129 protein-coding genes, 5 tRNA genes and 2 pseudogenes (1 of these 136 running past the window's edge) are annotated in these 106,811 nt (G+C 65.5%); 62 read left to right on the top strand and 74 right to left on the bottom strand.

The annotated features are described in order from the left end of the window. The 4 genes from BUB20358_RS05020 to BUB20358_RS28650 all read left to right on the top strand — a co-directional run. A protein-coding gene (locus BUB20358_RS05020; protein ID WP_006764380.1) for a DUF695 domain-containing protein crosses the window boundary here: on the top strand, window positions 1-576 show its 3' portion. Its footprint begins 168 nt before the window's first position; the window shows 576 of its 744 coding nt (coding positions 169-744); the start codon falls outside the window, past its left edge; the stop codon is at window positions 574-576. 842 nt (window positions 577-1,418) lie between these two features. After that, entirely contained in the window at window positions 1,419-1,883 is a 465-nt protein-coding gene (locus tag BUB20358_RS05015) for a plasmid fertility inhibition factor family protein (RefSeq protein ID WP_006764381.1), read from the top strand. An 868-nt stretch (window positions 1,884-2,751) separates the two neighbouring features. After that, window positions 2,752-2,916, top strand: a complete 165-nt coding sequence (locus BUB20358_RS05010) for a hypothetical protein (protein ID WP_162487091.1) — start codon at window positions 2,752-2,754, stop codon at window positions 2,914-2,916. Window positions 2,917-2,952: 36 nt separating this feature from the next. Beyond that, window positions 2,953-3,462 (top strand): hypothetical protein, encoded by a 510-nt coding sequence (locus BUB20358_RS28650; protein WP_006764382.1) that lies wholly within the window; start codon window positions 2,953-2,955, stop codon window positions 3,460-3,462. A gap of 18 nt (window positions 3,463-3,480) precedes the next feature. Here the strand turns inward: BUB20358_RS28650 and BUB20358_RS05000 are convergent, their stop codons facing one another. After that, the gene (locus BUB20358_RS05000) at window positions 3,481-4,176 is read right to left on the bottom strand and encodes an SOS response-associated peptidase family protein (protein ID WP_006764383.1); all 696 of its coding nucleotides are present in this window, start codon (window positions 4,174-4,176) and stop codon (window positions 3,481-3,483) included. A gap of 137 nt (window positions 4,177-4,313) precedes the next feature. On the opposite strand from BUB20358_RS05000, the gene BUB20358_RS04995 reads away from it, so the two are divergent. Continuing rightward, window positions 4,314-4,697, top strand: coding sequence for a hypothetical protein (locus BUB20358_RS04995; RefSeq protein ID WP_052688675.1), 384 nt, complete (start codon window positions 4,314-4,316; stop codon window positions 4,695-4,697). Window positions 4,698-4,729: 32 nt separating this feature from the next. Next, on the top strand, window positions 4,730-5,209 hold the full coding sequence (locus BUB20358_RS04990; RefSeq protein WP_174905058.1) for a hypothetical protein: 480 nt from the start codon (window positions 4,730-4,732) through the stop codon (window positions 5,207-5,209). Window positions 5,210-5,221: 12 nt separating this feature from the next. Here the strand turns inward: BUB20358_RS04990 and BUB20358_RS04985 are convergent, their stop codons facing one another. Genes BUB20358_RS04985 through BUB20358_RS04975 form a run of 3 tightly spaced genes read right to left on the bottom strand, consistent with a single transcriptional unit; the run spans window position 5,222 to window position 6,370 of the window. Beyond that, window positions 5,222-5,698 carry a DUF2514 family protein gene (locus tag BUB20358_RS04985; RefSeq protein WP_045552434.1) on the bottom strand — a complete coding sequence of 159 codons (477 nt, stop codon included), beginning with the start codon at window positions 5,696-5,698 and terminating at the stop codon, window positions 5,222-5,224. After that, window positions 5,698-6,195, bottom strand: coding sequence for a lysozyme (locus BUB20358_RS04980; RefSeq protein WP_006764384.1), 498 nt, complete (start codon window positions 6,193-6,195; stop codon window positions 5,698-5,700). The genes BUB20358_RS04985 and BUB20358_RS04980 overlap by 1 nt, the downstream gene beginning before the upstream one ends. Continuing rightward, window positions 6,188-6,370: a hypothetical protein gene (locus tag BUB20358_RS04975; protein ID WP_045552435.1), complete on the bottom strand. Its 183-nt coding sequence runs from the start codon at window positions 6,368-6,370 to the stop codon at window positions 6,188-6,190. Before BUB20358_RS04975 ends, BUB20358_RS04980 begins: the two co-directional genes overlap by 8 nt. A 97-nt stretch (window positions 6,371-6,467) precedes the next feature. Between BUB20358_RS04975 and BUB20358_RS04970 the strand changes: the two genes are divergently transcribed. Continuing rightward, window positions 6,468-7,652 carry a hypothetical protein gene (locus BUB20358_RS04970; RefSeq protein WP_123806836.1) on the top strand — a complete coding sequence of 395 codons (1,185 nt, stop codon included), beginning with the start codon at window positions 6,468-6,470 and terminating at the stop codon, window positions 7,650-7,652. A 228-nt stretch (window positions 7,653-7,880) separates the two neighbouring features. Here the strand turns inward: BUB20358_RS04970 and BUB20358_RS04965 are convergent, their stop codons facing one another. From BUB20358_RS04965 to BUB20358_RS04940, 6 genes are all read right to left on the bottom strand, one after another. Then, window positions 7,881-8,873, bottom strand: coding sequence for a hypothetical protein (locus BUB20358_RS04965; protein WP_045552437.1), 993 nt, complete (start codon window positions 8,871-8,873; stop codon window positions 7,881-7,883). A 63-nt stretch (window positions 8,874-8,936) separates the two neighbouring features. Beyond that, window positions 8,937-9,602 carry a DUF2612 domain-containing protein gene (locus tag BUB20358_RS04960; protein ID WP_045552438.1) on the bottom strand — a complete coding sequence of 222 codons (666 nt, stop codon included), beginning with the start codon at window positions 9,600-9,602 and terminating at the stop codon, window positions 8,937-8,939. Next, window positions 9,602-10,783: a baseplate J/gp47 family protein gene (locus BUB20358_RS04955; RefSeq protein WP_006764386.1), complete on the bottom strand. Its 1,182-nt coding sequence runs from the start codon at window positions 10,781-10,783 to the stop codon at window positions 9,602-9,604. Before BUB20358_RS04955 ends, BUB20358_RS04960 begins: the two co-directional genes overlap by 1 nt. Further along, on the bottom strand, window positions 10,780-11,133 hold the full coding sequence (locus BUB20358_RS04950; protein ID WP_045552439.1) for a contractile injection system sheath initiator: 354 nt from the start codon (window positions 11,131-11,133) through the stop codon (window positions 10,780-10,782). The genes BUB20358_RS04955 and BUB20358_RS04950 overlap by 4 nt, the downstream gene beginning before the upstream one ends. A gap of 4 nt (window positions 11,134-11,137) precedes the next feature. Further along, window positions 11,138-11,614, bottom strand: a complete 477-nt coding sequence (locus BUB20358_RS04945) for an HNH endonuclease (protein ID WP_052688677.1) — start codon at window positions 11,612-11,614, stop codon at window positions 11,138-11,140. A gap of 8 nt (window positions 11,615-11,622) precedes the next feature. Further along, window positions 11,623-12,372 (bottom strand): Gp138 family membrane-puncturing spike protein, encoded by a 750-nt coding sequence (locus tag BUB20358_RS04940; protein WP_006764388.1) that lies wholly within the window; start codon window positions 12,370-12,372, stop codon window positions 11,623-11,625. 3 nt (window positions 12,373-12,375) lie between these two features. On the opposite strand from BUB20358_RS04940, the gene BUB20358_RS04935 reads away from it, so the two are divergent. Continuing rightward, entirely contained in the window at window positions 12,376-12,753 is a 378-nt protein-coding gene (locus BUB20358_RS04935) for a hypothetical protein (protein ID WP_006764389.1), read from the top strand. Here BUB20358_RS04935 and BUB20358_RS04930 read toward each other — a convergent pair. Genes BUB20358_RS04930 through BUB20358_RS04895 form a run of 9 tightly spaced genes read right to left on the bottom strand, consistent with a single transcriptional unit; the run spans window position 12,750 to window position 19,788 of the window. After that, window positions 12,750-13,718 carry a phage protein gene (locus BUB20358_RS04930; protein ID WP_045552440.1) on the bottom strand — a complete coding sequence of 323 codons (969 nt, stop codon included), beginning with the start codon at window positions 13,716-13,718 and terminating at the stop codon, window positions 12,750-12,752. The genes BUB20358_RS04935 and BUB20358_RS04930 overlap by 4 nt on opposite strands. Further along, window positions 13,715-14,032, bottom strand: a complete 318-nt coding sequence (locus tag BUB20358_RS04925) for a phage baseplate plug family protein (protein ID WP_045552441.1) — start codon at window positions 14,030-14,032, stop codon at window positions 13,715-13,717. Before BUB20358_RS04925 ends, BUB20358_RS04930 begins: the two co-directional genes overlap by 4 nt. Continuing rightward, window positions 14,032-14,607 carry a phage baseplate protein gene (locus tag BUB20358_RS04920; protein ID WP_045552442.1) on the bottom strand — a complete coding sequence of 192 codons (576 nt, stop codon included), beginning with the start codon at window positions 14,605-14,607 and terminating at the stop codon, window positions 14,032-14,034. Before BUB20358_RS04920 ends, BUB20358_RS04925 begins: the two co-directional genes overlap by 1 nt. Continuing rightward, window positions 14,604-16,598, bottom strand: a complete 1,995-nt coding sequence (locus BUB20358_RS04915) for a lysozyme family protein (RefSeq protein WP_006764391.1) — start codon at window positions 16,596-16,598, stop codon at window positions 14,604-14,606. Before BUB20358_RS04915 ends, BUB20358_RS04920 begins: the two co-directional genes overlap by 4 nt. After that, complete coding sequence (locus tag BUB20358_RS28545) at window positions 16,591-16,722, bottom strand: DUF6889 family protein (protein WP_258230494.1); 132 nt, start codon at window positions 16,720-16,722, stop codon at window positions 16,591-16,593. Before BUB20358_RS28545 ends, BUB20358_RS04915 begins: the two co-directional genes overlap by 8 nt. 59 nt (window positions 16,723-16,781) lie before the next feature. Further along, window positions 16,782-17,351, bottom strand: coding sequence for a phage tail assembly chaperone (locus tag BUB20358_RS04910; RefSeq protein WP_045552443.1), 570 nt, complete (start codon window positions 17,349-17,351; stop codon window positions 16,782-16,784). Between the two features lie 8 nt (window positions 17,352-17,359). Then, the gene (locus BUB20358_RS04905; protein WP_045552444.1) at window positions 17,360-17,857 is read right to left on the bottom strand and encodes an HNH endonuclease; all 498 of its coding nucleotides are present in this window, start codon (window positions 17,855-17,857) and stop codon (window positions 17,360-17,362) included. Continuing rightward, window positions 17,857-18,297 carry a phage structural protein gene (locus tag BUB20358_RS04900; RefSeq protein ID WP_006764395.1) on the bottom strand — a complete coding sequence of 147 codons (441 nt, stop codon included), beginning with the start codon at window positions 18,295-18,297 and terminating at the stop codon, window positions 17,857-17,859. Before BUB20358_RS04900 ends, BUB20358_RS04905 begins: the two co-directional genes overlap by 1 nt. Window positions 18,298-18,312: 15 nt before the next feature. After that, window positions 18,313-19,788, bottom strand: a complete 1,476-nt coding sequence (locus BUB20358_RS04895; RefSeq protein WP_006764396.1) for a DUF3383 domain-containing protein — start codon at window positions 19,786-19,788, stop codon at window positions 18,313-18,315. 114 nt (window positions 19,789-19,902) lie between these two features. Here BUB20358_RS04895 and BUB20358_RS04890 point away from each other — a divergent pair, with 114 nt between their 5' ends. Then, window positions 19,903-20,385, top strand: a complete 483-nt coding sequence (locus BUB20358_RS04890) for an HNH endonuclease (RefSeq protein ID WP_158380477.1) — start codon at window positions 19,903-19,905, stop codon at window positions 20,383-20,385. On the opposite strand, the gene BUB20358_RS04885 is transcribed toward BUB20358_RS04890, so the two are convergent. The 22 genes from BUB20358_RS04885 to BUB20358_RS04775 all read right to left on the bottom strand — a co-directional run bounded on the left by BUB20358_RS04885 (window position 20,373) and on the right by BUB20358_RS04775 (window position 35,652). Then, window positions 20,373-20,951, bottom strand: coding sequence for a phage neck terminator protein (locus BUB20358_RS04885; RefSeq protein ID WP_006764397.1), 579 nt, complete (start codon window positions 20,949-20,951; stop codon window positions 20,373-20,375). The genes BUB20358_RS04890 and BUB20358_RS04885 overlap by 13 nt on opposite strands. A 4-nt stretch (window positions 20,952-20,955) precedes the next feature. Beyond that, window positions 20,956-21,327, bottom strand: coding sequence for a hypothetical protein (locus BUB20358_RS04880; RefSeq protein WP_045552446.1), 372 nt, complete (start codon window positions 21,325-21,327; stop codon window positions 20,956-20,958). A gap of 61 nt (window positions 21,328-21,388) precedes the next feature. Further along, the gene (locus BUB20358_RS04875) at window positions 21,389-21,871 is read right to left on the bottom strand and encodes a hypothetical protein (protein WP_006764399.1); all 483 of its coding nucleotides are present in this window, start codon (window positions 21,869-21,871) and stop codon (window positions 21,389-21,391) included. Between the two features lie 27 nt (window positions 21,872-21,898). Then, window positions 21,899-22,282, bottom strand: a complete 384-nt coding sequence (locus BUB20358_RS04870; RefSeq protein ID WP_006764400.1) for a DUF4054 domain-containing protein — start codon at window positions 22,280-22,282, stop codon at window positions 21,899-21,901. A gap of 59 nt (window positions 22,283-22,341) precedes the next feature. After that, on the bottom strand, window positions 22,342-22,827 hold the full coding sequence (locus tag BUB20358_RS04865) for an STY1053 family phage-associated protein (protein ID WP_045552447.1): 486 nt from the start codon (window positions 22,825-22,827) through the stop codon (window positions 22,342-22,344). A 1-nt stretch (window position 22,828) separates the two neighbouring features. Continuing rightward, complete coding sequence (locus tag BUB20358_RS04860; protein ID WP_006764401.1) at window positions 22,829-23,920, bottom strand: DUF2184 domain-containing protein; 1,092 nt, start codon at window positions 23,918-23,920, stop codon at window positions 22,829-22,831. A gap of 67 nt (window positions 23,921-23,987) precedes the next feature. Further along, the gene (locus BUB20358_RS04855; RefSeq protein ID WP_045552448.1) at window positions 23,988-24,494 is read right to left on the bottom strand and encodes a structural cement protein Gp24; all 507 of its coding nucleotides are present in this window, start codon (window positions 24,492-24,494) and stop codon (window positions 23,988-23,990) included. A 9-nt stretch (window positions 24,495-24,503) separates the two neighbouring features. Continuing rightward, window positions 24,504-25,955, bottom strand: a complete 1,452-nt coding sequence (locus BUB20358_RS04850; RefSeq protein WP_006764402.1) for a DUF2213 domain-containing protein — start codon at window positions 25,953-25,955, stop codon at window positions 24,504-24,506. Window positions 25,956-26,126: 171 nt separating this feature from the next. Then, window positions 26,127-26,420 carry a ubiquitination-like system serine protease family protein gene (locus BUB20358_RS04845; protein ID WP_045552449.1) on the bottom strand — a complete coding sequence of 98 codons (294 nt, stop codon included), beginning with the start codon at window positions 26,418-26,420 and terminating at the stop codon, window positions 26,127-26,129. 1 nt (window position 26,421) lies between these two features. After that, window positions 26,422-27,177 (bottom strand): phage head morphogenesis protein, encoded by a 756-nt coding sequence (locus BUB20358_RS04840; RefSeq protein WP_006764404.1) that lies wholly within the window; start codon window positions 27,175-27,177, stop codon window positions 26,422-26,424. Continuing rightward, window positions 27,174-28,640, bottom strand: coding sequence for a DUF1073 domain-containing protein (locus BUB20358_RS04835; RefSeq protein ID WP_006764405.1), 1,467 nt, complete (start codon window positions 28,638-28,640; stop codon window positions 27,174-27,176). The genes BUB20358_RS04840 and BUB20358_RS04835 overlap by 4 nt, the downstream gene beginning before the upstream one ends. 20 nt (window positions 28,641-28,660) lie before the next feature. After that, on the bottom strand, window positions 28,661-30,214 hold the full coding sequence (terL, locus tag BUB20358_RS04830) for a phage terminase large subunit (RefSeq protein WP_006764406.1): 1,554 nt from the start codon (window positions 30,212-30,214) through the stop codon (window positions 28,661-28,663). Continuing rightward, window positions 30,165-30,644: a DUF2280 domain-containing protein gene (locus BUB20358_RS04825; RefSeq protein ID WP_006764407.1), complete on the bottom strand. Its 480-nt coding sequence runs from the start codon at window positions 30,642-30,644 to the stop codon at window positions 30,165-30,167. Before BUB20358_RS04825 ends, terL begins: the two co-directional genes overlap by 50 nt. 17 nt (window positions 30,645-30,661) lie before the next feature. Further along, complete coding sequence (locus BUB20358_RS04820; RefSeq protein WP_006764408.1) at window positions 30,662-31,315, bottom strand: putative metallopeptidase; 654 nt, start codon at window positions 31,313-31,315, stop codon at window positions 30,662-30,664. After that, entirely contained in the window at window positions 31,312-31,491 is a 180-nt protein-coding gene (locus BUB20358_RS04815; protein WP_045552450.1) for a hypothetical protein, read from the bottom strand. The genes BUB20358_RS04820 and BUB20358_RS04815 overlap by 4 nt, the downstream gene beginning before the upstream one ends. Window positions 31,492-31,615: 124 nt before the next feature. Continuing rightward, window positions 31,616-32,047: a hypothetical protein gene (locus BUB20358_RS04810; protein ID WP_045552451.1), complete on the bottom strand. Its 432-nt coding sequence runs from the start codon at window positions 32,045-32,047 to the stop codon at window positions 31,616-31,618. Next, a complete protein-coding gene (locus BUB20358_RS04805) occupies window positions 32,044-32,373 on the bottom strand; it encodes a hypothetical protein (RefSeq protein ID WP_045552452.1) in 330 nt (109 codons plus the stop codon). Before BUB20358_RS04805 ends, BUB20358_RS04810 begins: the two co-directional genes overlap by 4 nt. Before the next feature lie 10 nt (window positions 32,374-32,383). Continuing rightward, window positions 32,384-32,854 (bottom strand): RusA family crossover junction endodeoxyribonuclease, encoded by a 471-nt coding sequence (locus tag BUB20358_RS04800; RefSeq protein ID WP_006764411.1) that lies wholly within the window; start codon window positions 32,852-32,854, stop codon window positions 32,384-32,386. After that, entirely contained in the window at window positions 32,851-33,090 is a 240-nt protein-coding gene (locus BUB20358_RS04795; RefSeq protein WP_227910427.1) for a hypothetical protein, read from the bottom strand. The genes BUB20358_RS04800 and BUB20358_RS04795 overlap by 4 nt, the downstream gene beginning before the upstream one ends. 17 nt (window positions 33,091-33,107) lie before the next feature. Next, a complete protein-coding gene (locus tag BUB20358_RS28220; protein ID WP_081293592.1) occupies window positions 33,108-34,211 on the bottom strand; it encodes a DUF1376 domain-containing protein in 1,104 nt (367 codons plus the stop codon). Then, a complete protein-coding gene (locus tag BUB20358_RS04780; RefSeq protein WP_006764413.1) occupies window positions 34,208-35,185 on the bottom strand; it encodes a phosphoadenosine phosphosulfate reductase domain-containing protein in 978 nt (325 codons plus the stop codon). Before BUB20358_RS04780 ends, BUB20358_RS28220 begins: the two co-directional genes overlap by 4 nt. Beyond that, window positions 35,182-35,652, bottom strand: coding sequence for an XF1762 family protein (locus tag BUB20358_RS04775; protein ID WP_045552522.1), 471 nt, complete (start codon window positions 35,650-35,652; stop codon window positions 35,182-35,184). Before BUB20358_RS04775 ends, BUB20358_RS04780 begins: the two co-directional genes overlap by 4 nt. A 53-nt stretch (window positions 35,653-35,705) precedes the next feature. On the opposite strand from BUB20358_RS04775, the gene BUB20358_RS04770 reads away from it, so the two are divergent. Continuing rightward, window positions 35,706-36,353, top strand: a complete 648-nt coding sequence (locus tag BUB20358_RS04770; RefSeq protein ID WP_045552455.1) for a hypothetical protein — start codon at window positions 35,706-35,708, stop codon at window positions 36,351-36,353. A gap of 56 nt (window positions 36,354-36,409) precedes the next feature. On the opposite strand, the gene BUB20358_RS04765 is transcribed toward BUB20358_RS04770, so the two are convergent. Both BUB20358_RS04765 and BUB20358_RS04760 read right to left on the bottom strand, forming a co-directional pair. After that, the gene (locus BUB20358_RS04765; RefSeq protein WP_045552523.1) at window positions 36,410-36,625 is read right to left on the bottom strand and encodes a hypothetical protein; all 216 of its coding nucleotides are present in this window, start codon (window positions 36,623-36,625) and stop codon (window positions 36,410-36,412) included. A gap of 2 nt (window positions 36,626-36,627) precedes the next feature. Then, window positions 36,628-37,002: a hypothetical protein gene (locus tag BUB20358_RS04760; RefSeq protein ID WP_045552456.1), complete on the bottom strand. Its 375-nt coding sequence runs from the start codon at window positions 37,000-37,002 to the stop codon at window positions 36,628-36,630. 166 nt (window positions 37,003-37,168) lie between these two features. On the opposite strand from BUB20358_RS04760, the gene BUB20358_RS04755 reads away from it, so the two are divergent. Next, window positions 37,169-37,549: a hypothetical protein gene (locus BUB20358_RS04755; RefSeq protein WP_045552457.1), complete on the top strand. Its 381-nt coding sequence runs from the start codon at window positions 37,169-37,171 to the stop codon at window positions 37,547-37,549. A gap of 150 nt (window positions 37,550-37,699) precedes the next feature. On the opposite strand, the gene BUB20358_RS04750 is transcribed toward BUB20358_RS04755, so the two are convergent. Continuing rightward, window positions 37,700-37,945: a transcriptional regulator gene (locus BUB20358_RS04750; RefSeq protein ID WP_045552458.1), complete on the bottom strand. Its 246-nt coding sequence runs from the start codon at window positions 37,943-37,945 to the stop codon at window positions 37,700-37,702. An 86-nt stretch (window positions 37,946-38,031) separates the two neighbouring features. On the opposite strand from BUB20358_RS04750, the gene BUB20358_RS04745 reads away from it, so the two are divergent. From BUB20358_RS04745 to BUB20358_RS04635, 24 genes and pseudogenes are all read left to right on the top strand, one after another. Continuing rightward, entirely contained in the window at window positions 38,032-38,418 is a 387-nt protein-coding gene (locus tag BUB20358_RS04745; protein ID WP_045552459.1) for a hypothetical protein, read from the top strand. A 1,007-nt stretch (window positions 38,419-39,425) separates the two neighbouring features. Next, the gene (locus tag BUB20358_RS04740) at window positions 39,426-39,842 is read left to right on the top strand and encodes a hypothetical protein (protein ID WP_006764415.1); all 417 of its coding nucleotides are present in this window, start codon (window positions 39,426-39,428) and stop codon (window positions 39,840-39,842) included. A gap of 96 nt (window positions 39,843-39,938) precedes the next feature. Continuing rightward, window positions 39,939-40,670, top strand: coding sequence for a hypothetical protein (locus tag BUB20358_RS04735; RefSeq protein ID WP_123806838.1), 732 nt, complete (start codon window positions 39,939-39,941; stop codon window positions 40,668-40,670). Between the two features lie 48 nt (window positions 40,671-40,718). Next, window positions 40,719-41,072 (top strand): XkdD/Y8K6 family phage-associated protein, encoded by a 354-nt coding sequence (locus tag BUB20358_RS28215; RefSeq protein ID WP_094190562.1) that lies wholly within the window; start codon window positions 40,719-40,721, stop codon window positions 41,070-41,072. Further along, window positions 41,072-41,362, top strand: coding sequence for a hypothetical protein (locus BUB20358_RS04725; RefSeq protein ID WP_045552462.1), 291 nt, complete (start codon window positions 41,072-41,074; stop codon window positions 41,360-41,362). Before BUB20358_RS28215 ends, BUB20358_RS04725 begins: the two co-directional genes overlap by 1 nt. Continuing rightward, a complete protein-coding gene (locus BUB20358_RS04720) occupies window positions 41,359-41,538 on the top strand; it encodes a hypothetical protein (protein WP_045552463.1) in 180 nt (59 codons plus the stop codon). Before BUB20358_RS04725 ends, BUB20358_RS04720 begins: the two co-directional genes overlap by 4 nt. Next, the gene (locus BUB20358_RS04715) at window positions 41,535-41,705 is read left to right on the top strand and encodes a hypothetical protein (protein ID WP_165802997.1); all 171 of its coding nucleotides are present in this window, start codon (window positions 41,535-41,537) and stop codon (window positions 41,703-41,705) included. The genes BUB20358_RS04720 and BUB20358_RS04715 overlap by 4 nt, the downstream gene beginning before the upstream one ends. Further along, entirely contained in the window at window positions 41,702-41,845 is a 144-nt protein-coding gene (locus BUB20358_RS04710) for a hypothetical protein (RefSeq protein ID WP_165802996.1), read from the top strand. The genes BUB20358_RS04715 and BUB20358_RS04710 overlap by 4 nt, the downstream gene beginning before the upstream one ends. Then, entirely contained in the window at window positions 41,842-42,651 is an 810-nt protein-coding gene (locus BUB20358_RS04705; protein ID WP_006764418.1) for a RecB family exonuclease, read from the top strand. The genes BUB20358_RS04710 and BUB20358_RS04705 overlap by 4 nt, the downstream gene beginning before the upstream one ends. 14 nt (window positions 42,652-42,665) lie before the next feature. Continuing rightward, window positions 42,666-43,865, top strand: coding sequence for a hypothetical protein (locus tag BUB20358_RS04700; RefSeq protein ID WP_045552464.1), 1,200 nt, complete (start codon window positions 42,666-42,668; stop codon window positions 43,863-43,865). Window positions 43,866-43,877: 12 nt separating this feature from the next. After that, window positions 43,878-43,985, top strand: a pseudogene (locus BUB20358_RS28210) (hypothetical protein); the annotation flags it as partial. Between the two features lie 273 nt (window positions 43,986-44,258). Next, window positions 44,259-45,644: a DNA repair protein gene (locus BUB20358_RS04695; RefSeq protein ID WP_223473318.1), complete on the top strand. Its 1,386-nt coding sequence runs from the start codon at window positions 44,259-44,261 to the stop codon at window positions 45,642-45,644. Beyond that, window positions 45,641-46,276 carry a hypothetical protein gene (locus tag BUB20358_RS04690; RefSeq protein WP_006764420.1) on the top strand — a complete coding sequence of 212 codons (636 nt, stop codon included), beginning with the start codon at window positions 45,641-45,643 and terminating at the stop codon, window positions 46,274-46,276. The genes BUB20358_RS04695 and BUB20358_RS04690 overlap by 4 nt, the downstream gene beginning before the upstream one ends. 87 nt (window positions 46,277-46,363) lie before the next feature. Beyond that, window positions 46,364-47,998: a hypothetical protein gene (locus BUB20358_RS04685; RefSeq protein ID WP_199901226.1), complete on the top strand. Its 1,635-nt coding sequence runs from the start codon at window positions 46,364-46,366 to the stop codon at window positions 47,996-47,998. A 5-nt stretch (window positions 47,999-48,003) separates the two neighbouring features. Then, on the top strand, window positions 48,004-48,456 hold the full coding sequence (locus tag BUB20358_RS04680; RefSeq protein ID WP_045552466.1) for a zinc-finger-containing protein: 453 nt from the start codon (window positions 48,004-48,006) through the stop codon (window positions 48,454-48,456). Next, complete coding sequence (locus BUB20358_RS04675) at window positions 48,453-48,647, top strand: hypothetical protein (protein ID WP_045552467.1); 195 nt, start codon at window positions 48,453-48,455, stop codon at window positions 48,645-48,647. Before BUB20358_RS04680 ends, BUB20358_RS04675 begins: the two co-directional genes overlap by 4 nt. 1 nt (window position 48,648) lies before the next feature. Then, window positions 48,649-49,131 carry a hypothetical protein gene (locus BUB20358_RS04670; protein WP_006764423.1) on the top strand — a complete coding sequence of 161 codons (483 nt, stop codon included), beginning with the start codon at window positions 48,649-48,651 and terminating at the stop codon, window positions 49,129-49,131. A 139-nt stretch (window positions 49,132-49,270) separates the two neighbouring features. Further along, on the top strand, window positions 49,271-49,594 hold the full coding sequence (locus BUB20358_RS04665) for a YfdP family phage-associated protein (RefSeq protein WP_045552468.1): 324 nt from the start codon (window positions 49,271-49,273) through the stop codon (window positions 49,592-49,594). Between the two features lie 32 nt (window positions 49,595-49,626). Beyond that, on the top strand, window positions 49,627-50,451 hold the full coding sequence (locus tag BUB20358_RS04660; protein ID WP_006764424.1) for a DUF2303 family protein: 825 nt from the start codon (window positions 49,627-49,629) through the stop codon (window positions 50,449-50,451). Window positions 50,452-50,680: 229 nt separating this feature from the next. After that, on the top strand, window positions 50,681-52,690 hold the full coding sequence (locus tag BUB20358_RS04655) for a DNA cytosine methyltransferase (RefSeq protein WP_006764425.1): 2,010 nt from the start codon (window positions 50,681-50,683) through the stop codon (window positions 52,688-52,690). Then, complete coding sequence (locus tag BUB20358_RS04650) at window positions 52,687-53,721, top strand: DNA-methyltransferase (protein ID WP_006764426.1); 1,035 nt, start codon at window positions 52,687-52,689, stop codon at window positions 53,719-53,721. Before BUB20358_RS04655 ends, BUB20358_RS04650 begins: the two co-directional genes overlap by 4 nt. A gap of 18 nt (window positions 53,722-53,739) precedes the next feature. Further along, on the top strand, window positions 53,740-54,534 hold the full coding sequence (locus BUB20358_RS04645) for a YoqU family phage-derived protein (protein ID WP_006764427.1): 795 nt from the start codon (window positions 53,740-53,742) through the stop codon (window positions 54,532-54,534). Continuing rightward, a complete protein-coding gene (locus BUB20358_RS04640; RefSeq protein ID WP_045552470.1) occupies window positions 54,531-55,847 on the top strand; it encodes a hypothetical protein in 1,317 nt (438 codons plus the stop codon). Before BUB20358_RS04645 ends, BUB20358_RS04640 begins: the two co-directional genes overlap by 4 nt. Then, complete coding sequence (locus BUB20358_RS04635; RefSeq protein WP_123806839.1) at window positions 55,837-56,208, top strand: hypothetical protein; 372 nt, start codon at window positions 55,837-55,839, stop codon at window positions 56,206-56,208. Before BUB20358_RS04640 ends, BUB20358_RS04635 begins: the two co-directional genes overlap by 11 nt. Before the next feature lie 2 nt (window positions 56,209-56,210). On the opposite strand, the gene BUB20358_RS04630 is transcribed toward BUB20358_RS04635, so the two are convergent. Further along, window positions 56,211-56,420: a hypothetical protein gene (locus BUB20358_RS04630; protein WP_006764430.1), complete on the bottom strand. Its 210-nt coding sequence runs from the start codon at window positions 56,418-56,420 to the stop codon at window positions 56,211-56,213. 35 nt (window positions 56,421-56,455) lie between these two features. On the opposite strand from BUB20358_RS04630, the gene BUB20358_RS04625 reads away from it, so the two are divergent. Further along, entirely contained in the window at window positions 56,456-57,376 is a 921-nt protein-coding gene (locus BUB20358_RS04625) for a phage Gp37/Gp68 family protein (protein ID WP_045552471.1), read from the top strand. A 2-nt stretch (window positions 57,377-57,378) separates the two neighbouring features. On the opposite strand, the gene BUB20358_RS04620 is transcribed toward BUB20358_RS04625, so the two are convergent. After that, the gene (locus BUB20358_RS04620) at window positions 57,379-57,765 is read right to left on the bottom strand and encodes a hypothetical protein (protein WP_123806840.1); all 387 of its coding nucleotides are present in this window, start codon (window positions 57,763-57,765) and stop codon (window positions 57,379-57,381) included. On the opposite strand from BUB20358_RS04620, the gene BUB20358_RS04615 reads away from it, so the two are divergent. Genes BUB20358_RS04615 through BUB20358_RS04600 form a run of 4 tightly spaced genes read left to right on the top strand, consistent with a single transcriptional unit; the run spans window position 57,752 to window position 60,177 of the window. Next, window positions 57,752-58,240, top strand: a complete 489-nt coding sequence (locus BUB20358_RS04615; protein ID WP_006764431.1) for a DUF1643 domain-containing protein — start codon at window positions 57,752-57,754, stop codon at window positions 58,238-58,240. The genes BUB20358_RS04620 and BUB20358_RS04615 overlap by 14 nt on opposite strands. Then, on the top strand, window positions 58,237-58,947 hold the full coding sequence (locus BUB20358_RS04610) for a hypothetical protein (protein WP_006764432.1): 711 nt from the start codon (window positions 58,237-58,239) through the stop codon (window positions 58,945-58,947). The genes BUB20358_RS04615 and BUB20358_RS04610 overlap by 4 nt, the downstream gene beginning before the upstream one ends. 1 nt (window position 58,948) lies before the next feature. After that, window positions 58,949-59,155 (top strand): DUF4224 domain-containing protein, encoded by a 207-nt coding sequence (locus BUB20358_RS04605; RefSeq protein WP_045552473.1) that lies wholly within the window; start codon window positions 58,949-58,951, stop codon window positions 59,153-59,155. After that, window positions 59,152-60,177, top strand: coding sequence for a tyrosine-type recombinase/integrase (locus tag BUB20358_RS04600; protein ID WP_105773979.1), 1,026 nt, complete (start codon window positions 59,152-59,154; stop codon window positions 60,175-60,177). The genes BUB20358_RS04605 and BUB20358_RS04600 overlap by 4 nt, the downstream gene beginning before the upstream one ends. An 87-nt stretch (window positions 60,178-60,264) precedes the next feature. Here BUB20358_RS04600 and BUB20358_RS04595 read toward each other — a convergent pair. The 8 genes from BUB20358_RS04595 to ssuD form a co-directional block, all read right to left on the bottom strand. After that, window positions 60,265-60,340, bottom strand: a tRNA-His gene (locus tag BUB20358_RS04595). A 59-nt stretch (window positions 60,341-60,399) separates the two neighbouring features. Then, the gene (dusA, locus tag BUB20358_RS04590; protein WP_035972442.1) at window positions 60,400-61,386 is read right to left on the bottom strand and encodes a tRNA dihydrouridine(20/20a) synthase DusA; all 987 of its coding nucleotides are present in this window, start codon (window positions 61,384-61,386) and stop codon (window positions 60,400-60,402) included. A gap of 114 nt (window positions 61,387-61,500) precedes the next feature. Continuing rightward, on the bottom strand, window positions 61,501-61,752 hold the full coding sequence (locus BUB20358_RS04585) for a hypothetical protein (protein ID WP_006764435.1): 252 nt from the start codon (window positions 61,750-61,752) through the stop codon (window positions 61,501-61,503). A 65-nt stretch (window positions 61,753-61,817) separates the two neighbouring features. After that, complete coding sequence (locus BUB20358_RS04580) at window positions 61,818-62,015, bottom strand: hypothetical protein (protein ID WP_035972444.1); 198 nt, start codon at window positions 62,013-62,015, stop codon at window positions 61,818-61,820. Between the two features lie 137 nt (window positions 62,016-62,152). Then, the gene (locus BUB20358_RS04575) at window positions 62,153-62,368 is read right to left on the bottom strand and encodes a TOBE domain-containing protein (protein ID WP_006400187.1); all 216 of its coding nucleotides are present in this window, start codon (window positions 62,366-62,368) and stop codon (window positions 62,153-62,155) included. A 55-nt stretch (window positions 62,369-62,423) separates the two neighbouring features. Next, window positions 62,424-63,383 (bottom strand): ATP-binding cassette domain-containing protein, encoded by a 960-nt coding sequence (locus BUB20358_RS04570; RefSeq protein WP_035972446.1) that lies wholly within the window; start codon window positions 63,381-63,383, stop codon window positions 62,424-62,426. Continuing rightward, window positions 63,380-64,192, bottom strand: a complete 813-nt coding sequence (gene ssuC / locus BUB20358_RS04565) for an aliphatic sulfonate ABC transporter permease SsuC (protein ID WP_006764437.1) — start codon at window positions 64,190-64,192, stop codon at window positions 63,380-63,382. The genes BUB20358_RS04570 and ssuC overlap by 4 nt, the downstream gene beginning before the upstream one ends. Before the next feature lie 16 nt (window positions 64,193-64,208). Further along, window positions 64,209-65,366 carry an FMNH2-dependent alkanesulfonate monooxygenase gene (gene ssuD / locus BUB20358_RS04560; RefSeq protein ID WP_045552529.1) on the bottom strand — a complete coding sequence of 386 codons (1,158 nt, stop codon included), beginning with the start codon at window positions 65,364-65,366 and terminating at the stop codon, window positions 64,209-64,211. A gap of 339 nt (window positions 65,367-65,705) precedes the next feature. Between ssuD and BUB20358_RS04555 the strand changes: the two genes are divergently transcribed. Continuing rightward, window positions 65,706-66,134, top strand: a complete 429-nt coding sequence (locus BUB20358_RS04555) for a hypothetical protein (RefSeq protein WP_035972448.1) — start codon at window positions 65,706-65,708, stop codon at window positions 66,132-66,134. A gap of 91 nt (window positions 66,135-66,225) precedes the next feature. Here the strand turns inward: BUB20358_RS04555 and BUB20358_RS04550 are convergent, their stop codons facing one another. The 3 genes from BUB20358_RS04550 to BUB20358_RS04540 are packed head-to-tail and all read right to left on the bottom strand — an operon-like array spanning window position 66,226 to window position 68,245. Further along, entirely contained in the window at window positions 66,226-67,374 is a 1,149-nt protein-coding gene (locus tag BUB20358_RS04550) for an enoyl-CoA hydratase/isomerase family protein (protein WP_006764440.1), read from the bottom strand. 31 nt (window positions 67,375-67,405) lie between these two features. Further along, window positions 67,406-67,744, bottom strand: a complete 339-nt coding sequence (locus BUB20358_RS04545; RefSeq protein WP_006764441.1) for a DMT family transporter — start codon at window positions 67,742-67,744, stop codon at window positions 67,406-67,408. 3 nt (window positions 67,745-67,747) lie between these two features. Beyond that, entirely contained in the window at window positions 67,748-68,245 is a 498-nt protein-coding gene (locus tag BUB20358_RS04540) for a heme-degrading domain-containing protein (RefSeq protein ID WP_006764442.1), read from the bottom strand. A 199-nt stretch (window positions 68,246-68,444) separates the two neighbouring features. Between BUB20358_RS04540 and BUB20358_RS04535 the strand changes: the two genes are divergently transcribed. The 7 genes and pseudogenes from BUB20358_RS04535 to BUB20358_RS04505 all read left to right on the top strand — a co-directional run bounded on the left by BUB20358_RS04535 (window position 68,445) and on the right by BUB20358_RS04505 (window position 73,737). Continuing rightward, a tRNA-Met gene (locus BUB20358_RS04535) sits at window positions 68,445-68,521 on the top strand. A 161-nt stretch (window positions 68,522-68,682) separates the two neighbouring features. Next, window positions 68,683-69,228, top strand: a complete 546-nt coding sequence (locus tag BUB20358_RS04530; protein ID WP_006764443.1) for an NUDIX hydrolase — start codon at window positions 68,683-68,685, stop codon at window positions 69,226-69,228. A gap of 10 nt (window positions 69,229-69,238) precedes the next feature. After that, a complete protein-coding gene (aat, locus tag BUB20358_RS04525; protein ID WP_006764444.1) occupies window positions 69,239-70,003 on the top strand; it encodes a leucyl/phenylalanyl-tRNA--protein transferase in 765 nt (254 codons plus the stop codon). Between the two features lie 33 nt (window positions 70,004-70,036). Further along, window positions 70,037-70,867: an arginyltransferase gene (locus BUB20358_RS04520; RefSeq protein ID WP_006764445.1), complete on the top strand. Its 831-nt coding sequence runs from the start codon at window positions 70,037-70,039 to the stop codon at window positions 70,865-70,867. A 120-nt stretch (window positions 70,868-70,987) separates the two neighbouring features. Further along, entirely contained in the window at window positions 70,988-72,025 is a 1,038-nt protein-coding gene (locus BUB20358_RS04515) for a quinone-dependent dihydroorotate dehydrogenase (RefSeq protein WP_035972451.1), read from the top strand. A 102-nt stretch (window positions 72,026-72,127) separates the two neighbouring features. Continuing rightward, on the top strand, window positions 72,128-72,922 hold the full coding sequence (locus BUB20358_RS04510) for a cystine ABC transporter substrate-binding protein (RefSeq protein WP_006764446.1): 795 nt from the start codon (window positions 72,128-72,130) through the stop codon (window positions 72,920-72,922). Window positions 72,923-73,043: 121 nt separating this feature from the next. Further along, window positions 73,044-73,737: pseudogene (locus BUB20358_RS04505) on the top strand (amino acid ABC transporter permease). Between the two features lie 58 nt (window positions 73,738-73,795). Here BUB20358_RS04505 and BUB20358_RS04500 read toward each other — a convergent pair. The 6 genes from BUB20358_RS04500 to rnr all read right to left on the bottom strand — a co-directional run bounded on the left by BUB20358_RS04500 (window position 73,796) and on the right by rnr (window position 80,963). Next, window positions 73,796-74,782 carry a Gfo/Idh/MocA family protein gene (locus tag BUB20358_RS04500; protein WP_035972452.1) on the bottom strand — a complete coding sequence of 329 codons (987 nt, stop codon included), beginning with the start codon at window positions 74,780-74,782 and terminating at the stop codon, window positions 73,796-73,798. A gap of 113 nt (window positions 74,783-74,895) precedes the next feature. Next, a complete protein-coding gene (locus BUB20358_RS04495; protein WP_006764448.1) occupies window positions 74,896-75,612 on the bottom strand; it encodes a FadR/GntR family transcriptional regulator in 717 nt (238 codons plus the stop codon). Between the two features lie 281 nt (window positions 75,613-75,893). Next, window positions 75,894-76,586, bottom strand: coding sequence for a ribose-5-phosphate isomerase RpiA (gene rpiA / locus BUB20358_RS04490; protein ID WP_035972453.1), 693 nt, complete (start codon window positions 76,584-76,586; stop codon window positions 75,894-75,896). 91 nt (window positions 76,587-76,677) lie between these two features. Then, the gene (locus tag BUB20358_RS04485; protein ID WP_006764450.1) at window positions 76,678-77,535 is read right to left on the bottom strand and encodes an N-acetylmuramoyl-L-alanine amidase; all 858 of its coding nucleotides are present in this window, start codon (window positions 77,533-77,535) and stop codon (window positions 76,678-76,680) included. A gap of 83 nt (window positions 77,536-77,618) precedes the next feature. After that, on the bottom strand, window positions 77,619-78,362 hold the full coding sequence (gene rlmB / locus BUB20358_RS04480; RefSeq protein ID WP_035972455.1) for a 23S rRNA (guanosine(2251)-2'-O)-methyltransferase RlmB: 744 nt from the start codon (window positions 78,360-78,362) through the stop codon (window positions 77,619-77,621). A 141-nt stretch (window positions 78,363-78,503) separates the two neighbouring features. Continuing rightward, entirely contained in the window at window positions 78,504-80,963 is a 2,460-nt protein-coding gene (gene rnr / locus BUB20358_RS04475; protein WP_035972456.1) for a ribonuclease R, read from the bottom strand. A gap of 248 nt (window positions 80,964-81,211) precedes the next feature. On the opposite strand from rnr, the gene BUB20358_RS04470 reads away from it, so the two are divergent. From BUB20358_RS04470 to BUB20358_RS04430, 9 genes are all read left to right on the top strand, one after another. Continuing rightward, window positions 81,212-81,298 (top strand) — tRNA-Leu (locus BUB20358_RS04470). Window positions 81,299-81,585: 287 nt separating this feature from the next. Beyond that, window positions 81,586-81,672 (top strand) — tRNA-Leu (locus BUB20358_RS04465). 228 nt (window positions 81,673-81,900) lie between these two features. After that, entirely contained in the window at window positions 81,901-82,890 is a 990-nt protein-coding gene (locus BUB20358_RS04460) for an aliphatic sulfonate ABC transporter substrate-binding protein (RefSeq protein ID WP_035972457.1), read from the top strand. Between the two features lie 126 nt (window positions 82,891-83,016). After that, window positions 83,017-83,103 (top strand) — tRNA-Leu (locus BUB20358_RS04455). A 455-nt stretch (window positions 83,104-83,558) separates the two neighbouring features. Continuing rightward, a complete protein-coding gene (locus BUB20358_RS04450) occupies window positions 83,559-84,809 on the top strand; it encodes an ROK family protein (protein WP_035973360.1) in 1,251 nt (416 codons plus the stop codon). After that, window positions 84,796-86,349, top strand: coding sequence for a sugar ABC transporter ATP-binding protein (locus tag BUB20358_RS04445; RefSeq protein WP_035972459.1), 1,554 nt, complete (start codon window positions 84,796-84,798; stop codon window positions 86,347-86,349). The genes BUB20358_RS04450 and BUB20358_RS04445 overlap by 14 nt, the downstream gene beginning before the upstream one ends. A gap of 38 nt (window positions 86,350-86,387) precedes the next feature. After that, window positions 86,388-87,425, top strand: coding sequence for an ABC transporter permease subunit (locus tag BUB20358_RS04440; protein ID WP_006764454.1), 1,038 nt, complete (start codon window positions 86,388-86,390; stop codon window positions 87,423-87,425). 86 nt (window positions 87,426-87,511) lie between these two features. Then, a complete protein-coding gene (locus BUB20358_RS04435; protein WP_006764455.1) occupies window positions 87,512-88,456 on the top strand; it encodes an ABC transporter substrate-binding protein in 945 nt (314 codons plus the stop codon). A 119-nt stretch (window positions 88,457-88,575) separates the two neighbouring features. Beyond that, window positions 88,576-89,523, top strand: coding sequence for a carbohydrate kinase family protein (locus tag BUB20358_RS04430; RefSeq protein WP_006764456.1), 948 nt, complete (start codon window positions 88,576-88,578; stop codon window positions 89,521-89,523). A 22-nt stretch (window positions 89,524-89,545) separates the two neighbouring features. Here the strand turns inward: BUB20358_RS04430 and BUB20358_RS04425 are convergent, their stop codons facing one another. From BUB20358_RS04425 to BUB20358_RS04415, 3 genes are all read right to left on the bottom strand, one after another. Continuing rightward, the gene (locus BUB20358_RS04425; RefSeq protein ID WP_006764457.1) at window positions 89,546-91,255 is read right to left on the bottom strand and encodes a SulP family inorganic anion transporter; all 1,710 of its coding nucleotides are present in this window, start codon (window positions 91,253-91,255) and stop codon (window positions 89,546-89,548) included. Between the two features lie 23 nt (window positions 91,256-91,278). After that, window positions 91,279-91,905, bottom strand: coding sequence for a ParB-like protein (locus BUB20358_RS04420; RefSeq protein WP_035972460.1), 627 nt, complete (start codon window positions 91,903-91,905; stop codon window positions 91,279-91,281). Window positions 91,906-92,025: 120 nt separating this feature from the next. After that, the gene (locus BUB20358_RS04415; protein ID WP_035972461.1) at window positions 92,026-92,568 is read right to left on the bottom strand and encodes a GNAT family N-acetyltransferase; all 543 of its coding nucleotides are present in this window, start codon (window positions 92,566-92,568) and stop codon (window positions 92,026-92,028) included. A 279-nt stretch (window positions 92,569-92,847) separates the two neighbouring features. On the opposite strand from BUB20358_RS04415, the gene BUB20358_RS04410 reads away from it, so the two are divergent. The 4 genes from BUB20358_RS04410 to BUB20358_RS04395 all read left to right on the top strand — a co-directional run bounded on the left by BUB20358_RS04410 (window position 92,848) and on the right by BUB20358_RS04395 (window position 98,211). Then, window positions 92,848-94,068, top strand: a complete 1,221-nt coding sequence (locus BUB20358_RS04410; RefSeq protein WP_035972463.1) for an MFS transporter — start codon at window positions 92,848-92,850, stop codon at window positions 94,066-94,068. 216 nt (window positions 94,069-94,284) lie between these two features. Continuing rightward, on the top strand, window positions 94,285-95,112 hold the full coding sequence (locus BUB20358_RS04405) for a TetR/AcrR family transcriptional regulator (RefSeq protein WP_006764460.1): 828 nt from the start codon (window positions 94,285-94,287) through the stop codon (window positions 95,110-95,112). A gap of 397 nt (window positions 95,113-95,509) precedes the next feature. After that, window positions 95,510-97,267, top strand: a complete 1,758-nt coding sequence (locus BUB20358_RS04400; RefSeq protein WP_006764461.1) for an AMP-binding protein — start codon at window positions 95,510-95,512, stop codon at window positions 97,265-97,267. A 29-nt stretch (window positions 97,268-97,296) separates the two neighbouring features. Next, on the top strand, window positions 97,297-98,211 hold the full coding sequence (locus tag BUB20358_RS04395; RefSeq protein ID WP_035972465.1) for a DUF1571 domain-containing protein: 915 nt from the start codon (window positions 97,297-97,299) through the stop codon (window positions 98,209-98,211). 27 nt (window positions 98,212-98,238) lie between these two features. Here the strand turns inward: BUB20358_RS04395 and BUB20358_RS04390 are convergent, their stop codons facing one another. Further along, window positions 98,239-98,523 carry a PXPV repeat protein gene (locus tag BUB20358_RS04390; protein WP_035972466.1) on the bottom strand — a complete coding sequence of 95 codons (285 nt, stop codon included), beginning with the start codon at window positions 98,521-98,523 and terminating at the stop codon, window positions 98,239-98,241. Between the two features lie 291 nt (window positions 98,524-98,814). Here BUB20358_RS04390 and hfq point away from each other — a divergent pair, with 291 nt between their 5' ends. Then, on the top strand, window positions 98,815-99,342 hold the full coding sequence (gene hfq, locus BUB20358_RS04385; protein ID WP_006764464.1) for an RNA chaperone Hfq: 528 nt from the start codon (window positions 98,815-98,817) through the stop codon (window positions 99,340-99,342). A 108-nt stretch (window positions 99,343-99,450) separates the two neighbouring features. Here the strand turns inward: hfq and BUB20358_RS04380 are convergent, their stop codons facing one another. The 7 genes from BUB20358_RS04380 to BUB20358_RS04350 form a co-directional block, all read right to left on the bottom strand. Next, the gene (locus BUB20358_RS04380; protein ID WP_035972467.1) at window positions 99,451-100,161 is read right to left on the bottom strand and encodes a DUF2968 domain-containing protein; all 711 of its coding nucleotides are present in this window, start codon (window positions 100,159-100,161) and stop codon (window positions 99,451-99,453) included. Window positions 100,162-100,215: 54 nt separating this feature from the next. After that, the gene (locus BUB20358_RS04375) at window positions 100,216-101,607 is read right to left on the bottom strand and encodes a sigma 54-interacting transcriptional regulator (protein ID WP_006764466.1); all 1,392 of its coding nucleotides are present in this window, start codon (window positions 101,605-101,607) and stop codon (window positions 100,216-100,218) included. A gap of 107 nt (window positions 101,608-101,714) precedes the next feature. Beyond that, window positions 101,715-103,751 (bottom strand): pilus assembly protein TadG-related protein, encoded by a 2,037-nt coding sequence (locus BUB20358_RS04370; RefSeq protein ID WP_223296900.1) that lies wholly within the window; start codon window positions 103,749-103,751, stop codon window positions 101,715-101,717. A gap of 5 nt (window positions 103,752-103,756) precedes the next feature. After that, window positions 103,757-104,077, bottom strand: coding sequence for a DUF3613 domain-containing protein (locus tag BUB20358_RS04365; protein WP_035973361.1), 321 nt, complete (start codon window positions 104,075-104,077; stop codon window positions 103,757-103,759). Between the two features lie 20 nt (window positions 104,078-104,097). Next, a complete protein-coding gene (locus BUB20358_RS04360; protein WP_006764469.1) occupies window positions 104,098-104,940 on the bottom strand; it encodes a tetratricopeptide repeat protein in 843 nt (280 codons plus the stop codon). 18 nt (window positions 104,941-104,958) lie between these two features. Beyond that, the gene (locus tag BUB20358_RS04355; RefSeq protein ID WP_006764470.1) at window positions 104,959-105,960 is read right to left on the bottom strand and encodes a type II secretion system F family protein; all 1,002 of its coding nucleotides are present in this window, start codon (window positions 105,958-105,960) and stop codon (window positions 104,959-104,961) included. A 4-nt stretch (window positions 105,961-105,964) separates the two neighbouring features. Next, the coding region (locus tag BUB20358_RS04350) for a type II secretion system F family protein (RefSeq protein ID WP_254593963.1) at window positions 105,965-106,811 on the bottom strand (847 nt) is incomplete at its 5' end.

The raw sequence follows: 106,811 nt of genomic DNA, 5'->3' as shown, positions 1-106,811 counted from the left end.
GAGTTCGCCGAACTCACGCGGATCGAGGATCTGCTGAACGCGTCGATCGCCGAGAAAGACGGCGTGCAGGTCGGGCGAATTACCGTCGACGGGCATCAGGATTTCCTGTTCTACGTGCCGTTCGACGAAGCGACCGCGGCGGAACTCGTCGATTCGCTGGCCGACCGGACCCCGTACGCGCTCGAATATGCGCATCAGGACGATCCGCACAAGGACGCCTACTGGCAGACGCTCTACCCGACCGACGAAGACCGTCTGTTGATGCGCGACATGCGCGTACTGAAGGTGCTGCGGCAGAAAGGCGACGCCGGCGACGTGACGCGGCGCGTGATGCACTGGGCGTACTTCGCGGACCCGAGCGATGCGCATCAATTCGCGGACTGGGCCGAAGCGAACGGCTATCTGGTCGAATCGGTCGCGCCGACCGAAGACGGGCAGTCGGCCGTGCGCTTTGCGCACGAAGGCACGATGATGCTCGCCGACATCACGCGCCATACGCTCGCGATCGATCGCGAGGCGCGCGCGTTCGCGGGCCGATACGACGGCTGGGAGACGAGTGTCGAGCAGGCTCGATGATGATCTTGCCGACATGCTCGTCGGCGTGCGGACCGCGATGCGTTCGGCGAAAAAGCATCCCGGCAGCGCTGCGACGCGCCGCCGGGATCAAGACATTGCCGGCCGCAACCGGCAATGGGCCTAAGCACACAGGCACGAGGAAAGCAATTCATGCGGACCAGGCAAACGCCTGTCCGGTCCCGCCGACGCAGCCCTGTTGCGTCGGTGTGGCAAAAAGCCCCCGCTCCTGCGCGAGCGAGCGGGGAAATGGTTGACCGGGCCGGGGTAGAACGGTCAACCAGTCAGATTGTGAACGCGGCATATGCGGCGGTCTGTGCGGCAACTCACCCTTTCGATCATCGTCACGCCGATATCGCGTCGTTTATATGCGGATGGTTTGCGCGATCCGCGTTTCAGGAAGCAAGCGCGTTGCATCGGCACATCGCGATTCTCTGCGTGCGAAGCCGATTCGGGTTTATCGCGTTTGCATGCTTCTCATGAACGGCGGCTTCGCAATGGCAATACTGCTGCCGTTCAGCGGACGATCTGCCGTTGCCGTTCCTGCGATGTCTGTATCGGGTGGCTGTGCGCTTTACATCGGGCGGTTCCGCGCTTGACGCGAGTCGTATGTGGCGCGCCGTGCGTTCCGACGTTTCGGTCGGCGGTACCGTGATATTCGGGCGATTTGCCGATTGCGATCGTCGGTGCACAATCATGTCGGTTTGCGGTCATGCACAATGAGTCTCGATCGGAACTTCCGTCGCGAACGGTTTTTGCTGTTCTTTGTTGCTATTCCGGTTGCCGGCATCGCGCTGCGCGACCGAACCCGCGCATAAAAAGCGCTTGCGCCTTCAGAGGAAACAATGGCACTCGCCTGTACGCAACATGACGGCGTCGACGTGTGGATCGTCGAACTTCCCGGCCATCGGCACTACGCTTATACGCGTCTGAAGCGCGTCTTCTCGTCCGATGACTCGCGGCATCGTGTCGTGACGGTCGACGTGAAGAAACTGCTGGTCTGTGCGGACCGCGACATGACCGACTACGTGCTGCCATCGGTCGAATACTGGGCGCCGGGAAAAGCCGCGGGCATCCGCGCGTTCCTCGCGCCGGACCAGCCCCGGATTCCCGACATGCCGTTCATCACGTTTCGCGAGACGAGAACGCGGACGCTGCTCGGCATTCCGGGCCTGTCCAAAGTCGGCGTTGCTTCGTTCCGGAACGGTCAGCATCGCGCGCGGTATCTCGCGCATGCAGGCGCGACGAGTCTGCCGGTCGAAGTGCACGAGACCGAGGCGGATTTGCTGGCGCGTTACTGCGGTGAATGACTGTACGGGGTTGGGATTTGTGCCGCGATATGGGTGGCGGCTGGAACGGGTTGAAGCCGAGTGGGAAAACCGCCGGCAAAAAGATGCCCCGACGCCTTCGCAGGCTGTCGGGACCGAACGGCCCTCTCATATCTGAAGGCACGAGGAAACCGCTACGTTACGCGACAGCAGCGCTTTGGCCGGACACGCCAAAGCGCGGTCTTATTCGGACAATTGGCTCGATGGACAACTTCGCCGCAATCCGTGTGCGGCGGTACGACGAGGGCCGTCCATGTTCGGATGACCATGCTATTCAACGACATGACTGCACAACAGCCACCGCCACGCTTTTGAAGCGTTCGTGGTCGCGGACACGAAATGGATTCGATTGGATCGATGACGAGCAGAATGCTCGGGGAATGGCGGTACTCGAATCGCCGCCAATATGGGCGCGCGTTTTGTCGAGCACAAAACAAAACAGGCGCCGAAGCGCCTGTTTTGAATGCATTCTGTGGGGTGGCTGATGGGACTCGAACCCACGACAACAGGAATCACAATCCTAGCGCGCCAGCCTTGTCCAGCAAGCCTCACAGGCTGATCATTGGGAATTGTTTTACAAAAAAGCCCTTTGATTCTGTTGAGTTTTTTCGGCCTCGTTCCCCTAAATCTACATCGCTGCCACTTCGTTTCTGACGCGCCTTATCCTCGGTCCGACACGGTGTAGCACACCAGCAAAGGCCAATCGACCGGCCGCAAAATGCGCACGGAGCGCGTGGGGCCCACGCCACAATTCGCTTGACACTAGCACCAAAGGTGCTAATATGGAGCCCAGAGGTAGCGCATATCGCGCCGCCCACCATCCCGAAAGGACGACCAAATGGAAAAGACCTTGGACACGATCAAGACCGAAGCCGAGATCGGGAAGCTGATGGCTGAGACCATGAAGCTGAACGCGGAAGCGGCGAAGATGATCCGTGAAACGCGCTGGTACCCGGTGATCTGGGCAACGGCGTTCGCCGGCGCCGTCATCGGCCTCGCGAAGTTTCTCCACTAAATCCAAGGGCCGCCGAAAGGCGGCTTTCGCATTCCCATGGACTACACCCCTCCCAAGGCTCAGGACCTTCAGCGCCTGAAGGAAGAACTCGGCCGTACCGGCGAGCAGATGGCCGAGCTGTTTGGCGTGGCCGGCGGCCAGCAATGGCGGAAGTACACTGGCGGCGCAGCGCCGCGCGAGTTGAGCCCGCACATCCTGTTCTTCGGCGCCGCGCGACTCGCGTTGAACGACGAAGAGTTCGCGCGCGTGCTCCGCAAGATGCGAGCGATCGGCGCTGAGATCGATGTCGCGCCGCTGGATGCGCCGCGGGGCGCTGAAGTCCAATCGGTAAACTGGGTGCCCGTCTCCCAAGCTCTTCCGACGCTCGAAGACGATGACACGAATGGCGTCCCAGTATGGGTGTTACAGCGCAACGGCGGTGAGATTGGTGCCTACTTCGTGCCGACGGTGAACCATGAGGCTTTCCCCGGCCCGCAATTCGTGCGGCACATCGGCCCCGTTTCCCAAGTGCTCGACGTCACCCATTGGAGCCCACGCGACGAGTGACGCGGTGCGAGCCCCCGTTCAGCGCTCTTGCGCTGACGCGGCTGCTGCCGGCTCCGCCTCCATATCGTCCGCCGGATAGAGCTGCAGCATCGCGCGGGCAGCCTCGACGTTCGGCGTCGTCAGCCATTCCTCCCAGTCATCCGGCCGCAGGATCACGACCGAGCGCTTTTCCTCGCCCGGCCGGTGCATGTGCCGCATGATCGGATGCTCGTCGGCGTTCACGGTGATCATCGCCATCGTGTGCTGCTCGGTGCCGTCCTCGTACACCAGCGTGCGCCAGATGCCGGCGACGCATAGCGGCCGCCAGCCGGCGAGCCCGATCCGGTACCGCACGTGCTTGCCCGTCTCCCAGTTCGGCTCGTAGATCCACTTCGCCGGGATCAGGCAGCGGCGCCCGGCCCGCCACGCCGGCGCGTACAGCGGCGACTTCCCGATGTTGTCGTCGCGCACGTTCATTGTGCTGCGCATGATCGGCGGCTTGCGCCCCGCCGCCTTCGCCTTTTCGACGTTCGCCTTCTGCAGCGCGCGCGGCCAGAAGCCGAAGTTCGCGATCAGCGGCCGGAACTCACCCTCGACGCTCGCGACGATCGGGGCGGCGTAGTCCTGGTAGATCTCGGGCTTCCACAGCGTCCAGCGGTACAGGTCGATGAAGCTGTTGATCTTCAGCTCACTCAGGCCCGCTTCCTCGCCGGGCGCGACGTAGTTCGTGCACATGGCCGTCCCCCATTTTTCGAGTTGACGACCTCATCTTACCGCGCGCTACACTGTATACCCATACAGTGTTATGCCGCATCATGAAACCGAACTGGGCCTATATCTGGGAGTACACGAACGTCAGCCAAGGAAGACGCATGCGCACGTTCACCCAGTTGACAAAGCAGGAATTCATTGCGGAACTGTCCGACTGCTTTCCTGACGTCGACGCCGTTCCGATCGAGGAAACGAAGGTAGATCGCAACCTCGTGCCGTACCGTGTGCCCGGCCTAAAGCGCGTATTACCGATGCCCGAGTTTGATGCTCCGACAATTCGTGAGCTGCGGCAACTTTGGCGCTCCAACGAAGATCCCTTGGTCCGGCGCGTTATCCTGGAGGTGGTGCACGGACGCCGCACGATGAAAGAGATCGAAGGATACGCCGCGAGCATCCGGGCCGAATACGGCAATTCGCTGATTGCAATGCGCAAGCTGCGGATTCTGGTGCAGGACGAACTCCGGCGCGCGGGCGAGACTGGCTGAGACAGACATCATGGCGAAGCACTGAGCACACAATGTGCTGTGGCATTCTGATCGCACCAGCCACGGAGGTCACCATGGGCCATACGATTGAGGAAGAATTTCGGTATTCGGATGACGACTGGTTCGGGTTCGCGTCTGGTCAGGAGCGCCGGGACGGCAACTCGCTGCGCGATTACCTGCAGCGGCACGCCAAAGTTATCCCAATCGAGCACGTGATCGTCAGCTTGACGATCCAGCTGCGCGCATCGCATCCGGGCAGCGTACCTGCGCCGAGCCTCCGGATCGCGCACTTCGATCCAGGACACTCGACCGATCCAGCTCGCCTCTACCGGACATCGTACGAAACGGGCGAGCACGTCGATCTGAAGTACACGACCGTCCCGTTCGATGCCGAACTCTTCCAGACCTTCAGCGACTTCAAGATCGAGCTCACCGCGCGCGGCTACTACATTGAGCCCATCGACATTCCCGCGGTTTATCGCGGGCCGGACGATCTGGACGACGGCCGGTGAACTGACCCGGCGTCAGTGTGCGGGCGCCGTCAGCGCGTCGTAGTCGCGCTCGCACTGCTGGCCGGCGATGCGGGCACGGTCAGCATATTCCGCCAGCTCTCCCGCCGCTTCGTCAGCCCGGCCGAGCACGTCGGCAAGCAGATCGAGGGCGTCGCCGGTTGCCGAGCTTCCGGCGGAAGCGGCGGGATGGCGGGCGGCTGCGACGAGCTGATCGACGCGCTGCTGCAGGCTGCCAGCGGCAGCACGAGCAGCAAAAGCATCCGCGAGCGCGGCCGTTCGTTGTTTGTTCGCATCTTTCGCAATCTCCGATTGGGCCGCGGTGCGGCGTTGTTCCTCGGCGCGCGCGGCGTCTACGGCCTTCGCTTGAGCCTTCGCGGCGTCGGCCTTCATGTCGGCGATCTCGCGCGCGCTGATCAGGTGCACGACGCAGGCGCCGGCCGCCGCGCCCAGCAGCGCGACCAGCAGATACGGCAATACCGCTTTCAGCATCACAGCCCCCGTTCGCACAGTGCGCGTTCGAACTCGCGACGCTCGACCAACCCCGGCAGCACTCGGCCACCGCCATATACCCACTGCGGCTTGCCGGCATCGGATTCATTCATCGCGCGGCACGCACCCTTCCAGTCGCCGGCGTTGAACCGCTTCGCCGTCGTGCTGCCGCAGTACGCGCCGGTGCCGACGTTGTAGGCGAAGCTCACCGCGGCCGCGAGCTGGTACGTGTGCCCCTTCAACACCGGCGTGCACTTCAGCACGGGCTCGGCGTGCGCGATCAGCTGCTGCTCGAGCCGCGCGCGGCACTCGTCGGGCGTGAAGCGCTGGCCGGCGCGCACGTCCTTCGTGTCGCCGTAGCACGCCGTGATGATCCCGATCGGGTCCGGCCGCGCGACGAGCTCGAGCCCCTCGAACTTCGGGACGATGGAAAAAAGAAGGGCTGCCGTAGCAGCCCCCACAACACCAGCGAGTGTCTTCTTCGGTACGTTAGCCATCGAGCAGTGCCCTCTTCCCCTTGTTCTTGACCAGGTAGTACGCCTGCAGTCCGATGTACGCGATCGTCGCGACGGCTACCCACCAGTTGATGTCGTGGCTCGTCAACCACAACCAGAAATTGCTGCCCACTGCCGGCGCCACCTTCGCGGCGCTCGTCGCGAGTTCGCTCTTCATCTGATCCCCGAAATGAAAAAAACGCCCTGAGGCGGTGATGGAACGGCCTGCGCAATGCTAAGCTCCGCGTCATCAAAACGAACGACGTCAAAGAAGCATGATTGAAGCCATATGGAATTCACTTCCAGCCAAGGTGACTCGCTGTCTAAACTGGATTCACGAGCTGCCCTTACGTATATTTATTCCGAGCGCACTGCTTTTTATCATCCTCAAGAACGGTATATGGGTAATACCAAATATTGAAGTACTGCGTTCAATGGCATCCGATATTACGAGAAACATGCTCGTTAACGACGTCCGAGGTCAGTACCTTTATTCCAGCTTCTTCGGACTGGCGTTAGCTTGGATCACTGGCGCATACCGGACCACAACCGCATTCGCGGCCATGCACTTTTCGGCATTCATCGCCGGCACCATCGGCCTCTCAATTTTCATCGACCGCCGTCACGGGCAATCCGTCGTAAAGCTGTTCCTGATTGCACTCGCTTGCGCGCCTATATCAAATGTCATTTTAAACTGGCTCGGAATTTCAGACGTCTTTACTTACTTATTCGGCACGATAATTGCCATATCCGAAAGCGTTCCGATCCTGTTCTTGGCAACCATGTTTCTCGGAGTCTCGCACATGGAGCAGGGAATAGTAATCGCCGTCATAGTAATCACAAAAATTGCATTGATTGACGATGCACACTCAAAATCACGCCTTTTAAGGATACTCGCCGTCGCGACCGGAATTGTGAGCGCCAAGATTTTTTTCGTGGCCTATTTCAGCGCCATGAATTTCAACCTCACATTTAGTCGCGCGGCCTTCGCAACTCCAGCGTTCGCCTATTTATTCCTTTCAGGGTTTCTGCGCAACATCTCCGTTACCGTTTATGCCTTCTACAGTGCCGCATGGGTGTTGGTGGGTTTTTTCATAAACTTTGCACTAAGATCGCACAACAAGAGATTCCTCGCCTTCACCATTTTTGCAAATATCACAGCTGCCGCCACATCGGCTATGGTCTACGATTCGACGCGTGATTTCACGCTTATTGTGTGGCCGGCATTTGTGGCCGCATTGATCTACGTAGACAGGAAGGCAGACAGAGAGGAACTCAGAAAAGCAACACTACTTGCTTTCGCTGCATGCCTAATACTGCCCAAAATAATCGTATGGGCTGGCAAAATGCAATCATCAGCCCTTTTTTACGATTTCCTGTTTGTCGCAGAGAAGATCACCCGCAAGAGCCTAATTGCACCGCTGGATTACATTCACATCGCATGGCCCTTCGCATATTAATCTGGGACCGACCGCCAAAAACGTCGTCCGCCTAGAAGGAGTTTCAAGAAGGATCGGGTAGACTACTTCTCATGAAGTCAGGGAATGATTCATAAAAAACTCTATACCGAGCATCACTTGAATCGATTTCCGCCTGATTCGGATACTCAATTGCATCTTGTGGGCCGGCAAATATGGACGATATGTCGGTCTGCTCTTCCGTTGTGAACTGAACGAATATTGAGCTCATCAGAATGTGTACCCAGCGACATTGATCTGAAAACTGACTGTGCCTGACGTTGTCGAAACAATATACCAGGCAGTCTGAGGCGTGACCATCGGGATTTTGTAATATACCTGCCCGACTGAACTATACGTTGGATTGATCCCGCCGATATTGCTCGAATTTGCCCCAATGGCGAGCTGGATAGTTGCGGACGTACCGCCGGTGGTGGCGCCAGAAATATCACCGAATACTTCCCTCGCATTTACTGGAACCAGCGCGGCGAGATTCACGGGAGTAAGTGTCGGAGCTGATACTGCTGTATTGAGTGCTGCCAATCGAACCATGTAAAAAGTCCGATCATTAAGCGCCCCTATGGCGAATTGTCCGCTCGCATTTGTCGGCCACACCGCTACCAGTGCACTCGCCGTATAGCCGGCGGGCATATTAGCCCCGCCGTACACGTTCCCTTGCTTCGTAGCCGCATTTGTAGCGAGCAGCGCGGCCGTCTGCGTCGCCGGATTGTAGATCGCATACAGCGCGACGAAGCCCGAAGCCGGCGCGCTACCGGTGTCCATGCCACCCAGGCCGGTCGACGCGAGATTGATCGTCTTCGAGAACTGCTTCAGGACGTACTTCTGTCCGCCCAGCGCGGCGCCTACGATGATCTCATCCGCGGTGAGCGTCGCGGTGCTCGATGCGGACATCACCGACATGGTCAAGTTGCGCGCCTGCCCTACGACTGCCGCAGACTGCACCTGTACGGCGGTTTTCAGGTTGGCGAGCAACGTCGCCGTCGTACCATCATCGATCGCATCCTGTCCGGTCAGATCGACGATGAACTGTGCGAGCACGGCGGACATGATCGAGCTCTGGCGCCACACCTTGTTGAGCTGCTGCGACTGCGCGGTACCGCTTTGGAAACCGGTGAGCAGCGCAGCGAGAGCCTCGTAGTCGGCCTGCGACATCACGTTCGCGCCGCCAGCGGCCGCGAACGGCTTGAAATTGTTGATTCCCATCAGTGCTCCGGCAATAAAAAAGCCGCCCGAAGGCGGCTCATTGCGATAAATGCGTTGTGCGGTCTAAACCGGTGTGCCCCAGGCTCCGGTATCGAAGCCAGCGATGTACTGATTGCTCATGTCGAATCCGAATAGGGGCGCGGTGTCGACGCTGGTCACGATCGTGTAGTTGACCCGCACGCCCTCCGGCTTCAGCGGGATATAGCCTCCCGCGAGCAGCGCGAGGAACACGGCCGACGGCACCTTGCCCGCGATCCCGATCGTCATCGACATGTCCTGGTGGTCCTCGATGAACACGTGCGTGTCCGCGTCGAAGATGCTGTTCAGGATCGCCGCGCTCGATTCGAGCGTCCCGTCCCAGTGGTTCGCGCCGATCTTCGCGCGGATGACGAGCCGGTACGTGTCGTCGTCCAACACGGTCAGGCCCGTGTCGGGATCGAACGGCCCCTTCCACGTGCCCTGATCGAAGCCGAGGCCGTCGAGGTCGAACGAGAAGTAGATTCCGGTCAGCGGCGTGCGGATCTTCCGCGACACGCCGACCCAGAGGCCAACATCATCGAGCTGCACGCCAACCGCGTTGTCGAGGTCGAACTTGCCCGGCATGCTCTGCAGCATGTTCATCTGATCGACGAGCGGCTGCACGAGCGCGCCGACGCCCGCCATGAAGCGCGGCTTGTCCCGATGCTCCGACGTGATCAGTGCGGTGTAGTCGGAAAGAGACGCGGCCATCAGTTCACCACCAGAGTCACGTTCGCGGGCGTGCACGATGCCGCCTCGTTGAACAGCAGCGCGACGTCGGGCGTGCCTGCGCCGCGCGGGCCGGTCAGCGTGAGGCCGGACAGCTTGAACGTGACGCCGCCGCCGACGCTGTTCGCCGCGGTCAGCGCGTCGCCCCATTCGACGCTGCCGGACAGGCCGCCGCCGATCTGCACGCCGTTGATGTAGTCCGACACCGCCTGCTGAATCTGCTGGCCCGTCTGGCCGGTGTAGCCGGTGAGCGCCTTGATCGTCACCGTGGCAGTGGTCGGCGCGGCCACCGGCCGGAAGAACCTGATCGTGATCGGACGGCCGTAGATGTCCGCGACGATGATGGCAGTCGTGCCATACGTCCCGGAACCCGGCGTCTTCTTCGCCGCGATCGCGTTCGCGATAGCCGTCGCGTCGCCTCCCTCGACCACGAGCGAAATCGAATGCGACGGGATGCCGTTCGCGTCCGTCGCATCCGTATCGTTTTCGTAGGCGACATATCGCGTGACGCCCGGAACGTTCGCCACCGCGCCGATGATGCCGTCGAGCACCGTGAGCGACGGCAACGCGGTCGACACCGTCTGCCGCTGCCGCAGCACCGCATCCTTCTCAACGGGCGCACCCTCGGCGGCATCCGCCGGGTTCGTCACCGACTGCCAGCCAAGCGCTGGCGTCGCGATCTGGTTGATCGTGCCCGCGCGCGCAGAGATGTCGCCGATCGTCGCGCACGTTGCCGTGACGGTGATCGTGCCGCTCGGCGGAATCGTCACCGCGGCCGGCAGCATCCATTGCAAGCCGTTGGCGTCCTTCGCTACGCCGTTGCTGATTGTCGCGCCCGCCTGGCCGATCAGTACCAGGTCCGCGCTTGAGTACGATGCGACCTTGCGCGCGATGCCGTTGATCTTGACGTTGCTCGACAGCGCGTCACCCTGCGCCGTCGCGGGGCTGAACGACCGGTAGATCGCGATCGCCACCGAATTGACGTCGCTGATCGCCTTCGCGAACACGCCGAGCATCTGACCGTCCTGGCTGTCCGGCTCCAGGTACGTGTCGGCGCCGTAGATCGAGCGGAACTGATCCTGCAGAAACGCGAACACGTCCGCGTACGTCGGCGCGGTGATGCCGTTCGCGTCGATGGTGGGTGCGAGGGTCGTGAGAGTCACAATATTGCCTGTACCGTGGTGGTGCCGTAGATCGTGTTGATCGTCGCGGTGACGGTCAGCACGCGCGTCTCGGGATCGGCGGTGCTCGAATAGCTGACGAGCTCAGTCACGCCCTGCGTGCCGAGGATGCACGTCCGGATCGCAGCGTCGTACTTGCCGCTCGTGTACTTCCCGAGCACGTCGGTCGCCCACGGCATGCCGGCGGTCGTGTCGAGGAACCATTCGCCGCGCAGCAAGCGCAGGCGCGTCAGCACGGCCTGCGCGACCGTCTCCGGCGTGTTCACGAGAAAGTCGGCCGCGCCACCGCCAAAGACGTAGTCGCCGTTGGCGTCCAATCGTCGATAACGCATCGAATTACCCTTCCCGCGCGAACGCGCCGAAGTGCTTCCGCGCGGCTGCGCAGTACGCCTCATGAGCCAGTTGTGCAGTCGAGAAAAGCCCCAGATAGCGCTGCTTCCCGTCGACCTTGATGTATGCCGTCCACTTCTCGCGGCGTCGATCCCAGAACACACCCTTGAATCCGGACTTGTTGTGTGACCGGACCTTCGAGTTACGACCGTTCTCCTGCACCGTGCATAGCCTCAGATTGGAGCGCCGGTTGTCCAGTCGATTGCCGTTCACGTGATCGACGAAGGCGCCATCGCCATCTGATAGGCCGAGCAGAAACCGATGCAGGTATCGATTGGTACGCTTGCTCGGCTTGGACGGGTCGTAAACACTGCGGGCCGCGTACCCTCGCCCGATCGTGCGCCATGTCCAGCGGCTAACCAACTCATAGTCCGCGTCGTCGATCAGAATTTCTTCGCCCTTCGCTGTTCGGATAGTTGCCATCGAAATTCTCAGTTGACCGGGCCGGTGTTGCCGCCCTGCGGATCTGGATGCGTGTGCGTGTCGTCGACGCGCTTGCCGTTCGCCGTGATCTGGCCGATCACATTGAGGATGCCGTTGAACACGGCCGCGGCACCGCTTGCCGCGCTGCCGACCATGCCGCCGACGAAGGTCAGCAGGCCCGTGATGGTGACGGCCGCGGAGAACGTCGACAGCGGCGCGACGACGTCGAAGCCGCCCGGCGCGACGATCTTGACCTTCTGCAGCGTCGGGTTCAGGTCGATGTACGTCGCGCCGTCGTCGCTTCGCAGCTGCGTCGACGTGCCGCTGACGCCGGAGAGCGCACGCGGCCGCGATCGAAAGCCGAGCAGCGCGAACCCGTCTGACAGGTCGTGCATGCGCAGCTCGGCTTGTTCCTGCACGCCGCCCGACTGCCACCAGGCGTCGATGCAGCGCGACGCGAACACGACGAGGCACTCGTCGCCCTGCTTGACCGGAAACGTCAGCGTACAATTTCCGCCGGCCGGGAACTGGACCGGGCAGTCGACCAGCAGCGGCAGCGCGACGCTCTGGATCGTGCCGTCGATGCCGCGCACCTGCGCCTTGATGGCCGGCTGAACGCTGCAAGTCGGCGGCCGGTCCGCGGCGCTTTCGAACGACTGGATGATGCCGGGCAACGCTGTCCAGATGCCCGCGCGCACGCCGTCGAACGCTTCACGCAGCGCGACCTCCGGGTCGCCTACCCTTTCACGTCGATCCATGGGATGAAAATGAAAAAACTGCTGTTGACCGCCGCGCTGCTCGCGCCGCTCGCCGCCGTCGCTGACGACGCCTATGTCTATCCGTTCGCCGGCATGAAGGTCGGCGCGACCGTTGAGAACGAATTCCCGACCATCCTCTACACGGCGAAGAAATGCGACCTGCCGCTCGCGAACGCGAAGAACATGCGGCGCTACGAGTCGTACCGCGGCGTGTGGGATATCGGATGCTGGGGCGAAACGATCGATGGCGACGCCGTGATCGTCGTGCCGCAAATGCCGATGAAGTCCATGCCGCTCAACGTGCTCGCGCGCGCGGACGTGAAGCGCGCCGGCGAGACCACGACGATGACGATCAAGGCGCTGCCGACGTACGGCCGCTAACCGAACCGCTTGATCACGTCGGCGCGCGGCACCGCCGCCTTGTCCTTGAACGAGTCGGGCAGCACCGTGACGTCTGCCGCGAGACAGGTCACGCTCGTGTGCCACTCTTCGCCGCGGGTGTCGCCCCCCACCTCCGCGAGCATCACGTAGTAGAAGCCATCGTCCTGCAGCTTCGCCTGCATCTCGATCCGCTCATTCTCGGCCTGCTGGCCGACGTTCAGGCTGTACTCGTACTGCTGGATGCTCGCGTTGTCGAGCCAGATCAGCCGGCCGATCTTCACGCTCGGGTTCAGCAGCATCTTCACCTCGATGCCGTTCGGCGTCTGCTGCGGCAGGCCCACCATGCCGGTCTCCGACGTGATCTTCGGAATGTCGCCGGGCATGTATGCCGTCTCGGGCACCAGAACCACCTTCCCGTCCTGAATGCTCCAGACCGTTTGCGTGGTTTTCGCGATCCCTCGCAGGAAGTCGCGCGCCATCCCGAACATGACCTTGCCGCGCGGCAGCGGATTCGACGTGACCTTCGGCATGTACCCGAGCGACACGCCGTACGGGTTCATGGCGGCCGTCGCGACGGACACGTGGTCCGTTGCCACCGAGCCGGCCGCGAGCGTCGTGTTCACCACGGCGAAGTTGTACGCCGAGTCGCCGTCGGCCGCCGTGATGTCGAGGAACGTGTCGGTCTGGCTCTCGCGCCCGCGTCGCACCTGCTTGATCTGGCCGTCGAAGATGATCCCGTAGTTGCCCTCGTAGCCGGCCTGCAGCACGACTCGGGTGAATTCCTTCTGCGCGCGCCGCGCGGTCGTGTCGGAGACGTTGTACACCCGGATGCGCGCCGAGTTCGGCGTCTGCAGGTCGCCGCGCTTCACGCGGAACACGATCCGCAGCTCGGACAAGTCGAGCGCCTCGCCGCTGTCGAAGCCGATGATCAGCGATACCTTCCGGCCGAACTGCTCAACGCTCATTGGTCCGTCACCCAGAAAACGTGCGATCCGATGCCGAGATCCTCGAACGTCGGAACGTCGTCCGGATCGTCGGCGCCCTGCACCCACAGGCGCCCCTGGAACCCCAAGTGCTTGTACTGCCCGAGCAGGTCGACGCCGGTTACGAGCGGGATCCCGGACACCAGCGGGCTGTCCGCGGCATCCGCGATGTCGAGCACCCACCCCGCGCCGCCGGCTTTGCGGTACTGGACGGTCAGTCGATAGTCGGTCCCGCTCAGCGTCACGGTGAAGCGCTCGGGGCGCGGCGAAAACGGAATCTCGAAGAAGCTCGGCATCACATACTCCCCGGCGGCACCGCGCCGCCCGGCGCCGGCGTCGCGGGCATGGCGGCCTTCGTGCCGCCGTTGCCGGTTTCGGCCGTGGACGCCGGGTCGGCCTGGTTCTCGCGCGGCGGCAGCTTCATGACCTGCGTCGACACGATCTTGATCTGCTTGAGCGTCGCGGTAAGGATCAGCGCGCTCGACGTCTTTGCGTCAACCGTGAGCCGCAGCCCCTGCAGAAGCATGTTCCGGTAGGTGCGGCGGCTCGTCGTGACGTCGAGCGGCGTGCGAGCTTCCTGCAGCGCGAGCAGCTGCGAGTAGATCGCGTTGACGTACTGCGCAGACGGCAGGCCGCCGCCGTCGAAAGTCGCCTCCGCGGCACCGAGCAGCGCTTCGTAGTCGGCGTTGCTCCACCCGCATCGCATCGCGACATCCGGCTGGCGCTTGAACGCGTGATCGGAGATCTCCGCGCCTTGCTCGACCGGATGCTCCGTGATCGTCAGCTCGTCGTTGTAGACCTCTTCGATCGCGACCTGCACCGTGATGCTGCCGATCTTCTTCGGCGAGATCGTGATCATGTCGAGGATCATGCGATCGCCCCCTGTAGGTTGCGCACCATGTCGGCGTTCACCGCGCGCTGCTCGCGCTCGACCGCGCGGCCGGCCGCCGCGGGATCGCCTGCGCCGTTCACGTGGATCTGCGTCGACTGGTGCAGCTCGACCTTCGTCGCGCCGCCGCGCGCGGCCGGCTGCCCGCTGAGTGCGGCCGTCGGTTGGTACATCGCGCGCGTGTTGCGCAGCGCGGCCTCCATTTCGGCCACCGTGATACTCGCGCGGTTGTTGCCCTTGCCGGCGTAGTAGCTGAGGCCGGTGTCCGGGTCCGCGACGCTCGCCCACTCGCGCGCCGCTGCGCGCAGCGCACCGCGCAGGTCGTCGCTGCGCCCTTCAACGTACTCGGCGATCGCGCGGCGCTTGTTGCGCACCAGGTACTGCTCGAAGATGCGATCCTGAAGCGTGCGGTCGAACATCTCGTCACCGTTCAGCTTCAGCGCGCGCGCGGCCTCCGCCAACGTGCTGCCGATGATCTGGTAGCGGCCGGCGGCGTTGAACTGCCCGGCGCGCTGCGCGGCCATGACCTGCGCGAGCGTCATGCCCTCGAGGTTTTCGGTGCCGGCGCGATAGCCGCCCCGCGCGCCACGGTTGACGCTGTTGTAGTCGCCCTCGCCGCGCGCGATCAGACGGCCGAACGCCGTGTCCGCGAGACGCGACATAGCACCGGCCAGACCACCCGACGCGGCGGGCGCAGCGGTCGCCGGCGCAGCAGCAGCGCTGCGCGGCGACGCCAGCTTCGCGCCACCGCCGCCGCCCTTGCGCACGCTGTCGAGCTCGGCCTGCGTGTAGCCGCCCGTCGCATCAAGACCGCGCCGATCCTTCAGCGTGAGGATGTCCCACACAGAGCGGAACCGCCCGCCCGACAGCTTCGTGATCAGGCCGTCGATCTGGTCGCGCACGCCGTCGCCGATTTTCCAACCCAGAAACGCGGCGCCGACGGCGGCCGCACTCGAGGCGAGCGCAGCCAGCTCAACGCCCATTGCGGAAAGCAAGCCCGTTGCCCCGCTGGCCGCCGCGCCGCCCGCGCGCAGCGCGCCCACGATCTTCCAAATACCGCCGGCGATCTTGAACACGCCCATCGCCTTCAGCGCGACACCGAGCAGGATGATCTTCGTCGACCAGCCGCCCGTCGCCTTGTCGAGCTCGAGCAGTGTGTCGACGAGCTTCCCGAGCGGTGGGCCGGCCGCCTCCGCGATCTTGAGCAGGGTGTTCGCGATGTCGCCGATCTTGGCCGCGATCTCGTCTGCATGCTCGTCGACCCACCGCTGGAAGCGATCCAGCTGTGGCCCGACCTTCTGCAGCATCGCGCCCTCGACGCGGATGCCGAGGTTCTCGAACGTCGTGCCGAGACCCCGCAACTGCGTCATGAAGCGGTGCGAGTCGTCGGCAGCCTTGTCGAGGCCGGTCGATTGCGACATCTCGCGGTACTGCTTCAGCAGACGCTCGAAGTCCCCATTGCGCATCGCGAGCATCAGGTTCTCGTCGATGCCCAGGATGTTGCCGTACTGGCTCGACAGCCACGTCGGCTTGCTCGCAAGCGCCTTGCCGAGGTCGGACATGATGTCGACCGTGTCGCGCAGCTCGCCGTTCGCGCTGCGCGTCTGCACGCCGAGCGTCGCAAGATAGCCTTCGCCCGCCGGGTTGTTGCGCAGGAAGCGCGCGAGGTTCTCGATCGTGCCGGTGGCCGCCTCGGCCGAGACGCCCATGTTCCGCGCGGCGAACTCGAAGCCACGCAGGTTGGCTGCCGACGCGCCCGTGCGCTGCGAGACGAAGTACAGCCGCTCGAGCTTCGACGCGAAGGCCGCGACGCCGGCACTGACCGCCAGCGACGCGCCGGAGATCGTCTTGATCAGGCGCTTTACGCCCTTGGTCGTGTCCTTGACGCCGTCCTTGAAGTTCTTCAGGCCCTTCTCGTCGACCTTGAACCCGAGCGCGACCAGGAACTCGCGGATGACGACGGAATCAGCCATTTTCTCTTTCCATCTTGCGGCGGAACGCCGCGTCGTTGTCTGCCCGAACGGCAATGGAGTCGTTCATCAGCGCGATGTCGGCAAGGCCGAGCGTCCCGTCGATCAGGGACTCGTACTTGCACATCTGCGCGTGCACGGGCGCGAGCAGCCAGTCCTCGCCGCCGGGCAGCGTACGGATCCAGCCTACGTCGCCGACGGGCTCGCTTGGCTGGTAAGCAGCCCGCTGATAAAAGGGCCGAGGTTCGCCACCACGACGCGCACGACGAGCGGCAGCATCACGTCGATGCCGATGTCGTCGAACATGGCGGTCTTGTGCACGGGCGACCACACTTTCGCCCAACCCGCGCCCTGCCAGCGCTCGACGACGGACAGGCACGTGCCGAAGACGTACTCCGCGTCCTCGTCCTTCAGGCCGGCCAGTGCGTCGGCGAACGGCTGCAGCACTGGCGCGACCGCATCGACGAGCGACAGCAGCTCGCGCGATCGGTCAGCCGCCGCCACCGGCGCCGCGGCGGCCGGAGCATCGTCTGCTGCCGCACCCTCGACACGTGCGGCCAGCGCCGCGAGCGCGGCGTTCGCCCGCGCCTGATCGCGGACGAGATCCGCCTGCTCGAGCTCGGTGTAGAACTTCATCAGCACCGGGATCATCGGCGGGATGATCGGCGCGATGCGCCGCGACACGTGGAACTGCTGCATCGCGCTCAGCTTGCCGATCGCGTACCGCACGCCGTTGAGTTGAATTTCAGTCGTCATTTGATTTCTCAGATTGAGCATCCTGCATGCAGCTTGCGCTTTGCGTCGAGATATGCCTGATGAGCAGTTTCGGCATCGTCGAAATACCCGATGCCCTTGCGCTTTCCATCGACTTGAATTTGTGCACACCATCGATGTCGGCGCGCGTGCCACGTGACGCCGAGCAATCCAGACGTCCGATTGTTTGATCGTGCGCGCCGTTGGTTTTGCATGTTGACGCCGCGCGGCACGTCGCGCAGATTGTTGACCGCATTATTCGTGCGAACACCATCAATATGATCGATGTCGCCGGATGGCCATTCCCCGTACACATAGAGCCATGCGAGACGGTGCGCATACATGCGAACGCCATCAATGGTGATGCGCAAATACCCATTCGGTTGCATTGTTCCTGCTATTGCCCCGGCAGGCGCTCGATTCGATGTAGATTGCAGCCAAACAAAAGCGCCGGTGACTGGATCGTATGAAAGCACCTGATGGAGTCGATCTTGAGTCAATGTATCCATTAATAGGTGCCCAAGATATTGTCGATTTTGATGCAATCAAACTGCCATTCCACAATGTCGCCGTCCTTCGCGTACTTCAGGTCCGGCGCCTTCTTGAAGGCGCAGCTGCGCGCGGTCGTCACGTCGCCGGCCGCCGTCTGCCGAACCTCGATGAGGTTCTTGCCCCACAGGCGGCTGTCGAGCGACTGCGCGTCGTACAGCGCCATCAGCTTCGCGTTGATCGGCGCGGTCTTCAGGTAGCGCAACGTGACCTGTCCGGACTTGTCGGCGTGCAGGCTGTGCATGCCCTCACCGTCCGAGCCGACGGTCATCGTGTTCTTGTCACCCGCGCGCGCGATCGTGATGCCTTCCTCCGCGGTCGCTTCGCCGTAGCCGAGCGAGAATGCGCCGCCAGGGCCCACGATCGTCGCTGCGACGTCCTGAAAGCTGTAAGTCGCCATGTTGAGATGCCCCTGTTAGCGGTTGACGTTGACGAGGATGTCGGCGCCGTGGATCGCGCCGGCTTCCTTCGCCGCGACCTGGAATACGACCGACTTGCGTGCTTCGCGGTCAGCCTGCGATTGCGTGGCGATCGGCGGCTGGTAGACGTAGTAGCCCTTCGCGAGCGTGTCGCCTTGGTTCAGCGCGCCGAAGCCGGCCGAGTTCCAGACGCCCGGCGCGAGATACCCGTTGTTCACGCCGGCCTCGCAGGCCGCCGCGATCGTCGCGGCGATCTGCGCGTTGCCGCCGTCCGTCTGCGGGATCTTCGTCGGGCTCTGATACAGCAGGTTGTAGACGTCCGTCTCGATGCGGTTGCGGAACCAGATCGCGTTATAGACCGAATCGACATAGATGCCGCTCGGCGTCACGCCGTACTGGATGATCGACGTGTCGTTGCTGTAGTTCACAAACACGTTGCAGTTCTTCGACTGCAGCGCGTTCGCCTGCGTGCTCGTGAGCGTCTCGGCGACGACGCTCGGCTCCTGCTTGAACATCAGCGTGATCGTCGTGTTGTTGCCGTCGAAGTTCACGGTCAGCAGGCGTCCGAGCAGCGACGACACTGCGTACGGCGTCGAGCTCGAGTACTGCACGATCGTGTACTTCAGCTTCAGCGCCTTCAGCTTGCTCGCGATGTCGGTCGACACGGTCGAGTCGAGCACCTGCGGGTTCTGCGTCGTGATGCCGTAGATATGCCGCTGGTCGGCCTCGGTGAGCGTCGCGACCGCGATGTGCTGGTCGTCCGTGATGGAAGCATCCGCGAAATCGAAACCGAGGAACTTGTTCGAGAAGCGGTCGAAGAACAGCGCGGCCGCGTCGACCGGTTGCTCGGGCGCGATGCCGTCCGCCGGCACGCCGGCGAGGTTGCTCGTCAAGCCGAGCATCGCCGAAATATCCGTGCCGCTGCCCGGCGCGGTCGCATAGCCGACCTTCGAGTTCGTGCCGGTCGTGTTCGACGTCACGACGAACTGCGAGCCGGTCCAAGCAATGGTCGCGCCCGTCAGCTTCGCATTGATCACGCTGGCGACGCCGTTGAGGTTCGTCTGCGCCGAGAAGTCGAGGCCGCTCACGGACTTCGCCGCACCGTCGATCGTGATGCTGAACGCGCCGGCCGTGATCGCATCCCACAGCGCGATGTCCTGCTGCGCAGCCGACAGCACGCCGCCGCGCAGCGATCCGGACGTCGCCGTCTTCGCCCACCGGCCGATCATCAGTTGTTGCGGCTTCGGCACCTGGTTGAAATACAGCGCCGCGGCGTAGTACTCCGGCGTGTTCGTGCCGAACTCCGGCGTCACCTCGTCGATGTCTCCATACGAGCGCGCGCGCTCGTTCGTGTCGATGACGGCCGACGGGCCGAGAATCAGCCCGGTGTTCATGTTCGCGCCCTGCGCCGCGAGCGCGGCGAGGTTGATCGTCACGTTGATCAGGCGCGATACCGGCAATCCGTTGGACATGCTGGTCCCCTACGAGTAGTGAAATTGAATCCGACACAATCCAAACGTGAGCACGATATGCACACGGATGGCCTAAAATTTCTTCTTTCCGAAGCGGGCTCAACCGGAGAGCACATGACCAAAATCATCCGCACCAAAAAAGGTCAGGAAATCCTCGTTGATGACGAAGATTTCGATTCCCTGAATCGGCACTCATGGCACGTCGATGCATATGGCTACGCAGTTCGAAATACAGAGCACCCGCTCGATCCGTCGAAGCGATGGAAGGAGCGTATGCATCGGGTGATTGCCGGTCTGGGGTTCGGCGACACTCGCGTACCCGACCACATCAACGGCAATAAGCTCGACAACCGACGAGCAAATCTCCGGGTATGTCTCCAATCCGAGAACATGCGCAACGCGAAGAAGCGCGTCGACAACTCATCCGGCTTTAAAGGAGTCACTTACCATCGCGCGAGCGGCCTCTGGCATGCACGCATCTATGCGAACTGCAAAGTCGTAAGCCTTGGATATTTCCAGCACCGCGAAAGTGCTTTCGAGGCCTATCGAGAAGCCGCAGCCGAACTTCACGGTCAATTCGCCAATTACGGAACCTGAATCGACGCGGTGCCGTGTTCGTCATTGACGCTCACCGCCGCAGATTTCAAGCTCAGGACCGCGTAGGTCCGGGTGATCTTGCGGCGCAGCGTCACGGTCATGTCGTAGCGCCGCACCCATTGCTGATTGACCAGATCGGGCGCCGCTCGAATCGGGCCGACGCCGACGAACGCCATGTCCTGCAGCTGGAGCTGCTCGCGGTTCTGCGGGATCGCGAGTCCGTCGGCGAGCCGCTGCGCGTAACCTTTCGCGAGCGGCCCGTAGAACGTGCACATGACGTCGATGTCCTGGTGCCGGATGTACGTGTCGTGCCCGTCGCCAGTGCCGTCGTGCTGGATGGCCGGGCCGGCATCCGGCTCCTGCTCCTGCAAGCCGAACGCGCACCAGTTGACGGACGGCTCGGGTTGCTTGGGTACTTTCGGCTGCCAGCGCGGCCGCACGAGGTCCGGCGCGAGCGCCGTGATGCCGGCGATCAGGTCGTGTACCAGGTTGTCGAGGGCATCGTCCTCGGCCGGCGGCGCATCGACGGCTGGCGCCAGATATCCGCCGGTCGAGCTATCGTTCATGGGGTCATCCCGAAAGAGGCTTCAGGTCGCACGTCGCGCAAACGAAGCCGCGGCCGAAGTGCGAGTAGTCGTTCACGTTGACGACGGTGTAGGTGCGGCCGGCCCACACGACCTCGTCGGCGTCGTGGCCGGCGCTGCCGTCCATCAGCCGGAACATCGTGTGCAGCGTGATCGAACCGATGATTCGGCTACCGTCCGCGTTGCGATGCAGGATGTCGCCCTTGTCGCTCGTCACGACGGCCGAGAACGACGTCGCTGCGACGGTGTTCTGCGCGCGACCGTAGTCGTCGACCGTCTGCGTCATGCGGTTGCAGACCAGTCCGGTGTCCATGAAGTCCGGATCGAGCAGGACGTCGGTGACGTCGAGAAAAGCCATAGCGCGAGCACCAATGAAAAAGGGCCGCACATGGCGGCCCTCGGGTCAGGGGGACTGAAAACTACTTCTTGCGGCGCACGACGTACGTCGTCGCGTTCCGATACTGGCCGGTGTCGACCAGCGTGTTCTCCCGCGTGACGCCGCGGCGCCGGCGCGCGGCCAGCGTCGAGTCGGCGAGTTTGGGAGCGATGTTGCTGTTGATCTTCGCGCGCACGGAGTTCACCGAAACCTGGCCAGCGCGATTGAGGCTGCGGTTGACCTTCTCGAGGTCGCCGTCGAGCGCCGCTTCGACGCCCTTCTGAAGGTGCGGCTCGAACTTCGGCCGCGCGTCCTGCACGCCCGGCACCAGGTGCGGGCGGGCCGGGATATTGTTGGCCGGCGAACCGTTCTCGAGGATGTAGCCGATCTCAGCGTTGCTGAGCGGCTCTCCTTCATCCTTCCGGCCAGCAGTGCTGTCGGGCACGCCAACCAGCACCTCCTTCTGCACGAGCCCGCTGATCGACTTCAGTACCTCGTCGAGGCGATCGATTTTCATGCCGTCCATGGGGTCTCCCGATGGACAGCGGCGGCGTTACAGCTGCATGCCGCCCGCGCCCATCATCATTGCGAGGCTGAGATAACGGACGCCGTACATCGTGGCGTTCCAGAAGCCGCCGTCCTTGATGGCGACGGCCGCGGTGTCGTAGCTCGCGCTCACCTTGTCGACGGCCTTCGACGACTGCGGCCCGGACACCTGGCCGGGCACGCCGCCGACGGCGGCCATCTTCTGGTCCTTCACGGCGAGCGCGAGGTGGTGCGCGGTGACGAGCGCGATTCCCAGATCAGTCAGGTCGCCCCACCGATCTGCGTTGACGAGCGATACCGCGACGGTCATCCAGAACTGGACGAGCGCGTCGGGGTACGTCGTCGTGTCGTTGAACTCCGAGAACGCTTGGCGGAACTGGGCGATATCCACTTGTCACCTGTCGATTGGAACGCAGGCCGGCGCGCGCACTGCGTCGCGCCGGAAGGCCATTATGCCTTTTTGCTGGCGGACTTCGGCGAGGCGTTGTCGCTCGTCTGGCCCGCTGCTGCCTTCTGCGAGATGTCAGCGGCTTGAGCACGCGCCGCAATTTCCTGCTCGCGCGCTACGACAGCGGTTTCCCGCTCGGCGAGCGCCTTTTCACGGGAGTCCAGCGCCGCCGCACGGTCGTCCAGCCCCTTGCCGAACGTTTCGAGTTCGGCGCTCAGCTTCGCCAAACGCTCCGATTCAGCGTCGAGCGCCGCCTTCTCGGCCGCGAGCTCTGCCGCTACGCCCGCGGCCCCAGCAACGGCGTTGTTGCCTGCCGCCGATGCGGCCGCGCGTCCGTCCGGCACCGGGCCGAGATGCGCTTTTGCGTACCAGTGCTCGGCGATGTAGCTCTCGATTTCCTGCACGCCTGCCTCGAATCGCCGAACGATCTCCTCGCCTTCGTGCACGAGCCGAATCGTGAACGCCGTCAGAACGTTGACCCTTGCCATATCAGATCCCATCCCGATAGGCAGCGGTCGTGCCGTAGCGCCACTCGACCTGGCCGATCCGCGACCAATAGGTCGTGATCTGATACAGCGAGCGGTACTCCAGCGGCGTGCGCTGCAGGTCCGTCATCGGGAACTGGACATACTTCTTGTCGCTGTTGTACGCGACCATCCGGTCCACCGTGCCGAGCTGCCCCAGCGTGCCGCCAGCGCCAGCGCCGATCAACCACTTCAGCTCGAGGATTTCGAGCGGCACACCCTGCTGCGTGCAGATGTTGTTTTCCAGCAGGTACGTGAGGATCGACTTGTTGCCGGCCGAGCTGATGACTTGCGACGCGATGTAACCGAGCTTCGCGGGCGGAAGCATGACCCGGTTCGGCTTGACCTTCCAGCCCGTTGCCTGCCACGCGGACGTCAGGATTTCGTTGACGTCCTTGAGGATTTCGCTCGGGGTCTTCGTTTCCCACTGCGGCGTGCCGGCGGCGCCGTTGGCAACGTTCGAAACGCTGCCGACCGCGCCGATGGAATTGACGAGCCCCGTGAACCCCAGCTGAGGATCACCGTAGTAGACGATCTGGTCGAGGTCCATGTTGCGCTTCAGGTTCATGGCCTCGACCTTCTGCGCGTCGATCGGCATGCCCAAGGCTTGCGACTTCACCAGCTCGGGCACCGTGTACTTCACTTCGGCACCCCAGAGGCGCATCGGTTGCGGTGTCTTGCCGATGTCGACCGACGGCCCCGCGATGGCATTGCCCTCGTTCGAAATCCAGTTCAGGCCGTTCGGATTGATACCGCCACTCATCCCGAACGCCGAGTTCGTGAACGATGCAACCTCGTCCGCCGCGGAAACGTCGGTGCGGATGTAGATGTCGCGCGACCACGTGTATTCGACAAGCGGCTCGTTCAGCGTCTGGTCGAGCCGTTCGAGCTGGCCGACGAGGAACGCGCCGGTCGAGTCGATCGTGGCACGATCGTACGTGTACTGCTGATCCTGCGTGCGCGCGCGGACGAGTCGGCGCGTCGCCTCGGCGACGGCCGCCGACATCGGGATCGACGCCCCAGCCCGGCGCAGGTGCTTCAGTTCGGACATGTCCATGTAATGGCTCCAGAAATGCAAAAGCCCCGCATTGCGGGGCTTCGGGTGAAGCGCTATTCAGCGCCGGTTAGATCTTGACGGCGATCTCGACGATGCCGTAGGTGTCGGCCGGACCGGTGAAGTACCAGTTCGCCGGCATCGCGACGGTGTTCGTCCCATCGGCAGCCGCTTCGAAGCCGCCGAGCGGCTTGCCTGCGGCCGGCGCCGCGACGCGCACGTACACGGTGCCGTTCTTCGTCGCCGGCGCGGTGCCGCCGAGCGCGACGTCGACGTATCCACGCTTCAGGATGTCGGTGACGCCGGACGTCGGCGGCGTCGCGGTACCGAGCGGATCGGTGCCGTTCCCCTGAATCGGGTATGCGCGCAGGTTCACGCCGTAGACGCTGTCTGCCGTATCGGCGGCGTTGTTGATCGGCTGAATCTTGCCGTTCACCATTTTCACGGCAACGCCGAACGCGGTCGGCGGCGCCGCCGGGTCGATCAACTGCGTCTCGATCGTGGCGACTTCGGCGCGCTGAAGGTCACCGGCGAAGCCCGCCGGCATGCGGTACTGATAGGCTTGATACGAGGGCATGTCGGCTCCTTACTTGCGGACCTTCCAGAAGTCCGCGTGAATTGCGTTGATGTCCTTCCGCTCCGTCTGGGCGGAATCGTTGGTCCGGCGCTGCGTCACACCGGAGTTCTTGCTGCGCACGACCTCCGACGCTGCGTTGAAGAACGCCGCCACGGAATCGCAGGTCATGCTGGACACGTTCGCGCTGCCGACCACCGACTTCACCAGTTCGGCGTTCTCGTTCTCGAGCGCGGCGCGCAGCGCGCGGCGACGCAGCACGCACATGGCGTCGACCGTCTTCTTGCGGACCGCCTTCGCGTCGAACGTCGGCAGGCGGACGCCCGGAGCGAGGATCTCGGCGCGCGAGAGCGCGTCTTGGAACTGCTCGCGCAGCGCGGTACTGTCGCCGGTACGCGCGCCTGCCTTGTCGTCGTTGCCCCCGCCAGCACCGTCGCCATCCATCGTGCCAGTGCCGTCCGGATCGTCATCGTCGTCGTCCCCGTCGCCAGTTTGCGTGCCGCCGCCTTCGAGCTTCGTCACGCGGTCGGCCAGCGCATCGATCTTGCCGTTGGTGGCCTGGATCGCACCGAGCACCTGCTTGAGCGGATCGCCTTCGCCGCCGGCCGCGCCTTCATCGCCCGTTGCGGAGACGCCGGCGTTCGGGGCCGCGCCAGTGCCGGGCATGTGGATGTGAATCTGGGGTTGACCTTCGCCACCCTCGCCGCCTTCGTCGCCGGTCATTTCGCTCGCGACCTTCTCGAACGCTTCGGAATCGCGCGTCATGAACGCCTTGCGCAACGCGTCGACGAACTTGGAGCCTTTCTTGGTTGCCATGCTTGTATCTCCTGTCGGGAGTAGGTTGGAACTGCTATCCCCGATCGAACACACGGGGCCACAGCGGGCGCTTTTCACGAGGGCGACGTGGTTGCCCACGATCACCACCTGTCGCGCCCGCCCAGGCGCAATCTGTTCGTAGTCGGCGTCGTAGCCGTTGCTGACCTGCGCCAGAACCTTGAGCTGCACGAGGCGAATGGCTTCTGCATCGAATATCAGCAGATCGGCCAGCATCAAATCGGACTGGTCGCCTTCGCCGCGTCGAACGTTCATCACGAAACCGACGACGACCGACTTGAAGTTCGCCGGCGTCACAAAATCCGGCGGATGGTCGATCGTGATCGGTTTGCCTTCGAAGCTCGCGAGCGTCTCGGGACTGAACAGCACGTCCGCCGTGCGCTCCGCGACGATGACGCCGTCCTTCGCCTCGATCTCCGGCAGTTCGAAGTAGGCGTAGTCCTGCGCGCCGACGCGCGCGATCGGGACGGCCTCGCAGAGCAGGAAGCCTTCCGGCGTGATGGACTGCCGCTCGCCGAGCTGCTCGGTCGCGTACACGCCCGACGCGGTGATGCCGTCGCGCGTGTGCGCGCGAGCGCGCGGCGCATGCGAGCCGCACGTGCACGCGTGATCAGTGGTGGAAATGCGCATATCAGTCTTCGATGCTGGTTCGGACGCCGCGCGCGATGACGCCGCGGACTCGCTCGTAATCGGGCTCGGAGCGTGTGACCCGGCACCAGACGGCCAGGGATCGGAGGTACAGCGGCAACCACCACGCGGTGCGCACTCGCACGCGCAACGTCGTTCGATGTGTCGGCATGCTCAGTCCATCCAGTCAGGAATATCGACCGTCTGCCCGGCCAGTTCGTGTGTGCAGTCGCCGCAGAACTGGATCCGGCCATCCGTGATGAATGAATGGCAGACGTTCCGGCGTTCGCCGGGGCCCGGCCACGACACGAGGATCGATGGCGACAACGTCGGGGCATCGACGCTGCCGTTCCAATTCCATCGCGCCGGGTTCGGAGAATCGCAACCATGCGGATAGACAACGTGCAGCTCACCGCACGGACACTCGAACAGCAACGATCCGCTGCTGTCCCGTTTCATCTTCGCCATATCAGTCCGTCGGAAGCACGACTTCGGCCCAGCACCGGCAGTTGTAGATGCAGCCCGGGTGCGCCCGCGCGCCCGACCGCTTATCGGCGACCGGCGGCTTGTCCCACGTGAAAAACTTGCCTTCCAGCTCGCGATGGTCCTCGCGGACGTCCGAGTCGCCCGACGTCCGCCAGAAGTAGCCGGGGCTGCCGACATCGAGCGCGCGCGCCTCGGTGAGCGTCGCGGCCGTGCGACTTACCTCGGTTCTCGCGATCGTGTCGGCCCGGCTTTTCGCGACCTGCCCGGACTCCTGAATCGCCTTCGAGATCTGCGCGGCGCGCGCGCCGTCGGCGATTCCTTCCAGCGTCAGCCGGTGCACGCGCTCGGCCGCGTCGAGCGGGATGGACTTGATCAGCCGCACCTGCTCGGACAGGAGAGCGCGCATCGTCTCGCCGGTGGCCGCCCTGCGAATCTCGTCGCGCAGCGCGCGCGACATGTCCGCGGCCTGCTTCATCCACATCTGCTCATCGCGCCGATTCAGGTCGGCGATCATGCGCGCCGCGGTCGCCTCGGCCCAAGGCGCGAGCGCCTCGGCGTACCGACGCAGCAGTTCCTCGATCGTCGGCGCGTACGACACGTCATCAGCCGGAAAGCCGTTCACGAGCACGCCGACCTGATGAGCGATCTTTCGCAACTGGGTGCCGTACTTCCGCTCTGCGCCGCTCAGCCGGACCGGGTTCTTGCGCCGTTCGCGCTTTCGATCGAGGGTGAGAATCATCGACGTCGAAAAAGTCTGCGAAGCAATGAGTCGTTCGTCCGCGCGGCCGCGCCCGGCGTCGGACCCAGCGGAAGCGTTGGATCGATCCCCGGCGGATCCTCGCCCTGTTCGTCGCGCTCAGCCTGCTCGATCGCTTCGTCGGGGATGTCGCCAAACATGCCGGTATCCGGCGACGACGCCTTGAGCTCGCGCATGCCCTGGCTTCGCGGAATCAGGTCGGCGTCTACCGCCTTCGTCACCGAGTCGACCGTCTTGTTGCCGATCTCAGCCTTCTCGGCGGCCGACATCTCCTGCAGCGGGTTGAACTCGTACGAGAAGTCCTCCGGCAACGGCTGCCCGATTTCCGACCTGCACATCACGTCGAGCAGGTTGTGCAGCGGGTTGCGCAGCCGACGCTCCTGACGCGTGTGCACCTTCTCGTGATACAGCAGCCGTGACCCTTCGCCGGTGTCGCTCAAGCCGGCCGGCTGCTGGCCGAACAGGCGATCGAGCGGAATGCCCGTCGCGCCGCTGAGCTGCATCGCGAACTGCAGCATCACGTCGGACAGACCGCTGAACGTGTACTGATGCGTCTCGAACTTGTCGGTCGCGTCGATGAGGGTGATGCCCTCGTTCGACTGCCCGAGCCGGATCATTTCGACCTGCTTCAGCAGCCCGTTGAGCGCCGGGCCGCCGGCCGCGATGATCTCGCGCAGCTTCTCAACGCTCAGCGTGCGCAGATGGGCCTTGTAGACGAGCTGTCCGGCGCCGACCGTCGCGCTGTCGAACGCGATCAACCGGTCCCACATCGGCTCGAGGATCGACAGGCCCCAGCCGTTCTCGCTGATCCGCTGGTAGTACGGCAGTGCTTCGCCGTCCATTCGCAGCACGCGCGAGTAGTGAATGCGCCCCCGCGGCAATCCGATCGCCGTCGGCAGCACGTCGTAGTACTTCGGCATGCCGAGATCGGGGCCGAACTCGGTCACGACTTCTCCGACCGGCGGCGCAACCATCCAGCGGTCGAGCACGAGCAGGCCCTTGAACTGGCCTTTCCCGATGGTCTCGCGCCGAAGCGGCTGCGACATGTCCTGGCCGTCGATCAGCATCACCGCGATCGCGCCGCCATACAGCTGCGCCCACTTGCCGGTATCGCAGAGCTGGTCCCAGATCGCCTTGCGCGTCAGCGCGGTCTCCATCTTCGACACGTCGGTCGGATCGAGCCCGGACATCTCGATGCCCTTGCGGGTCATGTCCTCCGGGATCGCGTCCACCGCGGCGCGCACGATCCACGACCCGCGATATGCCGCCTCGAGCCAGACCCGATTGCGGCTCTGGTACGTCAACGTGTACTGCGCCGCCGACGCCTGGTTATCTGCGCCCCATCCGAGCCGCGCTTCGAAGTTCGCGAACGAGTCGACCGTGCGATGGGCGTGCGTCGCCGCCGGCGCGCGCGGCGGCCGAGTCTGTTGCTTCCGTTTCGACATTCCGGGAAATCCTGTCGTGCTCAACCGGCAAGCCGCTCCCAGACCGACAGGTCCTTCGCGCCTCCCAGCATGTCGTTGATTGCGTCGACCATCGGATCGATCTGGTCGTCGTGCATGTGCGTGTCGTCAGCCGTGAACGAGTCGCACTCGGTCAAGAAGTCGCTCACCCACGGTGCCTCGAGCGGAACGGCGACGTTGCCGGCGTCGATGTGGCTGACCACGTCCATCACGCGCGTCAACTTGTCCTTGACCCGCTCGATACCTTCGATCGGGATACCGCCCTCGGCCTGAATCTCCTGAATCAGTCCGGTGCCACTCGACTTATCCTCGACCTTCATCTGCCGCAGCACGGGCGCGGCAGGGTCGTCCTTGCCGATTTCCGCATGCTTGTTCCAGAAGTCGATCGCGCGGCGCTTGAGCTCCGGCGCTTTCCACTTCCCTCGCACCAGATCGATGAGGTACAGACGGTTGTCGAAGCCGAGCCCCCAGCACTCGAAGACGCTGTAGTCGTTCCGCTCGGCCGTCTTCTGCGCCGTGTCGGCGAAAATCTTCCGGTACTGGAGCGACGGTAACGCGCCGTAGCGTAGGAACTTCCCGCTCTGGATGATCCCGCCGCCGAGCGGCGACGGACGCTGCATGTACTGACCGTTGAAGACGTACGGATCTGCCTTCTCCGATGCGAGCAACTCCTGCAGCGGCTCCTTGTACGGCCAGTAGCTGAACCGACCGTCCTCATCCCGCTCGGACGACTCGACGCGCTCCCGGATGTGCTCCGGCAGCTTCGCGACGTACTCGTCGGTGATCAATGCCGGGATCTCGATGAACTCCCATTCGCCCGGCATCTTGCCGGCCTTGATGAAGCCCGTCGGGTCTTCCTCGGCGAGCCGCTGCATGATCACGATGATCGGTGTGTCCGGATTCGCCTTCCGGCTCTTCACGGTCGACAGCAGCTTGCGGTTCGCCTTGTTGCGGTTCGTCTTGCTGTACGCGTCCTCGACCTTCAGCGGGTCGTCGATGATGATCGCGCCCTGCCAACCGTCCGCCATATGGCCGGCTCGAAAGCCGGTGATCTGGCCGCCGAGCGAGACCGCATACACACCGCCCGCCTTCTTGCCGTCCACCAGCACATTCCAGCGCTTTTTCGACTTTGCGTCGTCGGCGATCACCAGCGGCCACAGCGCCTGATACTCGCTCGACGCGACGATGTCGCGCGCCGCCTCGCTGTTCAGCAGTGCGAGATCGTCCGAATACGAGATGTGCAAGAACCGGGCGCGCGGGTTCAGCGCGAGGCCGCGGGCGATCAGATTGATCGCCACCAATTCGGTCTTCGACGAACCGGGCGGCACGTTGATGACGACATTCTTCAACTTGCCGTCGATCACGCGTTGGACCGCGTCGGCGATCAGCACGTGGTGCCAGTTCACGCGGAACTTGATGGACTGACGATGCTTGAAGAAGTACCGGCTAAAGAACAGGTGGTCGCGCTCGCACTTCGCCTTCAGGACGGCCCGCTCGATGGCAGGGTCAATACTCGTCTTCGAGTTTGGCGACGGCGGCTGCAACCTGCTGTTCATCGACGACGACCGTCCTGTTCTCGATTGGGCCGCCGTCCCTCCCTGTATGCTCGAGCTGACGCCGGTTCGTGAACGCGTCGCCCGCCTCCTTCGCAGCCTGCTCCAGCAGTTGGGCCATCAGCGGCAAGTTACCGCGCTGCTCGGCGACTGCGACGGCGCGATCCAGCGCACGCAAGCGCACGGCTCGATGCGACACGCCGATGCGCGACGTGTCCTTCAGGAATTCCTCGCGCGTGCGCTCGAAGATCTCCCGGTACTTCTTGCTCAGCGTCGAGCCGGCGCGCTTCGTCGGGTCGTAGCGCTCGCACTGCTGCGGCGACACTTCGACGCCAAATTCCTCGCGCACGGCCTTCGCGACCCGCGAGATCGTGTCGAAGCATGCGAGCGACTGGACGATGTACACCTTGATCGCGTCGGGAAGTGCTGCCATAGCGGGAAAACGTTCGGTTACGCGGCCCGCAGGATGCAGGTGCCGCAGGCGCGCGCGATGTCGGCGTGGCCGACCTCTGGCGCGTGGCGGGCGGCGTCGACCAGCTTCGCGGTGTCGCCGGCACCGCCACCGACGCCGTAGCGCCTGACGATGCCGACGAATTCCTCGACGTCGTGCCCGCGGATGCCGAGCTTCGGCATGCCGTCCTTCGAGAAAGCCGGCGCGCCGAACTCGTCGGTGCGCTGGCCGATGTGATACAGCTCGTGCTCGACCAGCGCGCACCATTCCAGATCGCTGCACTCGCGCGCGTAGTGCGCGTCGAGCGTGATCAGGAACGCCGGCACGCGGCCGAACCACTCGCAGAGCTGCTGCTCCTGCCGGGCGCGCTGCCAGCCGCCGGCGCGGATCGTCACTTCTTCGCACTGACCGACGACGCGGCGCATCTGGCGGACGTTCTCGGCGGCCGCCCAGAGATAGGCGACATCGGCGTCGATCAGGTGCGCGTGGTCTTCGTTGTGCAGCGGCGCGCCGTCGCGCAGGAACGTGTGGTGCACCCAGTCGTTGACGCCGTCGGCCGGCGCGAGGTAGCGGAACCAGTTCGAGCCGTCGAAGAGCGCGTCGGGCGGCATGGGCCGATTGCTGGCGGGCTCCGCCTTTTGCACTCGGGTCATGCCGCGCTTTCCAGTCGCGGCGGCAGATCGAACAGCGCCTCGGCCGCGCGGCGCGCAGGGCTCGGCTCCTTCCTGCGCGCCTGCCGCTGCCGCTCGCGCTGCTCGGCCTCCTGCTTAGCCTCCAGCACGAGCATCGGATCGCGGTACATGCGAGATTCGAGGATGCGGAAACCCATGGCGGCACTCCAATGCAAAAAGCCCCGTGGCTTTCGCCTACGGGGCTTCGTATCCTCGCGCGTCTGCCTCCCAACCGGGAAGCAAAAGCTCACGCGCAAGGCGGAATCGGTAATCTGCCGAGGATCATAGAACAGATTCCGGCGGTTTACAACCGGTCGACGCAATTTTTCTGATGACCGAGTCTGCGGTCAGCTTCACGATGCTCTGCGAGATCGCGCGGTGCGCGTCGGCGAGCACGAGCTCGAAGCGCCGGCCGCGCAGCACCGCACCGTGCGCCTTCCGCATCCGCGTCTGCACCTGGTCGGGCGCCATGCGCCAGACGTACGTGTACTTCAGCACCCACTTCGCCACGTGGTTCGGCATCGCCGACCATGCCGCCTCAACGAGCCAGCCGTCCTTCTGCTCGGGCGGGATCGGCATTTCGGCGAGCGCCTTGTCGCGCAGCGCGACGTGCAGCCGCGCCCACTGCGCGCAGACCTCCGGCTTGAACCGCGGCGAGCGCACCGTCGCCCCCCAGTTGTCGAGCCGCTCTTCGATGCTCTCGAAGCCGCTCATCGCGCACCTCGCGTCGTCATGGCGAGCGCCTGCACGCTGCTGAGCCAACCGCCGTACCCGGTGAGGTGGCTCGTGAAGTCCGTGCGGATGCGCGTGTCGACGTGGCCGCTGCCTGCGCACGTGCCGGCGAGCGAGAACATCTGGCCGCGCCGCTCTCCGCGCTTGATGTCGACGCGCGTCATCGCGCGGTCGCTTGCCAGCAAATGCCGCACGGTCGACAGCGGCACACCTGCGCTGCGCGCGAGATCGTGCGCCGTGTAGCGCCGGCCCGGCTTCATGACCGACAGCACCGTGTCGAGGGTGATTTTCGTGGGTTTCGTTTTCAAAGGGCCCTCCCTATGCTCGCTGCAGGTTCAGTTCAATTGCTTCGATGCGCACGCCCGGCGTGGTCGCGTAGCGCTTCGATACCCAGAGGTCGACGACTTGCCCGTCGTCTCCGTAGACCACGCCGTTCATGCCGTCCTTCAACGCCTTGACAACGTTGTCCGCGTCCGGCTTCTTCGTGGCGCCTATCGCGCCCGCCGCGGCCTCGCGTTGACGCCGCTGCGACCAGCTGGCCGGAATCGGCACGCCGATGTCGACGATCAGGCGCACCGGGCCGGAGTACGGCTCGTCGTCGCGCATGGCCTCGCGGGCGGCCATCTTCACGAGGTTCTCGTAGCGCTCCGTCGGCTCGGGGGTGTACGTGCGGACGTGCGGCCCGCGCCGTACGAAGCGCGGCCGCCCTTTCGCGACCGGCTTGCCGGGTACGACGAAGACGACGCGGCGTGCGATGACCGGCGCGGCGATCAGCAGGTCGTGCGTCATGCCGTCACCTCGTCCGTCACGTCATCGGCCACCGGCACGCCGCTGACCGGGCGCAGCCACGCGTCCGGAATCCATCCGGTCTTAAGCTCGCACGGCCGAAACGTGACAACGTCCGTCGCTGGGATCGGAGCGGGCGCTTCGACGTACCAGCAGAAGCCGAAGTGCAGGTAGTCGCCGTACGGCGCCTTCACCTCGACGATGCGGTCGCGGGCTTTGCCCCGCGTGATCACGGCCATGTCGCCGACTTTGCAGTTCATCGCCCTTCCCCCAGAAGCGCGCCGACCGCGACCGGGCCGGCAGTGTTGCGGAATGCGCGGTTGTGGTCATCCCACCACGGGCCGTCGCCGGCCGCGTTGAACACGCGCAGCTTGAAATCGAACGGCTGCTCGTCGGTCCCCTGCTCGATGCCGAGCGTTCGCCCGTGTTCGACGATGCCGGTCCACGAGCGCCACCAGTCGGCGACGGTGCGTATCCCCGTCGCGGGCTTCGCGGTGCGCGCGGACAGCAGGTCGCCGAGGATCAGGTCGAGCAGGCCGACGTTGAGCGGTTGCCCGCTGCCCTCTCGCTCACGGCGCTTTCGGCCCGTCGCGATGGCGGTTCGCAGGTCGTCGGGCGTGGCGCCACGCGTCGGCCAGCCGTGCACCCGCTCGTCGTTCGCGGTGAAGCCGACGCCGCTCGAGCGCAGGATTTCGACGAACGCGGCGGCGGCGTTCGGCGGGTCGCCCGCTACTGCCTGTGCTATGCCGCCGCCGCTTGTCTTTAGGTTTACTTCTCCCTCTCCCTGTCCCTTGGATGCTGTTTCCCGAGGGACAGTCGGGGGGACACCATGTGTTTGTCCCGAGGGACGTTTGTCGTTTGTCCCTGGGGACAATTTGCGTTTGTCCCTCGGGACTGGATTGCGATAGTCCGGGGACAAAAATTCCTCGAAAGTCGGGAATTCGATGTCGGTCCCGTGGCGCTGGTTGTGCTTCTTGATGCGCGCGCACTCGGTCTTGTAGCGCTGCTCGTGCTTCGCGGACCACGCGTCGCGCGCCTTCTCGGCGACGACGGGGTGATACAGGCGTCCGTCGGAGCACTTCACCCAACCACGCAGTGCACCCGCGCGCACCTTTCGCCATTCGGCGACAACGCGGCCGTAGCCGGCCAGTTGTGCGAGCACTCGATCGTCATCGGGAAGCGACGCGGCCGGCATCTGGTGCCACGCTGCACACCAGAGCAGCACCGCCGCGCGGAACTCGTCGGCAGTCGACAGCGCCGCGATGTCGCTGTCACGCAGGCGCACGACGTCGAGCGGCATGAACGGGAAGTCACGCAGATCGCAATCCGCTGGGGTGAGAGGATTCGGGAGGTCGTTCATTCGCAAAGTCCATACGCCGAGGCGCAGGCGGTCGCCGGCTCGGCGTCCGCGAGAAGGTCGTACTGCCGGCCGCCGCGCGTGGTCTTGGCCCACTCGACTACCTGCCAGATATGCGACGCGGCGCCGGTATGGCCGCCGCGGCCGCTTAGGTGCATGAAGGTCGCCGGCGAGCGCGGCCGGCAGACTGTCGTAACGAGACGTTCCCATTCGGCGATCCGCTCGATGTGCTCCGGAAACCTGCGTGCAATTTCGCGCAGCTCAGCCTTCGACGAATTGATGCATGGCATGCACCCGACGCGCGACATCCCCTGGCGATAGAGCGGGTTCGGCCTGATGCCGGCGAGCGTGTGCGCTTCGAAAACGTCATCCACGTTCCAGCGCAGGATCGGCCGATAGACAGCGTAGTAGCCGCCCCGATCCTCGTACGACGGTAACCACCTGCGCGCCTCGCTCTCGTCGGCCCGCACGCCCTGCCATGACTCGACGGCAAACCCGCGGTCAATGAGCTCGAGCTGGTACTCGGTGATCGGGTTGCGTTTCAGGTACTCGGTGCAGTACTGGCGCTTCCTCGATGGGAATCCCCCCTTCAGCATGCACACGTCGAGATACGGGTTGCCGGTCGGATGCAGAAGTTCGAGCGCGCGCGCAGCTGCCTCGGCGGTCCACGCGTAATTGAATTGCCGCTTTCCGTAGACTGCGGATTCAGGCTCGCCCGCAGCGATCCGAGCGAGATTCGCGCGCTTCGTCGCAAATTCGTCGGTGAAGTCGGCGCGCACCACGTCGACGGTGATGTCGAGCACGCGCGGCAGGTATTCAAGCGCGTATTCGTACGTCGACTCGTGCTCGTTGCCGGTGTCGGCGAACACTGCGCGAACGCTTTCACGACCGTGCAGCTCGAGCGCGACGAGCAGCGTCGCGGTGCTGTCCTTGCCGCCCGACAGCGAGACAACGTGAAGGGTCTGGCGATCGGTCACGAAGCCTCCCAAAGCAGCTTCTGCCCGCGCAGTTGCGCCGCCGTGTCGACGCGCGGCCGCGCGGGCGTGTTCCAGTTGCCGCCGCCGCGCGCGCCAACGAGGCGCCAACCGGCGCCGCGCAAACTGGCGCCGCCCTCGGCCGGCAGTGTGTAGGTGATGAGCCGCGCGTAACCGAGCGCGCGCGCCGCGCGCCATGCCGCGCCATACAGCGCCGAACACGCGTTGCGCGTGCCGTCGGTGCAACAGCGCGTGACCTCGAGTGTCCAGCCGTCGTCATTGCCGCGCGCGACAGGGCGGCCGACGATCGCAACCCCGCAGACACCCATGCAGTCGTCTCGGCCCATCAGCATGTCGTCGGCGACCGCGATGCTGAACTTGTGGCCGACCACGGGTGCATGATGCCGGTGGTGCTCGGCGACGAACGCGTTCGCCTCCTCGAGCGAGATTGGGACGATTACGAGGTTCATGCTGCCTCCGACGGCCATGCTACGATCGCCCCAAAATCACTAACGGGGGAATCGTGAAACGCGCGTGGCAAATCACTCATCTGGCCGCGGTTTGGCTGCTCCTCGGAATAGCGTTCGTCGCTTTGGCTCGCGTGTGGACAATCGTCGCGCAGTCGTCCGGGTCCCAAAAGGACTTCTGGGACGTTGCTACTACGATCGGCACATGTGGCGCGGTGGCCGTCGCCCTTTATGTCAGCTTCACCGACCAGCGTCGGCGTGTACGGGATGAGGCCGCAATGGCGCGAGTAACAGCTTCCGGAATCACAAACCGCCTCACAGTGGCTATCGCTCGGCTCGTTGCGCTGAAGGGGACAATCGATGTTGCCGTGAGCAAACAAATTGCCCGCGTAGATTTGGAAACGCTCGGCTACGACCTCCGGACTCTCGAAATTTGCACGCTCGATCAAGTTCGGGCACTTATCCCACTCCCCCATTTCTGTGCCGACAATATTGCTGCTGCACAAGATCGACTGCATGTGGCGTTGACCTTCATCGACGCAGAAGCCGAAAACAACAGATGGAGTCCCGCTTCGAGGAAAAGCGCCATGACTGCCGCCAGCAGCCTTATCTCCGACGCGATTGGCATGCTGGCACGTGCAGCAAAGACGTGCGGCGACGCATCCCGCGCCATCCACGCCGGCAGAGGTGCACAGGTCGACTAGGCGCCATGTACGCATTGCCGTTGCGCTGCCCAGCAAGCTGATGCACTGCAATGAGGTCAGCACGAGCCGCCCTCCTTCGTGTTGTCGATCGGGGCCGCCTCCGGCCGCACGCGCTCCAGCATCCAGAGTTGGTCCGGACGGAACGCGAGGTAGTCCTGCGGAGGATCGCGGAAGATGAACAGGTGCTTTTCCTCGACGACGCCGAGGTACGTCATGGGGCGACCGAGCTTGCGGACGAACAGCTTGCCGATGTCGCGGTCGCTGAGGATCATGGTCATGCCGCCGCCTGCCGCTGACCAAAGGCCTGTTGGACGAACTCACCGATCGCTCGTTGGCTGAGTCGGCGATACTCCTCGACCGCCTTGCGCTCCTGCACGGCGAGCCATTGCCGCGGATAGTCGCAGCCCGTGAACATGCAGAACAGGTGGAGCTTCGTGGCGGGGAACGGCCGGCGGCCGGCGACGAGGTCCGCGAAGTGCGGATAGTGGATGTCGCAGTTGCGCGCGAGCGTTTTTCGGTCGAAGCGGCGAAGGCCGAGCTCGAGTGCGCGAGCGAGGCAGTCCTCGAACGTCATTGCCTCAATCTCTGCCTCCGGCAACGTCGCAGCCTGTACCCACGGCGCGAACATCCTGAATTCGGTCTGGTTCATACGAAAAATCAATCGTTACCCAGTTGATTACCCACTTGCTTACCCGGTTGGGCCAGGCTCGAAATAAAGGCCAGGACAACACCCGGCCAACTGCGAAAGATGCGAACTGCCGCTATGCGAGAATCAAGGCTCTTCCCTTCCTCAATCCATTCACAACGGGGTTCGCATGTCACAACAACTCGAACTGCGCCTCTACGAACTCGACGACAAGACTCATCGGGTCAACGTCGTCACGTCCCCGGAGGGCTGCACATACACGTCGGAAAACATTTCGGACTTCATCGCCGACCTGGCCAGAGTTCGCGCAGAAATGCTTCCTGCTATTCCGCTCGAGGCGCCACCGATGGCGAACATGCAAAACGTGGCCGACGATCCGCCGATGCGATGGGCGTACGACGAAATGAACGATCGGTTTGCGCTGCTCATTCGTCATCCCGGGCATGGGTGGATCGGCTATTCCTTACCGTTCGAAACAGTGAATGCCCTCCAGCGCGGCCTTCAAGAATCAGTCGATCACCGAAACAACCAACGCCGGTCACCGAACTGACTGCACCCGCGCCACTACCTCCGGGGCCACGGATTTCGATAACAGTGCGGCCGAGCGGCACCTCATACGTGCCGCTCCGCCTGATCGTGGGACCGCGGACGCTCGACGGCTTTCGCCCCAGCCGGACAGCGCAGAATGTGCGGACCTTCTTCACGCTCCCTCCCGCGCCGGCTTGGCCAGCTCAGGCCAGATCAGATGCCAGTCGTCGGGCCGCAGGTCGCGACGAGTCACGTGGCCGCCCGACTCGCGCTCGATGGCGACGCAGAGCTTGTCGCCGGCCTTGCGCTGTCCGTAGATGACGTTTCTCAGGTAGGCGGCACTCGTCCCGCACCGTTCAGCGAAGAGCTCGCGGTCGGCGCGTGGGATGCCTGCGAAAAAGGATTTGAGCTTGTCCATGCGGCCATCATACACCGTATGGTTTATGGCGATCAACACCTTCTGGTTTATTTCACCATTTGGTTTACGGTGGTCTAATTTGGCCTATGAAAGATGATCTACTGACCCATAGCGAAGTCACCGAATTGCGTCGCCAGGCGCTCGGCCGCTTGATCGAATTGCACGGGCAGGCTGTAGTGGCGCGACGGGTGAAAAGGGTTCCGCAGCAAATCAACGATATGGCGCGATCGAAGTCCTTCGGCGAGAAGGTCGCACTCGAATTCGAGCGTGCTTGGCGCGAAAGCACCGGCGGCGAAGTGATCGATCTCCTCGCACCGCGCCCTCGGGTTCAGCAGATATCGGCGCCGGCCGGATGGGAGCGCCTCGACGAAATCGGCCGCGCCAAGGTCGAGGCATTCATCAGCGGGCTGCTATCCCAGTCAGCTCCGCGCCCCGCGCCTGCTCAGGATGAAGACAGGCCGTTTGGCGACTGATTCGCCGCACGACATCAGGTAGCGGCTCGAGCGACGCATCCCAGAACGAAAATTCGCGCGTTATGACCGGCCGCTTCGCGCGCGCCGTGAAACCGAACGCCTCATTCTCCAGCAACACATCCCATCGACCGTCTGAGCGCAACCGCTGAATCGTCACGATCGTGCCGATCAGCGCGGGGTTCGTGCTCGTCACCACCCTCGCCAAGTCTCCGGGCCTGCACCGCAGGCGCGTCTTCGAATCTTTTGCCACTGGCCGCCCCCGTCCTCTCGTTACGCACTGTTACTGTATGAATATACAGTAGTGTAGCCGCAGTCTCGGAAGTCTTTCAACTGCCGTCAGCAGACGCTTAATAATCGCGGGCCTGACCCGGCTGTTACAAATTTCCGACGCACCATAAACCAAATGGTGTTGACGTGGCATACACCATCTGGTTTAATGACTTCCAACGCGGCACCGTCGCCGCGCCACCGCCCCAGGGCGGAACGCTCTCTAACAACCGAAGGTATGCCGGGACCGCACACGCGGAGCAACCGGCCGGCGCGATCTGCGTCGTGAGTCAGGACAGGCGCGGCGCGCTGGGCTGAAGTTTGGCTACCGCTTGCTGCTTGAACGGACCTGACACAAGACAGCCAGCAACACGTGACCGATGGCGTCGTAATCGGCACAAACCTCGCGCGGCCCGGAGCCGGCACGGCCGGGAGTAGCCGGGCGCGCGAGTGATGCAGCTTCGCGGAGCCGGAATGCGCAGGCTGATGCGCGGCGAGTGGAAGCAACCGAGCGGACAGACATCCTAGGCCGGATTGCCGGCTGCCATGAAAACATGCGCGCCGCTCTGTGCCGGAGTTCAGTGCCGGCCCGGCTCCATGAAGCTGTCTCGCACATTGCAGTTCTGACCGGCGGCGGTTCTATCTCTGGAGGCGTCGCCGGTGAGCACTGCATGCAGATGCAGTTTCGCTGCTCAAGACTTCTATTCGATTAGCACTCCTACTTTCATGCGGAGGATGCCATGCACATTCCTCGAATCCACCACCACAACGTGCGCGCCCTGCCCGCGCGGGTCGATCAGCACGCCGACCAGCTGCAGGCCGCGGTGGACGACGCAGCGCTGGCCCGCGACGAGCGCAACGAAGCGATCGCCGAGCGCGTCACCTTCGACGTGCTGCCGTTCTCGACCGAGCAGATCGCCGTGCTCGACGCCGCGCTTCGCCGTGGGCGAATCGAGGACGTGTACGAGGTCTGGAATGTCTGCAAGGCAACCCTCGACGCCGAGATCAAGCGGCGTATCGCCGAAGCCGACATCGCCGCCGCCGCGCCGCGATTCGCGAACGTCTACTGCTCATCGTGCGGACAGAAGTTCGGGGCGGGCAACGAAGGTTTCAGCCACTGCAGCGATCACATTCACCGCCGAGCGATCGACGGCTGATCCGTTGAACAACCTTCCCATTTACAGGAGAAAGCCGTGGGATTGGACATTTACTTGAGGAAGTGCCCGGACCTTGCAGCAGCAAAGGCTGCGCAGGTGGCATACCAAGCAGAAGTCGAAGCGTTGTGGAAAGCCGCCGGCGGATACGAGAAGGCAACCGAAGAGCAACGCGACGAGATCCGCACCAGTAGCGCGGAAATCGCGAAGAAGTACGGTTGCACGGGAAGGTACGAGCTGCACGCGTCGATCACCGAGTTCGACAGGCAAAACTCGCTGATCGACCCCGAGCACATGTTCAAGATCGGCTACTTCCGCAGCAGCTACAACGCCAGCGGGATCGAAAACGTGTTGCGCAAGCGCGGTCTGCCGACGCTGCACGACATCTTCGAGCCGAACGAAGAATACGAATTCAAGCCCGACTGGAATGCCGCGCTCGCCCGTTGCAACGATGCGATCGACAAGTACGAAGCGTTCCTCGCGGGCCCGCTCGGCAAGTACAGCGTCATGTTCGTCGATGGCTTCGAAGAGGTGCGCGATGAAGCGCGCGCGCTCGAAATATTCGGCGAGCATCTCGCGCGGCAGCGGCCGGACAGCTTTCGCTCGTATGGGTGTCGCGAAGGCGAGTTCTACCTGGACGGCATCAAGGCTGTCGGCTTCATGCCCGGCCGAAGCGTCATCAACACCATGGGTATGTACGTCGTCTACGAGAAGGAAACCGACGGCAAGCCCGACTGGCACCTCACGGCACTGCGCATCGTGCGCGAGACGATCGAATACGTGATCGCTCAGCCGGACCGACAGCACTTCTATCTGGTCTGGTCGGGCTAAGCGTCCGCGCCCGCTACTGCGGGCAATCACACCACACCGAGGGACCACATGAACGAGATCAAGCACACGCCGGGACGCTGGTTGCGCGACCACCTGACGATCACCGCCGAGATGAACGGGCATGTCATCGCGCGCGTCGGCGACGCGCATTCGATGTTGCGCGGAGCTGATAAGCGCGAGATGCAGCAGGAATGCGTCGCGAACGCAAAGGTAATCCATGCAGCTCCCGACATGGTTGACGCACTCGAGCTGGTTGCCGCGAAGGATGACGCCGCACGCAAAGCCGGCAAGCCGATCTTCACATCTGGCGAACGTCTGACCATCGACGCGGCGCTGATCAAGGCCGGCCGGAAGAAGGCGCCGGAGCCGGTGCGGCATTTCACGATCAATGGAGGCGTGTGATGGCACTCACTCCCGAGAAGCGCGCAGCCCTGAAGCTCGCACGCGAACGGATCGCCACAGGTGGAAGCCGGTACATCTGCTTCGCACTGCACGACGTCGGCGCACTCTTTCCGCATCTGGGGCCGGTGTGCGACCAGTTGCGGGCGTACATCCGCGATCAACTCCACCCATGGAGCACGTTTGAAGAATGGCAAGCGGCCAACGGATGCGGCGGTCGATCGTTCGCGCAACGGCGGATCGACCGCGCCGCGTGGATCGACTGGATGCTCGACGAGCCTAAGGAGGCATGATGCGCACCACTGTCAACAGCCTATCGCCTGTATTGCGCGAATACAAACGATCGCCTGTATCGCCCCTGCGCTACGTGCTCGAAGGGTCGCTATGGGCGATCGCATACGGCGTGGCGATCGGCGCGCTCTGGTTCACCGCGGACCTCGCGGGCCCCTACCTGCGGAGTCTCGGATGAACACGCCGTTCGACTATCTCGGCGCCCTGCTCGACCGGCTCTTCGAATGGAATCCCATAGCCGGTTACCTCGTCGCAGTCGCGATCGCCGCGGCATGCACGCTCGTGCTCGCCCGACTCAACGCAGACGGGACGTCCGTCGCCGCCTTCGTCACGAGGCCCGCATGAGCCGCTTCACCGATCACGCGGCGCTCTTTGAGCGCCGGCACCCGCGCGCCGCGCGCGCTCTCGTCGTGGCGATCCTCGCCGCGGTCGCCCTTCTCGCTGTCGCGGTCGACAGCCTCACCAAGCACTGGGGAATCCTGTGAGCCCATCCGTCTATACCGTTCGCGCGTCCAGCTGGGGCGCGCTTTTCGACTGCGCCTACCGGTGGGAGGGTATCCACCTCCTGAACATGCGCAACGTAGTCGGCCTGCGCGCCGCGCTCGGCACCGCGATCCACGCCGGCACCGCCGTGTTCGACCAAGCACGCCTCGACGGGTCGGGTCTCACGGTCGACGACGCCGCCGGCGCTTTCGTCGACAAGCTGCACGACCCGGAGAACGAATTCGACCCGGATCGCGACGACCTGAGCATGTCGGACGCCGAGCGCATCGGCCTGTCGTTGACGACGAAGTACTGCCTCGAGGTCGCGCCCCGCTACGAATACGTCGCAGTAGAGATGGAGACGAGGCCGCTCGACATCGACTGCGGCGGCGGCATCATCGTGCGACTCACCGGCACGATGGACCGCGCGCGCGTGCGCCGCTCGGCGACCGGTGTCGGCATCGCTGACCTGAAAAGCGGGTCGTCGGCCGTGCAAAAAGGCGCGGCCGTCACGAAGGGACACGGGCCGCAAGTCGGCACGTACGAGCTGCTCTATGAGCACACGACCGGCGACCAGATCGGCGACACTGCCGAGATCATCGGCCTGAAAACGAAGGGCACGCCGGAGGTCGCGACGGCGCCGATCGCGAACGCGAAGCGCGTGATGGTCGGTACCGAGGAAACACCGGGGCTGATCCAGTTCGCCGCAGACATGTTCCGCTCCGGCCGCTTCTACCCCAACCCGAAATCCCTGCTGTGCGATCGGAAGTACTGCCCGCGCTACGGCACCTGTCAATTCCACGACTGATCTACGAGACCATTATGTCCACGCCTACCACTCTGGAATCCGTCCGCTCGCCGCTGCCTCGCGAAGCCAACCTCCCCGCCGTCGCTCCGGGCTTCGGCTCCTTGCAATCGTTCGAGCTGATGCAGCGCGCCGCGAACCTGCTGGCCTCGTCAACGCTCGTGCCCGCCGCGTATCGCAAGGTAATCGAGAAAACGAACCGCTACGGCGAGGTCACCGAATCGCGCGAGAATCCGAATGCACTCGCGAACGCTGTCGTCGCGCTGAACATGGCGCAGCGCATGGGCGCAGACCCGCTGATGGTGATGCAGAACCTGTACATCGTCGAGGGCCGGCCGTCGTGGTCGTCGCAGTGGATCATCGCCGCCGTGAACGGTTGCGGCCGTTTCTCCCCGCTGCGATTCGACATCCGCAAGCTCGGGCGCAAGACGGTGCCGTACGTGACGTTCGAATGGAGCGGCCCGAGCGGCAACCGCACGCGCACCGAGAAGCGGCAGGACGTCGAGATCGAGGACATCGAGTGCATCGCGTGGGCGCTGGAACGCGGCACCGACACGCGTCTCGAATCGCCGCCGGTGTCGATCGAGCTCGCCGTGAAGGAAGGCTGGTACACGAAGAACGGCAGCAAGTGGCAGACGATGCCCGAAGTGATGCTCCGGTACCGCAGCGCGTCGTTCTTCGGGAAGCTGTACGCGCCCGAGCTGCTGATGGGCCTCACCACCGTCGAGGAAGCCGCTGACATCGTCGACGTACACGACGACGGCAGCTACTCGGTGAATCGCGCAACGCTCGACGAGCTGCGCGCCGGCCGCGCGCAGCCTGCCGACGAAGTACCGCGCGGCGCAGCGGCGCCGCAGGCGGAAGCGCCCGCCGCGACCGAGCAGCGCGCGGAAAGCGCGCCGGCGGCAGCGGCTCACGCGGAGCCGGCCGACGACCAAGGCGAATCCCCCGAGCATCGCGGCCAAAGCGGCTTCGAATTCGACGTCGACGGCCTGGTGCGTGGCATCCGCGAGGACATTGAATCGGCGGCAACCGCCGAGGATCTCGACCTCGCGCGCAGCGCGATCGCCGGCGTGCCGGATGAGGCCGCGAAGGCGGATCTGAACGCGGCGGCATCAGCGCGCATGCGCGCCATCACCGCGGCGGCCGAACAGGCACAACAACAACCGCGCGCCGGCGCCGCGCGTCGTGCGCGCGGCCCGATCAGCGCCGACTAACCGGTACCTGTCATGAAGATCACCGACATCTACGTCTCGAAAGTGCTCGGGATCCACGCCGCAGACCTGCGGTTGTCGAAGCCCGTCGCCCTCTTCGCCGGCCCGAACGGTGCCGGCAAGAGCAGCCTGCAGGAAGCCGTGCGCATGGCGCTCACCAGCGACACCGTGCGCGTCGCGCTGAAGAAGGAATACGGCTCGCTCGTCACCGAGGGCTCGGACGCCGGCCAGATCGTGGTCGCGTGCGGCGAGCAGGCGAACAGCGTCATGCTGCCGTCCGGCAAGCTGAAGCGGGAGCTCGCTGACGATCCGCGCCTTCCGCTGGTGCTCGACGCGCAGCGATTCGCGCACCTCGGCGCGGCCGAGCGCCGCGCGTTCCTGTACGACCTGATGGGCGTGAAGATCGGCGTCGACGAAATGCGCGCCCGGCTGCTCGACAAACTCGGGTTCCACGCCGATGCGGTGCCGGCACCGGCCGCCGCCCGGCTCGCAGCCATCACGCCGATGTTGCGCGCCGGCTTTGAAGCGGCGCAGAAGGAAGCGGCCGACCGGGCGCGCGGCGCGAAGCAGTCGTGGCGCAACGCGACCGGCGAGACCTACGGCAGCCAAAAGGCGGCCACGTGGCGCCCAGCGGCAGTCGAGTTCGACGATGCAGCATTGCGGAAGCTCACGGGCGAACGCGCGGCGCTCGACGACCGGATCGGCGAACTGCAGCAGCAGATCGGCGCAGCCGACGCGGCAGACACCGCAGCGCGTGCGCGCGCGTCGAAAATCGCCGACCTGCGCACCCGCGCCGCCGGTTACGCGAAGGCGGTAGAGCTCGCGCAGCTGGCCGACGAGCAGGTAGCCGAATTTCTGCCGAAGGTCGAAGCGCTTCGTATCCGCGCCGGCGCGGCATCCGCCGGTACCGAATGCTCGTGCCCCGAGTGCGGCGCTCTCCTGCGCTACCTCAACGGCGCTCTGTCGGCGGCGGCCGCAACCGGCACGCGCGACGACGAAGCTGCCGCGAAGCTGCCCGAGTACGAGCAGGGCCTGAAGACGCTGCAAAACGCAGCCGCGAACCGCAAACGCGACGTCGAAGCGGCGGACGCGGCCGCGACGCAACTGCGGGCGCTCGAAGACGACGCGGCGGACAGCGGCGCGGCCGCCGCCCGCGAGAGCGGCGACGCCGCGCGCTCGGAACTGGCCGACCTTCAGCGCCGTCGCAAGCAGCTCGACACCGACATCGCGACGCTTCGCGAAATCGAACGGCGCGCCGCCGGCGCCGCTGATCTGGCACCGCAGGCTGCGGCGCTTCATGAAGACGTCGCGGCGTACGAGGCGATCGCCGACGCGCTCGCGCCGAACGGCATCCCGGCCGACCTGCTCAGCGAAGCGCTCACGCCGATGAACGAGCGCCTGACCGACCTTGCCGAGATGTCCGAATGGGCCGACGTGACGATCACGCCGGAGATGGAAGTTCTCGCCGATGGCCGCGCGTATGCCCTGCTCTCCGAATCGGAACGCTGGCGCGTCGACGCGCAAATCGCCGCGGCGATCAGCCATTTCTCTGGCCTGAAGCTGCTCGTGCTCGACCGTGCCGATGTCCTGGTCGGTCCGGAGCGCGACCGGCTGCTCTACTGGCTCGACGACCTCGCGTACAGCCAGCAGATCGACACGGCGCTCGTGTTCATGAGCCTGAAGGCGGCGCCGACCGGCTTGCCGGAAAGCATCGAGGCATTCTGGGTCGAGGACGGCCAGGTCGCGGCCGTCGCGCCGCGCACCGTACGGGAGGCAGCGTGAGAGAAGACATCCAGCGGTATCTCACCGAGACGTCGGAAGCCACGGCGAAGAACATAGCGACCGGAACTGGGCTTCCGCTGCTCGACGTGACGAAGGAGCTGAACCGCATGCTCAGCGATGGGCTGGTCGAGCGCATGAAGCGCACGGGCGGCGGCAACGAGTACGTGTACTGGCTCGCGGCAACGGGGCGACCCGCCGCGCTCGCCGGCGATGCGCCAATGGCGGATGCGGCGCCGGCGCTGGTATCGATCGGCCTCGTCGAGAAGTCGGTGGACCCGAACGCCCGAATCCTCGACGCCGCGGAGCTCGTCGAACAACTCATCGCAGACCTGCGCGCCGACAATGAGCGTCTCACTGCCGAGCGCGACGCCGCGCTGCAGAAGGCCGACACCTGGCGCACGAACGCCGCGGCGCTCGAAGCGCGCATCGACGAACTGACGCTCGGCCCGGTCGGCGCGCGCACCCCGCTGTTCGTCACGGTCGGCCGCAGCTGCAAGCCGCAGCGTCACGACTCGCTCGAAAAAGCGCAGAAGCGCGGCCGCGCGCTCGTACGCAGCGAGAGGGAAGCCGAAGTGCTCGTGCTCGAACCGGTCGGCCGCATCGTGCGTGGCACGCAGTGGATGCCCCGATAGCAGCACCGCCGCGCGCCTTCCGTGCCCCGGATTGCGCGGCGCATTCGGGCGGCTCGTATAGCGCCCAATTTCTCCAAGGAACACAGTATGGATCTGACGACTACCCATGCGACCGACGTACAGCGCGACCAGCAGTACGACACTCTCCTCGCAGCCGTTCAAAGCGCTTTCGCATCACACACCAGTAATCCGCAGACGCGCCTCTATACAACGGACGTCGAAGGGCTGTTCGACGTCTACCTGAACGCCCTTTCGCCGTCGCCCGGCATTCGTCAACACCATACCTGTAACGCGTGCCGCCGGTTTGTCGAGCGCTTTGGTGGCCTCGTGACCATCAGCGAAGATGGTTCGGTGGCGTCTCCGATCTGGACGCAGGAAACGGCGTCCGCTGTCGAGCAGCCATACTACGCCACGGCGGTCGCTCAGATGCGCGCGTCGGTCGAGCGTGCACGCGTCACTGGCGTCTTCTATACGTCCGAAAGCATCTGGGGCCAACCTCGCACCGGAGAATGGACGCACTTCTGTGTGACGCCCGGCCCTCACCTGATCCATGCGAGCCGCGTACAGACCGCGTTTCAGGCGATCGCCGAGACGCGCGAGGACTACCGCACGATGCTGACGGCATTGCAGGAGTTCACGCTCGCTACCGTCGAAACCGCTGTAACGCTGCTCAGGACCGATTCGCTCTACCGGTCCGAAAAGTGCCTTGGCGCGGCAGAATGGCTGCGCGACGTGATCGTCACACGCGACGCGGCGAAGAATGTTCGCCTGAAAGAAAATCTGCTTTGGCGCGCAGTCGCTACTGCGCCCGCAGGGTTCGCACATCCGCGCTCATCAATGATCGGCACGCTGCTCGAAGACATCGCAGCAGGGCTGTCCTTCGACGACGTGAAGGCGAAGTTCGCCGCGAAGATGCATCCACTCCTGTACCAGCGTCCGCAGGCTGCGCCGAGTGCGGGAACGATTCAGCAGGCCGAGAAGATCGTCGAACAGATGGGTATCGCTCCTTCGCTCGAGCGGCGCTTTGCACGGGTCGACGAGCTACAAACGCTGTGGAAGCCGAGTGATGCGGCTCACGTCCCGTCGAATGGCGGCGTGTTCGGCCACCTCCAGCCGAAGTGTGCGAGGCCGGCCAGTTCGCCCATGATCGCTTCAGGCGTCCCGATGACATGGGAAAAATTCGCTCGCACCGTCCTGCCCGAAGCTGAACGGATCGAAGCGTATGTGCCGAAGGGCTCGGCCAACTTCGCCGCGTATCTGACTGCGCAGCATGCAGATGCGCCTCCCATCCTGCAATGGGATCGCGACGATCAGCGCAATCCCGTGAGCTGGTACCTGTACAACGGCGGTTCACCAGCATCCCAGTGGGGACTCACGCCGGGCACGTGGGCGAAGGTGACCGCAGTCAGCGCGCAGCCATCGTCATGGCATGCGCCACACGCTCATCAAGGCGCTGGGGTGCTTCTCGTCATCGAGGGCGCGAAGGATCATCGCAACGAACGTTCCGGGAATTGCCTTTTTCCCGAATGCCTGAAGTCGGAGCTGCACGCCGTGCGATCGGTGATCGAGGCGTACTCGCGCCGCGCGTCGATCGGCGGCTTTGACGAGGCATCGGCGTGTGGCCTGATGCTGCAGAAAAGCAGCCGCTTCGGTAACGGTCACCGCGTCCGCGTGACGGCAAAGGGTGCAACGCTGGAATACGTCATCGATCGGTGGGATTGATCAGGATGAGTCGGCCTGCCCCAAACAAGAAAACGCCTTGGAACCCGTCGCGCCGAGCGACGGCCCGCGTCAAGAACCTGCTCCCGGCTCCGACGATATGCCCGTACGACGGCGCCCCCGTCGAGATCGTGAACAACTCGGCAATCTACGGCCGCGAGTATGGCGAGTGGCCGTGGGCGTTCCTCTGTCGCTCCTGCCGCGCATATGTCGGCCTGCACCCCTTCACCGCGATTCCACTCGGAACGCTGGCCAACGGGCCGACTCGTGACGCGCGGAAGCGCGCGAAAGCGGCCTTCAACCCGATCTGGCAGTCCGGCGGCATGACGCGCACCGACGCATATATCTGGTTGGCTCGACAGCTCGGGATCGAGAACCACGAGGAATGTCACATCGGATGGTTCGATGTCGCGACATGCGATCGCGTCGTGGCCATCATTCAACAGGAGTACCCCGAATGACCGACACGCAAGACCCGCTCTGGCGCGCGCTCGCGCGCCTCGAACACGCCGAGCTGAGCGACGACGAACGCAACCTTCTGCGGCCGGCGTTCGCCGCAATGCACGGCAGCCACGCGATGCGCATCCCCGAGGACATCGTGAAGTTGATTCGACGCCTCGACGCGACGCTGCCGAAAGCGCTGGAGAGCTGACATGCTGCGCACCATTCTGTTCTTCATCAGCGGCCGCCTGCCGTGCCGAATCATCAGCGACGCCGGCCGGCCCTACCTCGAGCGCTACTACCTGTTCACGCTCTTCGGCGTACGCGTCTACCTGCACCGCTTCGTCGACAGCGATCCCGATCGCGGTCTGCACGATCACCCGTGGCCGTGGGCCCTCTCGCTGATCCTCTCCGGCTGGTACTACGAGCAGACTCGCGCCGGCACGAAGATCGTTCGCTGGTTCAACGCACTGATCGGAGACTCGTTCCATCGCGTGATCCTGCCGCGCGACCTCGGCGTGCACGAGTGCTGGACGATCTTCGCGCACCGCGCGCGACGCACGAAGGAATGGGGTTTTCTGCGCGACAAGGGCCAGTTGGGCCGCGTGTACACCGCCCACAAGCCCGGCGCAGACGACCAATGGTGGAAGCGTGCCGCTCGCGGCCACGCCGAGCCGCAGCGAATGCCTCGCTGAGCAACAGAGCCTCACCCCGCGCGGCGTGCCTCGGTCCGCGCGGTATTCAAAGGGCGCCGAACTTCTCGGCGTCCTTTCTCTTTTCCGCGACGCGAAGTCCCGCGCCGCTACCGACAACGGCTGACCCATAGGAGCCCCCATGATGAAGTCCTACACGTCGACGCTCGTCGACATCCGCGGAGGCATGCTCGTCGAGGAAGCAACCGAGCAGCTCAACCAGCTCGTCGCGCTCGTCCGCGACACCGGCAAGCCCGGGAAGATCAGCGTGACGATCGAGATCAAGCCGTTCGCGAAAGTCGCCGATGCGCTCGAGGTGTCGGGCGAAGTTTCGACCACGCTTCCGAAGGAGAAGCGTGCCGCCGAGGTGTTCTTCCCGACCGTCGAAAACAACCTCTCTCGGAACAGCGAGCGACAGCCCGATCTTCCGGGCATTCAGCTCGCTGACACCGGCACCGGCCGGTAACGCCGCAACAACCACCCCACCAGGAGAATCACATGCTCGAACACGACGCCCCCGATATCAGCGCCGCCCTCAACGCCGGCACCGCACTCGCTGGCCCACAGAAGTCTCCGCTTGCCGACGGCCTGCCGTTCGTCGTTGTGCCGACTGGCTACGAGGTGCGCACGCTGGACGAACGCGAGACGTTCCCGAATCGGGTGCGCGGCACCGTGAAGGTTCGCGATGCTGCCAGCTTTATCGCCTACTTCAATCGGCAGAAGACGGGCAACAGCCTGATCTACGCGTCGCTCGACCCGGCGCACATCCTCGGCGTGATCGATGACCACTTCCCGGCGAGCGACCAGCTCGACAACGGCGGTGCGAACTGGCGCGAGTACCGCGTGCAGTTCGCCGTGCCCGCGTCGCGCGAGTGGAAGACCTGGACGGCCCGTGACCGCAAGCCGACGACGCAGCTCGAATTCGCGGAGTTGATCGAAGACAACCTGCCGGACATCGTCAACCCGTCAGGCAGTGACATGTTGTCGATCGCGCTGAACTTCGAGGCGAGCAAGGGCGGTAACTTCGTGTCGGCAACGCGCCTGCAGGACGGCAGTGTCGATTTCGTGTGGCGCGAGGACGTGAACGCGACCGGAAACAAGGTGAAGATGCCGACCGAAATCGCGCTCGAGATTCCGGTCTTCGAGAACGGCGCAAAGTACCAGCTCGCCGCGCGCCTGAAGTATCGCGTGAAGGATGGCGGCCTGACGATCTGGTACGAGCTGATCCGCCCGCACAAGGTGCTGGAAGATGCGTTCCGCGCGATCTGGTCGGACATCGAAGCGCAGACCGAGACGAAGATCCTGCTCGGCTCTCCCGAATAAGCGAATCCCACATGGCCGGCCGCGCGCTTCCTAGTAGCGCGCGGCACTCTGCCGCGGAAGTCTCACCGCGTTTTTCTCACCGGCTTCAACGGTGGGTGCTCGGAGTGACGGGTTGGCGCCGTCGCACATTGAATAGGTCTGCAGCGCAGCGGCCTTCATGCTACCCAACGCTGCCATATGCGAGCCGAGCACTCACCCCTGAAGCCTGACCATCAAACGGAGATCTCGCGTGAAGCGTGACCTGATGACCCTGCCGCTCGACCTCGGCAGTGAATTGATCGTCGACAACTTCGCCGGAGGCGGCGGTGCCAGCACTGGCCTCGAGCGCGCGTTCGGGCGGCCGGTCGATATCGCGATCAACCACGATCCCGAAGCGCTCGCGATGCACGCGGCGAACCACCCACGCACGAAGCACTATTGCGAGAGCGTGTTCGACGTGGACCCGATCGAGATTACGGGAAACCAGCCTGTCGGCCTCGTCTGGCTGTCGCCGGACTGCAAGCACTTCAGCAAGGCGAAGGGCGGCAAGCCGGTGTCCAAGAAGATCCGCGGGCTCGCGTGGATCGCGCTGCGCTGGGGCATCGAAACCCATCCGCGCGCGATGATGCTCGAGAACGTCGAAGAGTTCACGACGTGGGCCGATGTGATCGAGATTGGCTCCGGCAAGCACATCCCCGATCCGGAGAAGAAGGGCGAGACCTTCCGCGCGTTCATTGGAATGCTGACCACGGGCGTTCGGCGCGACCATCCGGCGCTGGCTGAGGCATGTGAAGCTCTCGGGTACGCAATCGATGGCCCCGAAGCGGGTCGACTGTCGGCGGGCCTCGGATATACCGTGGACTATCGCGTGCTGCGCGCGTGCGACTATGGCGCACCGACGATCCGGAAGCGGCTATTCATCATCGCGCGCCGCGATGGGCTGCCGATCGTCTGGCCGACGCCGACGCACGGCGACCCGAAGAGCGCTGCCGTGCTCGCCGGCGCTCTGCAGCCGTGGCGCACCGCAGCCGACTGCATCGACTGGTCGATCCCCTGCCCGTCGATCTTCGAGCGCGAGCGTCCGCTGAAGGACGCGACGCTGCGCCGTATCGCGCGCGGCATCATGAAGTTCGTCGTGAACAATGCGGATCCATTCGTGATCCACCTCACGCATCACGGCGCCGACCGCGCCGCCAGCATCGACGCCCCGCTCGCGACCGTCACCGGAGCGAATCGCGGCGAGCAGGCGCTCGTCGCTGCGCACATCACGAAGTTCCGCGCAAACAGCGTCGGCAGTGCAGCCGACACGCCATTGCACACCGTGACGGCCGGCGGTGACTGCGCGCGGCCGGCTGGAGCGGCGCACGCCATGGGCGTCGTCGCCGCGACGCTGATCCAGACCGGCTACGGCGAGCGACCGGGACAGGCACCGCGCGTGCCGGGCCTTGAAAAGCCTGTCGGCACGATCGTAGCCGGTGGAGCGAAACATGCTGTCGTTGCAGCCTTTCTTGCACAGCACAACAAGGAACGTGTCGGCGTCAAAGCCGGGCGCTCGGCGGAGTCGCCCATCAGCACCATCACGTCCAGCGGCGGGCAGCAACAGGTCGTTGCCGCATTCCTCGCGAAGCACTACGGCGGCCATGAATCACCGGGCTCATCGGTCGATGCGGCGATCAGCACGATCACGACGCAGGACCATCATCACTTAGTGACGGCGCAGCTGGTCGGCTGTGGCGGCCGCGCTGGGCAATCTCGCCCGCGTGATGCCAGCGAACCGACGGCGACGCTCACCAGCAAAGCCGATACGACGGTCGCGGTGTCGCACCTGGTCAAGCTGCGCGGCACCTGCCGCCACGGTGCGCCGGTCGACGAGCCGCTGCACACGATCAGCGCTGGCGGCACCCATCACGCCGAGGTCCGCGCGTTCTTGATCAAGTACTACGGCAACGAGAAGGATGGCGTCGAGCTGCGCGAGCCGCTGCATACCGTACCGACGCACGACCGCTTCGGCCTCGTCACGATCCACGGCGAGGACTACGCGATCGTCGACATCGGCATGCGCATGCTCACGCCGCGCGAGCTCGCGCGCGCGCAGGGCTTCCCGGACAGCTACGTGCTCGACCCGGTCGTGAACGGCAAACCCCTGTCGAAGTCGGCGCAGGTGCGCATGATCGGCAACAGCGTGTGCCCGGACGTCGCGACGGCACTGATCCGAGCGAATTTCGCGCATGAACAATTGATCGCAGGTGTCGCTGCATGACCTGGCTCAACCACTCCCACCGCGGCGACTGCCGCGACCTGATGCGCGCGATGATCGCCGACGGCGTGCGCGTGCAGACGATCGTGACGTCGCCGCCGTACTGGGGCCTGCGCTCGTATCTGCCCGAGGGCCATCCGGACAAGCATCGCGAGATCGGCCAGGAGCCGACGCTGCGCGAGTTCATCGACACGCTGGTCGGCGTGTTCGATCTCGCGCGCCAGTTGCTGGCCGACGATGGCACGCTCTGGCTGAACATGGGCGACAGCTACGCTGCGAATCGCACGTATCAGGTCGCTTCCACGCTGATGAACGGCGATGCCACGAATCAGGCGCAGGCCGCTGGCGGCCGCGGAATGAAAGTTCCTGATGGTTTGAAGCCAAAGGATCTGGTCGGGCAGCCGTGGCGCCTCGCGTTCGCGCTGCAGGAAGCCGGCTGGTATCTGCGGCAGGACATCATCTGGCACAAGCCGAACCCCATGCCGGAGAGTGTGCGCGACCGGTGCACGAAAGCGCACGAGTACCTGTTCTTGCTCAGCAAAAGCGAGCGCTACTACTTCGATCAGGACGCGATCCTCGAACCGGTCAGCGCGAACACACACGCGCGCCTGTCGCAGAACGTTCAGGCGCAGATCGGGAGCGCCCGCGCGAATGGTGGCGCAAAGACGAACGGCAACATGAAGGCCGTCGGCCGCAAGCTGGCTCACGATGCGTCCGGCACGAAGACGAATGCGAGCTTCGACGAAGCGATGGCAATCATGCCGACGGAGCGCAATCGCCGGTCCGTCTGGACGATCCCGACGCAGTCGTACAGCGGCGCTCACTTCGCGACCTTCCCCGAAGCGCTCGTCGAGCCCTGCGTGCTCGCCGGCAGCCGGCCGGGCGACGTCGTGTTCGATCCGTTCTTCGGCAGCGGCACGACCGGACAGGTCGCGCAGCGGCTCGGCCGCCGCTTCATCGGCTGCGAACTGAATCCCAACTACGAACCGCTGCAGCGCGATCGCCTGCGGCAACTGGGCCTCGCGCTCGCGTGACCATCTGAGGATCACACCATGACCACGAAGGCGGAACGCGCCGAACATGCCAACCAATTGCTCAGGGCGATTGGGTCGCACGGACGGCGCTTCTTCTACAACGCAAAGCATGACCAATACGCCCGGTTCGAGCTCGATTCACGTGGCCGCGTCTGGTTCGTCGACGACTACACGCAGAAGCGCGTGTACACGCACGACAAAGGGCGCTGGCGCGGCTTCACGCAAGGCGGCACGCTGCGCAGCCTGGTCGAACGCATGCGCGACTACATCAGGACTGGGTGGCAGCTACCCCGCGGCGTGATCGCGCCGCCGTACATGGGTGGCAACTCCGAGGACAACGTATGGGGCTATGACCGCGAGGCCGCTGCAGCACTCCGCGCCACCGCGTTCGAGCTGCCAATCATGGCGCCGCCCCCGTGGCCCAGCGACACGCCGCGCGACTACTACGTCATCAGCGTGCACCACACGATGCGCGAAAACAAGTTCATCACGTTGTGGTGTCCCGACGACAGCGGTTATTGCTTCAGGACAACGCGCGCGGGCAAGTACAAAGGCGAAGCGGTGCGCACGAAGCTCGGATACTACAACAGCGGCTGCGCAAACATCGCCGTACCAGTCGACGTGATAGATCCGCTGACGGTCATGACGACGCCTGCGGATCGGCTCGACGGACCCGATGGCCCTGCGCTGCTCAATACGAGGGCGAACTGGAAGAAGCTCATCGCGAACGTGATCGCGCGCCCCGAATATCCCATCGAGCCGCAGTTCCCCGGCGCACGCCGGCCTGCACATGAACGACGGAGGGCTGCATGACAACCACCCACAACGAAAAGAGCCCCGCTCCCGAACAGGCGAGCGAGGCAGTACATCAGCGACCGGTCCCGAAGGTTGACACATGCACTGCCGACCCGGCCGCTGAAACCATTGTCGGCGCGCGCGTCGACTGCAGCAATGGGACGAGTTCGAAAGTTCGGAGCGCTGATGCGCTGACTGTTGCAGCGGCACTGGAAGCGTACGAAAAGGCGTCGATCGCCGCATCCGAATGTGAAGACGTTGGTGATGCGCGCGTCGCGTTCGTGCGCAGCATCATCGCCTCGGCCCCTGTCGAGCGGCCCGCAGCAGTGCCGATTCCGTACGACGGGCTGACCGAGGAATTCACGGACGAAGTGGCCCGGCTTGCGGACGATGCGCCCGGCATTCGCGAAGCAGTATCGGCCGCGCTGGAGAACTCCAACGCCATCATCGCACCGCAGGGGAATGCCGCACCCGCACCGGCGGGCGAGCGGGCGGCGTTAGTCGAGCGCGTGCTCGGTATGTTCGAGGCATGGCCGAAGGACGAACCGGGTCCGACCCACGAGCCCGAATCGCAATATCGGCTCGGTTACAACACCGCTCTGGAGGATGTGCTCACCGCAATCGACGCAGGCGCACCTATCCGCCGCGCCGCATCTGCCAACGAGACGGACGACTACGAAACGCGCCGGAAGGTTGCCGAAGCACTCGGAATCGTGTGGCCCGGCACTCGGGACGGCAAGCGCACTGGTTTCGCATGGAGCTATCTGCTTGGCTGCATCAAGGATCTTTCCTCTGACGTTCGCCACATCTATGGCGCTTATGGCGATGCGTGCGCCCGCGCCTCTGCCAACGAGACGGGGGCGGAAGGGGCGGCTGTCGCATGGATGCGCATTGACGATCCGCGCGACTGCATCTCCGACGCGAAGAAGCGCGACATGATCGAGCATGCCGGCGCACCAGGCGCGCGACTGGCTGAGAACTATTCGATCGCTCTCGGCAAGATCGGCCCCGCGCAGGCGGCGGAACCGGTGGCGTGGGACTTCCGCATGATCTCTCGCGACGTGCCGGCCGACTGGCACCGCTGCGCGTCGAAGGTGCATGCCGACGAATTGCGAAAGCCGGATTACGCAGGCGTCATCGAAGTGCGCGATTTGTTCGACGCCCCGCAGCCTACCGGGCAGGCAGACGCTCGGGAGGGGCTGACGGACGAGCAGCGCGAAGCAATTGAATATGCCGCACGCTGGTTGGAAGAAAACGTCAGTAACCGATACGCATATACAGCCGCAAAGCAATTGCGCGCCCTTCTCCAAGGAGCCAACCATGCCGAATAACACGTTGCCCGATGATCTCAATCCAGTACTGATCGAAGTATGCGCGCGGTTTATTGGCAAGCTCACAGGACTTGTGCCGCCACCGGTCGCCGATTTCCCGCCGGAGATGCATGCGTCATTCCGCCAGTTCGCGACCGAAGTTTATGCGATCGTGCGCGAGAACATCACCGGGCCGGAGCCGCGCGCCGAGGTGACGGACGACGACAAGGTCTGCGCAGCGCGGTATCGCTGGTTAAGCCGTCAGGCTGTCGCCACGCATAGGTACGACGAGCTCGATTGCCGATGGGAAGTCGACTATGTCCTCCGCGGCGAATCGCTTGACGCAGCCGTCGACGCCGCCCGATCAGCAACCGGCCGCTGATCTCAGCCGTACCGGCTCAGCCACTCTTCCGAGAACTGCTTCGCGTAGGCGACGGCCTCGGCCTCGGTGTTGAACTCACCGAGCTTCCGGAATGCAGCCTCACGGCTGAAACCCACCTTCGTCACCTCGACCTGCGCGGCGTACTTGCCGTCCTCGGTCACGCGCGGCTCACAGTTCATCTCGTAGCCGCGCATCACAAACTTCTTCTGCATTGTTCACCGCATTTTTGAGACCTGGGAATCCTAGCATGAGCGAGAACACCAAAATCGAATGGTGCGACCACACCTTCAACCCCTGGGAAGGCTGCCAGAAGGTCGGTCCCGGCTGCGATCACTGCTATGCCGAGACGCGTAACGCGCGATTCGCAGGCGGCACGGCAGTGAACTGGGGTCCGGGGGCACCGCGCCGCCGCACATCGTCAGCAAACTGGCGGAAGCCGCTCGCGTGGAACGCCGCGCACGCAGAGTTCTTCGCCGCGCACGGCCGACGCCAGCGCGTGTTCTGCGCGTCGCTCGCCGACGTGTTCGACAACGCCGTATCGCCGATCTGGCGCGCTGACCTGTTCGAGCTGATCAAACGAACGCCCCATCTCGATTGGCTGCTGCTGACCAAACGTATCGGCAACGCGCGCGAAATGATTCAGACGTCGATCGAATTTCTAATGGACGCGGACCGCGAGTGGCCGTGGCCCAACGTCTGGCTCGGCGCGACGATCGTCAATCAGACCGAGGCGGACCGCGACATCCCGAAGCTGCTCGCGGTGACCGCGCGCGTGCACTTCCTCTCCATGGAGCCGCTGATAGGTCCCGTCGATCTCACGTCGAGCGGTGCCGTCTGGTCGGATATGAACGGCAATATCGTCGACGCGCCCTCGCGCGGCCTGCGTAGTGTCGACTGGGTGATCGTCGGCGGCGAAAGCGGCCCCCACGCGCGCCCAATGCATCCTGATTGGGCCCGGTCGCTGCGTGACCAGTGCGCGGCCGCCGGCGTGCCGTTCCTGTTCAAGCAATGGGGCGAGTGGGCGCCGGCGCCCGAAGTTATTGATGCGAGCGGGACCCTCTTCCATCGATTCACCGATGGCGTGTGGATGCAACGCATCGGCAAGCGCGCCGCCGGCCGGCTGCTCGACGTCCGCACGCATGACCAATTCCCGGCGGTACCCGCGTGAGGCTATATCCGCGTCAGCTCACCCGGCCAGCCTTCGATGTCTTCATCGAAGTGGTCCGCGTTGTAATGCCCTTCAGCGCGAAACCATCCTTCTCGTACCGCGAGCGATATCGCCTTTCGGCAGACGACCTCAAGCCCCCCAGCCTTCGCAGGCTTCCACAGCGCCGGCGGAAGATTGATGTTCAGCGTTGTCCGGCGTTCACCGCCGCCGAGTTCGTTGATGTGGACGCTTGTCGGCATATTGTTCTCGCGACAAACAGTGCCGATATGAAATCGGCGTGTGTCCCCGTCTATATCGACTTCAAACTCGTATCCGCGCGCATCGAGAAAGATCGTCATATTCAGGTCCCCATTTTGAGTTTTTGGAAATCGTAGCATGAGCGCAATCATCAGCAGCTGCTGCCGCTACCGGTACCGCCTCGAGCGCGAAGTCGCGGCCGCCGGCATCGTTGTCGCGTTCTTCGGGGTGAATCCATCACGAGCCGACGCGAGCGTGCGCGATCACACAGACCTGAAATGGACTGGCTTCGCTCATCGCTGGGGTGCGCGCAAGTACATCGCGGGCAATCCATTCGCTTGGCGCTCGACAAACGTCCGCGAGCTGGCCAACGTGGCCGATCCGATCGGCCCGGAGAACGATGCGCACCTCACGCAGATCATCGCGGATGCGGATTTACTCGTGCCGTGCTGGGGCGATCGCGGCAAGCTGCCGAAAGGCATGCGCCGGCGCCTCGACGCCGTCGCTGACATGCTGCGGGCCTCGAACAAGCCGCTGAAAGTTTTCGGTCTCACGTCGGGAGGCGACCCGAAACATCCCCTCATGCTGGCATACGACACGCCCCTTATCGACTGGAGCCGCCCGTGAAAGAACGCCCCATTCTCTTCAGCGGCCCAATGGTGCGGCCCATCCTCGAAGGCCGCAAGACTCAGACGCGCCGCATCGTGAAGCTGCCGCACACCAACCCGCTCGGCGTGTGGGAGCCGACTACGATCGGCGGGGAGAACGGAGGCCGAACAGCGTCCGGCGAAACCGTGCCGCTGCAGGGCGCCATCTGGCACACCCGCACCGGCGATTGCCTGATCAGTCCGCACGGCCAGCCCGGCGATCGGCTGTGGGTGCGCGAGGCGCACATCGCATACGGCCGCTGGGAAACCCGCTTCAGCGAGAAGAAAGGCCGCGACGCGTGGCACTTCATCGACATGACGCTGGAGACCGGCCGCGAGTATCGCTTCGACGGCGATCTGCCGAACGCGGCGCGGAGCGGCGCGACGCCGGCGTGGTGGCGTCGGCCGTCGATCTTCATGCCGCGCGCCGCCGCGCGCACGCTGCTCGAAGTGACCGGCGTCCGCGTCGAGCGCCTGCAGCGCATCAGTGAGCCGGACGCGCGCGCGGAAGGCGTGACGATCGAAGAGCACCACATGCGCGGGTACTGTGCCGGCGCCTACCGGCCGCCGAGCATCCGTGCCTTTCACGACCTGTGGGACAGCCTGAACGCCGCGCGCGGGCACGGCTGGGACGTGAACCCGTGGGTGTGGGTTGTTGAATTCAAGCGCCTCGGCGCGGGAGAGTGATATGCCGATCGTGACGAACGAAGAGCTCGTTGAGCTGACGGGCGGCCTGAAACAAGGCGCAGCGCAAGCGCGCTGGATCAAGAAAGCACTGGGTATCGACGCGCCGCGCAAGGCTGACGGCCATCCCATGCTGACATGGGAGCAGGTGAACCAGCCACGCGCCGGCGCGACGCCGCGCACGCAGCCGAAATGGAGAGTTGCAGCATGAAGAAGCACCGGGAACGTGATGGCCTCCTGCCGCGCATGGAGGCGCGGAAACGGAAGGAAGGCTTCACGTACCGCTATCACCCGGTCGGGCAGAAGCCGATCAACCTCGGTCACGATCGGCTCGTCGCCATCCGCAAGGTACTCGACATCCTTGGCGCCGGCGACGACCTCGGTACGATCGGCCGCCTCTGGGAGCAGTTCCAGGAGACGCCCGGCTGGCAACGCTATTCGCAGTACACGCGCAACGACTACAAACAATGCAGCGGTCCGCTGCTCGAAACGTTCGGCGACATGCGCGCTGCGGACATCGACGCGACGCACGTCTCGCGCTACCTGCGCATCGAGCGCGCGGCCGCGCCCGTGCGCGCCAACCGCGAGGTCGCGCTGCTTTCGAACCTGATCGGCCTGGCGATCGACCGCGGCGAGGCGAAGCACAACCCCTGTCGCGAGGTTCGGCGGAACGAAGAGCAGCCGCGCACCGAGGCGCCAGAGCCGAAAGACTTCCAGGCGTTCGCTGCCTGGGTCGCGTCGCTTGGCGGCCAGAAGGCGGTTATCGGCATGGCAGCCGAATACGCGGCGCTGGCTGGAAACCGAAAGGTGGAGTTTCTGGATCTGTCCTGGCCGCAGATCGATGAGACAGCCGGTGTGATCCGCGTGAAGCGCGCGAAGCAGCGCGGAAAGAAGCGCGGCGAAGTCATCGAGCACATTGAGATCACGCCCGCCCTGTCGGAGCTGATCGCGCGTCTGCGCGCCGCCCGGAAGGACGACTGCCTGTACGTATTCTCGAATCGCTATGCAACCCACTACTCGCCGGCCGGCTTCAAGACCGAATGGTCGAAGCTGATGAATAAGGCGTTGGAGCTGAAGAAGATCGGGAGACGCTTCACGTTCCACGATCTGCGCGCGTATTACGTGACCCGGCACAAGGCGGAACGCGGCGCGCTGCCGGATCTGCATGCGAATCCGGCGACGACGGCGCGCGTCTACGATCGAACGAAAATCGTAAAGCGACGCGGCATGTAATTCCCAATTTGGGAATTCCAAAACAAAAACGGCACTGGATAAAATCTCAGTGCCGTTTCTAACTACCTGATACTGCTTGGAATTCTGTGGGGTGGCTGATGGGACTCGAACCCACGACAACAGGAATCACAATCCTGGACTCTACCAACTGAGCTACAGCCACCACTGATACTGCGATGCTCGTCGCTGCTTTGTTTGTCGTTCAGCAGCGAAGAAGCAAGATTATACGAAGTCTTTTGATTCTTGCAAAGCTTTTTTTTCAAAAATTTCGTCCGCGTCGCTCAGATGCGCACGTGCCTCGTCGAACACGGCCAGATCGCCGCGGGCGAGCTTCTTGTTGTCCGACAGCACACGACGCCAGCCGCGTGCGCCCGGCACGCCGCGATACAGGCCGAGCGCATGTCGCACGATCGCGCCGAGATACGTACCGCGCTTCAGTTCCGCTGCGCAGTATTCGATCAGCTGCGCCTCGGCCGCTTCGCGCGTCGGTGCGGCGTCGGTCGAGCCATAGAAACGCGCGTCGACCTCCGCGAGCACATACGGGTTGTGATACGCCTCGCGGCCGAGCATCGCGCCATCGACGTGCTCGAGATGCAGCGCCACCTCATCGAGGGTCTTGATACCGCCGTTGATGACGATCTCCAGCGACGGAAAATCGCGCTTCAGCCGATACGCATAGTCGTACTTCAGCGGCGGAATCTCCCGATTCTCCTTTGGCGACAACCCCTTCAGGATCGCGTTGCGCGCGTGCACGATGAAGGTCCGGCAGCCTGCGTCGGCAATCGTGCCGACGAAGTCCCGCACGAACGCGTAATCCTCGATCGCGTCGACGCCGATCCGGTGCTTGACCGTGACCGGCACCGACACCGCGTCGCGCATCGCCTTCACGCAGTCGGCGACGAGCTGCGGCTCCTTCATCAGGCAGGCGCCGAACGCGCCCCGCTGCACGCGCTCGGACGGACAGCCGCAATTCAGGTTGATTTCGTCGTAGCCCCACTGCTCGCCGAGCTTCGCGGCGCGCGCGAGATCGTCCGGTTCGCTGCCGCCGAGCTGCAGTGCGACCGGCGATTCGCTGGGCGTGAACCCGAGATGTCGCTGGACGTCGCCGAACAGCAGCGCGCCCGTCGTGATCATCTCCGTATACAGCCACGTATTGCGCGTCAGCGTGCGATGGAACGACCGGCAATGACGGTCGGTCCAGTCGAGCATGGGCGCAACAGATACGCGGCGCGGAGGAAGCGAGGACGGTACGGACATGGAATTCGGGCAGCGAGCGACGCGGAAACAGTCGGCTATTTTACCGCAACGCCGTCCGTGCCCGCGCTACGCGTGTCCGTCGCCCAGTTCCGCATCGACGGCCCGCCGCGCCTCGTCGAGCACGCGCTCGATCACGCGCCGTTCGGTCAATACCATTCCGTCGACTTTGACGAGCCGCCAGTCGATTCGCACGACGTCGCCCTGCAGCACGCGATAGTGCGCATGCTCGCCGTCCCATACCTGTTCGGTCTTCACCTCGATCTCGAAGCCGCGGTACGGCTCGCTGAAATCGCCGAGGTCGCTGCCTCTCGGTTCCATCGCACGCTCCGTGGCGACGCGGCGCCCGGCCGCTCGCGCGCCGGCGCCACGCGCATAGTCGTATCTCAGTCGTATTCGTCGGACAAAACGGTCTTGCCGTCGGCGGTCAAGTCGACGCGCCCGGCTGCGGTCTGGTAGATCAGCCCTTCGTTCAGCAGCGCGTACACGACGTCGTCGAACGCGGGCGGAACCGGTCGCGTATCGCCGAACTGATCGATCCACTTCAGCGCCTCGAAGGCTTCGGGAGAGAGGATGGGCGTCATGCTTGCGCTCCGGCGTCGGGGTCGCTCCATCGTAGCACTTCGTCCGGAGCGCGAATACGGACGCAAACGCGGAGCGGCAACGCGGACATCGCGGGCAACCCAAGCCGCCCGCGGCCGCCACGCCGCCCCGCAACCGCTCAAAGCCGCGCGATCGACACTTCGGTCGACTTCACGAGCGCGACGACCTCCGCGCCGACCTTCAATTCCAGTTCATCGACCGAACGCGTCGTGATCACCGACGTGACGATGCCGAACGGCGTCTCGACGTCGACCTCGGATACGACGGGCCCGCGGATGATCTCCTTCACCTTGCCCTTGAACTGGTTACGCACGTTGATTGCAGTGATGCTCATCGGGATGATCGCTCCGAAGAAAAAGTCTCAGAACGGACGGCTTGCGCCGCCCGGATTAAACGGCCCAGCGGATCTGCCCGACCGGTCGCAGGTTGTGCTCGTCATGCGCGATGCGCGAATCGTCCGCCTGCGGGCCGCCCGCGAGCACGCGCTTGAGCACGCGATCCTCGAGCGCGGCGAACGCCGCCGATGCGCGAGCGCGGGGCCGCTCGAGCGGCACGGGCTGATCGAGCGCGACGCGCCCCTGCTCGATCAGCAGGATCCGGTCGCCGAGCGCGACGGCTTCCTGTACGTCGTGCGTGACGAGCAGCGCGGTAAATCGATGCTCGCGCCACAGCCGCTCGATCAGCGCGTGCATTTCGATGCGGGTCAGCGCGTCGAGCGCACCGAGCGGCTCGTCGAGCAGCAGCAGTTGCGGCCGATGCACGAGCGCGCGCGCGAGTGCGACGCGCTGCCGCTGGCCGCCGGACAGCTGCGCCGGCCAGTCGTTCGCGCGCTCGAGCAGACCGACTTCATCGAGCACCGCGCGCGCGTCGTCGCGTGCGCCGCGCCCGAGTCCGAGCATCACGTTTTGCAGCACGGTCTTCCACGGCAGCAGACGCGCATCCTGGTACATGATCCGCGTGTCGAGCCGGCCGCCGCCTTCGCCGCGCGTGACCAGCGCACCGCTGCTCGGCTGCTCGAGGCCCGCGACGAGACGCAGCAGCGTCGATTTCCCGCAGCCGCTGCGGCCGACGATCGCGACGAAGCTGCCGCGCGCGATGCCGAGTTCGACGTTGTCGAGGACGGTGCGCGCACCGAAGCGCTTGCTGACGCCGGACAGCGTCACCGCGTCGTCGGGCGCGGGACTTCCCGCCCGCCGCCGCGCGAGCGGCAGCACGGATCCGCCGCCGTCGCGCTCGACGATCGCCGCATCGCGTGCTTCATCGTCGGACACGCGCGCCTGCGCGAGCTCGGCTTCGAGATCGGCGCCGGCGAGCGGCGCGTAGGCGGCCGCCGAAGAGGTCGCGTTCATGCGTTTGCTCCTGATTGATAAGCGGGGTGCCAGCGCAGCGTCACGCGTTCGAGCCATTTCGCGAGCACGTCGGCCAGCTTGCCGAGCACCGCGTACAGCAGGATGCCGACCACCACCACGTCGGTTTGCAGGAATTCGCGTGCGTTCATCGTCATGTAGCCGATGCCCGATTGCGCGGAAATCGTTTCGGCGACGATCAGCATCACCCACATCAGCCCGAGCGCGAACCGCACGCCGACGAGAATCGACGGCAGCGCGCCGGGCAGAATCACGTCGCGGTACAGCGCGAAGCCGCGCACGCCGTAGCTCTTCGCCATCTCGATCAGGTTCGCGTCGACCGAGCGGATCCCGTGATACGTGTTGATGTACACCGGGAAGAACACGCCGAGCGCGACGAGGAACAGCTTCGCCTTCTCGTCGATGCCGAACCACAGGATCACGAGCGGAATCATCGCGAGCGCGGGGATGTTGCGGATCATCTGGATCGTCGAATCGAGCGCGACTTCCGCCGCTTTCGACAGGCCGGTCGCGAGCCCCAGCGCGAGGCCGACGCCGCCGCCGATCGCGAAACCGAACAGCGCGCGCCACGTGCTGACCTTCACGTTCGCCCACATCTCGCCGGACGTCACGAGCGACCACGCGGCGCGCACGACCGCAACCGGCTCGGGCAGCACGCGTGTCGACAGCCAGCCGACGCGCGCGCCGACTTCCCATGCGATCAGCAGCGCGAGCGGCACGGCCCACGGCGCGATACCGCGCCACGCGCGGCCGGCCACGGCGACGCCGGTCGCCGACTTTTTCGTTGTCATCGCACGCCTCCCTTGCTCAGCTCTGGCTCGCCTTCGGCAGATAGTTGTTGCCGACGATCTCGCCGAACGGCCCCGACAGCGGGCCGGCCGCCCTCGTAGCGCCTTCGCCCTTGATCAGCGGGAACACGAGCTCGGCGAAACGGTACGACTCCTCGAGATGCGGATAGCCGGACAGGATGAATGTCTCGATGCCGAGGTCCGCGTATTCGCGCATGCGCTCGGCGACCTGCTCGGGATTGCCGACCAGCGCGGTGCCCGCGCCGCCGCGCACGAGGCCGACGCCCGCCCACAGGTTCGGATACACCTCGAGCGTTTCGCGGCCGCCGCGCTTTCCGCCGTGCAGCGCAGCCATCCGGCGCTGGCCTTCGGAATCCATGTTCGCGAACGCCTTCTGCGCGCGTGCGATCGTGTCGTCGTCGAGGCGGCTGATCAGGCGCTCGGCATCGCCCCACGCTTCGTCCTCGGTCTCGCGCACGATCACGTGCAGGCGGATGCCGAACCGGATCCGGCGGCCGCGTGCTTCGGCACGCGCGCGGATATCGGCGATCTTCTTCGCGACGGCATCGGGCGGCTCGCCCCAGGTCAGATACGTATCGATGTGATCGGCGGCGATCGCATGCGCGGCCGGCGACGAGCCGCCGAACCACAGCGGCGGGTGCGGGCGCTGCACGGGCGGATACAGCGCCTTGCCGCCCTTCGACTGCAGGTGCTTGCCGATGTAGTCGAAGCCGCCGTTGTCGTGCGACGCGGACAGCAGCCCGCGCCAGATGTGCAGGAAATCGTCGGTGATCTCGTAGCGCGTGTCGTGATCGGCGAACAGTCCGTCGCCTTCGAGCTCGGCGGCATCGCCGCCGGTTACCACGTTGATCAGCAGGCGGCCGCCCGACAGACGGTCGAACGTCGCAGCCATTCGCGCGGACAGCCCCGGCGACGCAATGCCCGGACGCACGGCGACGAGGAATTTCAGGCGCTGCGTCGCCGGAATGAGGCTCGACGCGACGACCCACGCGTCCTCGCACGAGCGGCCGGTCGGCAACAGCACACCGTCGTAGCCGAGCGTGTCGGCCGCGACCGCGATCTGCCGGAAATACGCGTAGTCCGCGGCGCGCGCGCCTTCGGCCGTACCGAGGTAGCGGCTGTCGCCGTGCGTGGGAATAAACCAGAACACATTCATCTGCTGCTCCTGCGTGACTGTCCTTGCCGGAATGTTTGGATAAAGCGTCGCCCTGCTCGCGGCGCGGATCGGCGGCGCGTGCATCGTGCGGTCGAATCGGGATCGGTAGCCTGTCGGGCCGCGCATCGACGACGACGCACGCGGCTGGCTGTTTCCGGGAAATCAGTCTAGGGAGCGGTGCGGGGCTTTGGAACGATTTTTTTGAGCTTAGGTTTTCCGCTTTCGTGATTAGCACGACGCTGGAGCGAATATCGCGTCGGCCGCGCCCTATAATGACGCACCCATCCGAACAACTCCGCGCGGACGGCCCCGGCCGGGCGCGCCCGCGTGCACTCATCGATGCAGAAAGTCATCCTGCCGTTCCTGTCCGGCTTCCTCGCCGCCCTCTTCTTTCGCGAAGCCACGCTCGCTCTTTTGCACACCGCGGACCTGATCGCGGCTGCCGGCTTCTCGACGCAGCCGTTCGCGCCGCTCGGCATCCCCGAGTTCGTCGCGAACGCGCTGATCGGCGCATGCTGCGCGATTCCGATGGCGTGGCTGCTGCGCGTGTCGCCGGAGCGCGAGGCGCCGTGGATCGGCGCGCTGATGTTCGGCAGCATCGTACTGACGGCCGCGCGCGTGTTCGCGATCGATCCGCTGCGCGGCATCTGGCCGTCGGGCAACATGCTGCCCGTGCTCGCGGTCGGCTTCGCGGCGAACGCGGTGTGGGGCTTCGGCGCGCTCGTGTTCATGCGCGCGTTCATGTCCGACGACACGGGCGACGACTAACGCGCACAAATCGACGCGCATGAGGAAAGGCCGCGTGCACAGCACGCGGCCTTTTCGTTTTCGACGTGCCGCCGGCGCGGCGCGATGCCGTTCAGTCCCGCAGGTTGCGCAGCGGATGCGTGTCGGGCGTCCACGGGCTGTCGAACATCGCGAGCACGTCCGCGCGGCCGACGTCGGCGCTCGTCTTGAAGCGCCACGCCGGCTGGTGATCCTTGTCGACGATCAGCGCACGCACGCCTTCGATCACGTCGCCGCGCGCGAACGTCGAACGCGTGAGATCGAGATCGCGCCGCAGGCAATCGGCCATCGTCGCGCCGCGCGCGCGTTCGACGACTTCGAGCGACACGGCCATCGACAGCGGCGACAGCTGACTGCGCATTGCATGCGCGGCCTTCTCGACCCAGCCGTCGACGGCCGCGCAATCCTGTTCGGCATCGAGCGACGCGAGGATCGCATCGACGTCCGCGTGCGCGAAATGCCGGTCGATCGTCGCGCGCGCGTCGGCAAGCGCCGACGTATCGGGCGTCGGCACGACCTTGTGCGCGGCGGCCGCTTCGGCCACGCACGCGACGGCCTGCTCGCCGCGGTCGATGCGCGCGCCGCGCAGCGTATCGAGCAGCGCCGGCAGCGCGGCGTCGGGCACGTAGACGTCCGCGAGCTGCGCATACAGCGCGCCGGCCGCGTCGAGCGTCGCGCCGGTCACCGCGAGATAGCGGCCGATCGCGCCCGGCGTGCGCGCGAGGAACCAGCTCATCCCGACGTCAGGGAACAACCCGATGCGCGTCTCGGGCATCGCCATCTTCGTCGAGTCGGTCACGACGCGCAGGCCGCCGGTATGCCGCGCCGCCTGCGAAATGCCCATTCCGCCGCCCATCACGACACCGTGCATCAGCGCGATGTACGGCTTCGGGTACGTGAAGATCGTGTGGTTCAGCGTGTATTCGTCGATGAAGAACGCGTCGATCGCATCGCGGTCGCCGCGCTGCCACGCATCGTGGAAAAAGCGCACGTCGCCGCCCGCGCAGAACGCGCGCGGGTGCGGGCTGTGCACGACGACCGCGACGACGTGCGGATCGTCGCGCCATGCATCGAGCGCCTGCTGCATCGTGCGGATCATCTCGCGCGACAGCGCGTTCAGCGCCTTCGGCCGGTTCAGTTCGAGAAAGCCGATGCGGTTCGCGACGTACGCGCGCACGTCGGCTTCGGCGGTGTCTGCGGCAGAGGAAGTGGTATCGGTCATCGGAGTCGTCCGGCGTGTCGCACGCGCACGCTCAGTGCGCCTGCATCTTGGAGAACAGGTTCAGCACCACGACGCCGGCGATGATCAGGCCGAGACCGATCACCGCCGGCACGTCCGGTACCTGGCGATAGAGCAGCATCGCGACGAGCGTGATCAGCACGATGCCCGCGCCGGACCACACCGCATAGATGATGCCGACCGGCATCGTGCGCAGCGTCAGCGACAGACAGTAGAACGCGATTCCGTAACCGGCGACGACGAGCGCCGACGGCCAGAAGCGCGTGAAACCGTCGGCCGCGCGCAACGCGGACGTGCCGATCACTTCGGCGACGATCGCGATCGCGAGCCATGCATACCCGGGAAGCTGCATCGATCAGTTCCTCGCGAGCGCCAGCACCGCATAGTCGTGCCCGAGTTCCGCGCACAGCGCCTCGACGACGAATTCGTGATCCGCGCGCTGCGGCAGCCCCGACGCGGTGATCGAGCCGATCACGCCGGCGCCCGCGACGGTGAGCGGAAACGCGCCGCCGTGCGACGCATATTCGGCGATCGGCAACCCGTGCTTGTCGGCGAGCGTGGAGCCGGCCTGCTGCATGCGCAGCCCGATTGCATACGAGCTGCGCCGAAAATGCGCGACGACGTTGCGCTTGCGGCGTACCCAGTCGGTGTTGTCGGGCGTCGCGCCGGGCAGCGCCGCGTAAAACAGCGGCTGGCCGAACGTCGCGATGTCGATCGCGACCGCATGACCGCGCGAGGTCGCGAGCGCGTGCATCCGGTTGCCGAGCGCCCATGCGCGGGCGGGGTCGAAGTGGGGAAATACGAGCGCCTGTTCCTGCGCGCTGATCGATTGCAGATCGTGAGCGATGTCCATGAATCCGTCGATGCAGTGTTGAGAGTCGCAACGGCGCCGACGCGGTTGCGCGGGCGTCGCTGCGGCATGGCGAACGAGCAAACCGCTCGATTCTAGCGCACGCGCTCGCCGTACCGGCCCGGCGAGCGGCAGCCGCGCGATCGCGAGAAAAGGCTTGCATGCATTCGTGACATTCCATATAATTCAATTCTTCGACGGACGCGGGGTGGAGCAGTCTGGCAGCTCGTCGGGCTCATAACCCGAAGGTCGTAGGTTCAAATCCTACCCCCGCAACCAAGCGTTCCGATTTCATCGAAAAGCCCGGCTCCAAGCCGGGCTTTTCGTTTTTCCGCACGCGTTCCTTCCGCTTCGCGCGGCCCGCGCAACCGCACGCGTCGGCGTTCGAGAATGCCGCGCCCCGGTGATACACTCGCATCACCTCGTCCCTTCGATTCGACATGAAATTCTGCTCCGTCTGCGGCCACGAAGTCATCGCGCGCATTCCGCCGGGCGACAATCGCGAACGCTTCATCTGCGATCACTGCGGCACGATCCACTACCAGAATCCGCGCAACGTCGTCGGCACGGTTCCGGTCTGGGGCGATCAGGTGCTGCTGTGCCGCCGCGCGATCGAACCGCGCTACGGGTTCTGGACGCTGCCGGCAGGCTTCATGGAGATGGGCGAGACGACGGCCGAAGCCGCCGCGCGCGAAACGCTCGAGGAAGCCGGCGCGCGCGTCGAGGTGCAGAACCTGTTCACGCTGCTCAACGTGCCGCACGTGCATCAGGTTCATCTGTTCTACCTTGCGCGGCTCGTCGAGCCCGGCTTCGAAGCCGGCGAGGAAAGCCTCGAAGTCAAGCTGTTCGACGAGGCCGACATTCCGTGGGACGAGATCGCGTTCCCGACCGTCAGCCAGACGCTGCGCTTCTTCTTCGCCGATCGCGCCGCGGGCGACTACGGCGTCCATACCGGCGATATCTTCCGCTCGCTGCGCAACGGCTAAGCCGCGCACCATGGTCCCCTGGCTCGGCCCGGACGATCCGTTTCCGCCCATCGAGCGCGCGCTCGGCCCCGACACCGGCGCGCCGGGGCTGCTCGCCGCGAGCGCCGACCTGCTGCCGTCGCGCCTGATCGATGCGTATCTGCGCGGCATCTTTCCGTGGTATTCGGACGGTCAGCCGGTGCTGTGGTGGAGCCCCGACCCGCGGATGATTCTCGTGCCGGCCGAATTCAAGGTATCGCCGTCGCTGCGCAAGACGCTCAAGCGCGTGCTGCGCGATCCCGCATGGGAAGTGCGCGTCGACCATGACTTCGCGGGCGTGATGCGCGCATGCGCGCAGGCGCCGCGCCGCGGGCAGCGCGGCACGTGGATCACCGCCGAGATCATCGACGCGTATACGTCGCTGTACCGTTCCGGCAACGCGCACAGCATCGAAACGTGGCATGACGGACGCCGCGTCGGCGGCCTCTACGGCGTCGCGTTCGGACGGATGTTCTTCGGCGAATCGATGTACGCGGAGGCCACCGACGCATCGAAAATCGCGCTCGCGGCGCTCGTCGCCCACCTTCGCGGCCACGGGCTGGAAATGATAGACTGCCAGCAGAATACGTCGCATCTAGCGTCGCTCGGCGGCCGCGAGATTGCACGCAAGGCCTTTGTCGCTCACGTGCGCCGCGCAGTTGCCGAACCGCCGATTCCGTGGCAATTCGACAAGCGCGTGCTCGCCGCGCTGACGAGCCCCGCCGCACCGGCGGCCCCGTCCGGAATCGAGCGCTAGCGCGGCACTCCCTCCCTGCATCGAGAGCTGCCCATGACTCACCCGACTGAGCTGCCGCTTTCACCGCTTTCGGCGCTGCAATTCTATGCAACGGCGCCCTATCCGTGCAGTTATCTGGACGGCCGCATCGCACGCTCGCAAGTCGCGACGCCGAGCCACCTGATCAACTCCGACATCTACACCGAACTCGTGAAGGCCGGCTTCCGCCGCTCGGGCGTATTCACCTACCGCCCTTATTGCGACGGCTGCCGCGCATGCGTGCCGGTGCGCGTGCCGGTCGGCGCGTTCACGCCGTCGCGCACGCAACGCAAGATGTGGAAGCGGCATCGCGCGCTCGTCGCGACGGTGTCGCCGCTGCACTACGACGAGGAGCACTACGCGCTGTACATGCGCTATCAGTCCGCGCGCCATGCGGGCGGCGGGATGGACCGCGACAGCCGCGACCAGTACGAGCAGTTCCTGCTGCAGAGCCGGATCAACTCGCGGCTCGTCGAATTCCGCGACCTCGACGCGCCGGGCGGCGAGCCCGGCAAGCTGCGCATGGTCAGCATGATCGACATCCTGGGCGACGGGCTGTCGTCGGTCTATACGTTCTTCGAGCCGGGCGATCCGCATACGAGCTACGGCACCTACAACGTGCTGTGGCAGATCGAGCAGGCGAAGAGCCTCGGGCTGCCGTACGTCTATCTCGGCTACTGGATCCGGGAGAGTCCGAAGATGGCCTACAAGGCGAACTTCCATCCGCTCGAGGGGCTGATCGACGGCCGCTGGAAGATCCTCGATCCCGAACGAGCCGACCTGCCGCCCATCGACGCGGCGCTCGCCCGCGCGCCGTTGCCCGGCGGCCATTCCGGGGCGAACTGACGCTCGCGTCGCTGCGCGGCCCCCACAACGCCGCCGGCAGCGCCGCGAAGCGCGCTCCTGCCGCGCAACTCCCGGTAAAATAGCCGGTTGTCATTCATTCCGGCTGTCCGCCCCACTCCCGTGCTCAGTTCTCTCTACCCGCTCGCCCGCGCATCGCTGTTCAAGATGGATGCGGAAGACGCCCACCACCTCACGCTGCGCGCGCTCGGCGCGGCCGGCCGCACCGGTCTCGCATGCGCGCTGTCGGCCCGCGTGCCCGACGCACCGCGCACCGTGATGGGCCTGACGTTCCGCAACCCGGTCGGCCTCGCGGCCGGCCTCGACAAGGACGGCGCGGCCATCGACGGCCTCGCAGCGCTCGGCTTCGGCTTCATCGAGGTCGGCACGGTCACGCCGCGGCCGCAGCCCGGCAATCCGCGCCCGCGGATGTTCCGCCTGCCGCAGGCCGACGCGCTGATCAACCGGATGGGCTTCAACAATCACGGCGTCGATCAATTCGTGAAGAACGTGCAGGCCGCCCGCTATCGCGGCATTCTCGGGCTGAACATCGGCAAGAACGCCGATACGCCGATCGAGCGCGCAGCCGAAGACTATCTGTACTGCCTTGAACGCGTGTATCCGTTCGCGAGCTACGTGACGATCAACATTTCGTCGCCGAACACGAAGAACCTGCGCCAACTGCAGGGCGCCGGCGAACTCGACGCGCTGCTCGCCGCGCTGAAGGACAAGCAGCAGCGCCTCGCCGACCTGCATGGCAAGCTCGTGCCGCTCGCGCTGAAGATCGCGCCCGATCTCGACGACGAGCAGGTGAAGGCGATCGGCGACACGCTGCTGCGCCACAAGATCGAAGCGGTGATCGCGACGAACACGACGCTGTCGCGCGCAGCCGTGCAGGGGCTGCCGCACGCGGACGAAGCCGGCGGCCTGTCGGGCCGTCCGGTGTTCGACGCGTCGAACGAAGTGATCCGCAAGCTGCACGCGGAGGTCGGCAGCGCGGTGCCGATCATCGGCGTCGGCGGCATTTTCTCGGGCGACGACGCGCGCGCGAAGCTCGCGGCCGGCGCATCGCTCGTGCAGCTTTACACCGGGTTCATCTACCGCGGCCCCGCGCTCGTCGCCGAATGCGTGAAGGCGATCGCGCACGAGCGCGCCGCGTAATATAGGCATAAACAAACGATATTTAGCGTTCGATTGCGTTTTCGCTATCATCGCCGTTACCGACAGAATCATGAGCCCCGCCGGGGCAAGGAAACCCACACGATGAAATTTTCGCTGCTGAAGAAGCTGCTCGTTGCCGGCGTGATCGGCACGTCGTTCGCCGCCGCCACCGCGCATGCGGCCGACCTCCTCGACCAGGTGAAACAGCGCGGCACGCTGCGCATCGGCCTGGAAGGCACGTTCCCGCCGTTCAACTCGAAGAGCCCGCAGGGCGATCTCGTCGGCTTCGACGTCGACATCGCGAAGGCCGTCGCCGCGAAGCTCGGCGTGAACCCGGAATTCGTCACCACCGAATGGAGCGGCATCATCGCCGGCCTGCAGGCCGGCAAGTTCGACGTGATCGTCAACCAGGTCGGCATCACCGACAAGCGCAAGGAAACGCTCGACTTCTCGCCGGCGTACACGTACTCGTCCGCACAGCTGATCCAGCGCAAGGACGACACGCGCGAGTTCAAGTCGCTGGAAGACCTGAAGGGCAAGAAGCTCGGCGTCGCGCTCGGCACGAACTACATGGACATGGCGAAATCGGTGCCCGGCATCGACGTGAAGACGTACCCGGGCGCACCCGAGTATCTGCGCGACCTGGCGGCCGGCCGGCTCGACGCGGCACTGAACGACCGTCTGATGCTCGCGTATCTGACGAAGAACTCGCAGCTGCCGTTGCGTCCGGGCGCGAACGTCGGCTCGGCGAATCCGTCGGGCATCCCGTTCAAGAAGGGCAACCCGAAGTTCCAGAAGGCGATCGACGACGCGATGACGCAGCTCGAAGCCGACGGCACGTTCACGAAGATTTCCGACAAGTGGTTCGGCGTCGACGTGACCAAGCCGCTGAAGTAAGCACGCCTGCGTTTCCCGCCGAACGGCGGGCCGGAAAGGGCGGCATCTGCAACGATGCCGCCCTTTGTTGTATTCGTCCGGTTTATGATTGCGCTTTCGCGCACGCATCCGATCTGCATCCATGTCGACAACGTCCCTGCTCGTCCAATCGCTGCCGGTGCTCGCCCAGGGCGCCGTACTGACCGTCAAGTTCGCCGTGCTGTCGATGGTGTTCGGCCTGCTCGGCGCCGTCGTGCTCGCGATGATGGGCATCCGGCAGACGGAAGCGCTCGACGGCTTCGAGCGCGTGTGGGTCACCGCGCTTGCGTGGATCGCGCGCGCCTATGTGAGCGTGATGCGCGGCACGCCGCTGCTCGTGCAGATCTTCGTCATCTACTACGGGCTGCCGAGCCTCGGCATCTCGCTCGATCCGACGCCGGCCGGCGTCATCGCGCTGTCCGCGAACGTCGCCGCGTACATGTCCGAAAGCATGCGCGGCGCGATCAACGGCATTACGCGCGGCCAGTGGCTCGCTGCGTACAGCCTCGGGCTGTCGTGGGGGGCAGACGCTGCGCTACGTGATCGGCCCGCAGGCGCTGCGCATCGCGGTGCCGAGCCTGTCGAACAGCCTGATCAGCCTGATCAAGGACACGTCGCTGGTGTCCGTGATCACCGTGACCGAACTGCTGCGCAGCGCGCAGGAGGTGATCGCGGCCACCTATCAGCCGCTGCCGCTCTATCTGGCCGCCGCGGCCGTGTACTGGGTGCTGTGTCAGATCCTCGAATGGGTGCAGCGCTGGTACGAGAAGCGCCTGTCGCTGCCCGCGCGGCACTGAGCGCGCGCCGTGCGCCGGACGGCGCACGCGGGATGCGCGGCGTCGGCGCCCGTGCGCGTCATTCGCCCGAGTAGCGCACGCCGAGCGCCGCGCGCGCCGCATCGGTCATCGCGATCATCTGCCGCGAATGATCGTGCGTGACGATCGGGCTTTCGGTTGCACCCGCGCGCAGCAGGTCGCAGAAATGCGCGGTCTCGTAGTTCAACCCGCCGCCGTCGAACGGCGCATCGAGTTCGACCGTGCGGCCGTCCGCATAGCGGATCGTCGCGCGTGCCGGATTCCACCACTTCTCGTGGATCGTCACGTGACCGCCTGCCGCGGCGATCAGCGCGTCGCCGCGCCCCATCACGTCGAGCCCGCAAAAGAGCTGTGCGATGCCGCCGTTCGCATGGCGGCTGTTCAGGCTCGCGAACACGTCGACGCCCGTCGCGCCGATGCGGCCGAGCGTCTGCACGTCGAGCGCCGCGCCGAGCCAGTCGACCGCGAGAAACGCCTCGTAGATCCCGATGTCGAGCAGCGCGCCGCCGGCGCGATCGAGCCGATAGACGGAATGATCGGCGGGCACCGACGAAGACGCGCAGCCGGCCCGCACGAGCCGGATCTCGCCGATCGGATCGGCCTGCAGATGCGCACGCAACTGACGGTATAGCGGAAAGAACGGCGGCTTCATCGCTTCCATGAACAGCCGGTCGGCATCGCGGGCCGCGCGCAGCACGGTATCCAGCTGCGCGGCGTTCAGCGTCGCAGGCTTTTCGCACAGCACGGCCTTGCCGGCCGCGAGCGCGGCGAGCGTGTATTGCGCGTGACTGTCATGGAGCGTCGCGATGTAGACCGCGTCGATGTCGGTCGCAAGAAGCGCATCGAGGGTCGCGGCCGGGGTGCCGCCGTAGCTGTCGCAGAACGCGGCCGACGCGTCGGTGCGGCGCGCCCAGACGCCGGCGAGTACGGCGCCCGGCACGTGAGCGAGGCTTTGCGCGAAGCGGCGTGCAATGCTGCCTGCGCCGACGATGCCGAAGCGCACCGGGCGCGGGTTGAGATCGTTCATCCGGGTTGTCCGTGGCGGTCGTATGACGTTGGCCGGCACGCGGCCGGCAAACCGTCATGATAAACGGCTCGCCGAATGGCTCGCCGGCAGCCGGACAAGCGATGCGAGCCGGCTTACGCGCGCATCGGCACGTCGATGGAGAAATCGCGCGAGATCTCGTCGGCACTGAAGTCGATCAGCGCGAGTGCTGCCGCCTCCGCTTCGCGCGGGTCGCGCCGCTCGATCGCATCGACGACGCGGGCATGCGCGCTGACCGCGGTCTCGTGCGCGCCCTCCTTCTGCACGACGCGCGGATTCACGAGACGCACGGCGCCGCGCACGATCGCCGCCATCTGCTGGAAAAACTGGTTCCCGCTCGCCTGCACGATGCGCGTGTGCAGCAGCTCGTCCGCGGTGTCGTAACCGGGATCGCCGGGCTGCAGCACCTTGAACGCGTCGAACGCTTCGCGGATGCCGGCAATGTCGGCGGCCGTCGCGCGCACCGCTGCCTGCGCGGTCGCGCGCGGCTCAATCAGCATCCGGAATTCGATGACGTCGCGCATGAACTGCGGATCCGGTTTTGCCCGGAATCGCCAGCTGACGACGTCTTCGTCGATCATGCGCCAGTCGCGCATCGGGCGAACGCGCGTGCCGACTTTCGGCCGCACGTCGAGCATGTCGCGCGCAAGCAACATCGACAGCGCTTCACGCATCACCGTACGACTCACGTCGAACTCTTTCGACAGCACGTCCTGCGGCGGCAATATGCCGCCGTACTTGTCCTCGACGATACCCGCGACAAGTCCATCCATCACTTTCGCGACCAGTGACCGGTCTTTACCCTGCTCCATAACACCTCCCCGTGCGTCGATTTGCGAAAACCTGCTCGCAGTTCCGCCGGCCCTGGATACGACTGTTCTTATGATCTATAAGTTGATGAGTTCGAGGCCATTACGCTATCTGGTAAACACCTGACAGGGTTATCCCTCTTTTTGTCGGGGGAATTTATAAGGCTTCAAAAAAGGCCCGGGAAGCGCGCTGCGCCTGCCGGGCCGGTCTTTTTAAAACGAGAATCGAATCGCATCCATCGCGTCGATCGACGCCGTTACGGAGTGCGTCTCATTCCATCGATTCAGGCCGAATAAATGATCGTTTCGACGCCGGTTTCAGTACCGAGCAAGCACAGATTTGCGCCGCGTTCTGCGAACAAGCCCACCGTAACGACGCCCGGCCACGCATTGACCTTTGCCTCGAAACCGCGCGGATCGGTAATCTGCAGCCCCTTCACGTCGATGATCTCGTTGCCGTTGTCGGTGATGTACGGCGCGCCGTCCTTCGTCACACGCAGCACCGGTACGCCGCCGAGCGCGGTCACGCGACGGCCGATCGCCGTGCGCGCCATCGGTACGACTTCGATCGGCAGCGGAAACGCGCCGAGCACCGGCACGCGCTTGCTCGCGTCGGCGATGCAGACGAACGTGTCGGCCACCGACGCGACGATCTTCTCGCGCGTCAGCGCGCCGCCGCCACCCTTGATCATCGCGCCGCTCGCGTCGATCTCGTCGGCGCCGTCGACGTACACCTGCAGCGATTCGACGTCGTTCAGATCGAATACCTTGATGCCGTGCGACTTCAGGCGTTCGGTCGTCGCGACGGAGCTCGACACGGCGCCGCGATAACGCGACTTGACGGCCGCGAGCGCGTCGATGAAGCAGTTCGCCGTCGAGCCGGTGCCGACGCCGATCACCGTGCCTTCCGGCACGTGCTGGATCACATAGTCGGCCGCTGCCTGGCCGACCAGGCGTTTGAGTTCGTCTTGAGTCATGGAGTCGTGATGCTGCTGGATTGCGAAAAACCGGCAGTTTACCGGACTCGGCAGTCCGGCCGCCCTTTTTCGTCGCGTCCGCGCCGCGCGTTCAGCGCGCGTCGTCTGCGGGCGGCGTGTCGGGGAAATACTTGTCGAGCAGCGCCTGGGCGATCGCATCGGTCTGCGCGTCCGGATCGCCCGCATAGTCGGACGGCCTGAAGTGCATCTGGAACGCGGCGAACACGCGCCGCGTGCGCGTGTCGAGCACGCCGTCGGTCGGCACGTCGTAGCCGTAGCGCGCGAGCTTCAGCTGCAGCTCGCGCACGTCGACCCATGCACGTGGATCGCGTCCGGCGAGCCGCGCGGCAACCGTCGCGTCGTCGGGCCACGCACCGACGCCCGCCTGCGCGAGCGCCTGCCACGGGAACAGCGGCCCCGGATCGATCTTGCGTTGCGGCGCGATGTCGCTGTGCCCGACCACGCGCGTCGGCGAGATCGCATAGCGCGCGACGATGTCCTTCGACAATCGGATCAGCGCATCGATCTGTTCCGGCGGATACGGCTGCCACGTGCGGTTTTGCGGATCGAGCGGACCGCGATTCACGTTCTCGATGCCGATCGACACCGCATTGAGCTCGGTCGTGCGTTGCCATTCGCTGACACCGGCATGCCACGCGCGCTGCGACTCCGGAACCAGCTGGTAGACGACCGGCATCCCGTGCTCGATGTGCGGCTGCGGCGGCACGACGTAGTGCACGCTGACCGAGTCGCCCGTCAGCGTGCGCAGCGATTTCGCTTCGTCGCTCTCGGTGTAATGCATGACGAGGAAGCGGATGCGCGAGTCGGCACCGCGCGCGTGCAGGCTCGTATCGGCGTAGTAGCTGCCGCGGCCGACGAGTGTCGGCGACGTGCAGGCCGCCAGCAGAGATAGCGCAACGCACGATGCGCCGACGCGAAACAGGGTCATGGATCGGGAGTCCAACAGGGCCGCGTGCCGGATGCGATCGCGGCACGCGTCGTCGTTCGAATCGTTCGTACCCGCCGCGCGGGTCAGGCCTTCGCGCGACGCTGCCGCACGGCTTCGTACAGGCATACACCGCTCGCGACCGACACGTTCAGGCTCTCCACGCTGCCGGCCATCGGAATGCTCATCACTTCGTCGCAGGTGTCGCGCGTAAGCCGGCGCATTCCTTCGCCTTCGGCGCCCATCACGAGCGCGACCGGGCCGTCGAGCTTCGTGTCGTACAGCGTCGCCGACGCTTCGTCCGACGTGCCGATGATCCACACGCCGGCTTCCTTCAGTTCGCGCAGCGCGCGGGCAAGGTTCGTGACCGTGATGTACGGCACCGTGTCGGCCGCGCCGCTCGCGACCTTCGCGGCGGTCGCGTTCAGGCCGACCGCGCGATCGCGCGGCGCGATCACCGCATGCGCGCCGGCCGCGTCGGCAACGCGCAGGCACGCGCCGAGGTTGTGCGGATCGGTGACGCCGTCGAGCACGAGCAGCAGCGCCGGGCCCTGGATCCCGTCGAGCAGCTCCGACAGGTTCTGCGCGAGCGGCACGTCCTCGACGCGGGCGACCACGCCCTGGTGACGCTCGGTATGGGCGAGCCCCCACAGACGCGTTTCGTCGGCTGCGATCAGCCGCACGCCCGCTTCCTTCGCGGCGTGCAGGAAGTCCTGCATGCGGCGGTCGCGGCGCGTCTGGTCGTACAGCACCTCCGCGATCGTCGACGCATCGTGCCGCAAACGTGCGGTCACCGCATGAAAACCGTAAAGAACCTTCAGACGTGACATGACTGGAACAACCTTCGATCGAACATGCGGCCGCGCGACGTGCGCAGCCGCGAATCATGGAAAAGGAAAGCGCCGCGCAGCCGGGCGATGACCGGTTGCGCGGCGTCTGTGGATACTGCGGCGCATGCGCCGCGCGCACGCTCAATACTTCTTGCGAGCGCGCGCTTTCTTCGCGACCGGCTTCGCTGCCGAGCCGCCCTTCTTCTTTGCAGCCGCGCGCGCGGCACGCGCTTCTTTCACCGCCGCGGTCGGCGCGCTCGCGGCCTTCTTGCGACGCGGCGCGGGCTCCTCTGCCGGCGGCAGCGCGCGCACGCGCGGACCGTCGCGCTCGACGCCCGCCGCAGCCGGCGCGAGCGCCGGGCGCGGCGCCTTCACCGGCGTATCGCGCACGAGGCGGAAGTCGATCTTGCGCGCGTCGAGATCGACGCGGCTCACCTGCACGCGTACGCGGTCCGACAGGCGATAGCGGATGCCCGTGCGCTCGCCGCGCAATTCGTTCTTGATCTCGTCGTACTGGAAGTAGTCCGAGCCGAGCTCCGTCACGTGGACGAGTCCTTCGATGAACAGCGTGTCGAGCTGCACGAAGATGCCGAACGACGTGACGCCGTTCACCATCCCGCCGTATTCTTCGCCGAGCTTGTCGCGCATGAAATAGCACTTCAGCCATGCCTCGACGTCGCGCGACGCTTCGTCGGCGCGACGCTCGTTCGACGAGCAATGCAGCCCGAGCTCTTCCCAGATCGCCGTGTTCGCGCGCGAGCGGCCGCGCGCTTCGTCGTCGGCCTGCTGCATCGCGCGTGCGCGCGGCGACAGCGCGGTGTTCAGCTCGAAACCGTCGGGCGCCTTCGGCACGTATTTCTTGCCCGACAGGATCGCGTAGATCGCACGATGCGTGAGCAGATCCGGATAACGGCGGATCGGGCTCGTGAAGTGCGCGTACGCCTCGTACGCGAGACCGAAGTGGCCGATGTTGTCCGGGCTGTAGACGGCCTGCTGCATCGAACGCAGCAGCATCGGCTGCAGCATCTGCGCGTCGGGCCGATCGCGGATCTGCGCCATCAGCGCCGCGTAGTCGCTCGCATGCGGCTTGTCGCCGCCGCCGAGCGACAGGCCCATCCCGCGCAGGAACGCGCGCAGGTTCTCGAGCTTCTCCGGCGTCGGCCCCGCGTGCACGCGGTACAGGCCCGGATGCTTGTGACGCTTCAGGAAATCGGCCGCGCACACGTTCGCGGCCAGCATGCATTCCTCGATCAGCTTGTGCGCGTCGTTGCGATGGCGCGGCACGATCTGCTCGATCTTGCCCTGCGCATTGCAGACGATGTACGTCTCGGTCGTGTCGAAGTCGATCGCGCCGCGCTTCTGACGCGCGGTGAACAGCGCCTTGTACACGCCGTACAGGTTCTGCAGATGCGGCAGCAGCTCCGCGCGGCGCGCCGCCTCCGGCCCCTTCGTATTCGACAGCACGGCCGCGACTTCGGTGTACGTGAGGCGGGCCGCCGAATGGATGACCGCCGGATAGAACTGGTACGCCTTGATCTCGCCGCGCGCGGTGATCACGATGTCGCACGCGAGCACGCAGCGATCGACCTGCGGATTCAGCGAGCACAGCCCGTTCGACAGCTTCTCGGGCAGCATCGGGATCACGCGCCGCGGGAAATAGACCGACGTGCTGCGCTCGAGCGCATCGGCATCGAGCCCGCTGCCCGGCTGCACGTAGTGCGATACGTCGGCGATCGCGACGATCAGGCGGAAGCCGTCGCCGCGACCGACCTTCGTCGGCTCGCAATACACGGCATCGTCGAAATCGCGGGCATCTTCGCCGTCGATCGTCACGAGCGGCACGTCGCGCAGGTCGACGCGGAACCGCAGGTCGGCCAGCCGCACCTTGTCGGGCAGCGCCGCGGCCTCGTCGAGCGCGGCCTGGCTGAACTGGTGCGGCACGCCGTACTTGCGCACCGCGATCTCGATCTCCATGCCCGGATCGTCGATGTCGCCGAGCACTTCGACGACGCGCCCGAGCGGTTGCGAATGACGGCTCGGGAAGTCCGTCAGCTCGACGACGACGACCTGACCGACCTTCGCCTTCTTCACGTTCTGCGTGATCAGGATGTCGTGGCCGATGCGCTTGTCTTCCGGCGCGACGATCAGCGCGCCGTTCTCGTTCAGCAGCCGGCCGATCACGCGCTTGTTCGCGCGCTCGGTGACCTCGACGACATGCCCTTCCGGCCGGCCGCGGCGATCGTAGCCGACGATTCGCGCAAGCACGCGATCGTTGTGCATGACTTTCTGCATTTCGCCGTTCGGCAGGAAGAGGTCGTCCTGGCCGTCGTCCCGAATCACGAATCCGTAGCCGTCGCGATGCCCCTGCACGCGGCCGGCGACGAAGTTCGACGGATGGGTCAGCTGATAGTGGCCGCGCTTGTCGAGCCGGATCTGGCCGTCTCGCTCCATCGCGGCGACACGCCGGAAGAACCCTTCGCGCTCCTGGCGCTTGATCGACAGCGCTTCCGCGATGTCGTTGGCGGCAAGCGGCGCGTCGCTCGTACGCAGCACGCCGAGAATTTCTTCACGGCTCGGAATGGGGTACGGATATTTGCTCAAGGGTTTGTCGATGATTGTTCTCGTTGCGTTGACAGGTAGTGCACGACATCAACATAGAAGTGTCCGCGGACAGTTCTATAGTGACGACGACGGGTCATTCTATCACCCGCCCGTGTCGTCAAAAGACAGCGATGCCGCACGCGGGGACGGCCGCAGCCGCCCGTGATCGCCCGACACAAAGGTGTTGACAGCGGAAATTGGGGCGCTATAATCTCGCTTCTTTGCAGCAAGCAGCTCCTGCAAAACGTGCCCAGGTGGCGGAATTGGTAGACGCACTAGGTTCAGGTCCTAGCGGTGGCAACACCGTGGAGGTTCGAGTCCTCTCCTGGGCACCATCTGTTTTCTGAAAAAGGTCGGCTTCGTGCCGGCCTTTTTTGTTTTCGGCGTGAAAAGCTCACATCGGTCGCCGGCACACGCGTCGTGGCCGACGATTCGCGCGCAAGTCGCGCCGCGTACGCTTCAATTGCGCTCCTCTCGCCCGGCAGAAGTCGACGTCAAACCGGTTCGTGTGAAGCGGCGGAGCGAACGGTCGATATTTTTGAGCATCCCGAGCGAAATCCTGTTGACAGTCCTTCCGCACACGCTACAATAGCGGTCTTTCGCATCGCAGCAAGCGAAACGTGCCCAGGTGGCGGAATTGGTAGACGCACTAGGTTCAGGTCCTAGCGGTGGCAACACCGTGGAGGTTCGAGTCCTCTCCTGGGCACCATCTGTTTTCTGAAAAAGGTCGGCTTCGCGCCGGCCTTTTTTCATTTCCGCAACGCGAAGCGGTACGCGCCCGCTCCTCCTCGTCTGCACGGCACGCTCGCTATATCTCGAGCAGCGATCCGTTATGCCGGCCGCTGCGATCGATAGCAGAATTTATCGGTTATCGATCGCCGTCCTCGTTGGTACGTTAGCCGACTTGCCTGAACGAATTCCACGAGGAGCACGATCGATGACGTCGATGAACCGCCGCGCATTCGCGCGCGCGATGCTGGCCGCCGGCCTCGCCGCCGCAGGGATCCGCGCACATGCAGAAAGCAGCCCTTCCGCGCTGCGCATCGGATATCAGAAGTCGTCGACGCTGATTACGCTGCTGAAGACGCGCGGCACGCTCGAGCAGGCGCTTGCGCCGCTCGGCCTGCGCGTGTCGTGGCATGAATTTGCGAGCGGATTGCCGCTGACCGAAGCGCTGAACGTCGGCGCGGTCGATTTCAGCGCCGACGTCGCCGACACGGTTCCCGTCTTCGCGCAGGCCGCGCATGCGCGCTTCGTGTATGTCGCGCAGGAAGCACCGTCCCCGAAGGCGCAGGCGATCATCGTCAAGAAGGACAGCGCGTTGCATACGCTCGGCGATCTCAAGGGCGCACGCATCGCGGTGACGAAAGCGGCGGGCAGCCACTATCTGCTGCTCGCCGCGCTGTCGCGCGCGAAGCTCGCGCCGTCGGACGCAGCGGTTCATTACCTGACGCCCGCCGACGGCCGCGCGGCATTCGAGCGCGGCAGCGTCGACGCATGGATCACGTGGGACCCCTATGTCGCATCGGTCGACCGCAATGCCGACGTCCGGATTCTGACCGACGGCAGCGGGCTCGCTTCGTACCAGCGCTACTACCTCGCGTCGACCGCCTTTGCCGCGGCACGGCCCGACGTGATCCAGATCCTGTTCGACCGGTTGTCCGAAGCCGGCACGTGGCTGCGCGACCATCCGCAGGACGCGGCAGCGACGCTCGCCCCGATCTGGGGACTCGACGCGACGACGATCGCACGCGCGAATGCGCGCCGCAGCTATCTGGTCCGCGCGGTGGCTGCGCAGAACTTCGGCGAACAGCAGAAAATCGCGGATGCGTTTCTCGCGGCCGGGCTGCTGCCGACCCGCGTCGATACGGGCGACGCGCTGCGATGGGACTTCGCCGCCAAACGCGCGGCGCCGGTCCGCAGCTGATGCACGTGACATACGTGACGCACGACTGCGCGGCGGCAGTATTTTCATCGTTCCGGTGAAATTCTGTTGACAGCCCTTCCGCACACGCTACAATAGCGGTCTTTCGCATCGCAGCAAGCGAAACGTGCCCAGGTGGCGGAATTGGTAGACGCACTAGGTTCAGGTCCTAGCGGTGGCAACACCGTGGAGGTTCGAGTCCTCTCCTGGGCACCATCTGTTTTCTGAAAAAGGTCGGCTTCGTGCCGGCCTTTTTTCATTTCCGCAACGCGAAGCGGTTACGCACTTGTGCCGCGCATTCGCATACGCGGCGCCGCGACTCTGTTCCCCACCCTCGTCACCCACGCGCAAATCGGCCTTGCGCTTGCGGGTAAATTGGCGCGCTGCTGCAAGCGGTTCCCGATACATGCGTCGTCGATGAGTACGATCGCGACCGCTCGTCCTCCCCGAAGCCCATCCAACGGCACCGCCATCGCGTCCGAATATCGATTCATTGAGCGAAGTCTGAAGTGCGCGCCCCGCCGCCCGTCTGCCGTGACGGATCCGGCCCCGGATTCCGCGAAAGGAAACCGGGATTTCCCTAAGCTGACACGGGCACGCGCACGCGGTTAAATAAATCAACGTGATTTATTTAATGCGTCGAACACGGCGCCCGCATGGAAGGAGACGCGATGAGAAGCCCGCACATCGGCCAGGGCAGCAATTCGGCCAACGTGCGCCGTTACAACGAGCGCCTGCTGCTGAAGACGCTGCGCCGCGCAGGCAGCGCGTCGAAGGCCGACCTCGCGCGGCTCGCGAATATGACGGGCACGGCAGTCGGCAGCATCATCGCGTCGCTCGCGGACGCGAAGCTGATCGAATTCGCCGGGCGCCGCACCGAAGGCCAGCGCGGACAGCCGGCGTCGCTGATCCGGCTCGACCCGCGCGGCGCGTTCGGAATCGGCGTCCATCTCGACCGGATGCGCATCGAGACGGCGCTCGTCAATTTCGCGGGCGACGTGCTGGGCCGCCGCTCGCACGACACGCTGCTTCCCGCGCCCGCCGACGTGCTCGAAATCGTCCGCCACGACATCGACGCGATGCAGGCGCTGCTCCCCGCTCACGAACGCGCGCGCCTCGCCGGCGTCGGCGTCGCGCAGCCTTACAACCTCGGCGCATGGATGCGCGAACTCGGCCTCGCGCCCGACACGTTCCGCGCGTGGGAAGACGTCGATTTCGCGAGCGACCTCGGCCGTACCGTGTCGCTGCCCGTATTCGGCGAAAACGACGGCAACGCGGCCGCGATCGCCGAACTGTTCTACGGCTACGGCCGCCAGTGCGACGACTTCGTGTATCTATTCATCGGCCCGGCGATCGGCGGCGGCATCGCGATCGACGGCGACTGCCTGCGCGGCGTGACCGGCAACGCGGGCGACATCGCGGTGATTCCCGTACAGCCGAGCCGGCTCGCGTCCGCGCCGCCGCCGCGCGGCCCGTGGGACATCCTGCTCGCGCGCGCGTCGCTGCATGCGCTCGTGCGGCACCTGCGCTATCACGGCGAGACCGTCGACAGCCGTGCGGATCTCGAAGCGTGCATCGCACGCGGTCTGCCGGCCGTCGACGAATGGATCGACGACTGCGTCGACGCGCTCGCGCCGGCGCTGCGCGCGGTGCTGTGCGTCGTCGACGCACCGGTGGTCGTGCTCGACGCCGACACCGACGCGGGCCTGCTCGACGCGGTGACGACCCGCCTGCGCGCAGCGCTCGTCGCGACCGCCCCCGAAGCGCGCGGCACGCCGACGCTCGTGCGCGGCACGTTCGGCGCGGACGCCGGCGCGATCGGCGCCGCGACGCTGCCGATGTACTTCAACTTCTCTCCGCGGGCCGGCATCCTGAAGGGCGCCCGCACCGATTCGCAGGAGGTCCACCATGTCGCGATCTGAGTCGCCCCGCCCGCTGCTCGAGATGCGACGGATCAGCAAGACGTTCCCGGCCGTGCGCGCGCTCGACAACGTCAGCCTGACCGTCTATCCGGGCGAGATCCATTCGCTGATGGGCGAGAACGGCGCGGGCAAGTCGACGCTGATGAAGATCCTGTCGGGCGCGTATCGCGCCGACGCCGGCGGCGAGATCCTGATCGACGGCGAACGCGTCGACATCGACGGGCCGCTCGCCGCACGCGACGCGGGCGTCGCGGTCATCTACCAGGAGCTGTGCCTCGCGCCGAACCTGACCGTCGCGGAAAACATCTACGTCGGCCGCGAACTGCGGCGCGGCAACCGGCGCTGGGGAACGATCGACCGCGCGGCGATGGCGCGCGGCTGCGAGGACGTGCTCGCGCGGCTCGGCGCGTCGTTCGGGCCCGACACGCTCGTCGGCACGCTGTCGATCGCCGAGCAGCAGCTCGTCGAAATCGCGCGCGCGGTCCATACGCGCGCACGGATCCTCGTGATGGACGAACCGACGACGCCGCTGTCGTCGCGCGAAACGGAACACCTGTTCAGCCTGATCCGCCAGCTGCGCGAGGAAGGCCTCGCGATCATCTACATCAGCCACCGGATGGCGGAAATCTACGAGCTGTCCGACCGCGTGTCCGTGCTGCGCGACGGTGCGTACGTCGGCACGCTCGAGCGCGAGTCGCTGTCCGCCGACCGGCTCGTCGGCATGATGGTCGGCCGCGACATCTCCGGCTTCTACAAGAAGGAGCATGCGCCGTACGACCCCGGCCACCTGCTGCTGTCGGTACGCGACGTCGCCGACGGCGGCCGCGTGCGTGGCTGCAGCTTCGATCTGCATGCGGGCGAAGTGCTCGGCATCGCGGGGCTCGTCGGCGCGGGCCGCACCGAGCTCGCGCGGCTGATCTTCGGCGCCGAGCCGCGCACGCGCGGCGACGTGAAGCTCGGCGAACGCACGTTCGGCGCGCATTCGCCGCGCGACGCGATCGACGCAGGCCTCGTCTATCTGACCGAAGACCGCAAGCGCCAGGGCTTGTTCCTCGACATGAGCGTGCGCGACAACATCAACATCTCGGTGTGCAACCGCGACGCGCGGCTCGGCGCGCTCGATCTCGCGCGCGGCGCCGAACGTGCGCGCGACGCGATCGCGTCGCTGTCGATCCGCGTGCCGAACGCGAACGTGAACGTCGGCGCGCTGTCGGGCGGCAACCAGCAGAAGGTGCTGCTGTCGCGCCTGCTCGAGACGAAGCCGCGCGTGCTGATCCTCGACGAACCGACGCGCGGCGTCGACATCGGCGCGAAATCCGAGATCTACCGGATCATCAACGAACTGGCCCGCGCAGGCGTCGGCGTGATCGTGATCTCGAGCGAGCTGCCGGAAATCATCGGTGTCGCCGACCGCGTGCTCGTGATGCGCGAAGGCGAGATCGCCGGCGAGCTCGGTGGCCACACGCATACGCCGATCACGCAGGAAGCGATCATCGCGCTCGCGACCGGCTCGCAGGCCGAGCTCGCCGACGCGCACTGACGCGCCCCTTCATTTCCCACTTTCATCCAGGTACCGAAATGATCCATTCGACCAAGCAGCGGGACCTCGCTTCCGCAACGGCCCATCCGGTGGCCGACCGTGCGCCGCAGGCGCGCGTCGCCGATCATCGCGCCCGCATGCAGTCGCTGATGCGCACCGCCGGCATGCTGCCGGTGCTGCTGGTGCTGTGCGTGGGCTTCGGCTTCATGACCGACGGCTTCTTCACGCTGCAGAACCTGTCGATCGTCACGCAGCAGGCATCGATCAACATCGTGCTCGCCGCCGGCATGACGTTCGTGATCCTGACGGGCGGCATCGACCTGTCGGTCGGCTCGGTACTCGCCGCGGCGGCCGTCGCGTCGCTGCTCGCATCGACGATCCCCGGCTGGGGCTGGCTCGGCGTACCCGTCGCACTCGCGGTCGGCCTCGTGTTCGGCGCGATCAACGGCGGGCTGATCTCGCTGCTGCGCCTGCCGCCGTTCATCGTCACGCTCGGCGCGATGACGGCCGTGCGCGGCGTCGCGCGCCTGATCGGCAACGACACGACCGTCTTCAACCCGCAGCTGTCGTTCGCGTTCATCGGCAACGGCACGATCCTCGGCGTGCCGTGGCTCGTCGTGATCGCGTGCGCGGTGATCGCAATCTCGTGGTTCATCCTGCGCCGCACCGTGCTCGGCATGCGCATCTACTCGGTCGGCGGCAATCCGGAAGCCGCGCGGCTGTCCGGCATCAACGTGCGCGCGATCCAGCTGTTCGTCTACGCGGCGTCGGGCCTGCTCGCCGGGCTCGGCGCGGTGATGTCGGCTGCGCGGCTCTATGCGGCGAACGGGCTGCAGCTCGGCCAGTCGTACGAGCTCGATGCGATCGCCGCGGTGATTCTCGGCGGCACGAGCTTCGTCGGCGGCGTCGGCTCGATCGTCGGCACGCTGATCGGCGCGCTGATCATCGCGGTACTGACGAACGGCCTCGTGCTGCTCGGCGTATCCGACATCTGGCAGTACATCATCAAGGGGCTCGTGATCATCGGCGCCGTCGCGCTCGACCGCTATCGCCAGCGCGATTCGGCGCGCACCTGACCGCGTTCGCCCCGCCGTTTCACCCAGGGGCGCAGGCAGGTCCTCCTGCGCCCGTCCGTCAACGGACCTCACGGAGACACAACGACATGTTCAAGCACACCGCCGCCCTGACCGCCGTCGCCTGCGCACTTGCGTTCGGCGCATCCGCCGCGCACGCGGCCGACAAGCCGCTGAAGTCGATCGGCGTCACGGTCGGCTCGCTCGGCAACCCGTACTTCGTCACGATCGTCAAAGGCGCCGAAGCGCGCGCGAAGCAGATCAATCCGAACGCGAAGGTCACGGCCGTTTCCGCCGACTACGATCTGAACAAGCAGTTCACGCAGATCGACAATTTCATCTCGGCCCACGTCGACATGATCCTGCTCAACGCGACGGATCCGAAGGCGATCGAGCCGGCCGTGAAGAAGGCGCAGGCGGCCGGCATCACGGTCGTCGCCGTCGACGTCGCGGCAGCCGGCGCGAACGCGACGGTTCAGACCAACAACGTGAAGGCCGGCGAGCTGGCGTGCGACTACCTCGCGAAGAAGCTCAACGGCAAGGGCAACGTGATCATCGAGAACGGCCCGCAAGTGTCGGCCGTGATCGACCGCGTGAACGGCTGCAAGGCCGTGCTCGCGAAGAATCCGGGCATCAAGCTGCTGTCGAGCGATCAGGACGGCAAAGGCTCGCGCGAAGGCGGGATGAACGCGATGCAGGGTTATCTGACGCGCTTTCCGAAGCTCGACGGCGTGTTCGCGATCAACGATCCGCAGGCGATCGGCAGCGATCTCGCCGCGAAGCAGCTGAATCGCCCCGGCATCGTGATCACGTCGGTGGACGGCGCGCCCGACATCGAGGTCGCGCTGAAGTCGAACACGCTCGTGCAGGCATCGTCGAGCCAGGATCCGTGGGCGATGGCGCAGCAGGCCGTCACGGTTGGCTACGGCATCATGAACGGTCAGAAGCCGGCCAATCCGATGATCCTGATCGAGCCGACGCTCGTCACGCGTGAAAACGTGAAGAACTACAAGGGCTGGAGCACGCCGCGCTGAGCGCAGCGACGGCACGCGTAACGGGGCGTGCGGCCGCATCGCCGCATGCGACGGCCGCCCCGCCCGGTTCTGCTGGCCGCCGGGTCGCCCAGCACGATTCTGCCGCACGAGATTTCGACATGACGACGACGTTCCCTCGCCTGATCGTATTCGGCGAAGCGCTGACCGACTTCATCCGCGACGACGCGCAGCACTGGCACAGCGTCGCCGGCGGCTCGTGCTGGAACGTCGCGCGCGTCGGCGCGCGGCTCGGCGTGCCGACCGCGTTCGCGGGCACGGTCAGCCGCGACGTGTTCGGCGACGAACTGATGCGCAAGAGCGCCGACGCCGGCCTCGACCTGCGCTTCATCCGGCAGGTCGAGCGCGCGCCGCTGCTCGCGATGGTCGTGTCGAAACAGCCGCCCGAATATTTCTTCATCGGCGAGAACAGCGCGGATCTCGCGTTCGATCCGGCCGACCTGCCCGACGGCGCGCTCGATGCCGCGGAGATTCTTCACGTCGGCTCGCTCGGCGTCGTGCGCGAACCGCTCGCGTCGCGCCTGATCGACGTCGTGCAAGCCGCGCGCGCGGCCGGCAAGCGGATCTCGTTCGATCCGAATTTCCGTGCGCCGATGGCCGCGCCGTCGTATCGCGACACGCTGCGCCGGCTCGCCGCGCTCGCCGACTGGATCAAGGTGTCGGACGAAGACCTACGCGGACTGTTTCCGGATCTCGACGAAACGACCGCGCTCGCGCAGCTGCGCGCATGGGCGCCGGATGCGGCGCTGCTGGTGACGCGCGGCGCAGTCGGCATGCAGCTCCTTCACCGCGACTGTGAGCTGTTTCAGCCGGCGTTTCCGACCGACGTCGTCGACACGGTCGGCTGCGGCGATGCGAGCGTCGGCGGCTGGCTCGCGAGTCAGCTCGCGCGGCCGGACGCATCGCCCGCCGAGCATCTGCGCGATGCGGCCGCGTGCGCGGCGGTCGTCTGTGCGCATGCAGGCGCCTATGCGCCGACGTCGGCCGAAGTGGCCGCGTTGATCGAGCGCGCGGCCGCGCAGCCGACCGACACCGCGCTCGCGCCGTAACCGACGCTTTCGCGCCGTATCGTCACGCGGCGCCCATACCTTCGGCCTGCAACGACTGCAGCCCTTCGTCGACGCTCAATTCCGACATCGCATCGCTGCGCAGCGTATCGTCCGCCGCGCGGCGCAACGCATGCAGCGCGTGCAGCTTCAGCCGCACGATCGACAGCCGCAGCCCGCGCACGGCGCATTCAGCCGCGAACGTGCGCAGCGCTTCGATCGTCGTGCCGTCGACGTCCGGCGTTTCCTCGAGGCTCAGCATCACCGCATGCGTGTCGGGCGCCGCATCGATCAGCGCGCGCACACGATTGAGCATCCGGTCTGCATTCGCGAAAAACAGCTGCGCCTCGGGCCGCACGATCAGCACGCCGGGCACCGGCTTCGCGTCGGCGTGGCTCGCGACGTCGACGAAGTCGTGACTGTCGCGCAGCCTGCCGAGCACGCTGACGTTCGGTTCGGACAACTTGCGCAGCGTCAGCAGCAGGCTCACGCCAATGGCTGCGAGCAGGCCGTGCAGCACGCCGAGCACGAGCACCGCGACAAGCGCGGCGATCACGACGAGCCGATCGCGATGCCACGCCCAGTACGGCCGAAACACCGACGGATGCAGCGAGTGACTGACCGCGAAGATCACGATCGCGGCGAGCACCGGCTCCGGCGTGCGCGCGAGCTGCGGCAGCAGCAGCCACACGATCAGCGCGACCACGCCGGCGGCCCACAGTCCGGCGAAACGCGACTGCGCGCCAGCCGCCTCGTTCGCGGACGTCGCCGAGTAGCCCGCGCCGACCGGCATGCCGTGCAGCAGTCCCGACACGAGGTTCGCACAGCCGAGCGCGACGAGATCGCGGTTCGGCGACACGCTGTCGCCATGCTTCAGCGCGAAATTGCGGATCGATCCGTACGACTCCGCATAGAGGATCAGCATCAGCGCGAACGCCAGCTCGATCGTCTGCATCCATGCGTTGCGATCCAGATACGGCATCCCGAATGCGATGTGCCGGAAGTCGATGTGGCCGACCACCGCGATTCCGTATCGCCGCCAGTCGAACAGGTGGCCGGCGGCGATCGACAGCACGATCGCGACGAGCGTGGCCGGCACGCGCACGCGGCGGCCCAGCATGAACAGCAGTGCGAGCGTCGCCGCGCCGAGCGCGACGCTCGCGAGGTTCGCATGCGGCACGCCCGCGATCAGGTCGAGCGCGATGTGCGGCGCATCGCCGTGCTGCACGGGTATCGAGAGAATCTTCGGCAACTGCTTGGCGACGATCGTCACCGCGAGCCCGAACGTGAAGCCACGCAGCACCGGACGTGCAACGAAGTCCGACATCCCGCCGAGCCGCGCGGCACCCGCGACGATGAACAGCACGCCGGTCATCGCGACGAGCGCCGCCGCGAGCGCGAGCTGCGCAGCGGGTGCGATGCCCGATTCGGCGAGCACTGTCGCCGCGAGCACGGCGGCCGACGACGACGTCGACGATACGATCGCGAAGCGGCTGCTGCCCGTCAGCGCATAGACGACGAGCCCCGACAGCAGCGCGATGAGCCCGGCCTGCGGCGGCAGGTTCGCGAGCCCCGCATACGCGACGGCCTCCGGAATCAGCAGCCCGGCGATCGACAGACCGGCCAGCGCATCGCGGCCGACGCGCTGCGCGGGCGGCGGCGGCGCCGCGTCGCGCGCAGCGAAATGGTCGGCATGCTGCGGGTCGGCGTCGGGGCGGATCGGGGTGGCCGTCATCGGCGGTACGCGACGCGCGCCGGTCACGGTTTCACTGCGACGACGCCCGACCAGCCGGGCAGATAGCGCGCGTCCTGGTCGTGCGCGCGCCGCAATGCAGCATCGAGCGCCTTCGAGAAACTCTTGCGGATCTGATCGACGGACACGTGCTGGCGCAGATAATCGGCCCACAGGAACTCGCTGAACGGCGTCGCGTCTTTCGCATAGCCGCCGGCCGTGCGCAGTTCGCCCGCGAGGCTTCGATACGGATCGTCGTCGAGCGCGGTCAGCACCTTGGGCAACTCCGCGTAGTCGCGACGCGCGCCGTCCGCATCGAACGGATGCACCCACTGGTTGTGCTCCATCATCCGCCAGAAGATCGTGTCGTCGAGCCACGACAGATCCTTCAGCAGCATCGCGTTCACGCGCGACTCCCCTTCCTCGATCAGCGCGAGGCCGAGATGATGGTGATCGGTGATGTAGTGCTCGCCGCCCGGGCCAAGCACGGCCGGAAACCAGTGCGATTCAATCGCGGCCTTGCGCGCCCGCTTGTCGAGCGCCTTCCAGTGCTTGCGCTTCGCTTTCACCTCGCGATAGCCGACGGTCATCTGCGTGGGGCGCAGCGTGTCGAGCGCGACCGAAATCAGATGAACGTCGTTGCCGAGTGCCATGGTCATACCCCGTGTCGCGATTTTCCGGCAACGATACTCCCGATCGTTCGGGCCGTTAATACGTCGCGCCCCGATTTGCGCTCGGCATCCGTCGCGCTGCAAGCCGCTCGCGCGCGGTCGCTACGCGCGCAGATCGTCGCGTTCGAGACGATGACGCACGTACGGCATGCCGTCGTGAATCACGCTCACGCGGTGCATCCCGAGCTTGCGCGCGACGTTCAGCGAGCCCGCGTTCGCTTCGGCGATATCGGCGATCACGCGCGGCAGCCGTACCGTATCGAACGCATGCCGGACGATCGCGGTCGCGGCCTCGCTCGCGATCCCGCGACCCCACGCCGTGCGCACGAGGCGCCAGCCGATTTCGACGTCGCGTTCGCCGTCCTTGTAGTCCGGAATCAGCAGCACCCAGCCGACGAACGTGTCGGGCGCGTGCTTCTCGAAGATCGACCAGTAGCCGAGGCCCGGCGGATAGTCGCGCGTGATCCGGTGCGTGACGAAACGGCGATGCTCGACGGGATCGCCCCACGGGCCGGCGATATGCCGCGTGACTTCGGGATCGCGGTCCATTGCGATGCACGCGTCGAGATCGGCAAGCGTGCGCGGACGCAGCCACAGTCTCGCGGTCTCGAACACGGGCAACGCTGCAGCGGAAGATTCGGTCATCGGGGAATCCTGATTCGGTGACGATGCGCATCGCGCGCATTACGTTTCTGATACAAAAATGCTTTCGAAATAATACGAGAAGCTGTCGGCTTTATCGCACGCATCCGTTTCGCTTTTGGAAACAGCGCATTTCGTAGGGATTATTCCGGATTCGCAGCTATCGCGCCCTACATCGCGCGACGGCACAGCCTACACTCGTTTCACGCCCGCGCCGTGCGCAGCCGGGCCGGCATTCGCCTGCATATCGTGACGCGCGCAAGCCGACGAGGAGACCCGGACATGAGCTGGACCCGCGAACAACGCAACGTGACGATCGCTGCCTATCTCGGCTGGACGCTCGATGCGTTCGATTACTTCCTGATGGTGTTCGTGCTGAAGGACATCGCGGCCGAGTTCGCGTCGACGATTCCGGCGGTCGCGTTCGCGCTGACGCTGACGCTCGCGATGCGCCCGGTCGGCGCGCTGATCTTCGGCCGGCTCGCCGATCGCTTCGGCCGCCGTCCGACGCTGATGGTCAACATCGCGTGCTATTCGCTGCTCGAGCTCGCGTCCGGCTTCGCGCCGAGCCTGACCGCGCTGCTCGTGCTGCGCGCGCTGTTCGGCATCGCGATGGGCGGCGAATGGGGAGTCGGCTCCGCGTTGACGATGGAGACGGTGCCGACGCATGCGCGCGGCTTCGTGTCCGGGCTGCTGCAGGCCGGCTATCCGAGCGGCTATCTGCTCGCGTCCGTCGTGTTCGGCCTGTTCTACCAGTACATCGGCTGGCGCGGAATGTTCATGGTCGGCGTGCTGCCCGCGCTGCTCGTGCTGTACGTGCGCGCGCACGTGCCGGAATCGCCCGCCTGGAAGCAGATGGAGAAGCGTCCGCGGCCCGGTCTCGCCGCGACGCTGCGGCAGAACTGGCAGCTCACGATCTACGCGATCGTGCTGATGACCGCGTTCAATTTCTTCTCGCACGGCACGCAGGATCTCTATCCGACGTTCCTGCGCGAACAGCATCGCTTCGATCCGCATACCGTGTCGTGGATCACGATCGTGCTGAACGTCGGCGCGATCGTCGGCGGCCTCGCGTTCGGCACGATCTCGGAGCGCATCGGCCGCCGCCGCGCGATCTTCATCGCCGCGCTGATCGCGCTGCCGGTGCTGCCGCTGTGGGCGTTTTCGAGCGGCCCGCTCGCGCTCGCGGCCGGCGCGTTCCTGATGCAGATTTCGGTGCAAGGCGCGTGGGGCGTGATCCCGGTGCATCTGAACGAGATCTCGCCGGACGAGATCCGCGCGACCTTCCCCGGCGTCGTCTATCAGCTCGGCAACCTGCTCGCGTCGGGCAACGCGACGATGCAGGCGTCGCTCGCGGTGTCGCGCGGCAACGATTACGCGTTCGCGCTGGCGCTCGTCGCGGGCGTCGTCGCCGTCGTGATCGCCGTGCTGATCCTGTTCAGCCGCGAACGCCGCGGAATCGACATGACGCAATCGGTCAATACGCGTACCACCGCGGGCTGACGCCGCACGTTGCCGCGCCGCATCATCGTGTACGCCCCGCGCCGCCGGGATCCGATGCGGGCGCTTTCCGCACCCGCACATCCGACTAGAGGAATTGGTCGAGATTCGCCGCTTGCCCGCGCCGCCCGCGTTTTTTTATCTTAATGAAAACGCTTGTTTGAATCAGATAATCAAATCACCTGTTCGCGGCCGGGCGACCGGCATGGGAGGCGGAACATGGCAGTCAGTCAGGAGACGCGGCCGGCGGCGGCACGACCGTCCGGACGATCATCCGGCAATCGGCAGACCGGCGGCACGAAGGCGCGCATCCTCGATGCGGCCGAAGATCTTTTCATCGAGCACGGCTTCGAAGCGATGTCGATGCGGCAGATCACGTCGCGCGCATCGGTCAATCTGGCCGCGGTCAACTATCACTTCGGCAGCAAGGAAGCGCTGATTCACGCGATGCTGTCGCGCCGGCTCGATCAGCTCAACCAGGAACGTCTCGGCATCCTCGATTGCTTCGATGCGCAGCTCGGCGCGCACATCACGTGCGAGCACGTGCTCGGTGCGATGTTCATTCCCGCGCTCAAGGCGTCGCGCGATCCCGAGCGCGGCGGCCCCGGCTTTCTGCGGCTGATCGGCCGCGCGTACACCGACCCGTCGCCGTTCGTCCGCAACTTCCTGACCGCGCATTACGCGAGCGTCGCAGGCCGCTTCTTCGACGCGTTCCAGCGCGCACTTCCGCACCTGCCGCGCACCGAGCTCGGCTGGCGGCTGCATTTCGCGATCGGCGCGCTGTCCGGCGCGCTCGCCGGCGCCGAAACGGAAAGCCTGATCGACGAGTTCTCGCAAGGCCGCACGATGAACGACGTGCAGATGATCGCGCGGCTGTCGTCGCTGATCGTCGCCGCGTTGAAGGCGCCGATGCCCGATAGCGCGCAGCTGTCGATCTTCGCGGCCGTGCTCGACGATGCGGGCGCCGGCGACGCGTTCGGATTGCCGGCATGCGCGGGTGCGAGCGAAGCGCCTGCCGACACGGCGACGCTGCATTCGGCAGGCTGATCGCGCCGGACGTTTGCGTACGCGCTTTCGATTCATCGTTCGTTTTGTGCGGCACAGGCTGCGCGCTTTCGATGCGACCGTGGCGGTCGGGAATCCGTGAAGTGGGAACGCGCGTTGAAGCGGCGGTCGTGGCGATCGCCATTGCGCAAGTCACGAGTCGAGCTGAAACGCCGACTCGAGTTGACGGTTTTTTTGCATGACGCACGGGCAAGCGCTGAAGCGCTAACTCGGGCCAACCGCTGGTGCATGGGGTAGGAGCAAGCGCTGAAGCGCTAACCCCGACCGACCGCTGGTGCATGAGGCCGGAGTAAGCGCTGAAGCGCTAACTCCGGCCGACCGCTGGTGCATGGGGCCGGAGTAAGCGCTGAAGCGCTAACTCCGGCCGACAGGAGACAACATGACGTCCAATTCAGCAGCAACCGCAACGACCCCGCTCGCGCCGAACACCGACGGCATCTGGTACGCATCGTATCCGCCCGGCGTGCCGCACGAAATCGACGTCACGCAATACACGTCGCTCGTGCAGTTCTTCGACGAATGCACGACGCGCTTCGCCGAGCGCGTCGCGTACGTGAGCGCAGGCGCATCGATGACCTACCGCACGCTCGCGCAGAAAGTCGATGCGTTCGCGTCGTACCTGCAAAGCATCGGCATCCAACCCGGCGATCGCGTCGCGATCATGCTGCCGAACACGTTCCAGTATCCGGTCGCACTGTTCGGCACGCTGAAGGCCGGCGCGATCGTCGTCAACGTCAATCCGCTCTACACGGTGCGCGAGCTCGCGCACCAGTTGAAGGACAGCGGCGCGCAGACGATCGTCGTGTTCGAAAACTTCGCGCGCACGCTGCAGGACGCACTGCCCGACACGCAGGTCCGCAACATCGTCGTGACCGCGCTCGGCGATCTGCTCGCCGACGGCTTGAACGCCAAAGGCCGGCTGATCAATTTCGTGCTGAAGCACGTGAAGAAACTCGTGCCGCCGTATCGCCTGCCGCAGGCCGTGCGGCTGCGCTCGGCACTCGCGCTCGGCGCGCGCAGCGCCCCGCAACCCGTGCCGATGACGCGCGACGATCTCGCGTTCCTGCAATACACGGGCGGCACGACCGGCGTCGCGAAAGGCGCGATGCTCACGCACGGCAACCTGATCGCGAACCTGCTGCAAGCGAAGGCGTGGATCGCCGACCAGGTCACCGGCGACGTCGAAACGGTGCTCACGCCGCTGCCGCTCTATCACATCTATTCGCTGACCGTGAACGCGTTCATCTTCATGGGACTCGGCGGGCGCAACATCCTGATCGCGAACCCGCGCGACACGAACATGGTGATGAAGATCATCCGCAACGAGACGTTTACCGGCATCACCGGCATCAACACGCTGTACAACGCGTTCCTCGACAACGACGAGTTCCGCAAGCGCGACTTCTCGAAACTCAAGCTCGCGATGGCGGGCGGAATGGCGATGCAGCGCGCGGTCGCCGAGCGCTTCCAGCAGGTGACGGGCCGACCGATCGTCGAAGGCTACGGACTCACCGAGTGCTCGCCGATCGTCACGATGAATCCGGTCGACCTGAACGACATGGCGGCGTTCAGCGGATCGATCGGCCTGCCCGCGCCGTCGACCGTCGTGCGCTTTCGCCGCGAAGACGGAACCTGGGCCGGCATCGGCGAGCCCGGCGAACTGTGCGTGCGCGGCCCGCAGGTGATGCGCGGCTACTGGCAGCGCCCGGACGAAACCGCGAAGGCGATCGATGCGGACGGCTGGCTCGGCACCGGCGACATCGGCGTGATGGACGAGCGCGGCTTCATTCGGCTGATCGATCGGAAGAAGGACATGATCCTGGTGTCCGGCTTCAACGTCTATCCGAACGAGATCGAGGAAGTGCTCGTGATGCATCCGGGCATCAGCGAAGCGGCCGCGATCGGCATCCCCGACGACGTGCACGGCGAGCGGATCAAGGTATTCGTCGTGCGGCGCGATCCGGCGCTCACGGTCGACGACGTGCTCGCGCATTGCCGCAAGAATCTCACCGGCTACAAGATGCCGAAGCTCGTCGAATTCCGCGATGCGCTGCCGCAGACGAACGTCGGCAAGATCCTGCGCCGCGCGCTGCGCGACGAGGAACTCGCGAAGATCGAAAACGCGCAGCGGCACTGACCGATGCTTCGCGCGAGGAGACGCGGTCGATGAACGAACGGAGGAAACGGCGCGGACGACATGCAGCCGCCGCGCTGATTGCGTGCATGCTGTCGCTCGCGTATGTGGACGCGCATGCGCAGGAACCGGCCGCCGCGCGTGCGGCGCCGCAGGCCGCGCTGCCGGCGGACCTCGCGAAGGTAACGCGCGAGCCGGCCGCGCAGCAGGCGCGCTGGCTGCGCACGGCCGCCGAGCGCGGCACGCTCGCGCAGCTGGACGATGCGACGCTCACCGCCCTCTTCAGCGCGCTCGATCCGCTCGCGGTGCCCGAGTACATCCGCAACGGCCCGAACGGCTATCCGTCGTACCAGTTCACGATGGTGCGCGCGGAGCGCATCCGCGGAAAATGGCCCGACACGCCGGACCGCATGCTCGTGAAGACGACGCGCGAGCCGCTGCGCGTCTATGCGAAGTGGCTGCCCGGCGGCGCGCATGCGGGACAGGAAATCCTCTACGACACGACGCAGCGCACCGATGAAATGTACGGCCATCTCGGCGGGCTGCTCGGCAAGATTCCGATGTGGACGGCGATCGACGGCGCGCTTGCGCGTGCGCAGTCGAATCACCGCGTGAAGGACCTCGGCGCCGAGTTCATCGCGAATCTGTATCTGAGCGAAGGCAAGAAATACGAGGCGGCGGGCGTGCAGCGGCCGACCGCAGTCGAAGCAAAGACGATCGACGGCGTGCGCGTCGTCGCGCTCACGTACGAAACGCCGACCGGCCGGCCGCAGTTCTATTCGAAGAAGGAAGTGCTCGGGCTCGACCTGCACGCGCCCTATTTCCGGACCGTCGAGTCCTACGACAACGACGGGCAGCTCTTCGAGCGGATCGTCATCGAGAAGATCGCGCCGGTCGCGTTCGACGACGCCGCATTCGACCCGAAAAATCCGGACTACGCGTTCTGATGCACACGATCGGTGCACGTGCGGCGATCAGTCGTCGTCATCGTCGTGATGCTTGCGCCAGTGCTTGTAGTAGTGCTTGCGCCACTTGCGGTAGCGGTCGTCGTCGTCATCGCCGTAGTAGCCGCCGTATCCGTAGCCGGGATACGCGACCACCGCCGGCTGCGGCGCCACATAGACCGGCGCCGGCTCGACATAGACGGGCGCGACCGGCACGCCGATGCCGACCGACAAATCGACGTGCCCCGCCATTGCGCTGCCGGAGGCCAGCAACGCGATGCCGCCGATCCAGCCTGCCATTCCCCTTTTGTTCATGTTGAGATTCCGTGATCCGCCGGCCCGCCCGGCACGCGACGACTGTAATTCGGACGCCCGCCGCGAGGTGCTACGGCGTTGCGAGAGTCGTAACGCGACGTAACGATCGGCATCGGCCGTTCGGCCGAATCGCGAAAAAGCGCGGGAACGTCTATAGTGGGTTACGGTTCGACACAATCGCGACTACGCGCTCGCGGAGCGAACAAGGTAGAATCCCGCCAAATACCTTGTGGACCGACGCGTCGCACACACGCACAACATATTCTCTGAGCAGGCTCCTGCCGCATCTCAATGGCCAATCCCGCAGAATCCCATCCGCAAAACGACTTCATCAATTCGGCACGCAAGGAACGTAAGCGTGTTGAAATCTACCTCGTCAACGGCATTCGTCTGACGGGCTGCATCGAGTCGTTCGACCAGTATCTGGTGATGCTGCGCACCCCCGTGGGTCTGCAAGGCATCTACAAGCGTGCGATTTCGACGATCCAGCTCGACACCGGCGGTTCGCGCCCCGGCGGCGGCCCGCGCGGCCCGCGCCCCGGCGGGCGCCCTGGCGGCCGCGAAGGCGGCGGTCACAGCCCGTACGGTTCGCACGGCGGCTCGCGCGAGTCGCGCGGCGACGGCGGCTACGGGTCGCGCGAACCGCGCGAAGGCTATGGCGCTCGCGAGCCGCGCGAAGGTTACGGCGCGCCGCGCGAAAACTACGGTGCGCCGCGCGACGACGCACCGGGCACATCGGCACCGTCGTCCGACTCGCGCAGCGGCAACGGGCCGGTGATCGTCACGCGCCGCCGGCGAATCGTGCCGGACGGCCAGTAAAGACAAAGGGCAAGCCAAACGGCTTGCCCTTTTTCCTTGCGACCGGTCGATCGCTCGACCGGTCTTCCGGTCCGGCGCGGCGTGTGCCGCCGCCCCGGTTGCCGTTCGTCAGCGGGCCCGCGCAGACAACCCGGCGTTGGCCTCGCGCTGCAGCGAACGCACCTGCTGCTGCAATGCCCGCAACTGCGACTGCAGTTCCGCTTGCTGCGCCTGCAGTGCCGCCGTTTCGCTGCGCACCGTCTGCTGCCGGTTCGCGACCGCAGCCTGCTGCTCGCGCGCAATCGAGATGTCCGCCTGCAAGCGCCGCGCCTTTTCCTGCGTCGCCTCGATCTGCCGGTCCATCTGCGCCTTCTGCGACTCGAGCTTCGCCGCGCGCAGCTCGTTGACGGCCAGCCGCGCCGCCTGATGCGAGAAATCGCGATAGATCGCTTCCGCGCGCGCATCGTCGTAGGTCTTGATCACGCGCCAGAAGGCCTTCTGCTGAAACAGCGCGACGAAATACGCACCGTCTTTCACGTTGAACAGCAGGCTGGCGCCGTAGCTGCCGTTGTAGCTCGTACGCATCTCCGTCAGCGCATGCGCCTGGATCTGGCGCTGCAGTTCGTCGACGGTGCTCGGCCCGCTCGTCTCGCCTGCCTGCGGCTGCACCGACGACGTCTGCGCCTGCAGATCGACCGTCGGAATCGCGGCGACCGGCGCCGATGCCGGCTGCACGGCCGGCGACGCATCGCTCGCCAGGTTCTGCGCCTGCGCGCCCTGCACGCACCCCATCAGGACGAGCAACATGCCCGCCCGTCTCAACCCCGTACTATGGCTCATGATGTTTTATTCCCGCCTGGATTGTTGTAATGCAGCGGGATTCTATCTCATTAACTACTCGCTTTCGCGGGTCTCCGGCTCTTCGTCGAAGATCTGGTACTTGCGCATTTTTTCCCACAGCACCTTGCGGCTGATCCCGAGCTGCTGCGCGGTGTCCTGACGCCGCCAACCGTTCGCGTCGAGCGCGGCGATCACGCGGTTGCGCTCGTTCATGTCCCACTTGCTGCGGTCGACGAAAATCTCCGCCGCACTCTCCGCCGGCACCGGCTGCGCCGTATTGCGCGCATGCGCGATCAGCCGCTGCAGCCGCGCCGCGTCCCATCCGCCCGTCTGCCGCACCGTGACGCCGACGCGCTCGGCCAGATTGCGCAGTTCGCGCACGTTGCCGGGGAAATAGCTGTCCGCGACGGCGTCCGCGAGCCAGTACGGCAGGTCGGGCAGCTGCGCGAGCCGCTCGTCGCCGACCACCTGCGCGACGAACGACTTGAACAGCGCGATCTTGTCGACCGCGCCGCGCTCTTCGAGCGACGGAATGTTCAGCTCAATCACCGCGAGACGGTAGTAGAGATCGGCGCGGAACAGCCCGTCCTTCACGAGCTGCGGCAGCTTCTTGTTGCTCGCCGCGACGAGCCGGAAATCGACCTTGTTCGGCGTGGTCGCGCCGACGCGCAGCACCGCGCCGTCCTCGAGCACGCGCAGCAGCTTCACCTGCTGATACAGCGGCAGATCGCCGACTTCGTCGAGGAACAGCGTGCCGCCCGCCGCCTGCTCGAAGTAGCCCTTGTGCGCGACGACCGCGCCGGTGAACGATCCTTTCGCGTGTCCGAAGAACAGCGATTCGAACAGCCCGTCCGGAATCGCGCCGCAGTTGACCGGCACGAATTCGCCGTGCCGATAGCGCGAATGCTTGTCGTGCAGCAGCTGCGCGATGCGCTCCTTGCCGACGCCGGTTTCGCCGTGCAGCAGCACGTTGGTGTCGCAGTCGGCGAACGTGTCGACTTCGTGCAGCAGCGCCTGCATCGACTCCGAATGTGCGACCAGTTCGGTCGGCCGCAGCGTTTCGGCCGCATGCGCACGCAGCTGCGTGACGAGCTTGCCGACCATCCCGCGCAGCTCGGCACACGTGAAATCGAGCGGCAGGATGTGCGAATACTCGGGCGGATACTGCGATGCGTCGTGATCGCGTGCGGCGCCGACCCAGACGACCGGCATGCCGATGTTGGCCTGCCAGTCGCGCAGGAACGCCGACCCGGTTTCGATCATCGTCACGCTGATGATCGCCAGCGACGGCCGCAACGCGGCGCGCTCCGGCGATATCTCCGCGTTGTCCGCGCGGATCACTTCGACGTCGAAGCTCGCCATGCATCGGGCGACGCGGTCGACGATGTCCGCCTTGCCTTCCCAGACGTACAGGTCGAGCTCTTCGATTGCGGGCGTGGTTCTCATGATTCAGGTACGGCTACGGTTGTTGACGGGTTGCGCGGCATAGCGCGACGGCGGCGAACGCGGATCGCGCACGGCGCGTTCCGCTCGCCCGCCGAGCGCTCACGGATTCATTTCACAAGCATGGGATCACCGCATTTGATCGAGTCCGGCGTGGTCGTGACCGACGCGTTTCCGAGGCTCACCCCGAGCAAACCGGTGGCGGAAGTCAGAAGCGAATCGATCGGCTGCAGCACCATCGGAACCAGCGTATTTCCCAGTGCGGACAACAGCGGGCCCGTGACGAGGCCGAGTATCGGATTCAATATGCCGGCCAGCAATCCTGCCGCGCTACCGCGCGGTGCACTGAGCTCGAGCGTCAGCCCGCTGTTCGTGATGCTCTGCAGCGCGGGCGACAGCACTTGACCGGTGCCGACGGTCTGCGTGTAGGACGACGCGTCGCTCGGCAACGCGGACGATGCCGCGCCCGAATACTCGAACACCAGCGGCGTCGGGCTCTGATTCGCGACGGGAACGGTCAGCTGCCCCGGTGTGAGGTTGATATTGACCGAAATCTGGTTCACGTTCAGAAGGCCCAGCGTCAGCGTATCGAGCAGCGTCGTCAGCGCGGACGTCAGACCGCCGAGATTCAACAGATTGAGCAGGCTCTGCAGCTTGACGGACACCAGCGTGATCGGCGCGGCGCGGCGGTCGGGCGCATAACCGCCCGGCGCATTCAGATTGACCGGCGTATTCGCCGCGCCGCCGATATAAACCGCCACCACGCCGGTCTGAACGTTCACCTGTGCGCGCTTCGTGCCGTCCGCGGAACAGCTGACCGACGCCAGGCCGGCGGTTGCCGGCGCGACGTACGCGGTCACCGGCAACTGGACGGCGGCAAGCGGTGTCGCGCTGCCCGACGCACACGCGCTGCCCGGATAGACGAGCGAACCGTCCGGACATGTCGACAGCAACGACAGCGACGTATCGAGAAACACGTTGCCCTGCGCAAGCGACGCATGCGTCACGCAGTCGGACGTCGCGCAGTTCGCCGGCCCCGCCGGACCGGTCGCCGTGGCCGGCGCAACGCCTGCGAGCGACACCGAGCCGGACACCGTCGCCTTCAGCAACGGCGCGAGTGCGGTCGGCGTCTGCACCGTGACGCTCGGAATCGCGATCGCGTGGTTGCCGTTCGCGACCTGCAACGCGGTCGACAGCAAGCCGAGCGCGTTGACGCTCGCATCGACCGCCGAGCCGCCGGTGGCCGTTGCCACCGACACGAGCCGGTCGAGCGCGATCTGCGGGCCGCCGCACACGCCGTTCGAACAGAGCGCGACGACGATTGCATTCAGCACGTTCAGGTTCGCGCCGGCCAGATTCTGCTGCGTGGCGGCCTGCACGACCGCGTTGGCCAGCTGACCGAGCGTCACCGTGCCGTTCAGCACCGACGTATTCGTGCCGACCGGCAGATTGGCGAGAATGCCGGCGAGCTTCAGATTGACCTGCGCGAGGCCCTGATAGTCGACGGCCTGAAGGCTCAGCGCATTCGGCGAGCCGGTCAGCACCTGAAGCAGCTGGTTGGCCAGCCCGTCGTTCAGCGATGCGAGCGACGTCGACAACGTAAACGTGTCGAGCGGCGCGCTCTTCGCGATGGCCGACGCGCCGATCGTCTCCCCGCTGCGAAAGATGCCGGACACCGGCTCGGACACCGTCACGCATACCGCATTGGCCGATTGGCCGACCGCCGTTCCGGCAGACAGCCCCGCGCATTGGCCGCCCGTTGCCGCGCCGGCGAGCGGCGTGAACGTCGCGCTGCCGCCGCCCGACGGCACGGCCCACACACCGCACGCGACCGAAACGGTCGAATTGGCCGGCAACGGCTTCGCCGACGGATTCGCGATCTCATTCGCGGCGGTCGTCGCGGCCGCGCACGTCGAATCGGCGTTCACGTGCGATACCGCCGACAGCGCGGCCAGATCCGCCGCGGCCTGCATGCTGCGTCGTTCGGCATAAAACCGCCCGATGTCGATCGCGCCCAGCACGATGACCGCGATCGATACCCAGATCGCCGCCATGACCGCGACGGCGCCGCGCTGCGTATGCAGCGGCGCACGCGCGGCCGCACGCTGCCGCCGCGTCACGATCGATGGGCCGGTGCGCATCGTCATCGCGCTTACTGCGCGCCCTGAGCGCCGCCGGACATGCCGCCGAGCTGCGAGCTCATCGACGTCGGGATCTTGTTCTTGAACGAGTCGAGATAGCGCTGGTACACGAGCGATGCGACGTCGCCAAGCATCGGCTGCGTCGGCGCGGCCGCGCGATTGTCGCGCTGCATCGCGAGCCAGTCTTTGGTCGAGCGGCCGACGTCGGATGCATCGGCCGGCGCCGCGTCCTGTCCATACGCGACGCGCGACGCCGCTACCGCGCACACGAGCGCGCCGAGCGCCGCGACCCGGCGTACCCGTGCATTCCGGTCAGCTCGATTGCCGTTCATGTCGTCCCCCGCATCCCCGTTCATTGTGCAAACCGCTGCAGCAGCGGCACCGTCTGGTCGTAGCCGAAATTGTTCGCCATCGGCGTGATCGGCTCCGGCGCGACGCGCCGCGATACGACCGGCGGCGTCGCGACCGCGCGCTGCTGAGCGCGCGCGGCGGCCGCGATCTTCGCCGCATCGCTCGCGATGTCCTTGCGGATATCGGCCGGCACACGCTGCTGGTTCATCAGGCGCTGCGCGTCCTGCGCACGCCCGGCCGCGAGCAGATAAAGCGCGAGATTGCTGACGATCTTCGGATTGCGCGGATCCAGCTCGGCCGCCTTCATCAGCGGCACGCGCGCGCCGACGACGTCGCCGGCACGCAGCTTCGCGTATGCGAGATCGGACAGCATCGACGCATCGGTCGGCGCGAGCTCCGATGCCTGCGCGAGCGACTGCGCCGCACGGTCGAAGTCGCCGGCCGCGCCCGCGAGCAGCCCGAGCCCGCGATAACCGCGCGCGGCGAGCGGCGTCTTCAGCAACTGCGAGTACGCGGCTGCGCTGGCTGCCGGCTGGTCCGTCATCCGCAGCGCATCCGCGCGCAGCAGGATCGACTCCGGTATCGCGCCGTACGACTTGTCGTACGCGTCGATATGCGCGAGCGATGCGTAATAGAGGCCTTGCGACTGCATCCGCTGGATCAGCCCGAGGTACATCCCCGGCGTATCCGGCGCGGCCTGCTTCTGATCGGCCGCCTGCATCAGCGCCGCGCGCTCCGTCTGCGCGTTCACGCCGTAACCGTTGTCCTTGGTTGCGCACGCACCCAGCAGCGCCATCGCCGCAATCGCACACGCCCGTTTCACCCCTTCGCCGATCCGCTTCATCGTCTTTCCTTCCGTCCTTCACTGGTGCGCCGACAACGCGTGCATCACCGCCAGCATGCCGGGCCCGGCCGTCACGATCAGCAGCGCGGGCAGCAGCGTGAGCACCATGACGCCGGTCATCTTCACGGTCAACCGGCCGATCCGCTCGCGAAGCATCGCGCGGCGCGTCTCGCGCAGCCGGTCGCCGAACTGCTTCAGCGGTTCCTGCACCGCGCCGCCGTGCTTGTCGACCTGGATCATCAGCCGCACGACCGCGCGCAAATCCTCGTTGTCGAAGCCGCCCGACAACCGCTGCAGCGACTGCTCGCGCGTGCGGCCGGCCGCGAACTGGCGCTGCGCGATGCCGACTTCGGACGACAGCACCGGCAGCATGCCGCGAAAATCGTTCGTCACGACCTGCAGGCTCTGATCGAGCGACAGCCCGACGCCCTGGAGCAGGCGCAGCATGTCGACGAGCAGCGGCAGTTCGTCGACGACGCTCTGCCGCCGCGCCGCCGCCCGTCGCTTCACGTAGAACTTCGGCAGCATGAAGCCGAGCCCGAATGCGGCGAACAGACCGATCAGCCACAGGCTGCCCTTCATCCGCCCGCTCGCGACGATCGCGAACAGCAGCGGCAACGCGATTCCGCACACGATCCGCGCGCTGAGGAACAGCCCCCGCGTGCGCGCGTCGATGTAACCGCATTGCTCGAGCAGCCGGCGGTCCTCCTGCGCGACCACGTACTGGCCGAATCCGGTATCGAGCCAGCGCATCCCGGCGGCCGACAGCCGTTCGAGGAACCGGGCGACACGCTGCCCGCCGCGCGTACGCTGCGCATCGAATTGCGCCGGCGCTGCGTCGTTCGGCGCTTGCCGCGCCTTCGCCGCATCGAGCGCGGCCATCCGGCGGTCGAGCGCATCGACGAGCGCACGTTCGGCACGCGCTGCGGCACTCGCGCGCAGCAACGCGACCAAGCCGAGCAGCAGCACGCCGAGCGCGGCCAGTCCCAACGCAATCGCCCCGATCCGAGTCGCCGTCATCGCATCACCTGAGCCGAGCCATTCGATAGAGCCACACGCTGCCGGCCAGCTGCAGCACGAACGCGATCATCAGCAGCGTGCGGCCGCTCGGATCGTTCCACATGCCTTGCAGGTACTTCGGGTTTGTCATCACGACGAAGCTGCCGATCGCGATCGGCAGCATCACGAGCACGAACGCCGACAGCCGCGTCTCCGACGACATCGCGCTCAGCTCGCGCTCCGCTTGTTCGAGGTCGCGCATGAACACGGCCATGCGCTCGAGCATCACGTCCGCGCGGCCGCCGTATTTGACCGACAGCCGCAGCACCGAGCCGACGAGTTCGAATTCGTCGGTCCGGTAGACCTTCGCGACGTGCATCATCGCGCGATCGATCTCGACACCGCCGCGCAGCATCCGCGACACGTCGTCGAGACAGCTGCGCAACGGCTCCTCGGTCGTCAGCAGCGCGGACTGGAACGCGGCCGGCACGCTGTTGCCGAGCGTCACGAGACGCACGATGCCGTCGAGGAACGACGGAATCTGCCGGACGATCTTCAAGCGCCGCCGCTGGATTCGCGACGCGAGCCACACGCCGACGATCGCGCCGCCCAACGCGAGCGCGGCAAAGCATGCGAGCAGACCGCCGTGGCTGCCCGCAATCGCCGCGAACGCGATCAGCACGGCGAGCACCGCGAGCGCCTTGCCGCGCGCATCGTCGATGCCCGCGCGGCTCGCGACGTTCGACAGATATTCGGCTGCCGCCGCATACCCGTGCGCGCCGATCGGCCCCGACGATCGCGTCGCGGCCGCGTTCTGCTGCGCGACGGCGCGCGGCGCGCCCGCCGCTGCCGCGCGCGCGGGCGAAGCAGCG

Origin of the sequence: Burkholderia dolosa, assembly GCF_902499135.1 — a bacterium.
In the GTDB taxonomy this organism is placed as follows: Bacteria; Pseudomonadota; Gammaproteobacteria; order Burkholderiales; family Burkholderiaceae; genus Burkholderia; species Burkholderia dolosa.
This window is presented reverse-complemented; position numbering and strand designations above follow the sequence as displayed.

Coding starts and splice junctions, on each gene's coding strand:
- BUB20358_RS04950 (WP_045552439.1), bottom strand. CDS start 11,133: ATGCGTTATCGACGATTGGACGCCAACGGCGACTACGTCTTTGGCGGT.
- BUB20358_RS04725 (WP_045552462.1), top strand. CDS start 41,072: ATGGCACTCACTCCCGAGAAGCGCGCAGCCCTGAAGCTCGCACGCGAA.
- BUB20358_RS04485 (WP_006764450.1), bottom strand. CDS start 77,535: ATGACCCTGTTTCGCGTCGGCGCATCGTGCGTTGCGCTATCTCTGCTG.
- BUB20358_RS04620 (WP_123806840.1), bottom strand. CDS start 57,765: ATGATTGCGCTCATGCTACGATTTCCAAAAACTCAAAATGGGGACCTG.
- rpiA (WP_035972453.1), bottom strand. CDS start 76,586: ATGACTCAAGACGAACTCAAACGCCTGGTCGGCCAGGCAGCGGCCGAC.
- BUB20358_RS04765 (WP_045552523.1), bottom strand. CDS start 36,625: ATGATCCTCAGCGACCGCGACATCGGCAAGCTGTTCGTCCGCAAGCTC.
- BUB20358_RS04715 (WP_165802997.1), top strand. CDS start 41,535: ATGAACACGCCGTTCGACTATCTCGGCGCCCTGCTCGACCGGCTCTTC.
- BUB20358_RS28220 (WP_081293592.1), bottom strand. CDS start 34,211: ATGAACGACCTCCCGAATCCTCTCACCCCAGCGGATTGCGATCTGCGT.
- BUB20358_RS04600 (WP_105773979.1), top strand. CDS start 59,152: ATGAAGAAGCACCGGGAACGTGATGGCCTCCTGCCGCGCATGGAGGCG.
- BUB20358_RS04835 (WP_006764405.1), bottom strand. CDS start 28,640: ATGTCGAAACGGAAGCAACAGACTCGGCCGCCGCGCGCGCCGGCGGCG.
- BUB20358_RS04450 (WP_035973360.1), top strand. CDS start 83,559: ATGAGAAGCCCGCACATCGGCCAGGGCAGCAATTCGGCCAACGTGCGC.
- BUB20358_RS04625 (WP_045552471.1), top strand. CDS start 56,456: ATGAGCGAGAACACCAAAATCGAATGGTGCGACCACACCTTCAACCCC.
- BUB20358_RS04415 (WP_035972461.1), bottom strand. CDS start 92,568: ATGACCGAATCTTCCGCTGCAGCGTTGCCCGTGTTCGAGACCGCGAGA.
- hfq (WP_006764464.1), top strand. CDS start 98,815: ATGGCCAATCCCGCAGAATCCCATCCGCAAAACGACTTCATCAATTCG.
- BUB20358_RS04800 (WP_006764411.1), bottom strand. CDS start 32,854: ATGACGCACGACCTGCTGATCGCCGCGCCGGTCATCGCACGCCGCGTC.
- BUB20358_RS04965 (WP_045552437.1), bottom strand. CDS start 8,873: ATGGGAATCAACAATTTCAAGCCGTTCGCGGCCGCTGGCGGCGCGAAC.
- terL (WP_006764406.1), bottom strand. CDS start 30,214: ATGAACAGCAGGTTGCAGCCGCCGTCGCCAAACTCGAAGACGAGTATT.
- BUB20358_RS04935 (WP_006764389.1), top strand. CDS start 12,376: ATGAAAATGAAAAAACTGCTGTTGACCGCCGCGCTGCTCGCGCCGCTC.
- BUB20358_RS04580 (WP_035972444.1), bottom strand. CDS start 62,015: ATGACGCCCATCCTCTCTCCCGAAGCCTTCGAGGCGCTGAAGTGGATC.
- BUB20358_RS04685 (WP_199901226.1), top strand. CDS start 46,364: ATGGATCTGACGACTACCCATGCGACCGACGTACAGCGCGACCAGCAG.
- rlmB (WP_035972455.1), bottom strand. CDS start 78,362: ATGTCACGTCTGAAGGTTCTTTACGGTTTTCATGCGGTGACCGCACGT.
- BUB20358_RS04900 (WP_006764395.1), bottom strand. CDS start 18,297: ATGGCGACTTACAGCTTTCAGGACGTCGCAGCGACGATCGTGGGCCCT.
- BUB20358_RS04575 (WP_006400187.1), bottom strand. CDS start 62,368: ATGAGCATCACTGCAATCAACGTGCGTAACCAGTTCAAGGGCAAGGTG.
- BUB20358_RS04855 (WP_045552448.1), bottom strand. CDS start 24,494: ATGCCCTCGTATCAAGCCTATCAGTACCGCATGCCGGCGGGCTTCGCC.
- BUB20358_RS04615 (WP_006764431.1), top strand. CDS start 57,752: ATGAGCGCAATCATCAGCAGCTGCTGCCGCTACCGGTACCGCCTCGAG.
- BUB20358_RS04650 (WP_006764426.1), top strand. CDS start 52,687: ATGACCTGGCTCAACCACTCCCACCGCGGCGACTGCCGCGACCTGATG.
- BUB20358_RS04635 (WP_123806839.1), top strand. CDS start 55,837: ATGCCGAATAACACGTTGCCCGATGATCTCAATCCAGTACTGATCGAA.
- BUB20358_RS04930 (WP_045552440.1), bottom strand. CDS start 13,718: ATGAGCGTTGAGCAGTTCGGCCGGAAGGTATCGCTGATCATCGGCTTC.
- BUB20358_RS04860 (WP_006764401.1), bottom strand. CDS start 23,920: ATGGACATGTCCGAACTGAAGCACCTGCGCCGGGCTGGGGCGTCGATC.
- BUB20358_RS04375 (WP_006764466.1), bottom strand. CDS start 101,607: ATGAGAACCACGCCCGCAATCGAAGAGCTCGACCTGTACGTCTGGGAA.
- BUB20358_RS04395 (WP_035972465.1), top strand. CDS start 97,297: ATGAACGAACGGAGGAAACGGCGCGGACGACATGCAGCCGCCGCGCTG.
- BUB20358_RS28545 (WP_258230494.1), bottom strand. CDS start 16,722: ATGTGCAAGTACGAGTCCCTGATCGACGGGACGCTCGGCCTTGCCGAC.
- BUB20358_RS04740 (WP_006764415.1), top strand. CDS start 39,426: ATGCACATTCCTCGAATCCACCACCACAACGTGCGCGCCCTGCCCGCG.
- BUB20358_RS04460 (WP_035972457.1), top strand. CDS start 81,901: ATGACGTCGATGAACCGCCGCGCATTCGCGCGCGCGATGCTGGCCGCC.
- BUB20358_RS28215 (WP_094190562.1), top strand. CDS start 40,719: ATGAACGAGATCAAGCACACGCCGGGACGCTGGTTGCGCGACCACCTG.
- BUB20358_RS04885 (WP_006764397.1), bottom strand. CDS start 20,951: ATGAACGATAGCTCGACCGGCGGATATCTGGCGCCAGCCGTCGATGCG.
- BUB20358_RS04810 (WP_045552451.1), bottom strand. CDS start 32,047: ATGAGCGGCTTCGAGAGCATCGAAGAGCGGCTCGACAACTGGGGGGCG.
- BUB20358_RS04440 (WP_006764454.1), top strand. CDS start 86,388: ATGATCCATTCGACCAAGCAGCGGGACCTCGCTTCCGCAACGGCCCAT.
- BUB20358_RS04370 (WP_223296900.1), bottom strand. CDS start 103,751: ATGACGATGCGCACCGGCCCATCGATCGTGACGCGGCGGCAGCGTGCG.
- BUB20358_RS04585 (WP_006764435.1), bottom strand. CDS start 61,752: ATGGAACCGAGAGGCAGCGACCTCGGCGATTTCAGCGAGCCGTACCGC.
- BUB20358_RS04355 (WP_006764470.1), bottom strand. CDS start 105,960: ATGACGGCGACTCGGATCGGGGCGATTGCGTTGGGACTGGCCGCGCTC.
- BUB20358_RS04775 (WP_045552522.1), bottom strand. CDS start 35,652: ATGAACCTCGTAATCGTCCCAATCTCGCTCGAGGAGGCGAACGCGTTC.
- BUB20358_RS04665 (WP_045552468.1), top strand. CDS start 49,271: ATGATGAAGTCCTACACGTCGACGCTCGTCGACATCCGCGGAGGCATG.
- BUB20358_RS04825 (WP_006764407.1), bottom strand. CDS start 30,644: ATGGCAGCACTTCCCGACGCGATCAAGGTGTACATCGTCCAGTCGCTC.
- BUB20358_RS05015 (WP_006764381.1), top strand. CDS start 1,419: ATGGCACTCGCCTGTACGCAACATGACGGCGTCGACGTGTGGATCGTC.
- BUB20358_RS04815 (WP_045552450.1), bottom strand. CDS start 31,491: ATGGGTTTCCGCATCCTCGAATCTCGCATGTACCGCGATCCGATGCTC.
- BUB20358_RS04410 (WP_035972463.1), top strand. CDS start 92,848: ATGAGCTGGACCCGCGAACAACGCAACGTGACGATCGCTGCCTATCTC.
- BUB20358_RS04545 (WP_006764441.1), bottom strand. CDS start 67,744: ATGCAGCTTCCCGGGTATGCATGGCTCGCGATCGCGATCGTCGCCGAA.
- ssuC (WP_006764437.1), bottom strand. CDS start 64,192: ATGACAACGAAAAAGTCGGCGACCGGCGTCGCCGTGGCCGGCCGCGCG.
- BUB20358_RS04430 (WP_006764456.1), top strand. CDS start 88,576: ATGACGACGACGTTCCCTCGCCTGATCGTATTCGGCGAAGCGCTGACC.
- BUB20358_RS04400 (WP_006764461.1), top strand. CDS start 95,510: ATGACGTCCAATTCAGCAGCAACCGCAACGACCCCGCTCGCGCCGAAC.
- BUB20358_RS04660 (WP_006764424.1), top strand. CDS start 49,627: ATGCTCGAACACGACGCCCCCGATATCAGCGCCGCCCTCAACGCCGGC.
- BUB20358_RS04995 (WP_052688675.1), top strand. CDS start 4,314: ATGCGCACGTTCACCCAGTTGACAAAGCAGGAATTCATTGCGGAACTG.
- BUB20358_RS04880 (WP_045552446.1), bottom strand. CDS start 21,327: ATGGCTTTTCTCGACGTCACCGACGTCCTGCTCGATCCGGACTTCATG.
- BUB20358_RS28650 (WP_006764382.1), top strand. CDS start 2,953: ATGGACTACACCCCTCCCAAGGCTCAGGACCTTCAGCGCCTGAAGGAA.
- BUB20358_RS04985 (WP_045552434.1), bottom strand. CDS start 5,698: ATGCTGAAAGCGGTATTGCCGTATCTGCTGGTCGCGCTGCTGGGCGCG.
- BUB20358_RS04925 (WP_045552441.1), bottom strand. CDS start 14,032: ATGCCGAGCTTCTTCGAGATTCCGTTTTCGCCGCGCCCCGAGCGCTTC.
- BUB20358_RS04990 (WP_174905058.1), top strand. CDS start 4,730: ATGTGCTGTGGCATTCTGATCGCACCAGCCACGGAGGTCACCATGGGC.
- BUB20358_RS04420 (WP_035972460.1), bottom strand. CDS start 91,905: ATGGCACTCGGCAACGACGTTCATCTGATTTCGGTCGCGCTCGACACG.
- BUB20358_RS04640 (WP_045552470.1), top strand. CDS start 54,531: ATGACAACCACCCACAACGAAAAGAGCCCCGCTCCCGAACAGGCGAGC.
- BUB20358_RS04760 (WP_045552456.1), bottom strand. CDS start 37,002: ATGAACCAGACCGAATTCAGGATGTTCGCGCCGTGGGTACAGGCTGCG.
- BUB20358_RS04915 (WP_006764391.1), bottom strand. CDS start 16,598: ATGGCTGATTCCGTCGTCATCCGCGAGTTCCTGGTCGCGCTCGGGTTC.
- BUB20358_RS04840 (WP_006764404.1), bottom strand. CDS start 27,177: ATGATTCTCACCCTCGATCGAAAGCGCGAACGGCGCAAGAACCCGGTC.
- BUB20358_RS04555 (WP_035972448.1), top strand. CDS start 65,706: ATGCAGAAAGTCATCCTGCCGTTCCTGTCCGGCTTCCTCGCCGCCCTC.
- BUB20358_RS04845 (WP_045552449.1), bottom strand. CDS start 26,420: ATGGCGAAGATGAAACGGGACAGCAGCGGATCGTTGCTGTTCGAGTGT.
- BUB20358_RS04670 (WP_006764423.1), top strand. CDS start 48,649: ATGCTGCGCACCATTCTGTTCTTCATCAGCGGCCGCCTGCCGTGCCGA.
- BUB20358_RS04500 (WP_035972452.1), bottom strand. CDS start 74,782: ATGAACGATCTCAACCCGCGCCCGGTGCGCTTCGGCATCGTCGGCGCA.
- BUB20358_RS04820 (WP_006764408.1), bottom strand. CDS start 31,315: ATGACCCGAGTGCAAAAGGCGGAGCCCGCCAGCAATCGGCCCATGCCG.
- BUB20358_RS04875 (WP_006764399.1), bottom strand. CDS start 21,871: ATGGACGGCATGAAAATCGATCGCCTCGACGAGGTACTGAAGTCGATC.
- BUB20358_RS04405 (WP_006764460.1), top strand. CDS start 94,285: ATGGCAGTCAGTCAGGAGACGCGGCCGGCGGCGGCACGACCGTCCGGA.
- BUB20358_RS04940 (WP_006764388.1), bottom strand. CDS start 12,372: ATGGATCGACGTGAAAGGGTAGGCGACCCGGAGGTCGCGCTGCGTGAA.
- BUB20358_RS04675 (WP_045552467.1), top strand. CDS start 48,453: ATGACCGACACGCAAGACCCGCTCTGGCGCGCGCTCGCGCGCCTCGAA.
- BUB20358_RS05000 (WP_006764383.1), bottom strand. CDS start 4,176: ATGTGCACGAACTACGTCGCGCCCGGCGAGGAAGCGGGCCTGAGTGAG.
- BUB20358_RS04745 (WP_045552459.1), top strand. CDS start 38,032: ATGAAAGATGATCTACTGACCCATAGCGAAGTCACCGAATTGCGTCGC.
- BUB20358_RS04520 (WP_006764445.1), top strand. CDS start 70,037: ATGACTCACCCGACTGAGCTGCCGCTTTCACCGCTTTCGGCGCTGCAA.
- aat (WP_006764444.1), top strand. CDS start 69,239: ATGGTCCCCTGGCTCGGCCCGGACGATCCGTTTCCGCCCATCGAGCGC.
- BUB20358_RS04390 (WP_035972466.1), bottom strand. CDS start 98,523: ATGAACAAAAGGGGAATGGCAGGCTGGATCGGCGGCATCGCGTTGCTG.
- BUB20358_RS04570 (WP_035972446.1), bottom strand. CDS start 63,383: ATGAACGCGACCTCTTCGGCGGCCGCCTACGCGCCGCTCGCCGGCGCC.
- BUB20358_RS04445 (WP_035972459.1), top strand. CDS start 84,796: ATGTCGCGATCTGAGTCGCCCCGCCCGCTGCTCGAGATGCGACGGATC.
- BUB20358_RS04905 (WP_045552444.1), bottom strand. CDS start 17,857: ATGGATACATTGACTCAAGATCGACTCCATCAGGTGCTTTCATACGAT.
- BUB20358_RS04975 (WP_045552435.1), bottom strand. CDS start 6,370: ATGAAGAGCGAACTCGCGACGAGCGCCGCGAAGGTGGCGCCGGCAGTG.
- BUB20358_RS04795 (WP_227910427.1), bottom strand. CDS start 33,090: ATGGCCGTGATCACGCGGGGCAAAGCCCGCGACCGCATCGTCGAGGTG.
- BUB20358_RS04980 (WP_006764384.1), bottom strand. CDS start 6,195: ATGGCTAACGTACCGAAGAAGACACTCGCTGGTGTTGTGGGGGCTGCT.
- BUB20358_RS04550 (WP_006764440.1), bottom strand. CDS start 67,374: ATGACCGATACCACTTCCTCTGCCGCAGACACCGCCGAAGCCGACGTG.
- BUB20358_RS04495 (WP_006764448.1), bottom strand. CDS start 75,612: ATGGAGCAGGGTAAAGACCGGTCACTGGTCGCGAAAGTGATGGATGGA.
- dusA (WP_035972442.1), bottom strand. CDS start 61,386: ATGCTCGACTGGACCGACCGTCATTGCCGGTCGTTCCATCGCACGCTG.
- BUB20358_RS04425 (WP_006764457.1), bottom strand. CDS start 91,255: ATGACGGCCACCCCGATCCGCCCCGACGCCGACCCGCAGCATGCCGAC.
- BUB20358_RS04360 (WP_006764469.1), bottom strand. CDS start 104,940: ATGAAGCGGATCGGCGAAGGGGTGAAACGGGCGTGTGCGATTGCGGCG.
- BUB20358_RS04380 (WP_035972467.1), bottom strand. CDS start 100,161: ATGAGCCATAGTACGGGGTTGAGACGGGCGGGCATGTTGCTCGTCCTG.
- BUB20358_RS04750 (WP_045552458.1), bottom strand. CDS start 37,945: ATGGACAAGCTCAAATCCTTTTTCGCAGGCATCCCACGCGCCGACCGC.
- BUB20358_RS04850 (WP_006764402.1), bottom strand. CDS start 25,955: ATGCGCATTTCCACCACTGATCACGCGTGCACGTGCGGCTCGCATGCG.
- BUB20358_RS04970 (WP_123806836.1), top strand. CDS start 6,468: ATGATTGAAGCCATATGGAATTCACTTCCAGCCAAGGTGACTCGCTGT.
- BUB20358_RS04720 (WP_045552463.1), top strand. CDS start 41,359: ATGATGCGCACCACTGTCAACAGCCTATCGCCTGTATTGCGCGAATAC.
- BUB20358_RS04700 (WP_045552464.1), top strand. CDS start 42,666: ATGTCCACGCCTACCACTCTGGAATCCGTCCGCTCGCCGCTGCCTCGC.
- BUB20358_RS04435 (WP_006764455.1), top strand. CDS start 87,512: ATGTTCAAGCACACCGCCGCCCTGACCGCCGTCGCCTGCGCACTTGCG.
- BUB20358_RS04895 (WP_006764396.1), bottom strand. CDS start 19,788: ATGTCCAACGGATTGCCGGTATCGCGCCTGATCAACGTGACGATCAAC.
- BUB20358_RS04645 (WP_006764427.1), top strand. CDS start 53,740: ATGACCACGAAGGCGGAACGCGCCGAACATGCCAACCAATTGCTCAGG.
- BUB20358_RS04680 (WP_045552466.1), top strand. CDS start 48,004: ATGAGTCGGCCTGCCCCAAACAAGAAAACGCCTTGGAACCCGTCGCGC.
- BUB20358_RS04755 (WP_045552457.1), top strand. CDS start 37,169: ATGTCACAACAACTCGAACTGCGCCTCTACGAACTCGACGACAAGACT.
- BUB20358_RS04630 (WP_006764430.1), bottom strand. CDS start 56,420: ATGCAGAAGAAGTTTGTGATGCGCGGCTACGAGATGAACTGTGAGCCG.
- BUB20358_RS04365 (WP_035973361.1), bottom strand. CDS start 104,077: ATGAACGGCAATCGAGCTGACCGGAATGCACGGGTACGCCGGGTCGCG.
- BUB20358_RS04910 (WP_045552443.1), bottom strand. CDS start 17,351: ATGACGACTGAAATTCAACTCAACGGCGTGCGGTACGCGATCGGCAAG.
- BUB20358_RS04890 (WP_158380477.1), top strand. CDS start 19,903: ATGACCAAAATCATCCGCACCAAAAAAGGTCAGGAAATCCTCGTTGAT.
- BUB20358_RS04530 (WP_006764443.1), top strand. CDS start 68,683: ATGAAATTCTGCTCCGTCTGCGGCCACGAAGTCATCGCGCGCATTCCG.
- BUB20358_RS04605 (WP_045552473.1), top strand. CDS start 58,949: ATGCCGATCGTGACGAACGAAGAGCTCGTTGAGCTGACGGGCGGCCTG.
- BUB20358_RS04540 (WP_006764442.1), bottom strand. CDS start 68,245: ATGGACATCGCTCACGATCTGCAATCGATCAGCGCGCAGGAACAGGCG.
- BUB20358_RS04960 (WP_045552438.1), bottom strand. CDS start 9,602: ATGGCCGCGTCTCTTTCCGACTACACCGCACTGATCACGTCGGAGCAT.
- BUB20358_RS04710 (WP_165802996.1), top strand. CDS start 41,702: ATGAGCCGCTTCACCGATCACGCGGCGCTCTTTGAGCGCCGGCACCCG.
- BUB20358_RS04945 (WP_052688677.1), bottom strand. CDS start 11,614: ATGGCAACTATCCGAACAGCGAAGGGCGAAGAAATTCTGATCGACGAC.
- BUB20358_RS04920 (WP_045552442.1), bottom strand. CDS start 14,607: ATGATCCTCGACATGATCACGATCTCGCCGAAGAAGATCGGCAGCATC.
- BUB20358_RS04865 (WP_045552447.1), bottom strand. CDS start 22,827: ATGGCAAGGGTCAACGTTCTGACGGCGTTCACGATTCGGCTCGTGCAC.
- BUB20358_RS04510 (WP_006764446.1), top strand. CDS start 72,128: ATGAAATTTTCGCTGCTGAAGAAGCTGCTCGTTGCCGGCGTGATCGGC.
- ssuD (WP_045552529.1), bottom strand. CDS start 65,366: ATGAATGTGTTCTGGTTTATTCCCACGCACGGCGACAGCCGCTACCTC.